The organism is Bacillus sp. CR71 (assembly GCF_003429245.1).
Classification (GTDB): domain Bacteria; phylum Bacillota; class Bacilli; order Bacillales; family Bacillaceae_G; genus Bacillus_A; species Bacillus_A thuringiensis_S.
Genome location: NZ_CP031748.1, coordinates 770,486 through 885,828, shown reverse-complemented (window position 1 = coordinate 885,828; position 115,343 = coordinate 770,486). Strand labels below are relative to the sequence as shown.

The following is a 115,343-nucleotide window of genomic DNA, read 5'->3' as shown; positions in this document are numbered from 1 at the left end:
CTTTACCCCAATGATTCTCTAAATCAGCGAATTTTGTAGGAACTGGTCCTGTTACTTTGCTCTTCAGATTATATGCTCTTACAAGCATAGCTGCCATTTCAGCACGAGTTACTTTTCCTTCAGGATCAAATACTCCTGGTTCTCGCCCTTTAATAATATTCTCTTTTTCCATGGCTGCAATAAATGAAGCTGCCCAACTATTTTTTGCATCATTATAAGACGGCTTTGCATTTGGATCTACTTTAGCCCCAATTGCTGTTGCGATAATCTTTGCTGCCTGGGCACGTGTTAAATTTCCGTATGGCATAAAGTTACCATCTGGCATACCGTTAATTACATTTCTCTCTACTAAATAATAAATTGCGTCTTTCGACCACGCACTATCTGAAACATCAGGAAATTTCTTCGTTTCTGCTAAACTACTAATTGGATGTGCTAGTAAATTTGCTGCTAATAAACCTGCGGCTATTGCTTTGTACTTCATGAAAAATAAATCTCCTCTCAAAACTTCATATTCATACATTTTTTTTAATCAAGCTAACTAAAACATATTAACTATTAATTAATTCCTTTCATAGTGTATAACATTATATATCTATAGTAAACACGTTTCCGGCCGTATAACAAAAATCGCATATATATAACTTATAATGAATGTATATAAAATAAAACTTTAATCAGCCCACAAATAGCGGGCTAAAAAAGCGATTAGAACATGTCTCCTAATCGCTTCGCCAAATAAAAAGCTGATTAAAAATAATATTTTTAATCAGCTCTCTATTATCTATGAAATTATTCTTCAATTAAATTAGACATTACATATGCATACACTAATGATTCTGTATGCGCAATAGAACTTTCATGTGTACGTTCAAATGCGTGAGAAGAATCAATACCCGCTCCAATTAACGCATGTTTCACGTCAAATCCCGCACGAATCGCAGCTGATGCATCAGATCCGTAGTACGGATAAATATCTACTTTATATTCAATATGATTCGTTTTCGCAAGCTCTACTAAATGTTTACGTAAAGCGTAATGGTACGGGCCGCTAGAGTCTTTTGCACAAATAGATACTGTATATTCATCAGATGTTTGTCCATCACCTAACGCTCCCATATCAACTGCTAAGTATTCAACAGTTTCTTCTGGAATATTAGAATTACCACCGTATCCAATCTCTTCATTATTAGAAATTAAGAAATGCGTCGTATATGGTAATGTTACGTTTTCATCTTGTAATCTTTTAATTAATTTTAATAAAATCGCAACACTTACTTTGTCATCTAAATGACGTGATTTTATGTATCCACTCTCTGTAATTTGAACGCGCGGATCAAATGAAACGAAGTCTCCTACTTCAATTCCTAATTCGCGTACTTCATCAGCTGAAAATACGCGCTCATCAATACGAACTTCAATATTTTTCTCATCGCGTTTTGCTTCACCTGCATCTTTATATACATGTACAGATGTTTGATGCATTAAAATCGTTCCTGTATACGTCTTGCCACTTGATGTTTCAATTTCGCAATATTCTCCTTCTACAGAGTTCCAGCGAAATCCACCAATCATAGAAAGACTCAGGCGACCATCAGGCTTAATTTCTTTTACCATCGCACCTAACGTATCAACGTGTGCCGTTAATAAGCGGTGCTGCGCATCATTCTTCCCTTTTACCGTTAAAATAAGAGCGCCTTTATTATTACGTTTCGTTTCTACGTTCCACTCACTGACATAGTTTTCAATGAAATTAATAATTTTTGCTGTATTTCCAGACGGACTCGGAATAGAGACAAGCTCCTTAATAAGTTCCATCGTTTCTCTCGCATGATGTGCCATTGTCGTTTCCTCCTCATTTTCTCTACTATTCAGTATACAAAATTCACCAGAAAACCTCTACTTATATAGCTTAATTTTCTAAATTGTAGTAAAATTCTTTTTAGTATACAAAAGGAGTCCTGAAATATGAATATATCAAAAAAATATATACACATTGCACTCATTTGGTTTTTAGCATCATTATTTTGTTTACAAGTTTCTTATGCCGTTCATACTACTACTTCTATTACAATCGGCTGGATATTAACAGCTATTTTCTTCATTATTAGCTTCATTGCAACAAAAAAGCATAGCGTTACTCATTAACGCTATGCTTTTCCTATTAAACTATTCTTCCGAGACATCTAATAAATAAATCCCTCTTTCAAATCCACCGCGCTCTACTTCTTTTTTCTTACGAAGGCGTTCCACATCTTCAATTGATGCACCTTCCGCACGTGCTAATGAAATGATTACTTCTAGTGCATCCGCAAGAGAATCTAGCGCATGTTCGCGTTCTTTCATAGAAGCAAATTCACGAATTTCTTCCGTTCCAATTTTCGCTAAAGCTTGTATGTATGCTTGACCTGTTAATTTTTGTGCGGTATACGTTTTTCCAGACATTAAAATCTTCTCTGGAACACGATCTCTTACTAACTTGTTATATGCTGACATCATTCATCCTCCTATATTTAATAACACCCGAGCTCTGCTTTATAGAAAAACCATTTTTTCTTCACGCATGCACTTAACATATCAATTCCTGATTCATGTGCTCTTACATGCGGAAAGAAATAGTGCTCTGAGTTTTCTTCCTTACCATATAGAGTTTGGTACTCATCTGGAATCGCTTCTTTTTTCACATCTTTTTCTTTCGTCACCCCACCAGAAAACGCAACACTTGGATGTCCCTCAAAAAATAACGCAGTCCGAACTGCCAAAGATGGTGTACTATGCAAAGCAGAATATGTAAGCAAAATAATAGTGATAACACCGATCATTCTCTTCATGTATTACTCCTTAAAAAAAAGTGCTAACACAATTATACTAAAATGTGTTAGCACTTTCTCCCCTTTATCCCGAATTAACGAGCTACTCATGAGGAATGGACAAACTTTATTCCCCTTTAAATGCTGGTAAACGTTTCTCTAAAAACGCAGCAATTCCTTCTTTATGATCCGCTGTTTGTCTCATTGCATATTGACCACGCTTTTCTAATTGCAATGTTTGCTCTAAATTAGAGCGATTTACTTCACATAAAATTTGCTTCGTTTGAATCATTGCTTTAATCGGTTTTTTTGACCATTCATTAATTTTTTGCTTCACAGCCGTTTGGAAATCTTCGCCGATTACTTCATCAATTAAGCCGATATCAAGCGCTTCTGTCGCTGATAATTTCTTACCTTCCCAAATAATTTGCTTCGTCATATTTTCACCGACGCGCTTTTGAAGGAAGAAATGACCGCCTCCATCTGGAATTAAAGCGATTCCAATAAAGTTCATCGCAATAACAGATGATATATCCGCCATTACATAATCAGCTGTTAACGCAATACTTAACCCAAGACCTGCAGTTGGTCCATGAATTGCACTAATAACAAGCTTCGGCATCGTATATAATGTCACGACAACTTCAGAAATGGTATTCATAATACCATCGAACTTACTTTCATCATTACTTGAAAGCATCGATTTAATATCCCCACCCGCAGAAAAACCACGGCCGTTCCCGCATAACACAACGATATGCACAGAACTTTCCGCTACTTCTTTCAACTTTTGTAATAACTCTTTTAATGTCGGCTCATCTAACGCATTTAACACCTCTGGACGATTGACCATAACCGTTGCAACGTGGCCTTCATATTTCACAACGACAGATTCTGTTTTACTTGTTATTTCCATTATATATACCCCTCTTTTCTCCATAAAGATTATACTTATATAATTATAGAAAACCATTGAAAAATCCTTCTTTTTTCTCAATTTTCTGTCTAATAATCTCGCAATTTGTACATATATCGTATAAAACATACAATTCCGTTGAAAAATATAGAAATTAAAGTCGGTTTATCCATGCTTTTCATCTATTTACCATTACAATGAAATGGTGTATTCTTAAGTTTGATAAAAAACAAATATTGAAATTCATTCGCCTTACTATGTAAAAAAGGCTTTATACCCATCTTTTGGGTGTTGTAATAAAGGAATGAAGAACTGGAGGAACATATGGTTACTAAGTTGAAACAAACGGATAACTACTTCCCACATTTCCTATTGCTATTCATTGTGTTTCAACCAATTTTAGATTTATTAACATCTTTTTCAATCTATATATTACACATGAACGCAACAGTTGGAGTTGTAGTCCGTTTCGCCTTTATGCTTCTTGCATTAGGATACCTACTTCTTCATCACAAACAACAAGATGCGAAAAAGTACATCCTCTATTTATGTTTACTCGGAATCGCACTCGCAATCGGTCTTGTAAATAATATGATGGTTAAATCTCCAGTTTCATTTGGAGAAGAAGTTAAATTCATCTTAAAGAGCATATATCCAATTGTGCTACTGTTTGGATATATTATCGCCTTTAAAGAGCTAAAAAATAAAGAGTATGTATTTCATAAAATCATTACATATTTCTTATATGCAACTTTAATTTTAAGCATTACAATGATTGTCGCAATGCAAACTGGAACAGATTTCCCAAGCTATCCTCACTCAAAAATCGGTTCAAGAGGTTGGTTCTTCGCTGGAAATGATTTAAGTTCTCTTTTCGCCATTATGTTCCCAATCATTGTCTTATATTCGATACATAAAACAACTTCTTTCTCGAAAATATATTACTGGATTCCAACAATACTTGCGATGTATGCAAGTATTATGGTCGGAACGAAAGTCGGATATGGCGCAATTATTATTACATTAGGCGTAGCACTTTTCTTCTCATTCATTGAATACATGATAAATCGTAAAAAAGAAGGAAAGGGATTTACACATATTGTAAATACCATTATTGCCGCAGTTATACTAGGAGGTTTAATTGCTCTTACACCGCATACTCCTATCGCAAAAAATATGGGCATTCACATGCAAATATACGAATACAAAAAATCAGTACAAGAAGAGAAAGATCGAAAAGAAGGAAAAGTAATTAAAGAAGATCCAGAAGATGCAAAAAAACATGCAAAAGGTGAACTTACAGATTCTGAAGTGAAAAGTTTAATTTATAGTGATCGCGACAAATTCTTAAAAACATACAAACAATACTATAAAGACGCACCGCTTTCACAAAAACTATTCGGAATGGGTTACGCTGGTAACTACACAGATAAAATTAAATTAATTGAAATGGACTTCCATGACCTATTTTTCGCCTTTGGCATTGTCGGTTTCCTTATTTACTTACTACCACTTCTATACTTTGGTATTAAATTATTCATCAGCATGATCACAAACTTTAAGAAAATCATGAAAGTAAAGTATATGCTATTAGCGAGCACACTCGTTCTATCACTTGGCATTGGTTTTATGTCTGGCCACGTATTAACAGCGCCAGCCGTTAGTATTTTCTTCGTTGTTATACTCGCTTATATCATTGTTGATTTTGAAATTGAATAGAAAGAAGGTGCTACGAAATGTCAGTAGCACCTTCTTTTTTATTTAATTAATGTTTTACGTACTCTAAGCTTTCTTTTGCGATATAGGCTTCAGTTACAGTAGGATTATCTGAAATAACTTTAATCCACGCTTTTCCATTTATTATTTCTTCACCAGTAACTGTGACAACTACATTTGTATTTAAACGATACAGTCGCTCATTTGATATACTAGGATTCTTTTTCACTTCTACGTTATTCATCACACGTGCAAGTTTATACTTGTTGTATTCTTTTTTACCTAAATAAGAATCAAAACGGTTCATATGCCCCGCTACTTTTTTACCCCAGTTCGCATCAGATGCATATTTCGCATTTAAACCAGCAGCTTTATCACCTGTATATGTTGCTGTATAACGCCAATGTCCTGGATTTAAATATCCTTCATTCATGTATAATTTTGCTGCATGTTCAATACAATCTTCTTTTGAATTAAATGCTTCCCCGTTACCATATGGACTATCGTCTGTTGCTTTTAAACCAAATAAATTATTTTTATCTTTTGCAAGAGCGCTTGTTCCATAATAACTTTCATGGATTGCTAATGAATATAAGAATAATGCATTTACATTATACTTGCTTTCTACTTCTTTAAATTTCTTTCCTAAACCAATTAATGGAGAGTCTGGCTTAATCGATTTCACATAACTATCTAGTTGTTCAGCTGTATAATTTGTTTTCGAACGTAATGATAAATAATTGAAATATTGATAGAAAGTTTCATCTCCAAATGTTTTTCCATCTACACTATACATTTGCTGTCCTTGCTTCATGAAAGAAGGTGCCACACCATATCTAAATTCTGTATATCCAGGTGAACTTGTATTATATGTATAATATTTATGGTATAAATATCCATCTGATTTCACATAATAAGACGACTGTTTCATTTCATTTGTAGGAATTAAAGTGATTTCATTCTTCTTCACATAACCTGTCAAACCAGAAAGTTGAACTTTCACACGATCTTCGCCAACTTCTAACACTTTCAATTCTGTTCCATACTGAATATACGTATATACTGTTGACAAATTCTCATCATAAATATTAATGATGTTTTGCCCAGTTATTCTTTTCGCACTTGCAAAACCATCTTTAATCCATAAGAATTCGTTCTCGTATTTTACCGCATTCATACCTTTATTTTGAGCAGCCGTAACTGCCTCTTTATACGTATTATAGCGCTCTACTTCTTGCTCTGTTCCGTTTTCTCTTACATTTGTCACAACATATTTCTTAGTTTCTACAGGATTGCTATTTCCGTTTTTTTCAATCGTCTGAAGCATACGATCCAACATAGCTGAAGCCATCCCTCTTGTAGCTGATAAATGTGGTCTAAATGTATTATCTTCTGGATACCCTTTAATAATTTGAGTAGCCACCATAACTTGTACATGCTCTTTATAGTTAATACTATCTTTATCAGTAAAGGTAAGCGGACTTACAGCTACTTTAATATTTTTATAGTCTAATGCTCGCTTTACCATTATCGACATTTCTTCACGTGTAATCACATCATTTGGTGAGAACGTCTCGTTCGTACGACCATTAATAATTTTCGCTCCATATGCTCTACTTACACCATCATATAAACCGTAAGTCTTCGGCACATCCTCGAAATTCGAATCAGCTTTCGGTAAATTTAAAGACCTTGCTATGAATGTAGCAAACTCTGCTCTTGTTACTAATTTATCAGGCGCATATACATTCTCACCATACCCCATTAAAACTCCTTTAGTAATAAGTGAGCGCATATGCGTCTCAAACATATGTCCTGTAATATCATCATTTGCCGCATAACTTGAAATAGGAGTTAAAAGTAATGATCCCGTTAATGCCACTGCTGTTATACCTTTTGAAAAAGTCTTCAAGGTTATCCTCCTCGTAATCTACGAATTTATTATCACAAATTTGATTATATAATAATCGCAATCATTTTAGCATAATAAATAGGAATTAAAATAAAACGTTTTTATAATTATAATTTTCATTAAATTCAAAACAAAAGACACTTTACTTTTTTAATAAAGTGTCTTTTTCCATATGATCAATGAGTTTCTTTGTTGCCTGTTTGCCTTGCAACCGAAGCTCATCTATTATTAATTGTAACTCTTGCTCCACAGTTCCTTGTTGCATTAATTGCTTTTTCGCAATTTCATATAAATACTCCGCACTCCATTCGCCATCCACACTTCCTATAACTGGCTGATTCACTTGACTTAAAAACGAATCAATTTTCGGATCGTACGAAATCCCGACCATTGGAGTTTTGGCTACAGCAGAAAAAACAAGTGCATGAAGACGCATACCAATTAGTAATGAACATTGTGATAAAATGAATATTTTCTCGTCGATATCCATTTTATATGGAAGCATATACGTCTCTTCTCCCATTAAGTCTACTACTTCACGCGAAGCTTTTTGATCAAATGGCTCATGCATTGGAACAAATAGAATTTGGTATCCTTCTTGCTTTAATTTTTTTAATGCCGTAGCTAATTTTTTTACATAATCTTCTTTTGAATTCCAATAACGCACACTAACCGCGATTACTTTTCCATGTATCGAATGCTTTTGCAACCAATCCGATTGTTTTGTCCGTTTCCATGTTAAAACAGGGTCTGGAACAATTTCAATATCGTTTTTTATGCCAAGTTCTTTTAAATATAAAAACGAATCTTCATCTCGAACTGATACATAGGAAGCTTTTGACAAGTTCCATTTTACTAATAGACGATTATATCCTTTTGTAATTGGACCTATTCCTTGTGAATAAATATAATACGGCTTTTTTAATAATCGAGCGAGTCCCATAATACCCGTATAATATAGAATACTCTTCGTACTTGTCTGATCTTGAAGAAGGCTCCCGCCACCGCTAATAACTCCATCACTGTTTTTGATTGCATGATAAACAGCTTTTATATTCCAGCGATCTACCGATTCTACACCATACCTTTCCTTTGTATATTTAGAATCATTTGATAGTACTACTAGTTCTATATCCGGGTTCTCTTTACTTAACGATTCAATAATTGATTGTAGAATCGCCTCGTCTCCAACATTATAAAAACCATAATATCCTGATAAGACTAAACGCACCCTAAATCTCCTCCAAAACTAGGTAACCGTTTATTTCATCTAACATAAACTGGTACCCATTCCTTACCTAAACACTTAATACCCTACATAGTTTCCTCTTTATCAGCTCATATGAATTTTAATAAAAAATTAAATTTTTATATTTATCTTTTCAAAAATGGTATTTTTTTTATTGATATCCATTTTAATTTCAAAGCACATACACCATACAAAATGGTTGTAATACTTAATGCTATACCACTGAATAATAACGTCATAATTCTTGAAGATGTAACATCTATCACATTACATAGTTCATACAATCCTAGTCCGAAAATACATGCTATTGCTAGCACACCGAAAAAGTTTTTGAAATGAATAGAATAGGCAATATAGCTTCGAATATACAAATGATTTACAATACAAATCAATACGTAAGTAATTAATGTACTATACGCCGCTCCATCTATGCCAAACTTCTGCACTAACATAATGTTTAACACGACTTTCACACAACTCGCGCCAATAACAATCCACGCAGCTTGTGCAGAACGATTAATCCCCTGTAAAACACCTATTGATAATACCATAACCGCAGTAAAATACGAACTGCCAATCATAACTGTTAACATACTACTGCCTTTTACGTCTGTGAACAATCCGACATTTAACGGTACTGTTAATGCCATCAACCATACTGTTAATGGTGCTGTCAAAACATGCGCTAGTCGATTTGTATTTTGAATTGTTATTTTCGCCAAATTTATATCTCTTTTGGCCAATGCGGAAGTTAAGAGTGGTATTAACGGAAATACAATTGCACTTGCAAAAATAACAATTATTTGCGTGAATGCAAAACCGCGACTGTATATTCCAAATTGTTCTTGAATTTCTGTTGATGATCCTTGTAATACATGCGGTATTGTAAGCGAGTCTACTAAATTTAAAAGCGGCATTGATAAAGCTCCGATAGCGATTGGGATCGATACCCGCAATATCTTTTTGCCGTTTTCTCTTAAATCTCGGAGCGAATAGGAATTGCTTTTATTGTAGTATGGACTTCTATTATATTTTATACGCAAATATATAAGCGAACTAATGACTCCAAGAAAAGAGCCAACCATCGCACCACTAGTAATAACAGTATTACTCTTATCCCACGATACTAGTATGTAAGCAATTATTAACATAAAAAACACACGGACAAATTGCTCAATGACTTGTGATACTCCTGTTGGTTTCATATCACCGAAACCTTGGAAATACCCTCTATACACCGCCATGTATGGCGCAATGAGTAATGCTAATGAAGTAATAAGCAACGGCATTCTAGTTTCTTGTCCACCGAGCATATTTGCAATTTCAATAGAAAATAATACAATGACTAAACAGCCGAAAACGCCAAATGCTATCCCTATAATTGACGCTGATTTAAATAATTTCGCAATTTCCTTTTGCTTATTTTTTTCGTTCAACTCTGCAATTAGTTTCGAAATTGCAAGTGGAACTCCGGCTACCGATAATGTAAGAGCAATCATATATACAGGAAAAACAAGGCGGAAAATACCTAGCACTTCATCTCCTGCAATATTTTGTAATGGAATTTGAAAAAAACTACCAAGCAATTTCGACAAAAAAGTTGTAATGGTTAAAATTGCTGCTCCTTTTACAAATGTTTTATTCATATTTTTTCTCTTTTCTTTTATACATATACTCTCAAACATATTGTTTTAAACGATAGGGATTCACTTTATCCCATTGGTTATCATAACAAATTTATTATAGGTTGAATACTTGGTTTTTTTTTCAAAATAGAAAACAGAACCAATTCAAACCTATCTCTTCACAATTTTTTCTAATTCCTTCCATTATATATGTACACATTATAACCGTTTCTGTTACGCAAAAAGAGCTCTTCCTCTCTATCACTGCGATACATATTACTAAAAACATTATAAGAATATCCCACAACTCTACATTATAATTTATGTAAAGTTGTGAGATATTCTAATTGCCATCTAAACACTTAAGATTTTCAATTGCTCTTTCTGTTCATCGCTTGCCATTACTACAATTGTTTTTTCAATACTTGGATGTACTTGCTCAAGCTTTACACTTGCCCCTACTTTATTTGATTGCTCAACAAAATTTAATAATGCCATAGCTCCTGATACATCCATATAACGCACATCTTTCATACGTAATACAACTGGTGACTTCACATCTTGTAAAGTAGAGAAAATACGATCTACTGATAGGAAAGAGAGCGGTCCTTGAATTGTATACGTTTCTTCTCTTTCTTTTACGATAGAAGTTTTACGTTCTTTACATTTCACCATATATATGATGAACGAAAGAATAATACCGAATGCAACGGCAATCATTAAATCGAACTTCACCGTTACAATCATCGTTACGAGCATAACAACGACATCACCTTTAGGAGCGACATGCATCTTTTTCATGCTTTCCCAATCGAACATTCCAATACCAGTTAAAATTAAAATACCTGATAATACAGCAAGTGGAATATATTGTACGACCGAACCAAGACCCATAATAAAAATAAATAAGATAACACTATGCATACATGCCGAAAGTGCCGTTTTACCACCACTTCTTATATTCACGATAGATCTTACAGTCGCACCTGCACCTGCTAATCCGCCAAACAATCCGCTCATCATATTACCGATACCTTGTCCAACAAGCTCTTTATTACTTTTATGACGCGTACCTGTCACATTATCCATTACGACCGATGTTAACAACGAGTCAATCGATCCTAATAAAGCAATACTAAGCGCTGGTAAAATAAGTGCTGCTATTCCTGTTCCACTTAAAGATGGAATATGAAGCGTAGGCATCGCTTCTGGAATGGTTCCAATCTTTTCAATTACTTTATTTAGTGAAAGATTTCCGATAATCGGTAACTTTACTGCAAGTCCTTCGAGTAGAGAAGAAAATAAAGGAAGCAAAGCTGTCACACCGACTAGTGCTACTAAACTAGACGGAATCGCCTTAATCCATTTGCCAGAAACAATCATTACAATAATCGTTAACACAACAAGTAGAAAACTATTTTGTACATGCTTTATTTCACCTAAAATAATGATTAATGCAATACCATTCATAAATCCTGAAACGACAGGATACGGAATATATCGAACGTAAGAACCGAGCTTACATACACCGAATAAAATTTGAAATAATCCTGCCATCATAAAGGCAATAAAACTTGCCTCTAACCCGTGCGTCGCAATAACTCCAGTTGCGATAACGGTAATTGGTCCAGTTGGCCCCGTTACTTGCCCAGGTGTCCCGCCAAATAACGCTGCGAATAAACCTGCAAAAATCGCACCATATAATCCAACAAGCGCTCCCTCAGACGTTCCTGTCGCAGCAATACCAAATGCAATCGCAAGTGGTAACGCAACAATCGCAACAGTAAATCCTGCTAAACATTCCTTTGCTATTTTTTGAAACATAAAAAAACCACCTTTGTATAAAGTCCATGTTCCATTGTACACCTAAAAAGATACATTCGTTAGCTCACTTTTTACATTCTCGTGACGTAAACGGATTTAATGAAAAGTTTCCCCCTTATCTTTGGAAACAATTGCAACTATGCTATAATGAACAAATTAAATCTTTTACTATATACTTGGAGGCACTATGCTAACTTTTGAAGAAAAATTATCGATTATTGAATCTTTCCCAGAACTAGAAAGAAAGAACGTATCATTAAAACGTGTAAACTTCCACTTTGAAGAAAGTCGTTTAGATAAAAAGAACGTTGTATTTCATTTACACCCAAATGGAAATGGATTTGTGTATGCAAGCGGTATTAAAGGTTACAAAACGGATGATAAAGGTATGGTTAACATCCGCGAGTTTTCAGCAGAAGAGTTACGTTCAGTAATTGAGAAATCAATTGACCTTCTATCACAAGAAGAAGTAGTAGCACCTGTAGAACCTGCGAAAGAAGAAGAATGGCAGAACGAAGATGGTCATATTCTTACTCTTATTTCAGAGGATGACATGTGGAACGTGTACGCTGGTGTAAACTTAGACGGTACATTCAACTCTTATCCAGAAGCTGCGGAATACCTTGATGAAGAAGGTTTTTCACGCAAATAAAAATAGAAAGTGGGTATCCCCCACTTTCTATTTTTTTGTCCCTTTCAATGACTCCCTCAGCACAAACTTCTGCAACTTCCCGCTCGCATTACGCGGAAGTTCATCTACAAATAAATAATGACGCGGACGCTTATAATCTGCTAATTCGTCACTTTCTTTGCAATACGTTTCTAAATCAGCTTCTGTTATTGTTTCATCTTTCTTCACAATAACTGCCACCACACGCTCTCCCCATAATTCATCTGGCTCACCAAGTACCGCCACATCTAATATACCGTGATGACTATGAAGGAAATCTTCAATTTCACGAGGGTAAATATTTACACCACCGCTAATTACCATATCATCAACGCGATCTGCAACGAATAAATAACCATCTTTATCGAAGTATCCTAAATCACCAGAATGATACCATCCTTTATACATCGATTTTTTATTTGCCTCTTCGCGATTATGATAGCCAGCCATCATAGTTGGGCCACGTAAAATAATTTCTCCCACCTCATAAGGAGGTAATACATCATCTGGTTCTGCCGGTGCCTCCTCGTTCGGTTTCACAATACGAACTTCGTGGCTAAAGCATGGCGTGCCTGCTGAACCAGCTTTCGTAATTTGATCCTCCTCTACGAGAAACGCAACAACTGGTCCCATTTCTGTCATTCCGTATATTTGAACAAGGTCAATATAAAGACGTTCTTTACATTCCTTCACTAACGCCGGCGCCATTGCCGCTCCGCCATATATACCAATTTTCATTGAAGTTAAATCATACTGAGTTAAATCTTTTTGCAACAACATATTCCACATCGTCGGTGCTGCAAAGAACGTCGTAATCTTTTCTTCTTGAATCGTATGTAATACTGTTTCTGTATCAAAATGATGCAAAATAACATTCTTCCCGCCAACTTGAATGCGTGGTATGATTCCGGCATTTAATTCACCACAGTGATATAAAGGCGCAACAACAAGCCCCACACTATCTCTATTATATTTTAAGAAATACGTACAAATCATACTATGCTCAGCCATTTCACGATGACGATGTAACACACCTTTCGGATGACCTGTCGTACCGCTCGTATACAGCATAGAACAAAAGTCCATTTCATCAATTTCGATATTTACTTTCTCAGAAGATGCTGCATTCACTTTTTCATGGTAGGAACTTGCATAGGAAGGTTTATCGTTTTCTATAGACCAAAAAGATGTATTTGGAAAATCTCGTTCAATGATAGCAACAGTTGACTCAACTGCTTTTTCAAAGACAACGACTTTCGAGGATGCGTCCTGAAGAATATAAGATACTTCTTTCGCCTTTAAACGAAAGTTAATTGGGTTAAAAATCGCACCAATTTTCGCACAAGCTAAGTAAACGTTTACAAATTCATGGCAGTTATATAAGTAAACAGATACCGTATCTCCCTTTCTTACTCCGTCTTCTAATAAAGCGTGTGCCGTTTTATTTATTTGTTCGTCCCACTGTTTATATGTCCAGCGAATATTTTTTTCAGGTTCCACTAACGCCTCTTTATTCGGATACTTACCAACAGATAAATCAAAAATTCTCCCTATCGTCATGTACATGCCAACAATTTCCCCCTTTTCTCTTTCATAAATCTATCATTTCGTCCATAAGTAGACATTGTCCTTCAATGTTTTGACTAATTTTTCTGATTATTATCGACATAGTTTTACAACACGTGCAAACCTTTGATACATGAAATTATATTGGCGATTTTTCAAATATATCGACCGCAATTCAATTTATAGCAGCGATTTTTCGAATATATCGCCTTACTGACAAAAGCTTACAATATAAAAAAGAGAGTGTTCCGATTTGGAACACTCTCCCTCTTATACAAATAGCTCTTCTAAAATTTTCAGTTTATCTTCTGTATATTTTACAAAGCCATCGTTATATGATTTTGGATCTTTCGGATTTGCGAAGTGCGTAATTGCCCCCGTCTTCGGATGAACAAATTTACTTGATGCACCGCAACCAAGTCCGATAATTGATTGTACTTCTTCCATAATGACAATGTTGTAAATACTCTCTTGCGTCGGCATTGCATAACCAACGTTCTCTAAGTTACCTAAAATATTCTTTTGACGATATAGGTAATATGGTACGTAATTATGCTTTTGCGTCCACTCTTCTGCTTCGTGCATCATCGCTGTAATCTCTTCGCGACCTGCTACTTTATATTTACGTTTGTTTTGCGTCATTTCAGAAGCACGTTTAAATGATAACGTATGAACTGTTAATGATTCTGGCATTAACTTTTCTGTTTCATCTAACGTATGCTTGAAGATATCTAACCCTTCACCAGGAAGACCAATAATTAAGTCCATATTAATATTGTTCATTCCCATTTCACGAGCTAAATGGTATTTCTCAATTGTTTCTTCTACAGTATGGTGACGTCCAATTGCTTTTAGTGTCTCTTGATGATATGACTGCGGATTAATACTAATACGGTCAATGTTCCATTTATTTAACACTTCTAGCTTTGCTGGCGTGATCGTATCTGGACGACCTGCCTCAACTGTTACTTCACGTACATTTTTCACGTCTGGGAACGCTTCGTACATTTCTTCATACAGCATATCCATCTCTTCTGCTGTAATACTTGTAGGTGTACCGCCGCCATAATAAATCGTCGTAACTTTCACACCTTTTTCTTTTAAAAACTTACCAATTTCACGAACTTCATAATGTAAACCACCTAAGAACGAATCAACAGACCCTTGGCGTCCATTAATCGCATAAGCCGGGAATGTACAGTATGCACATTTCGTTGGGCAGAACGGAATACCGATATAAATACTTACTTCTTCTTTCAAACGGTATAAATCCGGAACAACTGCTAATTGGCAATCAACAATGCGCTGAAGAAGTTCAATTTTCTCTTCATGAATTAAATAACTTTCACGAAGTTCTTGATGCGCTTCTTCCTTTGACATACCATTTTGAAGCATTTTATGAAGAAGTTTCGTCGGACGTACTCCCGTTAAAATACCCCAGCTTTGTTCAAGTCCAGTTAACTGCTGAAGAACAGAAAGATATACATAAGAAACAACGTGCTTCACTTGCTTCATACGCTCTTTTTCATCTGTGAAAGCAGATAAATCTTTCGAGAATGTTTCTTCATACACATTTCCTGTGCTAACATCCGTTAATCGAGCGGATGCTTTCACATTATCCTCAATGTGTATATCAACGATCAGATTCGCTTCCTCTTGTTCAAATCCAATCGTACTATCTTCAAAAAATAAGCCGCCAATATTTTGTAGCGGACGTAAAAAACGATCATCTTGTAACGTTTTAATTGAAATTAACACATTATCACCTTTTCATTTGCAAACTCTCTTTAGTTTACTTGAAGGGCGTTTACAGGTCAATACAGAAGGTTTTACCTGTTTCTCTTACATTTTTTCAAATAATTCTTTTTATGAATATCGCTCATGTATATAGACATCCTGATTTTCTCTTGTTAAAATTTATTAGTACAAAAAATCGTTACATAGCGAAAATACAATATATAAAGGAGGAATGTTAACACTAGATTCCATAATCTAATGTGTTAAAAAAAATATGAAAAAGAAATTTTATAGTGTATTAACTCTCTCTCTTGCATTACAAACTGTTCTTGCACCTACTTATTCATTTGCAGAGAGTGCTGAAAAATCCGCCGAAGTATATACGGAGGATCAAGTTTTTAAAAGTATTAAAGAGCATGTTAATGAGCATAGTACTCATGAAGAAGATATCGAGGTTACTGGTCAATTCCTACTATACACTTCAAAAAAACATTCATTATATACCGCGAATGATTTAAAAAACAAATCGAATATGGAGATTACAGAACAAGTCGTAACGGCGACAAAGAAAAAAGGAAATGCTTACTACATAACGACGTCAACTGGCGCTGGATGGATAGATAACAATGATAATAGCTTAGAAGTTCAAGAGATTCATAAACTATCTAACCAAAAATTAATCGTAAAAGAAGAAGCTTCCATACATGCACTTCCGTTCCAATCGTTTAACGAAGAAGGGAAACTACAGCCACAAGTCATTACTCCTACTGAACAAGCTGGAAATTGGTTTAAAGTCCAAATAAATGAAACAGCAAAATGGATTTATGCACCTTCTGCTACATTTGAAGGTACAAAAGCTTCATTACTAAAAAACGTTCGTTCTGCTAAAAATAGTTTATTAAGAGCTCCAGATGCTCTACAAACAAACAATATTTATGGCGTTACATTTAAAGAAATGATTGTCCCTAAAGGAAATGACGATATTCGCCCTGGCTACCCGATGGTACCTAAATATATTACGATTCACGAAACGGCTAATACAGCGAAAGGTGCTAATGCTCTAAATCATGCAAAATTCTTAGATAATCAAGCACGCGGAACAGCTGATCGCGCCGCATCTTGGCATTTCACAGTAGATGATAAAGAAATTTATCAACATCTTCCAGTAAATGAAGTTGGATGGCATGCTGGAAATAAAACTGGAAACTATGAATCTATCGGAATTGAAATTGCCGTTAATCAAGATGGAAACTATGAAAAAGCGGTAGAAAATGCCCGTAAATTGGCAGCTTATTTAATGAACGACTTAAATATTTCTCTAGATAAGGTCCAAAAACATCAATTTTGGTCAGGGAAAAACTGCCCTGCGTTTATGATTCAACGCGGACAATGGAATGCTTTCTTAAAAGGAACTGAAACATACTATAAGGAAAACCAAAAAGATCCAGTAACTGATGACATTACAGGTGGATGGTATGAACAAGACATTCGTCAATTAGCAGCTAGAGGCATTATGCAAGGAGAAGGGAACGGCAAGTACTTCCCAGAACGTCTTGTAACGCGTGCTGAATTCGCTACACTAATTACTCGTGCTTTACAATTACCAAGTGGAAATGCTAAGTTCACAGACTTAGAACAAGTACACCCATCTTTAAGAGACGGTATTAATCGTGCAGCAAGCGCAGGCATAATCCGCGGACGTGGTGATAATACATTTGATCCAAATACCACAATTACACGTGAAGAAGCTGTTATTATGATTGATCGTTCTCTAAAACACGCTGGTATTTTTGCAAAACAAGTTGAACTACCATTTGTAGACCAAAACTTAATTTACGCTAAACAAGAAGTACAAAGAGTGTATGGATTTGGAATTGTAAAAGGTAATGAATTTAATCAATTCGTACCAAAAGGACCATCACAACGCGCTCACGCAGCTGCATTTATAAACAGAATGCTTAGCGTAATTGAAGCTTAAAATATTTATCATTCCATATAGATATTTACATTTTATCTGTATTCACTTAAAAGGCATCAGAGACTATATATCTCTGATGCCTTTTATACATCTGTTAGCTATTTTTAGCCATGAATCTTAATCGTATTCCTAATAACAGAAGCATAAAACCGATGAATGGAACGTAATTCTTATCATGTCCTTTTTCTGGTACATAAAGATTTTTTTGTTCCTTCACCTGTTTTTTACGAGCCATTAACCACCCACCTAACTTTCACGCATGTGCCGAATTTTGAGATGGGGTCTTATGCCAGTCAATACGGGACAAAATTAGCCTGAGGAATATTGTATGTGATGTGAATTTTCCAGAAACCTCACCCTCTTTACATTAGTTTTCTAAAGGATTCAAGTGAATTGTATAGATTTCATACACAATTCATATTTTAAAACGCTTTCACTGTTTTTAATAAGATAAACAAAAAAACGTAGCCAAAAAGCTACGTTTTTCTGTCATCGTTTCGGTGTATTTTTATGATTCTTCAAAAACGGAAGCGGGAATTGCTTACGGAAATGCTCTTTAATCATATACTCTACACCGTTTTCACTATTTGAACGTGTGATCCAATCTGCTGCTTGCTTTAATTCTACAGGCGCGTTCCCCATCGCTACCCCAAGTCCCACGTTTTCAATAACCTCTAAATCTTCCATACTATCTCCAATCGCAACCATTTCATTTAGCGAAATATTTAAATGCTCTCCAAGCAATTGTAATCCGCGTAACTTTGATACATTTTGCGGCAAGATTTCTATTCGTTTTGAATCACATTCAACATACTCTACATCTTGGAATGCTTTTCTTAATGTGTTTAGCCCGCGTTCTTTTTCACCTTTAGTTTGGAAAAGAACATCAATTTTTGGCGCCGCCACCGGATGATCACGAAGCGCGTCACCTAACGAATCTACAAATTGAACTGGATAAAATAACGGATCTGCGCTTGATAATACAGTGCGCGCAATTAAGTTTGGTGTAGTTCTCTCACGATTTCCTATCGAAAACCGTTCATGAGAAATACGTACGTTACAATCAAAGTGCTCTAACACTTGCACAATGTTAAAAGTCTTCTCTTCGGACAATCTTCTTTGAACGTACGGCTTATCTAACGTTGCTGAAACGAAAGCACCACCATGTGTCACTAATATAGAATCTAATTTTAAAGCCTTTGCTACTTTATGAGCGGATTGAAAATTACGGCTCGTAAATAACGTAACGTATACATCTTTTCTTTTCACAAATTCAATTGTTTCTCTTAATCCTTTTGCAATTTTTCCATTGTTGTATAGTAGTGTCCCATCTATATTAAGAGCTAGTAAGCGATAAATCATGTCGCACTCCCCCTCTTCGCTGTTGTACTCTATCCATAATTTATGAAATAAATGTAGCAAATAGAACGAGTTAGAATTACTACTGAAAATTTGGTTTACTATATACATATACACTTAGTAAAGGAGATAGTACAATGCAGGCACCTCCTTCTTTTTATGAAGGCGATACGTTAGAAGTCGCAAAAAAATTACTCGGGCAAAAACTTGTTCATATTGTAGACGGAATAAAGCGAAGCGGAATCATTGTAGAAGTAGAAGCATATAAAGGCCCAGATGATAAGGCCGCACATAGTTACGGCGGCAGACGGACAGATCGCACAGAAGTTATGTTTGGCGCACCAGGGCATGCTTACGTATATTTAATTTACGGTATGTACCATTGTTTTAACGTTATTACAGCACCAGTTGGCACCCCGCAAGGTGTTCTCATTCGAGCCCTTGAGCCGGTAAATGGGATAGAAGAAATAAAACTAGCGCGCTACAATAAGACCGAAATTACAAAAGCACAGTATAAAAATTTAACGAACGGTCCTGGCAAACTATGCCGTGCCCTCGGAATTACTTTAGAAGAACGTGGCGTATCATTACAAAGTGACACATTGCATATTGAACTCGTCCCAGAAGATGAACACATATCATCACAATATAAAATAACAGCAGGACCTCGTATTAATATCGACTATGCAGAAGAAGCTGTACATTATCCGTGGCGTTTTTATTATAAGGGGCATCCGTTTGTTTCAAAGAAATAAACGATATCAATGATCTTTCAAATATATCTATCGTAACTTACAATATATCAACGATTTTTCAAATATATCTATCATAACTTACAATATATCAACGGTTCGACAAGAAATATCGATTTATCGACAAATAATAACATTACGAATAAAAGAAGACTGTTCCAAAATGGAACAGTCTTTCCCTCTTACTCTGCACCTTCCGCAGTTGCAATATTATCCTCTAAGTTTTCTCTTGATAATTCAGCCGCCATAAAATCTGCTGTTTCTGGAAGTGCTAAATGCATATGAGCTTTTTGACAAATTTGGATCGTACAGTTTTCTATAACATAGTCGAAAACATGTCCACCCCCGCTTCTTTCATCATCAATATAATGTAAGTGGAATCCAGCTACACCAATACCTTGCGCATAATCTGGTGTCCAAAATCCAGCAAGCGTACCTTCTGTATTTTCAAATGAAAAGATTGGTTGTGATTTCGTCACTTCAACGAGCGGTGTATACGGTTTTTCTTGTCTTGGAACAGTTCTCGTTCTTACTTCACGGAACGTACCGTCCATTCGAATAGCGTAAAATAAGTTTTTACTTGGCATTAATTCATGTAATAACGCTTCAACTTCTTCACGATTCATCGGATGCTCTACCGTATAACTCATTTCTTTTTCAAAAAACGTTACAGTAGCAAATGGTGTTGTTTCTTCTGGTTCTACTTTTTCTGCTGAACCGTCTGAACGTAAATGATAAAATTCATTATCAAATGCAATCATTTCACCATCTAATTGATCAAATGTGCCGATGCCAAAATCACCATGTTTTTTCAAATCTTCAAAGCTAATCACACCATCATATATACCATCTAATAGCGCAAGCATTGTAGATGTTTGATATACTTCATTACTCGTTTTCGTTTTTTTTGCATCAATATCAATTAATTGCGCAACAGTCATCTCAAATCTGCCTCCATTAGTTTAATTGGTTTGGTAATAATTTTTCGCTTAATTTAATATTGTCACGATAGTCAATTGGAATATCAATAATGACAGGACCATCTGCTTCTAATGCTTCTTTTAATACCCCTTCTAATTCATCAGGCGTGTTAACACGAAGACCTAACGCTCCGAAACTTTCCGCATATTTCACAAGATCAACATCACCAAACTCTGTAGCTGATGTTCTACCGTATTTCATCATTTGTTGGAATGCAACCATATCATATGTGCCGTCTCTCCAAACAAGATGGACGATTGGAGAATTTAAACGTACCGCCGTTTCTAACTCCATCGCTGAGAATAAGAAACCACCGTCACCTGATACGGAAACTACTTTTTTACCTGGTTCTACTAAAGTAGCTGCGATTGCCCAAGGAAGTGCAACACCTAACGTTTGCATGCCGTTACTAAATAATAATCTACGTGGTTCATAAGAACGGAAACATCTCGCCATCCAAATAGAATGGGAACCGATGTCACATGTAACAGTTGTATCGTCACTAATTAAAGAACGAAGTGTACGAATCACTTGAAGTGGATGCGTAACACCCTCCGAAGCACGGTTCGGAACTTCTGCTTGTTCTGATAATTTCGCGCGTAATCGTTCTAATACCGCTTCTGATTTCGTACTTAATACAAGTTTCGGTAATTTCTCCGCGATGCTATTTACCGTTAAGGCAATATCACCAATTAATTCACGCTCTGGTTGGTAATCATGGTCGATATCTGCTTGATGGTCGTCAAGATGAATAATCGTTCTGTCGCCAAGTTTATTCCAGAATTTTGGATCATACTCGATTGGATCATAACCGATAGAAATAACAAGGTCTGCTTCTTCTAGTAAAATATCACCTGGTTGGTTACGGAATAATCCAACGCGGCCGAAGAAATGATCTTCTAACTCACGTGAAATCGCACCAGCTGCTTGATATGTTTCAACGACAGGAAGTTCTGTATCCGCAATTAATTTACGAACAGCTTTCGTCACTTCATTTGTGCTCGCTCTCATACCGAGTAAAATAACTGGTAATTTCGCTGATTTTATTTTTTCTACTACATATGTAATATCATTTGTGGGAGCGATTCCAAGCTGTGGCTTAGAAAGCGCACCGATAGACTCTACAGTTGTTTCCGCAGTCATAACGTCTTGCGGAAGACTTACTAAAGTAGCTCCCGGATTTGTGGAAGTCGCACTTCGAAATGCATTACTAAGTGCTTCTGGCACATTATCAGGATGCTCTACTTCTACGCTATATTTTGTGATTGGTTCGAATAGTGCAGCATTATCCATAGATTGATGCGTACGTTTTAATCGATCCGTACGCGGTACTGCACCAGCTAAAGCAACAACGGGATCACTCTCCGCATTCGCAGTAACAAGACCTGTCGCTAAATTTGATGTCCCTGGTCCTGAAGTTACAAGACATACGCCCGGTTTCCCTGTTAATCTACCAATAGCAGCTGCCATAAATGCTGCATTTTGTTCATGACGACAAACGATTAACTCTGGTCCTCTTTCTTGCAATACATCAAATACAGAGTCAATCTTTGCTCCTGGAATACCGAAAACATGTGTAACACCTTGTTTAATTAAACAATCAACAACAAGATCTGCTCCTTTTGTTTTTGTCTTCACGTCGTTTGCTTTTACACCTGTACTCAAACTAATCATCCCTTTATTTCATAATGTGTGTAATAAAGATTTTAATTTCACCTAGTTAATTAAGCTGGTGAAGTATCTTTATCATTATATTACAAATGCATTATTTTTCCAACAATATGAATTTGAAATTATTTTGACAAGTTTTAAAGAATGCGCTTACAACCTTTTGTTTATCTTAAAATAACATTTTTATATCTCTTCTAAAAATACGCAAAAATATTTTCACCCATTTATAATATTAACAATCTTATAGTACCTTGCAAAGAACAATAGTAAGTGATATATTTGTAAATAATGGAATAACCATTATTTGGAATGTTATTCGCAATTAGTATATCTCCTTTCAAAAAGTAGATATAGATTGTGTGTGCTGTTTAGAAAAAAGATAGGATTTTCAGCCATAATTCATCATTTTATAAAGGAAAGTGATCGTTATGAACAAAAGTGAATTTTTAGAACAACTTAGTTCTTCCCTACGGAATATGCCTAATTCAGAAAAGGAGGATATTATCTCGGAGTACGAAACTCATTTTATTAGTGGTAAACAAGATGGAATATCTGAAGAGGAAATTTCTAAAAAGCTAGGAAATCCTAAAACTATCGCTAAAGAACTTAATATTTCATATGTAATAAGTAAAGCTGACAAGAAACGCAGCCTAAAAAATATTATGACAGCACTGTTTTCTGTTATGAGCTTAAGTGTTTTAAACTTTATATTTATCATTATCGCCTTTTTCGTATTACTCTTTCTATTACCGCTTCTTCTAGCACTTATAATTGCTACACCATTATTAATTATTTCACCTATCTTATTAATAGGATTAGGATTCTTTAAAGGGTTTCATCAAATCAGTTATTCCGATGTTTATAATGTATTTATAGCTTTTTGCATCGGCTTACTAATATCCGTCATATCTTATCAATTAATAAAACATATATACTCACTTTTAGTTAAGTATTTAAAATGGAATTTAGCTATTTTACAAAGATACTAATGAATATAAAAGGAGATTAATATGAAAAAGTATATTTTATATCCACTCATGTTACTTACAATGTTATTTCTATCAGCTTGTTCAAACAGTGTACAACCTAAGGAAGAAAACGATGTCCAATCTATTAAAGATGTTGCTATTAAAGTTCCAGAAAATATATTTAGTTCCTCAAAGAAAAATGAAAATATTAGTGAAGACGAAATGAAACAAAATATAAAAAGTTATTTAAATTATAGCGGAGAGTTAGACGAAAATATCGTTCCACTTTCATCCACTACATCCGATGAAAATATCACTGAATCTGACCGAGAAAAATTACAAAAACTAATAGAATTAGCGAAACAAAATGATACAAACTTCCATAATTTTATTAGTAACAATACAATCCCTGATGATTACAAAAAGCCTTCAAAAGAAATATATGAATTTATTTCATCATCTACAGCACTTTCAGTAGAACTAGATCAAGAATTAGACAAACTCGCTCAAGATCGTAACTTATTCAAAACTGATTTCTCTTTTACAAAGCGCTTTGAGAAAGCTAATGGTAGGAAGCAAAAAGAAATTGAAAAGTTTTTGAAGGAAAAGAACATTAAAACTTCAATTAACAGCAATAAAAAAAATTAGATGTATTACATACCCCTTTCAAAATAACCAATAAGAAATGGCTATTTTGAAAGGGAGTTTTTGTGGTATAACTATTAAATTCCCTAAACAAAAAAGACGCTCCTAAACTAGGAGCGTCTTCCACTATTACGCTTGTTGTTGCGCGCTATATAATTCTTCAAGTGGCTTCATGATAATTTTGTTAACGTCACCGATTACAACGTTTAGGCGTTGCTCAGTTTCCATTAATTTTGTAATTTTAGCATCTTGTTGAATGCGAGCTACAACTTCTTGTGCTTGTTGGTTGTCTTCTTCAGTGATTTCTTGGCCTTGCATCATTTTTTGTTGTAGGCTAAGTTGCATTGTACGGAACTCATCAAATAAGTTCTTTGAAGCCGCATCGGCTTGAACTGCTGCGTAGCTCTCTTTTAAAGTTTTGAAGTCTTCGTTTTCAGCGATTGCTTTTTGTAATTCATATGCAACATCATGAATGTTCTTTGTCATTTTATTTTTCCTCCTTAGAAGGCTAGCGCTTTTCATACGCACTGCCTTTTCAGTGCATTTACATACGCACCTCTTCTTACCATATCAAACTATGCAAGAGATGTGAAGAAATTTCACTTTTATTTCTATGTACTCACCTTATTATCTAAGAAACAATAGTAACAATCCTTGTACGAGTCCGATTATTCCACCTAATAATGCTCCTAAATACGTAATCATTTTCAATTCATTTTTCGTAATAGACAGAACTAAGTCTTCTAATCTTTCTGTTGAGAATGTAGACACTTCTTGCTGGACAATTTCCGCAAGATGTAGATTGTTTAGTATACTCTCTACGTTTTCTGTTCCCCACTTCAAGCCTTTCGTTACTGTGCTTGGAACCACTTTTTCAATAATTGTTTCTCGAACTGGCTCACATACTTGCTGAACAGATTGATTTAAAAACTTACTCACTGTTTCCTCTACTTTAACTGCTGACAACACGGAGCTTACAATCATTTCTTTCTCTACAAACGATTCTAATTCTTTTACATCTCTTCCTTTTAACTTTTCCCACTCTTTTTGCAGTACGTCAGTTAAAAGCTGCTTTGTACCATCTTGCCCTAAAAACTTAATAACTTCTGGCTGCACACGATCCACTACACTTACATTTCCTAAAAACATTCCGACTAAGTTAAGTAGCGTTCCGCGAGAAGCAAAGAAATCATCAATCATTTTTGAAAGACGGCCTTTCCCTTCTTCACTTTCAAAAAAGCTAATTCCTCGCTCTAAAATAAACGCCGAGACATTCGGAATCGCATTCTCTACTTTTTCATTTACAGAATGAGGTAAAGCCTGTTCCCATGTATATGTATAATACTCAGCTAAAAATGCCTGTATTTTTTCTGTAATCACATGTTCAATTTTTTGAGTCACTTCTTCTTCTACATGCGCTACATTCCATTTTTCTAACATATGTCGCAGTGATTGTTCATTCTTAATTACTTTATCCACTTCCACTTGCGCCCAGTGGATTAAACCTTTTTGAAACTCTTCATTTGTTAGCTTTTTTCCGATTCCTTCCGGTGTTAACAAATGTTCTACGACCATTTTCCCTAATTGAACAGCAAGTTCATCACGACGTTTCGGAATTAATCCTGGTGTAAATGGAACTTGAAACTTTCCGATATAAATAGGGCGATGAGGACGAAATAACATTTTTATCGCTAAATGATTCGTGTATCCCCCAATAATTGCTCCGAGTCCTGTCGTCGTTAACATATTTAACCATATATTCATTACAATCAACCTTTCACTTCTCCAAAACTATAGCATATCATCATACGGACAAAAGTATAATGGTATAAAAACGTATTTGCAATATATAGCTTCGCCTATTATGCAAATAGTAGTAAAGGAGTGATTTCGTTGGTTCTCGGTCTTTTAGCTTCTAAACTTCATTATGAGCAAACATATTACACCGAAATCGCTAAACGCGCTCGGCTTTATCATAATGTCGTTGCCCAGTTTACGCCATTTTGTATTGATCCTAAAACAGACCTTGTTTCTGGTCTTATTTACGATACAGATACAGGAAAATGGAAAGAGCAAACATTCCCTATTCCTTCTTATATATATGATCGTTATTCTTTTCACGAGGAAACAGACTTTGAAAAAGCAAAATCAATTATTCACTCTTTGCACAATCGTCCTTCCACTACCTTTTTAAATAACACACTTATTAACTTAAGTGAACTACATGATTTATTTCTCACTAATAAGAAACTGTCTCCTTATATACCAAAATTTGAAATAGCAACGATACAAAACATTTTCAAACTGTTGTTAAAAACTAAAGATATTATTATACGCCCCACTAATATACATTCTAAGGATAACTTATATCGAATTGCTTACAAAAATAAAACGTTTCATATCGATACAGTAAATGAAAAATACCATACTTCTATTACAATCAAACGGACAGACGAATTTATATCTTGGTGTAAATCTAACATACGTTCATCCCGTTACATAGCGCACACTATGCTACAACCACCAAATCAATTAACATATCCACTCCACATTCGAACCATTTTGCAAAAAAACAAAGAACAAACTTGGAATGTTATCGGTCAATTTATACAAAAAAGCTCATTTCCTAATCAGCTTTTACCCTTAGCAACGGCCGATGATTCATTACATTCATTTTCAAAAATTAAATACGTACTATCTAGTACGGGTGTGCAACTATTGCAAGATGCTTTACACGACATTGTAAATGAAGTATTCCAAACACTAGATCAGTCTTATTCTTCGTTATTTGAACTAGAACTTTCCACCATTATGGATCAAAAAGGCGCAATTTGGCTTATGTATGTCAACACGATTCCCCCTTACGAACAATACATTCGTCATAGTGATTCATTAGCTGAAAAGATATTTCACGGACCACTTAAATTCAGTCGCTTTACACCATAATGAAAGGAGGTAAACCTATTTTGAAAGAACATATATATACATTAAACATTTCAGATGAACATCCAAATAGTATTACTTTACCTTACGTTTTTTCTATTACGCCACCTATTACATCCCTCTCCTTCGGTATACGTCACATTGCAAGTGAAGAGGTGAAAATTCATTATTCCTTTACTCGCGAAATTATTATCGGAAAACATATTGCTGAAAAACTTTTACTACCTCAATCAACCACTATTCATGCATTCACACAAAACCAAACAATTATTTTCGGACCATTAATCGGCATTTTCACAACTGGCTTTAAAGATGATTCTTCTATCCCTTTAGGAAACCGTTCAATTGCCCTCAGTGAGTTGTTAACACCACCATTCTCATTACGACCGTTCGTATTCGTCTTTGGCGTTCAACATATAAACTGGGAAGAAGAAACGATTGAAGGATATTTCTTTCAAGAGAAACAATGGATAAAGAAAAAGGTTCCTTTACCAAATGTCATTTACGATCGATTACCAAATCGACAAGCAGAAAATTACAAACCAATCGTCAGAGCAAAAAGAAAGTTAGAACAAGACTACTCCATTCCATGGTTTAACCCAGGTTTTTTCAATAAATGGGAAGTTCATCAACTTCTTATGAAAGACGAATCAATTAGACCCTTATTACCAAACACAGAAGCATTTCAGCATTTTGAACAAGTAGAACGGTTTCTTGGCACGTATAAATCAGTGTACATGAAACCAATACACGGGAGCTTTGGTAGAAATATTCATCAAATATTTTATTCTCAAACAGAGAATTGCTACTACTGTCGTTATCGCGAAAATGAAGAAAATAAACTGAGAAAGTATCAATCATTAGAAACTCTTCTAAACCACGTATTAAAGGGACATGATTTAAAAAAGTTTATCGTACAGCAAGGTATTTCGTTACTTCGCTTCGATGGGCAACCTGTTGATTTCCGCATTCATACAAATAAAAATCATTTCGGTAATTGGATAGTTAGTGCAATCGTCGCCAAAATCGCCGGCAAAGGCAGTTTAACAACGCACGTAAATAGCGGCGGTGATACAAAATTGCTACAAGAGCTTTTTCCAGATTCAACGAAACAAGTTCAAATTGAAAACAAATTAAAACATACTGCCTTACAAATAAGTTACGCGCTCGATGAACAAGTAACTGGAAATATTGGAGAAATCGGTTTTGATATCGGTTTAGACACAAAGGAAAATCCGTGGCTCTTTGAAGCCAACTCTAAACCTGGGCGAACTGTATTCCAAGATGAAAAATTAAAAGAGCAAAGTGAAATGACGCGCCAGTTATTTTACGAATATGCCGTCTACTTAACTGAACATTCTTTACGTGATACAAAAGAAAAAATGTCTCAAATAAAATCAGGGGCTTCATCAAATACCGAACATATCCCTTCCCCTATGATTCACTCACAAATACAAAAACAAAAACTTCCACCTAGATAATAAGGTGGAAGTTTTCTATTTACACAAGTTTTACTACAACCTCTGTTTCCACGTTACATACTCCGCAATAAAAAATATGATTGCAATATTCATTTGAATTATTATGCGTTAAACCATCTACTGCATTTAATAATTCTTGATCCATATAGGCACTATAATCGTCTATGTAATCTACAGACTTCCCATAATCTTGGAGTATACTTTGGCAATTTTGACAAGAATATGTTTGTGATTCTAATGCGTTGCAAAGCGGGCAAATCCCCATCATGATTCCTCCATACGTTATCGTTTAAAGCCTCTCTTTTTTAGATTGAAGAGAGCACCTACCCATGCATAGGAGCGGTCACTCCATCCCTACTTAAAAATAGAACTATGAAGTTGCTACCGATTTCATTTCAATAAATCATAAATAAGAAGCTAATGATTAGCCTACAAGTAGCAGGCTACAATGAGAAAATTATATTTAATATCCTCCTTAGTTTGGCCTGTTTTCTTAAAAATACAACGATTACTCTTATTTCATAATTTACGAAATCAATAAGTTTTTTTGACAAAATTTACAAATTATTATTTTGTATATCTTTCTAGGTAACATCCATACTATGAGTACAAACTTAATTACCGATGGATTAGCGCCAACCGGGGCGATAATCTGGTTCAACTCCAGCTAGTCCAACCAAAAAAACTTTTATAACTCTAAGGAGGATATATTCCTATGGCAAACCAAAATTCTTCAAATCAATTAGTAGTACCAGGTGCAACAGCTGCAATCGATCAAATGAAGTACGAAATCGCTCAAGAATTTGGTGTACAATTAGGAGCAGATTCTACGGCTCGTGCTAACGGTTCAGTTGGTGGAGAAATTACAAAACGTCTAGTTGCAATGGCTGAGCAAAGCCTTGGCGGATTCCACAAATAAATATATATGGCAAAAAGGTCTCAAGGCATATGCCTTGAGACCTTCCTTAATTTATTGCAACATTTGTAAAAACTTCTTCGTACGTTCTTCTTTTGGATTTGTAAATACATCTTCTGGTGTACCTTGTTCAACAACGACACCGCCATCCATGAAAATAACACGGTTCGCAATTTGATGTGCAAAACGCATTTCGTGCGTTACAATGACCATCGTCATACCTTCTTTAGCAAGTTCTTTCATTACTTTCAGAACTTCTTGAACAAGTTCAGGATCAAGTGCTGACGTCGGCTCATCAAATAGTAACACTTCCGGCTCCATCGCAAGCGCGCGCGCAATTCCAACACGCTGTTGTTGTCCGCCTGATAATTGAAATGGATATAAATCCACTTTATCTGCTAAACCAACTTTTTCAAGGAAGTAGTTTGCTTTTTTCTTCGCTTCTTCTTTCCCTACTTTTTTCACTGTAATGAGTCCTTCCATTACGTTTTGAAGTGCTGTCAAATGAGGGAATAAGTTATGGTGCTGGAATACCATACCTGTTTGCGTACGAAGATTTACAATATCTTTCTTCGATACTTTTTGAGCAAAATTAAGCTCTTTATTGCCGATGCGAATGCTACCGGCGTTTGGTGTTTCTAGTACGTTAAGACAACGTAAGAATGTCGTTTTACCAGATCCAGACGGTCCAATAATAACAACAACCTCGCCTTTCTCAACTGTTAAATCTATATGCTTTAGTACGGTATTATCTCCGAAACTTTTTTGTAAGTGCTGAATTGAAATCATAAAAACAAAAACTCCTTTTGTAAAAGGATTATTTTAATGTGTAGCGTTCTGAACGCTTCTCTAACATCTGTTGTACGATTGATAATAAGAAACAAATAACCCAATAAATAAGACCTGCTTCAAAATAAACAATTAAAAACTCGTAGTTCATCGCCGCAATCTCCTGCGCTTTTCGGAACATTTCTGTTACTAAAATTAATGATGCTAATGAAGTATCCTTCACTAAGCTAATAAATGTATTCGAAAGCGGTGGAATTGATACGCGCGTTGCTTGTGGTAAAATAACACGTTTTAATGCTTGTGGATATGTCATCCCAATTGTGTAAGCTGCTTCCCACTGCCCTTTCGGAATGGAAAGGATAGAAGCACGAATAATTTCAGATGCATATGCACCGACATTTAATGAAAATCCAACAACTGCTGCTGTATATGGCTCAACTTCAATATTAAGAGTTGGAAGACCATAGAAAATAATAAATAACTGTACAAGAAGTGGCGTTCCGCGAATGATAGATACATAGATACGAGCAATCCATTGTAAAATACGACTACCAGAAATACGTGCGAGCGCTGTTAACGTTGCCAGTATAATCCCGATAATAAATGTAATAAGCGTTAATGGAATTGTCGTAAAAACAGCTTCCTTCAGCATAGGCATGAAGGAAGACTGCATAATATCTATCCAAGTAGACAATCGATCTGAAACCAATGCACTACTTAGATACATTTTCACCGAACCATTTTTTCGTTATTTTGTCATACGTACCGTCTTTTTTCATATCTTCTAACGCTTTATCTACTTCTTGTACAAGCTTAGTGCTACCTTTACGGAATAAGAATCCACTTTCTGAAGCTTCTTTTTCAGTATCTACAATTTTAATTTTCGCATCTTTTTTCGTTTCTAAGTAGTTTAGTACTGATAACTTATCATTGATTGTGAAGTCAACGCGTCCTGAAGCTAATAATTCTGCTGCTTGGCTAAATCCTTCTACACCAATAATTTCCGCACCATTTTTCTTAGCGATATCTGCATAGTTACTCGTTAAAGATTGTGCTCCTTTTAGTCCTTTTACATCAGCAAATGTAGCAGGCTTATCTTTATCTTTTGCAATAACTAATGCCGCTGAAGATGAAACGTATGGCTTAGAGAAATCGTATTTCTTTTGACGATCTTCACGAATACCAACTTCGTTTGCAACCATATCGAAACGTTTTGCATCTAGGCCAGCCAGTAAGCTATCCCATTGTGTTTCTTTAAATACAGGTTTTACACCTAAACGTTTTGCAACTTCTTCTGCTAATTCAACATCAAATCCAGTTAATTTATTGCTTGAATCGTGGAACGTAAATGGTGGGTATGTACCTTCTGTACCAATTACAAGTTCACCGCTTTGTTTAATCTTTTGTAACGCGTCTTGACTAGCTGTATCTTTTTTCTCTTCTTTACCGCAGCCGGCTACAATCCCGATCGCTAATGTAGTTACTGCAAGCACTGAAAATAATTTCTTCATGATTGTAATCCTCCAAGTATTCTGATAGGAATTTAAAAACTATATTGATTGTATGCAATCTTGAACAATTTTTCAATGAAAATGTTCTTATTTAGTTTATCCTTTTTCTTCATAATCAAACAAAAGGGAAAAATAACGCCACATACAAAAAATAAGTAACATTTTTTAATATAGCATTTATAAAGAAAAAGGTAAAACAATACTTCTTATTTAACTGTCGTAATTCGCTAAAGAGTCGACATGTTCGTCAATAAAAAAGAACTTGTGAAAATCACAAGTTCTCCTCCATACCTATTAAGCACTCTGATTGCCTTCCATTTGCGTTTTATACATATCATAATAACGCCCACGCTTTTTCATGAGTTCATCATGAGACCCTTTTTCCAAAATCGTCCCTCTATCGAGCACAATAATTTGATCTGCGCTTTTAATTGTTGAAAGGCGGTGAGCAATAATAAACGTCGTTCTTCCTTTTTTCACAACTTCCAGCGCTTGTTGAATCATCGCCTCTGTTTCTGTATCAATACTAGATGTTGCTTCATCTAAAATTAAGATAGCTGGATCAAAAGCAAGCGCCCTAGCAAACGAAATAAGCTGACGTTCTCCAGTGGAAAGCGTACTTCCCTTTTCTGTAATTTCTTCATTTATATTGTTTGCAAATCTTTCAGCACCAACATCACGTAGCGCCTTTACAATGCGCTCTTTTGAAATTTTTTCGTTTTCTAAGCTTACGTTGGAAGCGACCGTCCCGCTAAAAAGAAACGGGTCTTGCAGTACGATTCCCATATGCTCACGAGTTGCTTGTTTCGGCATTTCTCTTACATCATGACCATCAATCGTAAGCTTTCCTTTTTCAAACTCATAAAATTGAAAGAGTACATTCATGATAGAACTTTTTCCTGATCCAGTATGACCGACAAGTGCCACTGTCTCGCCTTGTTTCGCTTCAAAAGAAATATTTTTTAACACTTCATCTTTTCCATTATAAGAAAATGATACATTATCAAATTTTACATTTCCTTTTAAACGAGGCATACGTTCTTCTTCTACCGCTTCTCCTTTTTCCTCTAACAATTCAAAGACACGTTCTGATGCAACGCGCGCTTGCTCTAAGTTTGCAAGCTGGTTCACCATATTCGTAATTGGCGAGAATAATCGTGTTAAATAATCGACGAACGCATACAGTACCCCAAGTGAAATAATACCTGTAGCACTTAATGACGCACCGCCGAAATACCAAATCACTCCTGTGAAAGCGATATTTCTTAATACAGCTACTAAGTTATGCGAAGTTGCTGCATTTAAATTTAAAATTTTATTTTGATACTTAAAATAATCGCCGTTTAATTCTTCAAATTCTTTTTTCGTTTCACGCTCTTGACGGAACGCTTGAATAATTGGCATCCCTTGAATGGATTCATTCACTGTTCCGTTAATATCGGATAAACGTGAACGCATTTTATGATTATATACAGACGCATATTTTCTATAAAGAATCGCCCAAACAATTAAAATTGGGATAATTAATAAACATAATGAAGCGAGCTTCACATCTAATAAAAATAGCGCAGCGAATATCCCAATAATATAAATGATACTAGAAACGAATGTTGCAAGTACAGTTACATATAAATCACGAATGGCCTCTGTATCATTCGTCACACGCGAAACAATTTTCCCCGCCGGTAAATGATCGAAATAACGAATCGGCAACGTTTGAATATGAGAAAACACATCTTCCCTCATAATTTGAATAATTTTGTTCGCTGCCTTCTGCAAGAAGAACTGCTTTCCGTATGCAAATAATGATACGACTACTAATAAAGCGAAATAGCCACCACCAAGTAATAATAGACGGTTTATTTCTGGTTTATAAAATGCAAACACTTCTTCTTTCGTTAATGCCTTCGCTTTATACACTTGCACCGCCTTACCATTTTGAACGGTAATCATATCACCTTTTACAGTACGTGACCCTTCAATATTCACTTTATTCGGTACAAAATAATATTGAAAACCGACTTGCATCACACGTACTTCTTTACCTTTTGTCTCGCCTTGTTCAAAGCGATCACTTCGCTTATAAAAAGCGCCATTATATGAAACAGCTTCTTCACTCTTTTCTGTTTCATACCAAGGTTTCTCTATCCCGACGATATGATCATCAATCATCGTTTTAGCGACGAAAGGACCAGCAAGCTCTGCAATGACGAAAATAAATAACATTAGCATCGCTGCAAAAATCGTCCCCTTCACTTTCATCGCATATTGAAACAATCGTTTTGAAACGCTCATATTTTCACCCCACTATCCGCACTTTCACTTTCACCTTGTTGTCTTTCAAACTGCTCAGCATACCAGCCTCCGCTCTGGATAAGCTGAGCATGTGTACCTTCTTCCATTACTTGCCCCTCATCCATAACGAGAATCCAATCCGCATGTTGCACTGCAGATAAACGGTGCGTCGTAATAATCGTCGTCTTTCCGCTTCTTTCTGTTCTTATATTTTCAATGATCGCTGCTTCCGTACGAGCATCTACAGCTGATAAAGAATCGTCCAAAATTAAAATTTCTGGATTTTGAATAACAGCTCGCGCAATCGAGATCCTTTGTTTTTGCCCTCCTGATAAAGAAACACCTTTCTCTCCAACGAGCGTTTCTAATCCTTCTGGTAAAAACTCTAAGTCTTTTTTAAACGCAGCAATTTCAATTGCTTTCTCAAGTTCTTCTTCCGTCGCTTCCCTATTTCCGAATAAAATATTTTCTCTCGCTGTTTTTGAGAACAAAATATGTTCCTGAGGTACATACCCAATCCATCCGAGTACATTTTCATTTGTTATTTTATCTAATGTCACATCAGAGACCGCAATATCTCCATCTCCAAGCGGATATTGACGAAGAAGCTGACGTACAAGCGTCGTTTTCCCGCTTCCTGTTTTTCCGACAACCCCTAGCGTTTCTCCTTGCTTTAATGTGAAAGAAACCTTCTTTAAATTTTCTTCAGTTGATGAAGGGTATGAGAAAGACACATCATCAAACTGAATATAATCCGGATCTTGCACAAGCTTTGGATGTTTTGGATTCTTTACATCTGGCTCATACGCTAACGTTTCATTCACACGGTCAAGCGAAGCATTTCCTCTTTGCATAACATTGATTAATTCACCAATTGCAAACATCGGCCAAATCATCATCCCTAAATACACGTTAAAAGAAACGAGTTCACCAAGCGTCACCTTTGACTGGAACACAAGGTATGCACCGTACACTAAGCCGATTAAATAACTAAGACCGACAAGCATTTTCACAGTTGGTTGGAATAATGCATCAATCCTTGCTACCTTCATATTTTTTTCGTAGACGTCATCTCCTAAATGATGAAATCTTTCCTCGTCTGCATTCTCTTGTACGTATGCACGAATAACACGCACACCAGCAATCGATTCAAGTACTTTATCATTCATATCTCCGAACGCATCTTGCGCGACTGTAAATCTCTCATGCAATTTCTTTCCATATATGTTCATCGCATACGCCATAATCGGAAGCGGTATAAGCGCCGCAAATGTAAGCTCCCAACTAATTGTAAATCCCATCATAAAGACAATCGTAAGCATATATAAACTCGAATCCACGAGCGTTAATATACCGAAACCAGCTGTCATAGCAATTGCTTTTAAATCATTTGTCGCTCTCGCCATTAAATCACCCGTACGATTTTTATGATAAAACGTCGGTGTCATTTTAAGTAAGTGCCCCATAAATTTAGAGCGCATCGTTTTCTCCAGTACGAATGCTCCCCCAAACAGCTGGTGTTGCCAAACGAAAGTAAGACCATATCCAATTACCGTAACCCCTATTAAAATGAGAATAAATTGCATAATCTCCGCATTCGTTAACGTTCCTGTTTTTATATTATCTATCGTAACCCCTAACACTTTCGGGGGAATGACTTCAACTATATTTACAATTAAAAGAGCTCCAATAGCGATACTATATCTCTTCCAATGCTCTTTAAAAAACCATTTTAGCTTTAGTAATACTGATAACAATGTAACCTCTCCCTTCTCGTTCTCGTTTAACTCTCACTTCTTTATCCACTATCCAGACCCATCACATTTACATTTCGTAACCCATACAATCTCATCACATTTTTCCACCTTCCAAAATTTTCATCGTAACCATACAAGGAAAAATAAACAAAAAAAAGCATACCGCCGCTTGACGATATGCACAAAAATGCATAAAAAGCGTACGTTACGATATACGCAACGTACGCTTCTTATAAGACAGAGAATGCCTTATATATCCGCACGGGTTGCGTAATGATATGAATGTTTTCTGCCATTTAACAGAGCTAAGCCCATTACATTTACGATTACAATCATTACGCACACCCCTTTCATTTATTTTCCATTTATAATCTTACAACTTTATTGAGTATTCTGTCAATTATTTTTTTACAAACTGAATAAAAATATACGCTACATCATTTTGAAATAAGAGAATATTCCGTAAGAAAGGGCATACAAAATAAAAAAAGAATAAGAAATCGTTTTCACAAACATTTCATTTGAAAAATGTTATCAAACCCCCTACAATCACCTTATACTCACTCTTACAAGTTGCTATTTTAGGAGGACTAATCATGACAACTAGCAATACGTACAAATTTTATTTAAACGGAGAATGGAGAGAAAGCTCTTCAGGAGAAACAATCGAAATTCCATCTCCATATTTACACGAAGTAATTGGACAAGTACAAGCAATTACTCGCGGAGAAGTAGATGAAGCAATTGCATCTGCAAAAGAAGCTCAAAAATCATGGGCTGAAGCTTCCCTACAAGATCGCGCAAAATACTTATATAAATGGGCTGATGAGCTCGTAAATATGCAGGATGAAATTGCCGATATCATTATGAAAGAAGTCGGTAAAGGCTATAAAGATGCGAAGAAAGAAGTTGTTCGTACAGCTGACTTCATTCGTTACACGATCGAAGAAGCTTTACATATGCACGGAGAAAGCATGATGGGCGATAGCTTCCCGGGCGGAACGAAATCGAAACTTGCGATTATCCAACGTGCACCACTTGGTGTTGTATTAGCAATCGCACCATTTAACTACCCAGTAAACTTATCTGCTGCAAAACTTGCACCAGCATTAATTATGGGTAACGCTGTTATTTTCAAACCAGCAACTCAAGGTGCAATTAGTGGTATTAAAATGGTGGAAGCACTTCACAAAGCTGGCCTTCCAAAAGGTCTTGTAAACGTAGCTACAGGACGCGGTTCTGTAATTGGTGACTACTTAGTAGAACACGAAGGTATCAATATGGTATCGTTCACAGGTGGTACAAACACAGGTAAACATTTAGCGAAAAAAGCTTCAATGATTCCACTTGTATTAGAACTTGGTGGTAAAGATCCTGGTATCGTTCGTGAAGATGCTGACTTACAAGATGCTGCAAACCATATCGTAAGCGGTGCATTCTCTTACTCTGGTCAACGTTGTACAGCTATTAAACGTGTACTTGTACACGAAAACGTAGCGGACGAGCTTGTTAGCTTATTAAAAGCGCAAGTAGCTGAACTATCAGTTGGATCTCCAGAACAAGACAGCACAATCGTTCCATTAATTGACGACAAGTCTGCTGACTTCGTTCAAGGTTTAGTTGACGACGCTGTAGAAAAAGGTGCTACAATCGTTATCGGTAACAAACGTGAGCGTAACTTAATTTACCCAACATTAATCGATCACGTAACAGAAGAGATGAAAGTTGCTTGGGAAGAGCCATTCGGCCCAATCCTTCCAATCATCCGTGTTTCTTCAGATGAACAAGCAATTGAAATTGCTAACAAATCAGAGTTCGGTCTGCAAGCAAGTGTCTTCACTAAAGACATTAACAAAGCATTTGCAATTGCTAACAAAATCGAAACTGGTTCTGTACAAATTAACGGACGCACAGAGCGCGGCCCTGACCACTTCCCATTCATTGGTGTAAAAGGTTCAGGTATGGGCGCACAAGGTATTCGTAAGAGCCTTGAGTCTATGACACGTGAAAAAGTAACTGTATTAAACTTAGTTTAATTTTATATGTAGAAGCTGATCTAGTTTAGATCGGCTTCTTTTTATATCAAATAATTATTCATTCCTAATCACAAACTCTTCTCTATAATCTGATTATTACTATATCCATTGACGTATAAAAATTCATTTGTTACTCTTAAAGACGTTAATTTAATATTTAAATCCTCATTCGTATCTCGGTGAGGTAGAGGTTGCAATCATTAAGAGTATCATTTCAGGAGATGTAGTGGCATTGATGAAGGAATGAGAAAGGAATGGTTGCCGAAGTAAGTCGTGTCCACCATGCACGCTTGCTGGGTCTGCATTTAATAAGTGCAGAACTGTCACAAACGTTTCGTTTGTGGAGAGCTATCGAGAGATATGTCGTGGGTTTCTTATAAGATAGAAAGCATGTAGCGGCAGATTACGTGCTTTTTTTGTTTTGTTTGGGACTTCTCTTCTCTACTAAGAAGACATACATATCTCCTCGCTTGACTTGGTTATACTAACTTTGGAGGTATTTTCTATGCAACAAAAAAAATGGGGCTTTTGGGTACTAACAGCTTTCGTTGTCGGTAACATGGTTGGCGCTGGTATTTTCATGGTGCCAAGTACGTTGGCACAAACAGCAAGCCCACTCGGTGTCACTTTAGCTTGGTTAACTACAGGATTTGGTGTTTTAATGCTAGCTCTTGTTTTCGGTAATTTAGCAATTCGTCGTCCTGATTTAACGACAGGGCCACAAAGTCATGCATATGCTTTATTCTCAACACCAAAAAAGAAAAAAATGGCTGGCTTCAGTATGGTATGGGGATATTGGGTTGCAAACTGGGCAAGTAACGTTGCCATCATTACATCATTTGCGGGATATTTATCGCTCTTCTTCCCAATTATGAAAGATACGCGACTACTATTTTCAATCGGTTCTTTTAACGTAGAAGTCGGAAAACTAATTACATTTACGATTTGTTCCATCTTACTTTGGGGAACTCATATTATATTAACAAATGGTGTAAGCGGAGCTGGAAAGCTAAACTTCTTAGCAACAACAACGAAAGTAACTGGATTCCTTTTATTCATCGTCGTTACGTTATTTGCATTCGAAGCTTCTAAGTTTGGACAATGGTACACGCCGATGATTGATAAATCAGGTGTATCACACGGTCTTCTTTCACAAGTAAATTTAGCTGCTCTTACAACGCTTTGGGCGTTTATCGGAATTGAATCAGCCGTTCTTTTATCAAACCGTGCTGTTTCTCCAAAAACGGTAAAACGTGCAACAGTTGCGGGATTACTTATTACAGTTGCGATTTACTTAGGAATTACAATTTTAACAATGGGTGTACTTCATGTTGATAAATTACAAGCTTCGGAACGTCCATTAGCAGATGCACTAAACGCTGCAATGGGTCATGGCGGCGGGAAACTTATGGCATTACTTGCTCTTACTTCCCTGTTCGGTTCTATCTTAGGCTGGATTTTATTAAGCTCAGAAGTACCTTATCAAGCAGCAAAAGAAGGTTTCTTCCCTTCCTTCTTCACGAAAACAAATAAAAAAGGAAGTCCAATTTACTCATTACGATTAACAAACATTATGTCGCAAGTATTCCTATTCTCAACATTATCAGGAACTATTGCGGAAGCTTATACATTCGTTATTACCGTATCAACACTGGCCTACCTCATTCCATATCTCGTTTCACCAATCTTCCAGTTAAAACTAGTCGCAACTGGTGAAACATATAAAAATGAAATGCGGGCAAGAATTACAGATGGTATAGTCGCAGTGATCGCACTTTGCTACGCACTATGGGTTATTAAAACCGGCGCATCCGATATAAAAACGTTCCTTCTCGGAATTGGTTTATTCGTAATTGGATTTGCTTTCTATCCATTAATGAATCGTGATCAGAAAAAAAATAACGAAAAGAAAAACGGGCAAGTTGCATAACGCAATTTGCTCGTTTTTTCTTTTGTAAAACATATATAATAGAACAAAGAGGTGAAAAACATGTCAATCGAATCGCTATGGAGCAGTCGCTTCCAACAACATATTCAAAATATCATTACATACTTTGCACGTATGATTAACGGTTTACTATATAGCTTTATCTTTATTTCATGCGTTGGCGCATACTACTATGCTCAGTTTCTAAAAACATCTCCTTCTAAAGGAATATCTTTACTACTCATCACGATTGTACTTACATTCATTATAACGAGATCCCCTATCCGTACATTTATTCAAAAACCTGATGCTGTCTATTTGCTTGCATTAGAAGAGAAATTAACATCCTATTTCAAAAAATCTCTTCTATACAATTACATCATTCAGCTTTTTCCATTATTATTTACGTTCCTTATTCTCGTACCACTTGCTATGCAATCATTGCAATTAACTGTACCTTTTTTATGTACAATCTTTATCGCGTTAATGATTACGAAAGCTTGGAACATGTACATACATTGGATGTGGCGTGATAGTCACGAAAAAAATATATGGCTGATCATTCGTATTACTTGTAACGCCCTAATCATTTACATGCTGTTTTATTCCGCAAATGTTCTCATATTGGGCGGACTACTCTTACTACTTGCTTTCCTAATTCTATATACGAAAAAACAGCCTACAAAGCGAATACCGTGGGATTACATAATCGAGCAAGAAGAAAAAATGAACGTTCGTTTTTATCAATTTGCTAGCATCTTCACCGATGTTCCGCAACTAAATAAGCAAGTAAATAAAAGAAAATGGCTTACAACTTGGATTGAACCTTTATTACATAAAAAACGAGCAACTTTCTTCTACTTACATACACTAGCATTTTTACGTGGAAATGATTATTTCGGTATATATATTCGCTTAGGATTGATCGGTGCTTTCGCCTTATATTTTATACCAAACATATACGTAAAAGGTGCTATCGCTTATATCGTTCTATATATGATCTCTATGCAGCTTCGTTCACTGTGGAAATATTTTTCGGGAAATATTATTGCAGCATTATATCCAATCCATACTGAAGAAAGAATGAAACAATTTCTTAGCTTAATCTTTATATTGCTAAGTATTCAACTCATTGTATTTTCGAGTGTTATACTCATTGCTACAGGACAAATTTTACATAGCCTTATCATTATGATTATCGGGTTACTCTGGATCAAATTTATTATTGTACCAAAAACGAAGCAACGCGTTTCTTCGTTTTAACGAAAAGAAATATCTTAAAAGCCAAGGAGAAAATAAATTATCCTTGGCTTTTTTATTTTGCTTCCTCAAACAAGAATCACTGAAACAACCGATATTTTATGATTTTTACATACAAAAACGATAATACATGTTTACATACTAATAAAAAGGGTATCTATTAAATTAACAGAGTAAAGGAGGGGCCTATATTGTGAATAAAAAAACGGAACAATTGAAGCATCACGTTACTGACAATCAATGCAAACATGCTTTAACAACAAATCAAGGGTTAAAAATAGCTGAAGATGAATTTTCTTTAAAGATGGGCTTAAGAGGCCCAACCTTAATGGAGGATTTCCACTTTCGCGAGAAAATGACTCATTTTGATCACGAACGAATTCCCGAAAGGATTGTTCATGCACGCGGGGTTGGCGCTCATGGTTATTTTCAGCTTTATGAATCTTTAGAAACATATACGAAAGCAGATTTTCTTACTAATCCTTCAAAGAAAACACCTGTATTTGTACGATTCTCAACCGTTCAAGGTTCTAAAGGATCCAACGACACAGTAAGAGATGTACGCGGATTCGCCACAAAATTTTATACAGATGAAGGAAACTATGATTTAGTGGGTAATAATATGCCAGTATTCTTTATCCAAGATGCTATTAAATTTCCTGATTTTGTCCATGCAGTTAAACCAGAACCACATAATGATATTCCTCAAGGAGCTAGCGCTCATGATACCTTTTGGGACTTTGTTGCGCATAATCCTGAGTCCACTCATATGGTCATGTGGCAAATGAGCGACCGAGCTATTCCGCGTAGTTTACGAATGATGGAAGGTTTTGGAGTTCACACATTTCGACTCATTAACGCAGAAGGAAAAGCCCATTTCGTAAAGTTTCACTGGAAACCTACCCTCGGGGTTCATTCATTAGTATGGGATGAAGCTCAAAAGATTGCTGGGAAAAATCCTGATTTTCATCGTCAAGATTTATACGAAGCAATTGAAAAAGGAGATTATCCTGAATGGGAACTTGGATTACAGTTAATTCCAGAAGAAGATGAACATAAATTTGATTTTGATATTTTAGATCCAACGAAATTATGGCCAGAAGAAAAAGTTCCCGTAAAATTAGTTGGTAAAATGGCATTGAACAAAAATGTTGATAACTTCTTTGCTGAAACAGAGCAGGTAGCTTTTCACCCTGGTCATGTCGTACCAGGTATTGATTTTTCAAATGACCCTCTTCTGCAAGGAAGATTATTCTCCTATACAGATACACAATTATCTCGTTTAGGGGGCCCTAATTTCCATCAAATTCCTATCAATCAGCCCGTATGTCCTTTTCATAATAATCAACGTGATGGTATGCATCAAATGCAGATTCATCGCGGTCAAACAAGCTATCATCCTAATGGATTAAATAACAATCAACCTGCAACCGTCCAAGCCGAACAAGGAGGATATGAACATTATCAAGAAAAGATTGATGGGCATAAAATTAGAGGTCGCAGTAAAAGCTTTCTTAACTTTTATTCTCAGGCTAAACTTTTCTACAATAGTATGAGCCCTATTGAAAAGCAGCACATAAAAGAAGCTTTTTGCTTTGAAGTTGGGAAGTGTAAATCAGACATGGTGAAGGCAAATGTAATTGCTCTCTTAAACCACGTCGATCGTCAATTAGCACAAGAAGTCGCTAACATTATTGGAGCTCCTTTACCTAAGGAAAATCACGAAGTAAATTCAGATGCAAAATCACCTGCACTAAGTATGTCCAATACTATTTTTAAATCTGATTCCAAAAATGTTGCAATTCTATTAAATGGTGACCCAAGCGTCTCACTTCTGTCCGAATGGATTCAAGCTTTTGTACAACACCGAATTAACTATAGCATCATAGATAATAAAATTTATCAGTTCAATGATTCCATTAAAGTAACTGATACTTATACAACAACAGACTCCTCCCTTTTTGATGCAGTATTAGTGTTTAGTAGTGAGTCTGTCATTCACCCCCCTGTTTTAGAATTTGCAGAAACTACTTTTAAACATTTTAAACCGATAGCTCATGTTCTTAGTAATCCTCATGCTTTGGACCATAGTAAGATTAAACTGGATGGAGCAGGAGTTTACAACTTAACAAACACTTCAATTGAGTCATTTATAGAAGGCATTGCCCAAGGACGATTCTGGAACCGATAATATAATGTAAGGAGCGGATTAGAATGAGTAAAAAAATTGCTATTTTAATAACGGATTATTTCGAGGACACAGAATACACAGAGCCAGTAGAAGCTTTTAAACAGAAGGGATATGAATTAACAACTATTGAAATGGAAAAAGGTAAAACGGTACACGGTAAACAAGAAAAAAGCGAAGTCGTAATTGATAAAAATATTGATGGTGTTTCTCCAGAAAACTTTGATGCACTCTTCATACCCGGTGGATTTTCTCCAGATATACTTCGTGCAGATGAGCGTTTCGTTCGCTTTAGTAAAGCATTTATGGATGCAAAAAAACCTGTTTTCGCTATTTGTCACGGACCTCAGCTACTCATCACTGCACAAACACTTGAAGGACGTGATGTCACTGGATATAAATCTATTGAAGTCGATTTAAAAAACGCCGGCGGAAACTTTCATGACACAGAGGTTGTCGTATGCCAAAACCAGCTAGTCACAAGTAGACAACCAGAAGATATACCGGCGTTTATTAAAGAATCATTGCGTATATTAGGATAACTACTTTGGTTAACTAACCTCCTTTTATTTACATGAAAATAATGAATCAGTGGGGTTTTATTCATCCCCCCACTGATTCATTAGCCCTCACCAACTGGTCGTTTACAGGAAATCCGACCACCACAAATAGCAAGATAAATAAAAAGAGGGGAATCCAAAAGTTCAGTTTTAATAATCTTTTGGATTCCCCTCTTTTCTCGCCCAAAAATTCCTTATCACTTTTCATAGGCAGTTCTCATATAGTGAAAATGACTATATAATTCCTATCCATAAGTTAAATAATGATTTCGCACATATATAAATACAAAAGATGGGAGCCCTATTTATGAATAACAATCCACCTTCAACGCCCCAAGACAACTCCGAAAACAATAGCCGTGATATCACACTGCAAACATTAAGGGTCATCGGACTCGTCGTCCTTATTAGTGGTTATATCCTCGTTGCGCTCTCTGAAGTAGGTGAGCTGAAAGTCTTATTAACAAACCCAAATAGCAATCCTGATTTAGCTGAAGTTGATCCGTTTTAAAAAGAATAACATATCACCCTTCCTAAAAAAACGTAACAACTGATTCATTCGGCTGGGCAAATTTTGCGAAGTTATGGATAGAGTCATCCCCGCATTAAATACGGGGATGACTCTAATTATTGAATGACTTCTTCTAAATGATTCTTCAAGTTCCCTAAATACTTCTCTATATCCGGATTCTTCACCACATCATAACAAGCAAAACTCTTTAACGGACTCATACCGAGAAACTTCTGCACGCGGTGTAAATGACTAAGCGCTGATTCTAAACTTTCTCCTTCAAAGAACTTCGTCTTATCTCCAAATGCTTTTTCAGGTGCATTCCAAGTTGTAGAGAACATATACTCTTTCTCTTTTAATAAACCACCTGTTCCATATTCATCAGCACCTTTAAAGAACAAACCGTATTCATATACTTCATCCATATACGTTTTAAATAAGCCCGGTACACTAAACCAGTAAATCGGCGTTTGATAAATCACAACATCAGCCCATAAAAACTTATCTTGTTCTTCTTTAATATTGTAACCATCTTGAATCGTTGTTGTTTTCACATGATGATTCTCGCCTAATACAGTAACCATATAATCTACTAACGTTTTATTTAATCGTCCTTCCTTTGTACCGTATTTTTCATGTCCATTTATAATAAATATATTTTTCATCGCTTTCCTCTCCCCTATATGATCTACTCTTCAGCTATTAAGCCGAGTTGCTGCTGTAGTGTAAGATTATCTTCTAAATGCCAATCTTCCGTTATCTTTCCGTCTTTCACATGTAAAATATCAATTGCAAAAAAATTAATTTTCTTACCATTATGTGTTCCTGTAAAAGAAAGACGGGCTGTTACTTTATCACCAACAACTAATAAGTCTTCAATCTCGCAATGTATATCAGGCACAACTTTACGAAAATTTTGCGCTGCAAACTTTAATCCTTCAATGCCTTGTGGTCGCCCTTTCGGCAATGTATTATCGAAGAAATCTTTAGTAACAGTCTGCGGAATAAGTTCCTCCTTACCTGTATCCCAAAATGCATAAAAACGCTGCGCCGCATGAACCATTTCTGTCGCTTCTTTTTTACTTAGTGAGGGATCAATTGTCATTGCTTTTGGCTTTGGCATTTCTTTTAATAATTGAACTTCAGTTTTTTGTTCCACACCACATGCTACAAGCACAATACAAATAACAAACAAACTAAGAAATCCAAATAACTTTTTTATCCCCATGGAAATCACCACCTCCTTATATAAATCCTTTTTGCTTCGTATTACTATTGTATATACACTAACTTCCTTTATGGAAGTATTGATATTTTTTTCATATAGTTACCAAAAGTATAGTTTTGTGATACTATAAAGCAAATTCATCCAAAAAAATTTTATGGAGGCTAGTTCCATGAACAATATAGATCCAGTTGAATTAACGAAAGGTTTACCTGGCATACCTTGTCCTATCGCTAAAACGCTTGATGTAATTAGTACAAAATGGACATTTTTAATCATTCGTGATCTTCTTATCGAAGGAACATTACGCTTTAGTGATTTACAAAAATCAATGGATGGGATTAGTCCAAAAACATTATCGCTTCGACTAAAAGAATTAGAATCCCAAGGCATTATAACGAGAAAAGTATATCCAGAAGTTCCGCCTCGTGTAGAGTACACATTAACGGATAAAGGAAAGCAATTAGAGGGGATTTTTATTGAATTAAAACGGTTTGGGTTAAGTTTATAAAATGAAACTTTAATCAGGATAAAACAAAAACCCCTTACCGTCGTAAGGGGTTTTATTACTTCGCAAAACTTTCAGCCAACTGTTTCTCTCTCCACATAAATGTAATGCCGAGACCAACTATTAAAACAACGCCTGAAAATGCATATGGATAATGAATATTCATATCAAATAATATTCCACCCATCGCCGGTCCTGCGATATTTCCTAAACTCGTATAAGTCGAGTTCATACCAGCAACGAATCCTTGCTCTTTTCCAGCTGCTTTTGATAAAAACGTCGTTAAAGCTGGACGAAGTAAATCAAATGCTAAGAAAATGAAGCAAGTAACGAGAAGTACAATCCAATAATTAAAGACTACAGTCGAGACGAATGCTAATACTGCCCCTACAATTAAACATATTTGGATTAATACTTTCTCACCGAACATGTCTACCAATTTGCCAAACATAAATACCTGTACAACTACCCCAAAGATTGAACTAATTGTAATAATCGCTGCAATATCTTTCGGCGAGAAACCAAATTTATGATCAGAGAACAAGCTAAACACTGTTTCATACGCTGATAATCCGAATGCGAGTACAAATACAATAATAAATGCAATTGCATACATTGGATGTAATGATTTCTTTAAATCACCAATAAAACTTGATTCTTTCGTATTAGAAGAAATCTCTGCAAGTTCTTCTTTCGTTAACGGTTCTTTTAAAATAAAGATCGAAATCACACATGCTATAAAAGCAATTACTGCTGCAACGAAAAACGGCACACGTATACCGTATTCTGCAATAAATCCGCCGATTCCAGGCCCTATAATGAATCCAGTACTAATAGCCGCAGATAAGTATCCCATCGCCTTTGGACGTTCCTGAATAGATGTAATATCCGCAACATATGCCGTAACACCAGGCATAATAAACGCAGCACTAATTCCGCCTAATACCCTTGCTACATAAAGCATCCATACATCTTTTCCTAATCCAAAAAGAAGTTCTGAAACACCAAAAATAAATAATCCAATGATGATCATTTTCTTCCTACCGTAAAGGTCAACCCATCGGCCTGTAATAGGTGAAGTAATGAGCTGGGCCATTGCAAACACTGCAACGAGATATCCCATCGTCTTCCCTGTTAAACCCATATCATTCATAAAGGACGGCATAACCGGAATGATTAATCCAATCCCTAAAAAAGCGATAAATATATTACTCAAAAGAATGACCAATACCATCTTTTGTTCTTTTATCGGTTTCTTCACTTTTTAACACCTCTTCCCGTAAGCTCCTCTCAAAAAATAATGCCCAAGAAGCTTTTTCTTTATCCTGCTATTTGTGGGCTAATCATGAGTAGAGATGCCTCCACTCATTAGAATTTCACTCTATCCTTCCACACATACATAAATATTAGGTGAATGACTATCATTCATTTCCCCTCAAAAATAAACCTACCTTTTCAGACAGGTTCATCTCACTATTTCTTTATATGTAGTGCATGTGTTAAAAAATCTAGTACTTCTGCCTTTTGTAGCTCGACCTGCTCATCATCTTTATGATCATATAAATAAACTTGTTCCGCTGCTGATTCAACAAGAGCAATAAATAACTTCGCTGTTCGCTCTGCGTGAACTGAATCACGAATTTCACCGGCTTCTTTCGCCCCACTTAAAAATTCACTTAGCCACATATAAAGAGGCTCATACACAGCTTCCCATTCTTTTATATGTTCCGTAGATGCAAGACCTGCATACATTAAAGCTTGTATTTCACGATATTCCTCTATAAAGTGAAACACCGCATCGATTACTTGTGCCACTTTATTTGAAAAAGGTACATCTTTTTGTACTTTTTCTTTCACTGCAAGTATCATCTTTTCAACCATCACTTCTGCTATTGCAGGCATAACAGATAGCTTAGAAGGAAAATATAAATAGAAAGTTCCTTGCGCAATGCCAGCTAATTTCACGATATCAGAAATCTTCGTTTTTTCGACGCCCTTTTCCTGAAACACTTCAATAGCTGCATAGACAATTTTCTCTTTTTTATTCATCATCTAAACCCTTTCACACGCGTATTGAATGACTGTCACTCATTTTATAAAATAACTAGCTGTACTGTCAATTATCGTGCACTTTTTATAATAAAAATCTCCTAACGACTTGTTAGGAGATACAGTATATCTTTAAGAAAGTGCCTTTAATCCTGTCACTCCACATACAATAAGAAACACACTAATGATACGCGCTTTACTTTTCGACTCACCAAACAAGAACATGTTTAACAAAACTGCACCTGCTGTTCCGATACCAATCCAAACCGCATATGCGACACTTACTTGTAAAAATAAGAAGGAAGTATACAAAAATGCGAAGGATGTAGCAAACCCACCTATATAAATCGCACCATTGGCTAATGTCTTATCTTTACTATACATTTTAAGTCCTATCACACCGACTATTTCACTAATTGCAGCACAAAATACGAAAAACCAACCCATTTTTAAGCAACTCCTTCCACAGTTTCTTCTTTATTGTCAGCTAACTTTAAACCGATAACGCCGGCTACTACCATAAGAATGAAGAATAGTTTGCCTGCGCTGAAACTTCCACCGAAAAGAAATACATCCATTAAGAAAGTACCTACCGTACCAGCTCCAGCGAAAATAGCATATACAGTTCCTGTTGCAAGATGTTCACACGCTTTAGAAAGGAAGTGAAAATCAACAGCGATAACTCCTAAAATAATAATCCAATGCCACCAAGTATTAGCCGTATTAAAACCAAACACCCAAAAAATTTCAAAGATACATGTTAATATGACATATAACCAAGCTCTATTTTTCATACCTCTCACCTCTTATGACTGACTATCAGTCATTTTTGTTTTAAAAAAATATACTCTTTCATCAATACTATATAAAAACAACTATCATCCTCATTTACCATTGTATTTGTTCCATTTCTAAGCTAAATGCATCCTGTCACATAAAAATGACTGAATGTCATTCATATGTATTGTACATGAACATTTTAAAAATTGTCAATGCCGAAAGTTTATTTAAAATTTCTATCATCAGATTTGTATATTTCCTAATAATCTGTCAATAATGCTAGTAACATAATATTTTCTCCACTCCCCCTTGGAGAGATCCCTTGAATGGAGCAGTTAGCTTTTGCTAGCTGCTCTTTTTTATTTATCCGCACACTATGATGAAATACTCATAGATCAAATCCATTTTTCATCACATAATAACATCTATTTATTTTCCAATGAGCCTTTGTATGCACTAATTTTATTCTCGAGCATCTTCTCTGTAACTTCTAAGTTTTCTCTTTGAATCTGAATAGATTTCCTATGATCTTCTAGAAGCTGTAAACGAGCTTCTGTTGTATGCTCCCCTTCTGTATATAGTCTAGCGTATTCTCTTATTTTCGCTATTGGCATTTGCGTTTGTTTTAATTTCATTACAAACTGCAACCACTTTATATGTGACTCTTCGTAAAGTCGATTTCCATTTGTATCACGATTTGCAATTAATATACTTTCCTTTTCATAATAGCGTAGTGTATGTGTGCTCACTCCTAATAATTTTGCTACCTCGCTAATTGTGTACATACTCAAACTCCCTCCATATGCTTACCCTCATATATCTTATGACCGAATCAAATTTATAAAAAACATTTGACTTAGAGTATACTCTAACAAATACAATCTAACCATAAATGAATTTGAATTTAGGGGGATTTTATATGAAATACACGGTTATTACTGGCGCAAGTTCCGGAATTGGTTATGAAGCAGCTTTAGCATTTGCATCTCGCGGAAAAAATTTAGTACTTGTAGCTCGAAGACAAGAAGAATTAAACGGATTAAAATTGAAAATTAACGAAATGCATCCTGAGTTGGATGTTGTCATTCGAAAAACTGATTTATCTGTGACTGAAGATGTTTATAAACTTTATGAAAGCCTACAAGCTTTTCAAATTGAAACGTGGATTAACAACGCAGGTTTTGGTAATTTCGCCTCAATTGCTGAACAAAATTTAAATAAAATAGAGACGATGTTGCATGTCAATATAGAAGCACTAACAATACTCTCTTCTCTTTTCGTTCGAGATTATTCAATGGTTGATGGAACACAGCTTATTAACGTTTCATCTGGCGGCGGATACACGATTGTTGCTGATGCTGTTACGTATTGCGCTACGAAATTTTATGTAAGTGCCTTTACAGAAGGGCTGTCTCACGAACTGAAAGAACAAGGCGCAAAACTGCAAGCAAAAGTTTTAGCTCCTGCTGCAACTGAAACAGAATTTGCGAAACGTTCATTTGATATTGATGAATTCCAATACGATAATGTTGTACCAAAATTCCACACTGCAAAACAAATGGCACAATTTATGCTCGATCTTTATGATAATGATAAAGTTGTAGGGCTTGTCGATGGTTCTACTTATAACTATGAGCTTAAAAATCCCATTTTTAATTTTGCAGTACGAAAAACGAATTCAAGTTCTTAATTCCCCTAAAATATAGATGCCCACTATTACATAAATAATAGTGGGACTTTTCTCTCTCTGAAACTTTCACCCAACATACCGAACCATCGCCACTTCATCACAATAATCAACCTTTGGACAATGTCTACAATCAATCCATACTTTCTCTGGTAACGCCTCTCTATTCACAAAATCAAACCCGCACTTTTGAAAAAATTCCGTTTCATATGTTAAAGAAATGACTCTATTCACTTTTATTTTCGCTGCTTCATTTATTACATGGTTCACTAACATACGCCCTATCCCTTTTCCTGCATATGTATGCGAAACTACTAACGATCGTATTTCTGCAAGATCTTCCCCCAATACATGCAATCCAGCAACTCCAACAATTTTCTCGTCCTCTTTCATAACATATAAACATTGCAAATATTGATAAAGAGACAAAAGAGATCGCGGTAAAACAACTCCCTCTTTTGCATAAACCTCAATAAGACTATAAATTTCTTTCACATCACTCGTCACCGCATTACAGATTTTCATATTACATCCCCTTGCCCTCGATATTAATATTTATAACTTCAAATGAATTTTAATTCATAATTTTATATAATAATACATCTCTCTTTTCTCCTCGTCAATCAATTTATACAAACAAAAAACCAAGCAATCTAATCGATGCTCGGTTCCTCATTTCGTATCGGCAATACTGTCGAATATTTAATTTCACGAAGTGCTAAACTTGTCTGTATCCTTGTAATACCAAGCTTATTCAGCTTTCTAATAAACTGCTCTAGTTCTTTACGATCACGATTTGCAACCTTTAATAAATAATCGTACTCTCCTGTTAAACAGTGACATTCTAACACTTCCGGCATCGATTCTAATTCTTTCTCCAACACTTCCAACTTGTCAAATTGATGAATATTCGTACTCATAAAAATAAAACATAATAAATCAAACCCAAGCTTTTCTTGATTTAAAATCGCGACTTGCTTATCGATGAAACCTTCCCCATCCAATCTTTTTATTCTTGCATGCATCGCAGCCGGTGATAAATTAACGCGACGTGCCAGCTCTGCATTACTTACTTGTGACTCCTTCTGCAATATATCTAAAATTTGTACATCCAAATCATCCAACACTTTAATAACAGACGACTCCATTACAATTCCCCCTTTTTTCTTACCGATGATTATTCGAAAAAACACCTTATACCTTACACGAAACTGAATATCATTCCGTAAATATCACTCATCACTAAAGATTTTATCGAGTTTTCACCATTATACAAAAGAATATATTACACAATAAAGAAAAATGCTAAAATTATTTACAATAAGTATTGATTACAAAAAAGGGGATTTTATCATGCCTTATTTTTACGTCTTTTTACTATTACTAACGAGCTTATTATGGGGAGGAAATTTCGTCGTTGGAAAATCACTCGTCGATCATGCATCGCCGATGACACTGACAAATTTAAGATGGATGATTGCGATTGTTTGTTTATTACCAATGGTATGGTTTAAAGAAAAGAAAATCCTTCCACCACGTACCGCAATACTTCCGTTAATATTGATGGGAATTTCAGGGGTCGCTCTTTTTAACATCTTTCAATTTTTAGCATTAGAAAAAACATCCGCTACGAATGTAGGTCTTATCTCTACTTTGAATGCAATTTCAATTGCATTATTTTCAGTATTATTTCTAAAAGAAAAAGTAAATACACTTCAAATCCTATCCATGATTCTTTCATTCTTCGGGGTTATCCTCGTCCTATTAAAAGGTGATTTCTCGCTTTTATTTTCACTACATTTTAATAGTGGTGATTTATGGATGATTGCAGCAGTTTGTATTTGGGGAATCTATTCTGTTTGTAGTAAATGGGCAACAAAAACAACTACACCACTTATGGCAACGTTGTACTCTGGTATTTTCGGCGTTATTTTATTACTACCGTTTAACATAGGTAGCTTCACTGTTTCAAATATAAATACTTCTTTCATCACATCACTTTTATATACTGGGCTTATTTCGACAGTTCTTTGTATGGTATTTTGGAATATTGGCGTACAAAAATTAGGCGCAACTACATCAGGTATTTTTCTAAACTTCAATCCAATTTTCACAGCCATTTTAGCATTCATATTCCTCGGAGAAGAATTAACGTGGATACAAATTTTAGGAACAATTGTCGTTGTAACAGGATGTTATTTATTTTCTCATTTCAAAACTGTCGCTGTTCAGCCTGTTAGACCTTTAATGCGAAAACATCCTTAATGAAAAAACATCGTCATCTGGGTTGGCGATGTTTTTATTTACTCTTCATTTCTTTTATATACTGCTTTTCCTCTTCTGGCGATAAACGTTCCGTCGCCTTGCCAGTATCTCCACCTTGAAGGCTCCATAAAAAGTTATGCTCCTCAACAGTTTGAGAAAAATCTCCTTTTTCCCATCTATTTATAATAGAAAATAACTTCATTTTATATTGAAAACCTGTACTATTTTCAATATCTCTTTTTACATTAGAAATTTCCTTTTTTGTCATCTCTACAAATCCCCATTTTTCAGAGGATTTTACCTTTTGGTGCACCATTTTATGCATGGTAGAAATAATTTCACCTTCACTAATTTGCGGGGCTTCTTCTGCAGCTTTTTTCTCTTTTTCGTTTGCCGCTCGCTCGGTTTGAATATTTGTATTTTCTTTTTCCACATATGCAAGCAATTTCTTTCCGCCAACTATAGAAGAGATGATTACCATAATGGTAATACATATACCTACAATCCATTTAAAAAGCATTAGCTCTTCATCGCTTCCCTAACAATATGACTATCTACATATTGCTTAAACTTCACGATTTTTCCATCTTCAAGCTGCCATACATGAACAAATTCTGCTTCAAATGATTTTCCTGTTTCTTTATAAACTCCAGAATACATACCTTCTGCAATAATTACATCTTTTCCGTCTACCTCATGATATGTATTTACACTTGCTTTATAATCATCCCAGTCTGATCCTAAACGGCTAAATACATTTTCCATTATAGCTTCTACGCCTTTATATGTTCCGCCGTATGGGAAACCTTCTGCCTCTGTCCATTCCACTTTTTCAGAGAAGGCTTCTGCTAAATGCTTTGCATTCGAAGAAGCTGATCCTTCATACGTGCTTTGAATAATTTCTAAATTTGATTTAGGCATATTACTTCCTCCCGTTTATTTATTTTTACACAAGACGTAACCAATGTAGTTACACCTTGTGTAAAAAAATATTTAAATTGTTTCATTCGTAATTCATTAGTTGTAATCATTATAGTTACAATAATTCTTCAAGTCAACAATTTATAAATAAAATTTACTTCGTTTTCATTACTTTCTCTTTTAAGAAACGATCTACATATCCTTCTGCTTTTACTACGAATAAATACGCACCCATTGATAATAATGCAAGATCTAATTCATATCCTGGATTCTTTCCATCTCCTAATAAACCTGCTGCTCCATTTACCTTTACGATAGCTCCAGCTAAAATAAGAGCGAATAACAATCCTACATATCGTACACCTAAACCGATAATTAATAATATACCACCAACTAATTCTACAGTTGCTACGCCGTATGCAAGGCCACCTGGTAAACCGATGCTTGTAAACCATCCTGCTACATTATCGATACCTGATTGAAACTTTGCTAAACCGTGTGCAAAGAACGTAACTCCTAACACGATACGAATAATTAAATTCCCAATATATTGATTCATTTTGAACTCTCCTTTTTGTTTTGTTATGGTGAACTTTTATTTACAAGTCAAAACAATACGGTATTTTATTTCATTCGTCAAATACTTTTTTAAAGAAAATAAAAAACATTATCCGTTTTACGGATAATGTTTTCCTACAAAATAGCGCTAATTCAAGCTTTTATTCTATCGCATAGAAAAAGTTGAAACATTTTTCCAGCGCCAATATAAGGCAGTAAAGACACGTCCTCTTCCACAACCATTCCCACAACATTCACTTTCTCATCTACAGGTAAATCATGTGTAGCAACTTGCATCTCCCCTGCATATCTACCGTACAATTCATTATCAATTGTAATGCTGCCTTTCTTTCTTACAATTGTATGCATCGGCTGTAAAACCACTCTATTTCCTTCCCTTGATTCTACAGATCGAATAACATCACGAGCCGGATCTAGTCTATTTGTATGCACTTGCTCCACCACTTTTAATACTTCTTTATCAGTTATAAATGATTTGTAACGCAATGGAATAATCCCCCTACTCGCACTAGCTACTTCTTGCATACTTTCCAAACTTGCGCTTATATCTCCAATCAATACTTTATCAACACCACAATCTTGAACAAGTTCTAAGTACGCTTCAAGCGGGCGCATATTGCGATGTTTTTCTAACGTTGGTAACCCTTCATATAACGGACCACGTTTTTCCGCGTCTCCTGGAATAAATGCCATCGTTTTTATTCCGCACTCCTGTAAATATTGATTTTGTTTTTGTAAGAAGGACTTTGCTAGTCCTGTCTCTGGACGTGGGTAAAAATTATGCAACGCTTCTACATTCTCTACTCGTATATGTTCTGTAAGTAACTCTTTCCAAAATGGCTTTGTAATCGTACTCGCATTTAAAGCTACTTTCATCTTATGAGATACGCTTGCAATTTCTTTTGGCGCAATGCCGTAATCCATTCTTAAACCGGTAATGCCCCACTCCAATAGTTCTTCCACATTTTCATATGTTAGCCCTAAATGATGTAACGATTTTGGAGAAACATCAACCATTAACTCCATTTCATTTTCAAGAGCCTGCTTCCCAAGTATCTGAATTAACTCTTTATACGTACCAGGATCATCCTCTGGTATATGAAGTGATGTAAAAATAGACAAAAATCCATTTTCCTTCGCCACTTTTAGCCACTCTTCTTGTTTCTCTACTCGTTCTTTTGAAAGATAAATGGAAACTCCGATCATATAAATCTCCCTTTCTATTAATAGAAAAAGAGAAAGGAATCCCTTTCTCTATATGTTTTCTGCCATTTCTTCTTTAAATCCGAAGAAGTACGTAAAGATAAATCCGAAAGTATATGCAATTACTAAACCTAAGAAATATAGTAAATATTTATTGTCAGCAATTAACGGAATTAAAGATAGCCCTGATACGCCAATTCCAAGTGAAGCCGTTTGCATAACTGCTTGGAATGCACCACCGACAGCCGCTCCTAAACAAGCAGTAATAAACGGTTTCCCAAGTGGTAATGTAACCCCGTATAATAACGGCTCACCAATTCCTAAAAAGCCAACTGGCAATCCACCTTTAATTACATTTCGAAGTCGTTTGTTTTTTGTTTTCACATAAATCGCAATTGCTGCGCCCACTTGGCCAGCACCAGCCATTGCGAGCACTGGTAATAAAGGTGTTACGTGTGTTTGATTAATAAATTCCATATGAATTGGTGTTAAACCGTGATGCAATCCGACCATAACGAGAGGTAAAAATGTTCCCGCAAGTACTGCACCAGCAAATGCTCCGCCAATATTTAAAATAGCATTAATTCCGCTCGTAATACCATCTGATAAGAAACCTGCTAATGGCTGAATGGCTAACATCGTTACGATACTTACAACTAATACAGTAATGAGTGGTGTCACGATAATATCAACTGCATTTGGCACTGCTTTTCGAACTTGTCTTTCCACTACAACCATAAGCCATGCTGCAAAAATAACTGCAAACAATCCGCCCCGTCCGGGCACTAATGCTTCACCAAACAATTTTACGTTTGCCATCGCCGGGTTGAAAATTAAAATACCAGCAATTGCCCCAAGAACCGGTGTCCCGCCAAATTCTTTCGCTGTATTCCAGCCGACTAAAATTCCTAAGAATGTAAAGATACCGCCGCCAATGAGTAGTAACATTTGTAACCACGTTGCATTTGGATCAGCACCAGCATTTTTCGCAAAGTTAGCAACCCCGTTTATAATTCCTGACGCAACAAGCCCCGGAATTAATGGGATGAAAATACTTCCTATTTTTCGTAAAAAGTTTTTCACCGGTGTATTATTTTTCTTCTTAATCTCTGATTTCATCTCTTGCCCAATATCTTCAAGGTGATGATCTGCTACCTCACCAATTCGTAGTCCTGTCAAACCTTCCATTTCAGCTGCTACTTTATTTACTGTTCCTGGACCAACGACAACTTGAAGCGTCTCATCTTCTATAACACCCATAACGCCTTCAACTTTTTTCAAAAGGTCCATATTTACTTTACTTTCATCATGAAGCGTTAAACGTAGTCTCGTCATACAATGAGCAATACTACGAATATTTTTTATTCCCCCAAGTTGCTCCGAAATTTCCTTGGCCATTCTCTCTTCTTTCTTCATAATAGAATCCCCCTTCCTATTACTTTATAGTGCTTTCTTCACAAACCCTTTTGCGTATTTTAGTTTCTCCAGTGCTTCCCCATACTCACACTGCAACAACACCATAACAATGGCAGCTTTTACGTTACGTTCTGCCTTTTCATAATACTCTGCCGCTACTTCATAACTAGCGCCTGTTGCTTCCATAATAATTCGTTTTGACCGTTCTACTAACTTTTCATTTGTGGATTGAACATCTACCATTAAGTTTTTATATACTTTTCCTACACCAATCATCGAAGCTGTTGAAATCATATTCAGCACTAATTTTTGTGCTGTACCAGCTTTTAAACGCGTTGATCCTGTTAATATTTCTGCACCTGTCTCTACTTCTACATTTAACTTTGCATATTTACTTATTTCAGCATTTTTATTACAAGAAATACTCGCTGTACTCGCTCCTACGCTCTGTGCGTATTTCAAGCCGCCAATTACGTAAGGAGTTCTGCCACTTGCAGCAATTCCAATCACTGTATCTTTCTCATTTAATCCAATACTTTTTAAATCTTCTTCTGCTAACTCTTCGCGATCTTCGGCACCTTCCACCGCTTTAGTAAACGCTTTCAACCCACCTGCTATAAATCCTTGCACCATTTTATCATCCGTGCCAAATGTCGGCGGACATTCCACTGCATCTAGAATACCTAAACGACCACTCGTACCAGCACCAATGTAAATTAAACGTCCCTCTTCTTCAAAAGATTTAATAACAGTCTGTACAACCTTTTCAATTTGTTCTATCTCTTTTTCAACTGCTAACGCAACAGTTCGATCTTCTTCATTCATACTTTGCAATACTTCTTTTATGCTCATTTCATCCAGATTCATTGTTTTCTCATTACGATGTTCTGTCGATAAATTTTCTAACATATTGTCACCCTCTTTGAAATTATATTTCACACTTTTATTATAACTTTAAGAAACTAAAAATCAATATCCCTTTCTTATTTTATGAAATAAAATTTCACAACATGACATATTTGTGTCAAAGATAATAAAAAAGATGAGTCTCCTCATCTTTTCTTCTACTTTAACTTCCGTAACCGCAACGCTTCTTCTCGCGTCTCCATAAATTGATCCAATACTTTATTACCAATTCGGTTGAAAGTAATCACATATAAAGCATCAATCATATTCAGTTGCGTCATTCTCGACGCAATACTTGCAATACGATGATCTTGTTCTACATCTGGCATACAAAGACGAATGTCCGCTTCTTTATATAAGGGGGATGATTGATCTAGCTTCGTAATTCCAATAACAGTTGCACCTTGTCTCTTTGCATACTGCGCCATTTCAAGCACATCTCTCGTTCGACCAGATGTTGAAATCGCAACAAATATATCGCCTTCTTTTAAATTCGTCACAAGCGGCAACATCATATGAAAATCAGATAGCATCATCGCTGTAAATCCAAGCCGTGTAAATTTATACGCCCCATCCATTGCTGGCGTAGCTGATCCACCTACGCCGTAAAATATAATTTTGCCCGCATTGACAATACGATCTGCAGCTTTCTCAAGTTCCTTCTTATCTATCGCAGTAACGCTCGCCTCAATTGCAGCTTTATTCACATAAGTGACTTTATTAAACAAATCGTACGGTCCATCTTCCGTATTCATCACTGAAAAATCGTTAATATTATAATCAGCAATCGTTAATTCACGAACGAGTGCTATCTTAAATGCTTTAAAACTTCCGATCCCAATCGACTTACAAAAACGAACGACACTCGCCTCACTTGCGCCTGCATTCGTTGACACTTCTTTCGTCGTTAAGTTCGGAACAATCTCTGCATTCTCCATTATGTACATGGCAACCTTCTTTTCAGCTGGTGAAAATTGATCCATATTACTTTCAATTTTAAATAGTAATGTTGAAGCTTTCACTATTTAACCTCCACTTCTTACGGTTGCGTTCACTTATTTTCTCTTGCTTCAAGAAGGTAAAAACCATCATCGCCAGGAGGATGAAACACATTTACAATGCGATTCCCTTTTTGATAAACAGTTCTTTCTCCTTCTGTCCACTTCTCTTTCCAACCGTTCATCCAAATCGCAACATCAGGTAAAAAAGCAGTATATTTCAGCTTCTGACCGTACTCACCATCTGCTTCTTCCGAAAAAATAGAAACCGGAAAATCTTTCACTTTTGATTCTTTCCATGCAGTAAATGGTATACATACTGCAATAAGTACGATTACACCGATAACCTTCTCCTTCGTAATCTTCACACTTCCCTCTCCTTGTCATATCACATACATAGATTTTACCATAATTACAAACCCTTCATGCTATATGACCATTGCTTTTTGGAATAAAAAAAGAGCTTACCTACATCAGATAAGCCCTTCCTCTCTATACAAAATATTTCTTCAAAAGTGGCGGTGTAATAATCGTCGTCAATATAACAACAATAACAATCGCTGTGAAATTTTCTTTCGCTAATAAATTCGCCGTAAGTCCATTTGCTGCGATGATAAGTGCTACTTCACCACGTGATACCATCCCCGCGCCAATACTAATAGAAGATTGGAGATTAAAACCTGTCAATCTCGCTCCTAAACCTGATCCAATTAACTTTGTGAAAATCGCAATGAGGGTCATAATAATAATGAACCAAAGCTGGCTTCCAATGCCTTGAAATGTAATTTCCATTCCGATACTTACGAAGAATACTGGAACAAATATTGCATAAGCAATCGGTTCAATTTTATGTTCCACTTCATGCTTATACTCTGTTTGAGAAATAGCAATTCCTGCTGCAAATGCTCCAATAATGCCTGCAATTCCCATCATTTCACTGTAATAAGAAAAAGAGAAGCAAATAATAAGAGCCGCGCTAATTAACGCTTCTGTTACACGAAGCGGGACAAGCATTTTCATAATCCAAGGAACGACTTTCCAAGCAATAAAAACAATACTTACAAAGAAAATAATTTTCTTTGCAATGACAAGTGTTATATTTACATCTTGTGTTCCTAAAAAACTCATTACAAATGCCAATAAAATAACGACAATGACATCATCAAATACGGCAGCACCTAAAATTGTTGTACTTTCTCTCGTATTCATTTTTCCTAAATCACGTAGCGTCTGCACCGTAATACTAACCGATGTTGCGCAAAGTAATAATCCTAAAAAAATGGCATGGGACTGCATTAATCCAAACAGCAATCCTGTTACATAACCACCGATGAAAGGAAAAATAATTCCACCAGCCGCTACTGCAAATGACGATTTCAAATTCCGATTTAACTCTTCTAAATCTGTTTCAAGTCCCGCCATAAACATAAGTAACAAAACACCAATCTCACTCAGTTCATCAATTAGTTCAGAACTATTAATAATACCGAGTACAGCTGGACCGATAATAATACCGACAATTAACTTACCAAGTACAGAAGGCTGACCAAGTCTCACGCTAATGTCACCAGCTAATTTCGTACAAAGTAAAATGACGACAAGTTCAAAATAAAATAACATAGCATCTGCTCCTACTTTAACTTTAATCAGTGGGTCGTTAACCCCCGTTCATTTCTGCAAGTAGTTTCCCCTATTGATCCGAATTTTATTTTTCATATTTTTATTTGACAAAATATTCTGAATTATATTAAGATTAATCCAGCAATTTTAAAAAACTACATACCATAACTGTACCTCCATTTCCTTACATACTCTTTTTTAATGGGCTCATACTATAGTCGCAGTTATGGAAATGAAAAAACGGGGGGAGAGTCCAAAGTGAAGTCATTATTACGAAAAAAAGCGCTTAGTACTGAATCACCAAAGCAGCTAGATAGAACATTAACTGCACTCGATTTAACGTTTTTAGGGATCGGCGCCGTAATTGGGACAGGGATCTTTGTATTAACAGGTATTGTTGCAGCAAAACATTCTGGTCCTGGTATTATGCTATCATTCCTTATTGCTGCATTTACTTGTGCTTGTGTAGCCTTTTGTTATGCTGAATTTGCTTCTTCTATTCCTGTCTCAGGAAGTGTGTATACTTACGCATACATGACAGTCGGAGAAGTCGTCGCCTTCATCGTCGGATGGTGTTTAATGCTCGAATATTTACTTGCCGTTGCAGCAGTAGCTGTCGGTTGGTCTGGTTATTTGCAATCATTACTACAAGGGTTCAATATACACCTACCCGCCATAATCGCCTCGGCCCCCGGCGTAGGAAAAGGTGGTCTCATCGATTTACCAGCTGTCTGCATTTTACTTCTTATTACTGGTCTTTTAAGTTTTGGTATACGTGAAAGTGCACGCATTAATAATATTATGGTTCTTATTAAACTAGCTGTTATCATTGCCTTTATCGTAGCAGGCGCAAAATATGTAAAACCTGAAAACTGGACACCGTTCATTCCATTCGGATACGACGGTATTATTACCGGAGCTGCCACTGTATTCTTCGCCTTTTTAGGTTTTGATGCAATCGCAACCGCTGCAGAAGAAACGAAAAAACCGCAGCGTGACTTACCAATTGGTATTATCGGTTCTCTTCTTATTTGTACTGTTTTATATATGATCGTATCTTTCGTTTTAACAGGTATGGTTCCTTATACGCAATTAGACGTTTCTGATCCAGTTGCATTTGCATTGCATTTCGTTGGTGAGGATGCAATTGCAGGACTACTCGCTGTTGGAGCGATGACTGGAATGACAACCGTTCTCTTAGTCGTTATGTATGGACAAGTTCGAGTTTCGTATGCGATGAGCCGTGACGGTCTACTTCCAAAAGCGTTAGCACGTGTAAATAAAAGAGTAAAAATCCCTTTATTAAATACGTGGATTACTGGCGTTATTGCCGCTTTATTAGCAGGACTTTTAGATTTACATTTGCTAGCAAATTTAGTAAACATCGGTACGTTAACAGCCTTTACATTCGTTTGCTGCGCGGTACTTATTTTACGAAAAACACATCCTGATTTAAAACGTGGATTCCGTACACCTTTCGTACCTGTATTACCAGTTGTCGCGATTCTTTGCTGTTTATATTTGATGGCTAATTTATCTAAAACGACATGGATTAGCTTTATAGCTTGGCTTATAGTCGGTTTATGCTTCTATTTCTTCTACTCTAGAAAGCATAGCCATTTAGCTACCGAAAAAACGAATGATGAACAGAAAAAAGCATAACAAAATAGCTCGCCGTTTTAGCGGCGAGCTATCTTTCTGTACAATTATATTTTTTCGTTAACGATTGTAAAATGAAAAATATGCCGATGCAAGCTGTAAACCACGCCCAATTTCCTATTGGTGTAGAATATTTAAAAACGCCAATACCTACAAGCACTATGAAAATGATTACTTGATATATGAGCTTCCACTTTTGCATATATTCCCTCCTTTACTTCGTTCCCTTCTTTTTATTCTTCCAGGCATTCAAACTATCAAAGAAAAAGTTAATAAATAACGTTCCTAGTCCTGCTAATAAGAAAGTCATTAAAAATAAAACCCAAATACTTTTCTCTTTTAAGAAATAATATCCTACAAGGAGCACAACCGCGATCCATACATATTCAAGAATTCTTTTTAGCTTTTTCTGTTCCAAATTATTCGCTCCTTCTTTCTATGCTACTTTTAGTATAACAAAAAAGAAGCCTATCATGATAAGCTTCTTTTCTTCTCTCTTATTTGTTCATACTTTTTTCAACGAGTGAAATCGCATATTCTAATGTACGATTCATCGTTTCTACCTGTGCATCTTTTACCTTCGCATCTTTTAATACAGCTTCTGCAACTGTAATTTTTTGTTGCAATGATTTCACTGAACCATCTGTTACATTTACAGCTTGCGCTTTCTTCACTACTGCTTTTGCAGATTCAATATTGATCTGTAATTTTTCTTTCGGTGTTTTTGGTTGTTCTTCTGCCACTTTTGATTGTACGAATGTTACATTAGCTGTTTTTAATTCGTTATATGTTTGAATAATTTGTTCCCCAGTACTTCCTACATTTTCAAATGCTTGCTTAGCAGTGTTATAGCTTTTTTCTAGTTCTTGAAATGCTTCCTTTGAATATTGACCTGGCTTACCACCAAACTCATACGTACCATCTAACACTTCCTTTACTTTTCCTAGCTCCTCATATAATGCGTTGACTTGCTCTAATTTCGTACGGTTAGAAAATTCATTGTACGCTGCTAATACTTCTGAAGAACTTAACGCTTTACTATATAATTTTGCAAGCACGATTTGACCGTTTAATGGAATGCCGCCATTTCCATTGCTATCAGGATCCGCTCCAAATGCAAATGGTACGTTCGGGTTATAAACTTTTCCTTGAGCTAACTGACTATTTACTTTTTTACCATCTACGTAAATTGCCACTTCGCTTCCGTTATATGTTCCTGTTAAATGATACGTTTTGTTCGCTTCCAATTGAACGCCAACACGTTTGTAGCTACCGCCAATGTGAGCCCATAATTCAACATATCCACTTCCTGTAGACTCAAAACCAATTCCGCCGCTCTCTGTATTTTGCAAAATACCTTGTCCGCGAATTTCATTCATTGAAAACACAGTTTCTAACGTAAACGTATTTGCTATTTTCTCTTTTTGTGCTGCTGAAAATGGAATATATCCAAATGTATTAGCTTTTCCATTTAACTTCATAACATTCTTTTTCAATGCTTTATCATATTCAATAGTCACATTACCCTTCAATTCACCTTTTGTACCAAATGGTGAATTGTCTTTAAATGTACCATCTGAGAAATTCACATCAAAAATATCAGCCTTTGGTACTTTCACATTCGGATCAATGTTATCTTTTTTCGTAGTAATTTCTGCCGTTAACGGTTGCACACTTTCATTACCAAATGAATCAATCGCGACTACTTCAAACGTATATGTTCTCCCGCCATCTAATCCTGCAAGTGTAAATGTCAGTTCTTTCGGCACTGGGTCACGATAAAACTCTGAAAATGCTAGTAATTTATTTTTTATTTCTCCAGTTTGCTTATCTCTAGCTTGTACGCGATAAGAATGAACAAGAAGGTTGTCCAATGCTTGCATGAATGTTACTGTTGCTGCATTTTCTGTTACATTCGATACTGATAACTTTGCATCTTTTGCAAAAGATGGCTTTTCTTTATCACGATCTTCTACATGTGTAAAAGTTTCTTTCTTTGATGGCAACTGAATTTTCCATGGCTCGCCTGTCCAAGAATTCGTATGGAAATCGCGTCGATTAATCGTTACTTCTTTATCGTCTACTTCTACTAATAAACCTTGGCTTAATGCACGCGATTCTGAAGGAATATTCCCTTGCACTTTGCCACCCTCTACCTCCATATAGCTTACAGAAGAGGTACCAACAGATGTAAAGTCCTTTTGATGAATCGATCTTGGATCATCTAATGGATAATGCGAATGACCTGAAAACGTAATGACTTGTGGATATTCTTTTAATACTGCATTAATTTTTGCACTATCCTTCGTTCCCCATTCTTGGCTACCGTACACTGTATCTTTAATATGTTGATGTAAAAATACAAAAATCGGTTTTTCTGGATCATCTTTTTGCGCCTTTGCCATTTCTTCTTTTAACCAATTAATTTGTTTGTCCGAATAATACCCATGTGTCGTTTCATTTTCTGGAGACATTACGATAAAATGATACCCTTTTACCACTTTATGATAATAAATTGATTCCATTCCTGTTTTTTCTAAGAAACGCTTCTGTGCTCCCTCTACTGATAAACCGTTCCAATAATCATGATTACCTAGAGAATTCATTCGTACCGCATCTTTATTTGCATTGTCATTATACACTTGCATGAAACGATCATATTGCTGCACAGACCCTGAATCAGTAAAATCTCCTACAATTACGAACGCATCTTGCTTTGGTGCAAGCGTATTGAACTGTTCAATCGCTCTTTTCCAGCGAAACATATCATCTGTTCCACTATTTTTAATATGAACATCACTTACAACGGGGAAAACTATTTTCTTCTCACTTGGTGCCTTTTCTTGCTTTTTCTCTTCCGCTTTGACTGATGTACTCCACGGAAATGATACAAATGCTAATACAAAAACCATCAATAATCCAATAAGACCTTTTACTTTTCGTAAAGCAATTCTTTCCACGTGAATCCTCCTCATAATAATTGATTCATTACAAGGGCTATTTTATCTAATACATGTTAATGTCGTTTAAATAAAAAATGAAGTTTATTAGATTTTTGTAAATATACAGTTAATTAGAAATTAAGTCCAACATTCCTCGTACTATTGTATACAACCACCTTTTGTCTAAAAGAGTCTGATCATTCTTTTCCTATGACTATTCACATATAATCTTTTCTATAACACTAATGATAAGTTAAGGTTTAAGCCTATTAGACAATCTTAATTTTTAATATTTCCTTCTTTTTTTAACACATCGGCCATGCTTTTACATTTAATAGTAGTAAAAGACCACTTAAAAGGAGGGGTTGTATTGAAGAATAAAAAAAATATCGGCTGTTTCGCTCCTTTATCTATTATTTGTCCAGCCCCTTGTCCACCGCCCCCTCCTCCAAATCCAAATTGCGAGCGAGTAACAAATGAATTTGCAGGGAATTTCCTTATAACTAATAACACCATTCCTTCTACCAAAGATGCATCACAATCAATGATACTGTGGCAAAGTGATGGGATACTACTTATATCAGGTACTGTTTCGGTTTACAATAGTACTAGCAGCACAGAATCAATTACAATTCAAATCGTTGGAGCCACAACCAATATTTTCACTGTGTTTCCTGGTAATACAATATCGTACACAGGAAAAAACTTACAGTCAGTCAGTATTATCAATATAACAAGTAATCCTTCACTATATTTAGAAGGCAAGTACTGTTGCGAATTTACATGTTGCTTATAGAATACCAATTTCATTACTTTCTCAAAAAAAGCATACCGTTCACGGTATGCTTTTTATGAGATTGGATAACGTACTGTAATACAAAACTCACCTTGATTAACAGTCGTTCCTGTCGTAGTAATTCGGACAGTAGTAAAATATCGGACAGTGAAAGTACCACTACTTTGTGGTTGTACAGTAATTGTATCAACTACTGTTGCCCCTACTAAAAAATCAACTGTAATCGGGTTGGCTCCCACATCGTATTTCACGTAACCTGAACCATATACTTCTTGCGTGATATTATTTGTATATACAATTTGAGTACCAGCACCTGTAATAGACCAGTCTGTACATACTTGGTCTTGCACAAGTGTTTTATTAGAACAACAAGACAAACTGGAACTTCTCATTCCCATTTTGAACCTCTCCTATTCTGCTATGAAAGTGGATAACGTGTTGTAATACAAAATTCTCCCTGATACGTTCCAGCAGGTGTTGCAGGTAACACAACTTGTATACTATCAAAGCGGCGATACGTAAAAGCAATACTCGTTCCTGGGTTTAATGTTTGTGTATCAATTGTACCCCCAGCAGAATCAAGTACCTCTACAGTAATTGGGCCTGGTCCAACATCATATTTAACAAAACCAGTACCAACTACGTTTTGGTTAATATTATTTGTATAGAGAACATTATCAATTGCTGTTGCAACTACAGTAGCAGACCACGGACTACACACTTTATCTTGCACATAATTTTTATCTGGACAACAAGTTAATGCTGACCCTGAGCACTCACAAGACATAGTTGTTTCCCCTCTCTCTTTTATATTCCCTATATGTGTATGTCCCTCAGAGTCTTTTGCCTGTACTATTCATCTATTTTCAAAAAATATTCAAATGACTAGATAGATTCCGTTTTATTTCTTTTCTTCATATATTTATAGACAAAGATACTAGCAACGATAAGAATAACGCCTCCTAATATCGGTAGCATATATTGCCCAACAACGTCCGCTGCTTTTTCCCAATGAGGACCTAATTTCATTCCAAAATAAACATATAAAGTCGTTAATGGGAACATTGCTACAAATGTATATATACTAAATTTCCATATGTTCATTTTCGCCATACCACACGGAACAGAAATAAGCGTTCGAACTCCTGGCACAAAGCGTCCAACAAATGCTACAACCGGTCCATATTTCTCAAAGAAATCATCTGCTTTTTGAATTTGTTCTTCTTTAATGAAGAAGTATTTCCCGTATTTTATTAATAGAGGACGACCGCCGTAATAACCGAGTGCATATAACGTTAAAGGTCCTGTCGTTCCGCCAAGGGTTCCGGCTAGTACAGCAAGCCAAAAATTCATATCTCCCTCGTACACCCAATAACCAACCATGGGCAAAACTACTTCTGCTGGAATAAATTCAAACGTTAATGCTAACACAACTCCAAAATAAGAAAACTGCTTTAAAAACTCGATTATATCTAAAATAATTTGCTCCATATTTTTAACTCCTATCCTACGTTTACGTTATGCTTTTCTTGTAATTGAACTGGCGCCATTTTTACAATTCGGTTCAAAATAAATAACACAATTCCAATATCATCTAAAATACCGATAAACGGTAAGAAGTCTGGAATTAAATCGAGCGGCATCGCAACATAACCAACTAAAAACGCAATAGATAAAATTTTCTTCTTTATTGAAACCTCTTTTGAAGTGAAAAAGTCAAATAGAAATGGAACAAATCGGCGAACATGAAATACAACTCTTAATCTACTAATAAGTTTTTTCATTTTTATATCTCCTCTCTTTGTATACAAAAAGGACCCTACCAAACATGGTAAGGGTCCTAAAAAAGACAATAAGGGGCCTTTACCATTGCTGGTAAAGGTCTCACTAACAACGGAACGTTGCCAATAAAGCCGAGGGTTTCTCCCTGTAATGACGACTTTACTGTAATAAGTTACTCCCCTTTATAGACAATTTTATACACTCACATTAAAATATTTCGAAGGGCTTGTCAATATATTTTATATCTCAGGCTCTCCCGCTTACTCTTCACTAAAAAAGCAAATAAACGTATAGGAAATTTCTTACTATCTCATAATATACATAATCATTTGTAAGGAAAGGAGAGGCTTCATTTGCATACCGTATGGAAAGGTGCACTCTCACTTGGATTATTAAATATAGGAATTAAACTATATAGTGCTGTAGAAGAAAACGATATAAAATTTTTAAGTCTCCATAAAGAATGCTTAACACCTATTAAATATAAAAAATTTGCTCCCGATTGCACGGATGAAGAAATCGATGATACAGATATTGTAAAAGCCTATGAATACGCACCTCATAAATACATTATTATAGATGAAAAAGAATTGGCTGAATTACAAAAAGCTCACGAACCACGCTCCATTCGTATTATATCTTTTGTCCAAAATAACGAAATCGATTCTGTTCTTTATGACCGTTCTTATTTTATAGGCCCTACCCCAGGACATGAAAAATCATATTTATTATTAAAAGAGGCTCTTGAACGTACAAATAAACTTGGGCTTATTCATATTTCTATTAGAAAAAAACAACATTTAGCTATTATCCGTAACTTTGAAGATGGGCTTATGTTACAAACTATTCACTATCCTAATGAAATTCGCGATATAACAAATACACCTAACTTACCAAGTAATGAAAATTATCCTATTCAAAAACAAGAACTCACAGCAGCAATTAATTTAATCCACCACCTTACAAATCCTTTTGAACAAGAAATGTATACAGATGAGTATAAAGAAGCACTTACCGAACTAATCGAAAACAAAATTGAACAACAGGAAAAAACCGAAACAATCTCTCCAACTCCAAACATCATCAATATTATGGAGACATTACAGGCAAGTATTGAACAAGCGAAAATAAAAAGAGAAAATAAAACAGAAAAAGAGGCCAAATAAAATTGGCCTCTTTTTTCTTTAAAGCGGATTACATTTTGGTATCTCAAGTCCAGATGATTGCGCTAATTTTAATAAGTAATAACATTCTTCTCTTGCCATATGATCCGCCATTCTAGCAGATAATGTACTTAATATTTCATTCGATAACTCTAGCTCTTCAACTTCATGGAGAAAATGTGAAAATAATTTTAACTCAAGTGAAACATCTTTTGTAAACTTCTTTAATGCAGGAAAATGATGAAGCTCTGTCCGTAAATACCCTGTCATCTCAACTGCCTTTAAGTAAAATTTTTCAAAGTGCTTCGTGAATTCTTCACTTTTCTCTTTTAATCTTTTTTCAACAAGATCTAGTCCACCAGAAATAGATCCTGCATGACCAGCCGCATCTGTTAACCAAACAAGGTGATAATGTAATTCATGAAAAACAGGCGGAACTTCTCCTTTCTTTAAAAATTCTAACACTGTTATATACTCTTCTACTTCGTTTACCATATGATTGATGAAAGTTGGCGTAAAATGAATAGTGATTTTTCCCTCGAGTTGTTTCTGTATAATACTTAATTTAAACATTCTTATTTCCTTTGCGGCTCGTTCTGCCTCTTTTGAAAATGTAATGAGATTCACATTATGTACTTTATTTAAAAGATTCGTAAATGTTTCAAGAAAATAAGCGGCCTTCTTTATATCCTCTTTTTCCTTCGGAGCTAATGCATCAAGTAAAAATTGCGAATGATCAGTAAGCACCTTTAGCCAAAATTGATGCTCAAACAACGCACTTTCTTCATAATTTCTCTCCACTAAATCCCCTCCTTTTATTCGGCCTTCTCTATCACTTGAAGTTTGTATCCATCTGGGTCTTGTACTACAATACTCTTCTCACTTTTGTTTTCCATATATAAAATTTCATAAAACGCTAGCTTCTTTTTTAACTTCTCTATGTTAGAAATCGAAAATGTTAAACCATCGCATGAATTCGTAACACTCTTCTCTCTTCCTCCTAACATGCGATTCATAACAAAACTAATTCTCGTTGAATCGGCATCATACCAAACACCTGTAATATCTAATTGTGGTCTTTCTGAACTAGGTGTTATTCCTAAAATTCCTTCGTAAAAATACAGAGTTTCCTTTAAGTTCTTTACTTCTAACACAATTAAATTTTTTACATTCTCCACATTCATTCCCCCTGCACTTATTACTTTTTTATATGTGTCATAAAGGCCTATTATGTCTGAATATAATACGTAGTAATGAACATTTAAGGAGGTTTATTCGTGAATAAATATATGAGATCATTCGTGCCCTATCATAGTCCTCTCGATCCTTGTCCTCCTATCGGAAAAAAATATTATTCTACTCCTCCTAATTTATTTTTAGGCTTTCAACCGCCAAACTTACCGCAATTCACGCCAAAAGAAGCACTACAAAAAGGGACTTTATGGCCTGTTTTTTATGACTATTATGAAAATCCTTATAAAAAAGGGCGGTGACTACTGACGTGACTCAATCGCTACCAGAAGAATACTATCAGCTTTTACTGGAGCTTCAAGAACTGGACTTTGTACTAGTTGAACTCACTCTTTATTTAGATACACATCCAGATGACACCGCTGCGATTAATCAATTTAATGATTTTTCCTATAAACGGAGAGTATTAAAACAAAAGATGGAAGAAAAATACGGACCACTCCAACAGTTTGGAAACAGCTATTCTAATGCCCCTTGGGAATGGAGCAAAGGTCCTTGGCCATGGCAAATATAAAGGAGAGAAACTATGTGGATTTATGAAAAGAAATTACAATACCCAGTTAAAGTGGGAACTTGCAATCCAGCACTTGCAAAATTATTAATTGAGCAATACGGCGGTGCAGATGGCGAGTTAGCTGCTGCACTACGTTACTTAAATCAACGTTATACAATTCCTGATAAAGTCATTGGCCTTCTTACTGATATTGGCACAGAAGAATTTGCTCACCTTGAAATGATTGCTACGATGGTTTATAAGCTGACGAAAGATGCGACTCCTGAACAGATGAAGGCAGCTGGTCTTGACCCTCATTACGTCGACCATGACAGCGCTCTTCATTACCATAACGCTGCTGGTGTTCCATTTACTGCAACCTATATACAGGCTAAAGGTGATCCAATTGCCGATCTATACGAGGATATTGCAGCTGAAGAAAAAGCACGCGCAACATATCAATGGCTCATTAACTTATCAGATGATCCAGATATAAATGACAGCCTACGCTTTTTACGTGAACGAGAAATTGTCCATTCACAACGTTTCCGAGAAGCAGTTGAAATTTTAAAAGAAGAACGTGATAAAAAAATATTTTTTTAAAACATGTATCCTAGCGGTATGTGTTTTTTTATGTTAAAAGTTAAATCCTTCCTATTAAACATATAAATAGTATATTTATTCGATTTAATGCATTATTTTTTAATATTTTCAAAATTCCCTATTGCTTTCTAATCATCAGACCTTTAAAATAATAACAGTTACTCGACAAATTATTTGAATTTTCGACAAAAAATACTCATTAGGAGGATTTTCTTTATATGCGTACAACTTTAAAACCAGCGCAAATACTTTCGATTAGTTTATTACTATTCGCAGTTTTCTTCGGTGCTGGTAATATGATTTTCCCGCCCCTTCTTGGTCTTTCTTCCGGAGAAAATATGTGGGTTTCCATTACAGGGTTTATTATTACAGACGTCGGTTTATCTTTACTTGCTATCGTTGCTGTTGCCCTTGCTGGTGGTAGTTTTAACACTTTAGCGAGCCGTGTTCATCCAAAATTCGCAGCAGTATTCGCTATCATTATTTATCTTTCAATCGGCCCACTATTTGTTATTCCACGAACTGGATCTGTATCTTATGAAATCGGGATTGCACCACTTTTCCCAGATCAATGGTATTCTATGTTAGTTTTTAGTGCGATTTTCTTCACAGTCGTTTACTTCTTATCATTAAATCCATCCAAGCTAGTAGATCATATCGGTAAAATATTAACGCCAATTTTACTTGTAATTATTGCAATTATGGCAACAAAAGCGATTCTTTCACCAGGGACGTTTGCAGAACCTATCGGTGACTATAAAGACATCCCGTTTTTCAAAGGATTTCTTGAAGGATTTTTAACGTTAGATGCAATTGGGGCTCTCGTACTATCAACAATTGTTGTAAATGCAATTCGTCAAAATGGTATACAAGAGAAGAAATCTATCGCAAAATATACAATCATTTGCGGAAGTATCGCTGCTCTATTCTTAACAATTGTTTACTTCTTACTCGGTTATATTGGAGCTTCAAACGGAAACTTAGGACAATTCGAAAACGGTGGGCAGCTATTAGCTACTGTTATGTATCAATTCTTTGGGACAAGCGGTAATATTTTATTAAGTATCGCCATTATCTTCGCTTGTTTAACAACGGCAATTGGTGTTGTGAGTGCATTTGCAAATTACTTCACAACAGTGCTAACAAATGTTTCATACAAAAAGCTTGTACTATACGTTTGTATCTTTAGTTTCGTTATTTCAAACTTAGGATTAAGCTTATTAATTAAAATCACATTACCTGTATTAATTATTTTGTACCCAATTACGATCATTTTAGTTTTCGTATCATTTATCGATAAATATACGAAACGTAAACCTTCTGTCTACATTGGAGCGATGATCGCAGCGTTTATTATTAGCTGTATTCATGCACTTGATAATGTGGAAATGATACCAGATTTTATCGCTAATATCGTACACACCATTCCTTTTTATAACTTAGGAATTGGCTGGATCATTCCAGCAATAATCGGTGGTATAATTGGATACTTTATTCCGCAAACAGAAGCTGCAGGTGAAGTTTCTACAAAATAAAAAAAAGAAGCAAGCATGAAATCCATGCTTGCTTCTTTTTCTCTTCACATCGTATGTTTAAAAGTAAATAAATCTTCTTTTGACTGCACAACAGATTGTTCCGCTTCTACTACGTCCTTCTTTATCTCTCCTCCTAATCTTACTTTCAACATCGCCTCTTCTATACTTTTTACAATCATATTTCCTGAAAAAATAGTAAGTCCAAAAAATGTAATCGGAACGAGAGGGATCCACGGATTCACTGTTAATGATCTAAAATAGACTCCAATTAAGCCTGACCATTCATGTGTGTATGATTCTATTTCTTCTATCGGTCCTAAAAACTGAACTGTTCCGCCAAAGAATATTTCTAGTAACCCTAAGTGCAGTAAAATAGTAAGAGTTTGCGTAAACTGCTGAAAAAATACAAGTATAAACGTCATATAGAGATGCGGGAAAATATGCTTTATAACAATATGCCTTCTCGATCCACCTAATATGCACGCAGCTTCAATAAATTCTTCGGTTCTCAACTTACGGACTTCCTTCGCAACATACAGTGCAATAACTGGCATCACAAGCATTACAAGTAATAAAACTTGAAACGAAGCCCTTTCAAAAAAGGTTGTTGTTTCCTCTCCACTCCCAAATGCATTTGCAAAGTGAAGAAAAAAGTACGCAATCATAACTGTTGGAATAACTGTAAAACTATCAAAGAAAGCCTCAATTTTTGAAAAACCTCTTTTTACATATGTTCCAAGCACAACACCAAAAAACACACCTATCACCATTCTAAGTGCCGCAATTAAAATAGATATACCAATCGTCCACTTCGCACCTTCAATGACTAAATGTAACAGGTCGTATCCTTTCCGGTCTGTCCCGAGTAAAAATTGTAATGAAGGTGAAAACGGTGGCACTTGTGGATTTTCATCTGCATCATATTGCAATGTAACTTGCCTAATGTGTCCATCATTCCATAACGTATTTCCGATGCTCAAAAGAACTAATATGAGAAGAAACCCAATACTTATCCAAAATCTTTTATCGCGTTTTATATACATCCACATATTATAATCTCTCCTTCATCGCAGTTGGAATGAAATAATGAAACAGCTTGAATAAAATAAATATCGGGATATATATAAGCAGCATACTAACGATGAAAACCTCAACTCTAATACCCTCATACGATTTCAAAAACATAAAAATACCACCCGTATTAAAAATCCATTCTATAATATATAAATTAGATAACATAAAAAAGATATTCGTTTTCGCAAAGAATAATGTACTAAGCAACACATTTCGTAAAATATGACGATTTAAAATATGAAAACGCCCCAGCCCTTTCGCCTTAGCAAATAGTACATAATCTTTTTCTAGTTCATTTTCAAAACGAATCACTACCATTTTTACAAACATAATCGTAGTCGGGATGCTCAAACACAATATTGGCAACCCTCTAATCGACTCGCCTCCAATTGACGCAATTTGAAAAGGTAAAAAACCTGTTTGTTTAAAAAACCATACAACTAAGATTTGTGATACTAAAATAAGAAGAATATCTGGAATGGATTCTAGGAAGATAAGAAATGATTTAATTCGATGTTGTATACGCGGTGAACTACTCATAATTACATAAACAATGCAAAATGCTACAAATAATGAAATGAAAAAAGCAGCCAAAAAAATAAGAATCGTTTCTTTATAATGGACGAACAACTGTGGAAATAAAAATTTACCTCTCACATATTGCAAATTGGAAATATCCATTAAGTTCACAAACACTTCTTTTAAAGTCTGTATGTACTTTGATACATCCATCTTAAATCCATAAAATAATTTCGGCAAAGCCCCTAAAATAATAATCCCCAAAATCGAAATAAGAAATTGAATCGTCACTTCCATTCCATTTAGAAAAACTTTTTTGACCACGTTTTCCCTTCTCTCTATATATAATTTACCCCCTAATTTTATTCTTAATTTCCAGAATTGTAAATATTTTAAAGATAAAAAATCACTAGGCTATGATCCTAGTGATTCTTTATGCGCATGCCTCTCTCTTTTCGCAAACGGCATATACAAAGTGTAACATCCAATAAGCGCAGCTATTTCTAATGAAATAATATAGTAAGGATGCGGCCCTAACATATCGAGTAATGAAGCAGTTTCTGGCTTATGAGCTAAAAACATATAATTACCGCCTGTTTTGTAATTTACAAACGAAACAATCGGAATCAATATGTTTAAAAATATCATCGTACGTTTAATAGATTGTAATGTAGGACGATACCCTTCTACCCAAGTCATAAAGAGCGGTGCCCAAATGAGCAATACATGTGCGATGAAATATTCAATGAAACGAAAATGTGGAAAAGTATACTGCAAGTTCGGCGTTAAAATGGCTTGTGATGCACCAATAATTCCTGTAAAAAATACAATCTCATATATGCGATAACTTTTCGTTACAATCATAATCGACGCTAATAATAAACTAATCGTACATAACTCAAACGGTAATGAAGTAGCTAGCTCAAAAATCCCCGCTTTCCACTCCCACATATAGAGCCCAATTTCACTACCTATAAATAAAAATGCAATCGCATATCGAACCGTTATATTCCACTCACTTTGACGCAATAAATCTTGGTATTGATACAGAAAAAATATCCCCACCAACATAATAAATAATATAAGGACGTGTTGTCTTGAGTATGGAATAAACGATTTTAATGGATGCGCACTAAAATAAGCTTCCATCTTCCTTCCTCCTCTCCTTCATACAATATTATTGTAAGAAAGAAACAACGAGTCAATTCATTTGCTTATACTAGGACAACCTCTACCTTACATTTACATATTCATACCTTACAAAACTGTAAGGTTATTGTAAGCTAAAACGATTTGTCAGATTCTTCACCTCTTCTATACTTAATGTAGATACTAAAACGAACGAAAAGGTGATAAATAGATGAAAAAGAAAAATAAAGTGTTAATTACTAGTGTAGTAGCAATTGGAATTGCAGCTGGATCATACTTTGCATTTGCTGGTGGTGGCGGTTCAGAAGTAGCAATGGCATATAGCGGATATAAAGTAACTGAAAAACAAATCCAAAACGCGCAAAAATTTGGTGGCGAAGTTATTCCAAACGGAATTGAAACTATTTCATTCGATCCAACAAAAGGAACATATGAATTAGCTGTAAAAAAAGGCGATGAAGTGAAAAAAGGTCAGCTTCTGTTTAAATACAATGACCCTACTGCTAAACAAGGTGTAACAGAAGCAGAAATGCAAAAGAAAATCGCACAAAAAGAAGTAACGTTGTTTCAAAAACAAATTGATGCAGCGAAACAAAAATTACAAAAAGATAAAAATGCAGGCCTTCCTTCTGAAGCATTAAAAGCATCAGAAGTTGAAGTTGGGCAATTAGAATCACAACTTGAAATGAAAAAGTTTGAAGTTGAAAAAGCTGATGAAATGATTAAAGCAGCAAAAGAAAAAGTAAACACACTTTCTGTAACAAGTCCTGCTGATGGCGTAATTGATGATATCGTGAAAACTGCTGACGAAAAAACAGGTATGAGCGGAATTACTCTTCGTCACGCTGGTCAATTCAAGGTAAAAGGTCAACTTTCTGAATATGAGCTTGCTAGTATGAAAGTTGGGCAAGAAGTAACTGTTTCCTCAAAAACTGTCGCTGGTAAGACTTGGACAGGAAAAGTAACAGAAATCGGTTCTACACCATTAAAGAGCATGGATGAAAATAAAACTGTTTCTAACTATCAATTCACTGTCACATTAGATAATAGTGACGAACTACAAAACGGCTTCCACGTATACGTAACAAGTAAATCTGGCGAAGCAACTGGTACAATTGTTCCGAAAAGCAGTATCGTGAAAAAAGGTGACAAAAATGTTGTCTTCGTTGTAAAAGACGGTAAAGCGAAAGAACAAGCAGTTACTGTTGAATTCGAGACTGATAGCGAATCAAAAGTTTCTGGAGTGAAAAAAGGAGAGGAAGTTATCTCTAAACCTGAAAAAGACTTAAAAGATGGTATGGAGGTTGTCGCCCAGTGATTAACTTAAAAGGCATCACGAAATCCTTCCAAAATGGTGCAGAATCCGTTCAAATATTACACGGAATTGACGTAACACTGAATCAAGGAGAATTCACTTCTATTATGGGACCTTCTGGTTCTGGTAAATCAACATTAATGAACATTATTGGTTGCTTAGATAAACCGACGACGGGTACGTACGAACTAGCTGGACAAAACATTTCAAACATGTCTGAAACAGAACTTGCACATGTTCGTAATAAAGAAATCGGATTCGTATTCCAAAACTTCATGTTATTACCGAGACTTACAGCACTTCAAAATGTAGAGCTACCTCTTATTTACGCTGGAGTTGATAAAAAAGAAAGACGCGAACGCTCATTAGCCGCTTTAACAAAAGTCGGTTTAGCTGATCGCGCTACTCACTTACCAAACGAATTATCCGGTGGTCAAAAGCAACGTGTCGCCGTTGCCCGCGCAATCGTAAATAACCCAAAATTCATTTTAGCCGATGAACCGACGGGAGCACTTGATACGAAAACAAGTACACAAATTATGGACCTCTTTTACGAATTAAATAAACAAGGCTCAACAATCATTATGATTACCCATGACCGTGAAATTGGGGAAGCTGCAGCACGTCAAATTGTAATTCGTGACGGAAATGTCGTCCAAGATTGGAGAGGTTAATTTTGAATACGAGTGAAAATATACGCATGGCCCTTTCCTCTATCTTTGCTCATAAAATGCGTTCCATCTTAACGATGCTAGGTATTATTATCGGTATTAGTGCCATTATTACTATCATTTCAATGGGTGATGGTACAAACGCAAAGTTTAAAAAAGAATTAGGCCAAGGAAAAGATAACGAAGTAACGATTTACTACAACAATCCTGATTACGGAACAGATAGTGCCAAAATCACACCTGATATGCTAAACCGTCTGCAAACTGTACCAGGCGTTAAAGATGTATATCCAGACGTAAGTATGAAAGTAAAAGCATCTGCTGGTTCAAAAGATGTAAATCTTGATTTAAAAGGTGGAACAGGCGCCTTTATGAAAGATTCGAAAATAAAATTAGTTCACGGTCGTGAATTAAATGACAGTGAACTAAACCAAGCAATCCCTGCTGTTATATTAAATGAAGAAGCTTTCAACAAATTATTTAGTGGTTGGGAATCAAACCAATACACAGATATAAAAGGAAAGCCTTATAAAATAGTCGGTGTATACGAAACGAAAAACGACTTTGGAATGCCTATGCCTGAAGGTTATACATCACTTGAAAATGCACCTGTAATTTCAGGAGTAAATGAGTATGACTCCGTAAGATTAACAATGACCTCTCCGACAGAACGTAAAAGTGTAGAAAAACAAGCCGTTTCTGTCTTAAACGAACTGAAAGCTCCTAAATTTGAGCACAAATTCGAAGCACAAGACTTAGGTGAATTTACGAAACAACTAGACGAATCAATCGGTATGATGAAAATGGTATTCGGTGGTATTGCTGCTATCTCCTTACTTGTTGGTGGTATCGGTGTAATGAACATCATGCTCGTATCTGTAACAGAACGTACACGTGAGATTGGTATTCGTAAAGCTCTTGGTGCAACACGTGGTAAAGTATTAACACAATTCTTAATCGAATCTTGTATTTTAACAGGACTTGGTGGTTTCATCGGATTCATGCTCGGTATTTTCTTCGCTTGGATCGTCTCAATCTTTGCTGGATGGCCACTCGTTGTCTCAAAAGAACTTGGACTTCTTGCAGTAGGTATTTCAATGCTGATCGGTATTGCATTCGGACTACTACCAGCTAACAAAGCTGCAAAACTTGATCCAATTGAATGTTTACGATATGAATAAACAAAAACGTAGGAGTTTACACTCCTGCGTTTTTTATTTACCTATTAAATCGAGTTTCTTCTATTATATATGTTTCACGTTACAACTATCATTCTATTACTCTTCATTATTTATAGGTACTAAGGCTATTATCTAATCCTATTATTGCAAAAATACTATGTAACAGACGAAAATCAAGGCGTAATTTTTTCCATACATCGACTGATTTTGTAACAATTATATCGATATTTTATTAAATTTCACCTCGTTTATATGTTTTCACACCTAAAAACATTATCATTTCATAACTAATTTTTCATTCAAACAGTAAAATACATCATTCTTGTAACACTACAGACATTCAAGAGAAACATTACTGTAATATTATTAATGTTATAGTAATTGAAATGCTACTCATTTTGTGTTTTATATGCCCTGATACGCCAAAAAACAACAAGGAAGCGCTATCAGGATATTTATGGAATTGTTACAGAATATTAATGCTCCGTTACGAAAGCTTTGTAATTATATGTTTTTCGCAAATAAGAAAATAATGGTTGCTATAATGAGGTCAACGAAAACAAATGCAATGGAGGCTATTATGAAAAAATTTATGGGTATAGCAACAGCAGCGGTTTTTGGTCTTGGGATTTTCACAACATCTGCTAAAGCAGAAACAATCGTAACGACTGACGTACTAAACGTACGAGAAAACCCAACTACTGAATCAAAAGTTGTAGGAAAATTATTAGATGGATATAAAGTAAATGTTTTACATACAGAAAATGGTTGGTCAAAAGTTCAATTGAATAGCGGTAAAGAAGCTTTCATAAGCGCTGACTATACAAAAGACACTTACTACGTAACAGCAAACGTATTAAACGTACGTGCTGGTGCAAACACAGATTCAGAGATTCTTGGTAAGTTGAAAAAAGATGATATAATCGAAACAACACACCAAGTACAAAATGATTGGATTCAATTTGAATATAACGGAAAAACAGCTTATGTTCATGTTCCTTACTTAACAGGTAAAGCTCCAATTAAAGTTCAGCCAGTAGTTAAAGTTGAAAAAACAACTACAGTTCAAGATACAGCTAAAGTTCGTGAAGCAGTTAAAGCTCAAGAAGTAGCTGAAGCTCAAGCAAAAGCTAAGGCCGCGGAAGCAACTAAAGCTCGCGAAGCAGCTGAAGCTCAAGCAGAAGTTAAGGCTCAAGAAGCGGCTAAAGCTCGTGAAGCAGCTAAGGCTCAAGAAGCAGCTAAAGCTCAGGCAGATGCTGAAGCTCAAGCAGAAGCTAAAGCTCAAGAGGCGGCTAAAGCTCGTGAAGCAGCTAAAGCTCAAGCAGATGCTGAAGCTCAAGCAGCGGCTAAGGCTCAAGAAGCAGCTAAAGCTCGTGAAGCGGCTAAAGCTCAAGAAGCAGCTGAAGCTCGTGAAGCAGCTAAGGCTCAAGAAGCAGCTGAAGCTCGTGAAGCGGCTAAGGCTCAAGAAGCAGCTAAAGCTCGTGAAGCGGCTAAAGCTCAAAAACCAGCTACACAACAACCTGCTGCAAAAGAAACTGAAACAAGTACACCATCATCTTCTCGTGAGTTACGTGTTGTAGCAACAGCTTACACAGCAGATCCACTTGAAAATGGCTATAAAGCAGGCGACCAAGTAAAATCAGCTATGGGTCATAACTTAACAGCTAATCCAAACATGAAACTAATTGCAGTTGATCCAAGTGTCATTCCATTAGGTTCAAAAGTATGGGTTGAAGGTTACGGAGTAGCAATCGCTGGTGATACTGGTGGGGCTATTAAAGGTAATAAAATCGACGTTTTAATGCCAGATAAAGGCACATCAAGTAGCTGGGGACGTAAAACAGTTACAGTTAAAGTATTAAACTAGTTATAAAAAAGAGTCAGTCTCATCGTTGAGGCTGGCTCTTTTTTATGATTCTTACATGCTTTCTTTCTCTTGAAAGTAAGTAATATTATGTCGAAGCCACTCCCTCTCCGACATAAACAAGTTTCCACGTTTTTTGTACACTTTATCAAATATCTTTAAAACTTCTTCATGATTAGCAAACTTATGTAAGAAACGAAGAGCAATGATAATCTCTGCTTCATCCGTAGGCTCTACTTCATTTTTACGTCTTCTAGCAACAATTTTATTCACACGTTCGCAAATTGCTCTCATTGCCATTTCGTCGCCATACGTATAAATAGCTCGAACAGCTTCATATTTCACCATCACATTTCTATCATGTAAAGCTTCAATATAAACTATTTGTAAGTCCGATCCCCCTATTTTTGCTAAAACCTCAATAACGGTTGAACGAACATAGACACTATTACCATATAAAAGCTTTGTTAACGGCAGAATCGATTGCTTCGTTCCAATCTCAAGCAATGTATAACAAATATGTGTAATCTCATCTTTATTTTCTTCAGTATCCAGCAACTTTAGCAACGCACTTTCCGCTTCTAACGATTTATATAACTTTAAGGAAGCAACTGCCCAATAACGAACACTATCGTTTTTATGATAAATATACGGAATGATTTTATTTGTACTACTTACTTCTGGCAATGTATAAATATTACTAAGCAGTTCACTTAACAAAGTCGGGATTTGTTCACATTCCAAACGATCTATAAGATAATCAGCAATATAGATTTCCTTCGTATTGATGGCGAGTTTCGTCATTAAATAATAAATATCTTTCTTCATAGATACCTTTTTTGCTTTGATTACCTTCTGCTGTAAATAAGGAAAAGTTAATAAGTCATTTAACGCTTTTGCTTCATCATACGCACGATGCCAAATCTCTGTTTCTTCATCAGCCATCCGCCTTAATAAATCATCTATATACTCTTCCATCTCCTTCTCTCCCGTCCAAATGAAATCTATCTCTTTGCATTCTATATACGATAGACTACTATATCAATAGAAAAAAGAGGATGCCACAGCATCCTCTCCTTCTCTTCTCTATTCCACACAAGTAAACTGCGTCCAAGCTCCTACATAATTTAGTAAGAATAACTCCTCTTCCGCAATTGTACCGACGATATTTTTCCGTTCATCTATCGGCATTTCTTTTAAAATGATTTGCAGTTCACCTTTATACTTTCCGAATGAGTTATTACCAATTACAACTTGCCCTCTTTCCTGTAGCACACTTTCGCGCACTGGAAAGTCATAGTCTTTATATTTTTTACGCACTTCTGTAGAACGTATCATATACTCTGTTATGTCGCCGCGTCTTACATGTAATTCTTGCAGCGTAGCTCTCTTCTCTACTTCAGTCGCTTCGTCTACAAAGTGCACTTTTAGCTGTAACATGTAGCGATTTAAATTTCCTAGTTTTTCTAACTCCTCTTCACTTGCATAAGCATTTCCGATAATGACATCATCAATTAGCCCTGTTGCCCATAAATGCTTCGCTTGTACTTCAATTGGTAAATTACGATGCTCTTCTAACGTACATAATCCGTCGTTAATATCCCATGGACCGATGTTTGCGGCATGTGATGTAATAAAGGCTGCACTGCGAATACCATGCTTTTTAAAGCGTTCACTACAGCGAATGAAATAATCGTACGGAAGACCAGTGAATTTTTGCGGATAAAAATTATGGCAACCAATTAAAGCTGATTTATTCGCTTGATGCGAAAGAATATTTTCTAAGTACGCAATATCGTTACTTACATTTAACTCGATTTTTAAACCGTACGGATTATTCGTCATTTTCGCTTCCGTCAATCCGTCAAAGCCTACATCTAATCGAATACCATCTGCACCTAACTCTGCGAAAAATGATAGATCACTATAACTAATACCAAGCTGATCAAACACAGCTGGAGCTACATCTAAAATAACTTCCATATTGTTATCTTTCGCATGATTAATAATCTCTTTAAATTCAGCTATAATTTCTTCTTTCGGACGATTCACAGATAACAAACAAGTAAATATTCTTGAAAAACCGTGTCGTGCCGCTGACGAAATATAAGCCATATCTTTTTCTTTCGTTGAATGTTCTGGATAAAGTGAAATCCCTAATTTACGCTCCATGCTTTTGCATCTCCTTCACACGTTGTATTAATGCCATGCTCGTAAATCTATATTTTGCAGATAAACATGTTGCACATAAAATTGTCGGTACAATAATTACGTACGGTGAGTGTAGACCTAACATTACATATGCACCCATTGAACAACCGATAAATAAAACTGATACTAGTAGTAACACTAATAAGGATTTACTTTGTACCCATTTCGAATAATGGGCAATACACTGTCCGATCACAAATGTAATTAAGATGATAATTGCTCCGAGCATTCTGTTTTCTCCTCTCCTGCTAATTGTTGTTTCTCATACATTTTGAAGAATGGATAGTAAATAACGAATGAGATTACAAAGTTAACAAGTACAAGTACACCAGCCATAATTGTCCAGTCCGTACTAATCACCGCTGCAATTGGTGCTAACATCGTAAATGGCAATTTCGCCATCATGAGTGGAATCATACCTGAAACAACTGCGAAATATGATACTGTCGTTGTCACTAACGGTGTAATAACGAACGGAATAATTAAGATTGGGTTCATTACAATTGGTGCCCCGAAAATAATTGGCTCGTTAATATTGAATAAACCTGGTACGAATGATAATCTACCTAACTCTTTTAGGAACTTAGATTTAGAGAACATAAACATAATTACTAAAGCTAACGTTGAGCCAGATCCGCCAATCCATACGAACCATTGAATGAACTGCTCTGTAAATAAGTTTGGTAACTGATGTGCATTTCCTGTAGCCGTGAACACTTCCATATTTTCAAGAATTGCGGAATCCCACATCGGACGAATGATTGGTCCTAAAATTGCCGGTCCATGTATACCAAATGACCAGAAGAACACGATTAAGAATACTGTTAATAAACCACCGAATAAGTTATTTCCTACTAGTACTGATTTTAATGGTGCGATTAAGTATGTAATTGTTGTATTTACATCGAATTTCAAACCGTAGCGAATGCCCCAGAATAAAAGAATAACTACTAATGTTGGAATTAATGCTGCAAACGAATTTGAAACTGCTGGTGGTACACTGTCTGGTAATTTTATTGAGATATTATGCTTAATCATAAAATGATAAATTTCCACTGCAATTAATGCTGTCACAATTGCGCCGAATAAAGACGTTGCACTTAGTGTTCCTACTGAAATATATCGACCTGCATCAATAACACCTGGTACAGCTTTCGTAATTTGAATTGGTTCAACTGATGCTAGTAAAAAGGCGAGTACAGATAGTAGCCCTGCACTTAATTGATTGAGCTGATAAAAGTTCGCGAGCGAAGCCCCTACTCCAAACGCTGCGTATAAGGCCATTAGTCCTACTGTAAATCGGAATGGAATATCTAAAATATGGCGAAACGGTGCAATCCATTCCATATATGCATCAATTGGTAAATTTAAAAAGATAACGAAAAATGACCCGACGATCGTTAACGGTAATGTAGAAATAACCCCATTTCGAATTGCCAATAAATGTCGTTGTCCTGCAATCTTTTGCGTTGTTGGCATAATCTTTTGTTCCATAAAACTCATAAACCCATTCATCAATAGCCCTCCTCTTTCTCTCTACTATAAAAGAATGAAATAAACTTTATAACATTATAATGTTTATATTTAAAAAGATATAATTATGCTAAAACTAATTGTTCTGCTTGCCTAAGCACTTTCAAACCATCACACATGCCATAATCTCGTTGGTCTATAATTGCAACTGGTATGTTGTATGAGTTTGCAAGAAACTCTACAGCTGGAAATAAATATTTCACTTGTGGACCGATTAAAACGACATCGGCTTCTTTTATTTCAAGTTTCACAAGTTCTGAATCAACCGCCTTAATTTTATAATTCTTCTCCTGTTTCTTTGCCTCTTCTTGCATTTTTCTTACGACCATACTCGTTGACATGCCTGCTGCACAACATAATAAAATATACATCTTATACTGTCACTTTCTCTTCTACTCGTTTATGAAGAGTAATAAATTCTTCAGCTAGTTCTTTCACTGTAATTGCATTCATTAAATGGTCTTGTGCGTGCACTAACAGTAAACTGATTTCTGTATGATTTCCTCTTGCCTCTTCTTGAATTAAATCCGTTTGAATACGATGTGCTGCTGAAATTTCCTCACTAGCAAGTTTCATCTTTTCACCCGCATTCTCAAAATCTCCTTGTCTTGCAAAAGCGATTGCTTCAAGCGCTGCACTTCTCGCATTGCCACCATGTAAAATTAATGCAAATGGAGTTTGCATATCAGCCATTTTAAATTCCCCCAAGCTATATGTTTTCTATATTTTTATCTTATTATGAAAACGCATACAATTAAACATAAAAAACTTCCGTTATGTAACGGAAGTTTTTATATACTTTTTCAAAATGATAATAAAATCTCTTGAAAATCTTCAATTACCTCGGTCTGAGTAAGTTTCTCTATCGTAGTTTGACTAGACATAATATCATATAAAAAATCATAAAGCCTTTGCAAATCTTCATTATTATTGCGCTTTACACTAAATAAAATAATTACTTGTACTTTTTTATCTCCCCAATCAACAGCCTTTTCAAGTGTGCAAAACATCAAAAAAGTTTCCTCACTTAATAACTGCATCGGATGCGGGATTGCAACTGAATTCCCAACCGCTGTCGGAGACGTATTTTCTCTTTCCATAACAGAAGCATAAAAGTTTTCTTGTACATAATGTTTCTCAGCAGCTTTCTCACATAAAAACTGAATAACATCCTCTTTCGTAGAAGCACTATGATTTAAAAAAATTAAATCTTCCTTAATATAAGGCTGCACACTATTATTCACATGCGTAAACAACCGCTGACCAATCGATTTAATCTCTTTATCATCAAATATTGAATTCACTTTTATAACTGGAACAGGCAAGCCACTCGGTATATGAATCGTACTAATAATACAATCTATTTTTTCTTTATAAAGATCTTCTACTTTCAATTGATAATAGCCTGTAATACCTACAATCTCTAATTTATCTCGGAACTGTGATAAAATTTTATATTTTAATAGTTGTGCACTTCCTTGACCAGTCGCACAAACTAATAAGCATCTTTTCTTTTGATTTTGCTCCTGCAAACGGCTCATCGCTCCGCCGAAGTGAATTGCAATATAGCCAATTTCACTTTCAGGGATCGATTCACCCGTATATTCACCAATGATATCTCCAACAAGAACCGCAATTTCAAAAGCATACGGATAATTCTTTTTCACTTCTGCCAAAAGAGGATTTCTCGTATTTAACTTATACTTCAAACGATTTAATAACGTTTTTAAATGAATACCAAATCCAAATAATAATTCTTCATCATAATAAAAAATAAGATTCCGTTCTTCCGCTACTTTAAAAAGAATATGTTGCATAAATGCATATATATCTTTTCCTAATAGCTCTTCTACATTTTCATAGCGATCTCTCGTTGTAACAGCAGTACTTAATAAATGCATCGTCACATATAATACTTCTTCTTCTGGAAATGAAAATTTCAACTCTTTCTCTAAATCTCCTAAAATCTGCTTCGCAATTGTATATTCTTTCTTTATTATAAGTTCTGATTGCTCCGTATGCAGTTCTTTCATATAATGTTGACTTTGACAACGCTTTAATGCGATTGCAATATGAATGACTAAATTATCAATTTCTATATCAGATAAATATATTGTTCCACCTTCAATATACTTTAATATAATTGAACGGATGTGTGATATATAAGGTAGCGATAAATATGTCTCCGTCTGCTCAAATTGCTCATGAAACGGAGTATGGTCATAACGCGGTAAACCATATTGTGATAAACAAGAACGAATATTAAATTCCTCTCCAACAATACGTATACCATAATACGGTCTCTTCTCAATTTGTAATTTATAGCGACCACATATATCTGTAACTTCTTTCATAATTAAATTAACCGTTGATTTGCTCACATAAATCTCTTCCGCTAATTCTGAAAGCTTCACATATCCCTCTGTCGTTAAAACACGCTGCAGAATGTACGCTATTCTTTCTTCATAAGAAGTTGGGATCTTTTCCGTCTGTTTTTGAAATAGACTCACACAAAAGTCTTCAAATTTCTTCGTTTGTATAATTTCTAATTCGTACCCAGTCCCTCTTTGCGATTCGATTTTTGCTCCGTTTTCTTCCAATATATCATTTAATAATTTTATATCCTTTTGAATCGTCTTCGTTGATACATGTAAACGGCCCGCTAAAAAAGCTCGATTTAACATCGATTTCTCTTCTAAAAACTCCTCTAAAATAGAAATTAATCGCTGCTGCACCTTTGTCATAGCTCTTCCTCTCGCTCTTTATATATAAAGGGGGAAAAGCTGCTGAAATCAGTAGTTTTTCCCCTTTATATTCTCTCTATTTCTTTAATATGAATCCGAATTTATCCCATGCTTGTAAATAATCTAATAAGAAAATTTCTTCTTCTATAATTCGACCAACTACATTTGTTTTTCCTGTATTCACCATATCTTTTAATGCAATTTGTAATTCGCCCTTATACTGGCCATATTGTTCATTATCAATTAATAAATCTCCACGCTTAATTTCGCGCGTATTATGAGGTTTAAACTCTTCTTTTTTATATTTCACACGACTTTGTGTAGAACGAATCATATATTCAGATACATCTCCGCGATAAAAATGTGGTTCGTCTAATACGATAATTCTTTCTAGTTCTGTCGTTGTATCATATAGTTCTATATCAAATGTTTGTTTCTCTTTATTTAATGCACCTAGTGCTTGTAATTCTTCTTCTGACGCATATGCGTTTGCAATAATAACATCATCAATTAATTCTGTCGCAAATAAATGCTTCACCTGTGTTGTCATCGATAATTCACGATGCTGCTCTAATGTACATAACCCTTCTGTTACTGGCCAAGGTCCGTATGTTGCATCAAATGATGAAATAAAAGCAGCCGTTCTCATACCGTAATCTTTAAATTGTTTCGAGCATTTAATGAAATGATCGTATGATAACCCTGAATAACGATGCGGATAAAAATTATGACAACCAATTAAATTTTCACGATTTGGTCTATGACTCATAATGTTATCTACATACTTCGTACCATTGCTCATATTAATCTCAATTTTCAAACCATACGGATTATAAGTCATAATTGATTCTTCTAATCCTGAGAAACCAACATCTAAACGAATACCGTACGCACCCAATTCATGGAAGAATGATAAATCATTATACGAAATACCTAATTGTTCAAAAACAGATGGACTAATATCAACTAATACTTGGAACCCTAATGCATTCGCATGTGAGATCGTTTCTTTAAATTCTTCAATAATTTTCTCTTTTTCTCCATCCACAGATAATAAACATGTGAACACACGTGTAAATCCATATTTACTTGCTAATGTTAAATACTCCTTATCTTTCTCTACTGTTGAATGTTCTGGATAAATAGAAATACCTAATCGTCTCATATGTACACGCCTCTTTCTTCATCATATTGTAAACCTTTTCAAATATATGTAGTGAAAAAGTATATCTCCCCTTCTTGTTCACTACTCTTTTGAATCCGCTTTCTTTAAAGAAAAAACAATTTCTATCATTCTTAACACCTACAAGTCTATACATCTATACTTTACATCTTTTTTTCATAGTTGTGTAGCTTTTACACAACTTTGTCAGTTTTTCGCCTTAAAAATTGTTATCCGTTTTCAAGACACCTTCCTTGACTGTTGCATTGGCCAATACATATACTCGAAAGAAAAGAGATAAAGTGAAACTTTAATCAGTGAGGGGGGTGTTCATCCCCCACTGATTATTAGTTGAACCAATCGGGCATTTACGGGCAGTTGATCTCCCACCTAACTTCTTTGCTCCAGTCCGATTTTGAGGTGGGAGTTTTACTGCCCGTGAATAGCGGGAAAATTTTATATAGGGGATGAATATATGGGAGAAGCAATACTCGTAAAACGAGAACCGTTATGGACAAAAGAGTTTGTTGCTTTAATTTTTGCAAACTTATGTATGTTTTTAGGGTTTCAAATGTTAATTCCAACCTTACCTGTTTATGTGAAAGAAATTGGTGGCACAAGTTCCAATATCGGATTTGTTGTCGGTATGTTTACCGTTGCGGCACTTTTTGTTAGACCGCTAACTGGGAACGCCTTGCAAAAATTTAATAAAAAAATCATTTTAATGATCGGTACTGCTATCTGTTTACTCGCTATGGGCAGTTACCTTTTCGCCTCAACTATCTTTCTCTTGCTTGCTGTTCGTATTTTACACGGAGCTGGTTTCGGTATTACAACGACTACATATGGAACTGTCGTTTCTGATTTAATTCCCTCAGCTCGCCGCGGAGAAGGCATGGGATATTTTGGCCTTTCTGGAACAATTGCAATGGCCCTCGGTCCACTTATAGGACTATGGCTCATGCAAACATATAACTTCACAATTCTTTTTTTATGTGCACTATCGTGCACAATTGTTTCATTAATATTAACGAAACTACTTCAAATCCAAAAAACGAAACAGCCGCCACAACAATCATCTAGTACTTTTCTCGATGGATTTATTGAGCGTAAAGCTTTACTTCCTTCATTATTAATATTATGTATTACATTAATGTACGGAGGAATCGGAAGTTTTATCACACTATTTGCTACAGAAGTCGGCATAGCTGATATTAGCCTCTTCTTTTTATGTAATGCACTAGCAATTGCTGTAACTCGTCCATTCTCTGGAAGGCTATATGATGCGAAAGGCCATACATTCGTCATCATTCCGGGAGTTATTATAACGTTTACAGGCATTATTTTATTGTCGTATACGACGACAATTCCGAGCTTAATTATTGCTGCAGCATGTTACGGAAGTGGTTTTGGAGCGATCCAACCTGCACTACAAGCATGGATGATTGACCGCGTAGCACCGCATCGACGCGGCGTAGCAACAGCTACATTCTTCTCCGCATTTGACCTTGGAATCGGCGCTGGAGCGATTATATTTGGATTTATTGCTCATTTTACAAACTATGCAACTGTATATCGTTACTCCTCTCTATTACTTATTGCTTTTCTCTTCATTTACATTACAAGCATAAGAAAACAAAAGTATGGCGATAAAAACACGGAAAAAGCTGCTGGATAATTCAGTGGCTTTTTTATCGTGTTAAAAAAATTGTTTTCTCTCGTTTTGCTGTTATAAAACTACATGCATTTTCCTACATATTTTTTTAACTTTCATCAAAAAATATACGATGAACTCGCAGACGCTTTCCTTGATATTCAACTGAACAATACTATTCTAAAAAGTATGATTTCTTTACAAAATTAAGATTTATACAAGATGAAAACCAATAAAATACAGCTGTTTCTTTAAGGTATTGTAAACTTTTCTACCCTTTGTAAATTTAGTGTAAATTTTACTAGCAAACCGTTTACAGTGACTCAAGGTTCAGTTAATAATTACATCGTACATGAAATTTAAGGAGTGGAATGCGTGGAATATAATGTTCAAGATATGATCTTCCAGTTCATTGGTGGATTAGGTATTTTCTTATTCGGGATTAAATACATGGGCGATGGACTGCAACAAGCAGCTGGAGATCGTCTTCGTGATATTCTAGATCGTTTTACAACAAACCCACTCATGGGTGTACTAGCAGGTATGTTAGTTACGGTATTAATCCAATCAAGCTCAGGAACAACCGCTTTAACAGTCGGACTTGTAAGCGCAGGATTTATGACATTAAGACAAGCAATCGGTGTTATTATGGGTGCAAACATCGGTACGACAGTTACTGCATTTATTATCGGAATTAAAATCGGAGAATACGCTCTCCCAATTATGGCAGTTGGAGCTATCTTATTATTCTTCTTTAAAAATAAAAAAGTACATTCTTTAGGTCAAGTTATATTCGGCTTTGGTATGTTATTCTTCGGTTTGGAATTAATGAGCGCAGGTATGAAACCTCTTCGCTCTTTAGAATCATTCCAAGAATTAACGGTTAGTATGAGTGATAACCCAATTTTAGGAGTTGTTGTCGGTACAGTCTTCACTTTAATTGTACAAAGCTCAAGCGCAACAATCGGTATTTTGCAAGAATTATTCGGTCAAGGTGCAATCGATTTACAAGCTGCCCTTCCTGTATTATTCGGTGATAACATCGGTACAACAATTACAGCTGTATTAGCAGCAATCGGTACTTCTATTGCCGCAAGACGTGCAGCATTAGTTCACGTTATCTTTAATATCGTCGGTACAATTATATTTACGATTTTATTAGTACCATTTACAAGCTTAATTCAATATTTCCAAACATCATTAAACTTAAATCCAGAAATGACAATTGCATTTGCACACGGAACATTTAACGTAACAAATGCAGTTATTCAATTCCCATTCATCGCTGTATTAGCATGGATTGTAACAAAACTTATTCGCGGCGAAGACTCTGCTATTGATTTCAAACCGCAACATTTAAACCCAATCTTTATTGAGCAATCTCCAGCTATCGCTTTAACAGAAGCTCAAAAAGAAATTATCCGTATGGCTGAGTTTTCATTACATGGATTAAAAGAAGCAAACCAATTTTTAAATACACAAGACAAAAAACACGCTGACATGGCTACTCAATTAGAAGGAGCTATTAACAATTTAGATAAAAAAATTACCGAGTATTTAGTTCTACTATCTGAAAAGCCGCTTTCACCTACGGATTCTGAAAAACATTCCGTTTTAGCAGGTGTTGTTGGAGATATTGAACGTGTTGGTGATCATGTAGAAAACCTTGTAGAACTTGTAGATTTCCAAATTTCAAATCGTGTTTCACTATCAGACGAAGCATTAGGTGAATTAAACGAAATGCTGGAATTAACGATTTCAACACTGCAAGACTCAGTTGAAGCTTTAACAAACTTCGATACCGAACTAGCTCAAACTGTTATTGCAAAAGAACGCAAAATCGACCAAATGGAACGTGTTCTTCGTAAACGTCACGTATTACGTCTAAACGAGCGTAGCTGTTCAGGTGATGCAAGTATCATCTTCGTCGATATGGTAAGTAACTTAGAACGCATTGGCGATCACGCTGTAAATATCGCTGACGGTGTTTTAGGTGAACAAGGAAAAATCAATTTAAAACAATCATTATAATGAAGAAAAGAGACGCTACATTAAGCGTCTCTTTTTTCACTTTATTTTAACAACTGTTCTTCCTTTTAACTTTCCTTGCAATATAAGTGCAAACTTCTCATCTAATTCTTCTAATGTACATTCTTCTGTATAAGACGCTAACTTTGAATTTTCCCATTCATCCGCTAACAATGTCCACACATCTCTTCTCACATCCACCGGGCATTGCACGGAATCTATCCCTAAAAGGCTTATGCCTCGTAAAATAAACGGATATACCGTTGTATGTAATTCCTGTCCTGCCACATTACCGCATGTCGTTACACAACCACCATACTTTACTGTTTTTAAAGCTGTTTCTAACATATGTCCACCTACAGTATCGATAACTCCGGCGTATATCCCTTTTAACATTGGTCTTCCTGATTCATCATTCAATTCCGCGCGATGAATCACTTTTTTCGCTCCTAGACGTAGTAGCATCTGTTCCTCTTCCATTTTCCCTGTCGCTCCTACTACATTAAACCCTAACTTACTTAAAATACTAACAGCTACACTCCCTACGCCGCCTGTAGCACCAGTTACTAGAACGTCTCCCATACCAGGATTAATTCCTGCTCCAATAAGCTTATATACCGACAAAGCAGCAGTAAAACCTGCTGTCCCATACATCATACTTTCCTTTAATGACATTCCTTCTGGTAAAGGCACGACCCAAGATGATGGGACGCGAATATATTCTCCGAAACCACCAGAGGTATTCATACCTAAGTCATATCCCGTTACAATAACTTGATCTCCTACATTAAAGGAGTTATCTTCACTTCTCACAACTTCTCCTGCGGCATCAATTCCTGGCGTATGAGGATACGTTCTCGTAACACCTTTATTACCAGTAGCTGAAAGGGCATCTTTGTAATTTAATGAAGAATAATGAACTTGTATGAATACGTCTCCCTCAGGTAAACTACTTACTTCTCTCTCAACAACTTTTCTTACAAACTGATGATTTTCCGTTTCGTTCACAACGATTGCTCGGAATGATGTATGATTCATTATGCTCTCTCCTTTATCCGTCAAATTCTTCTTTATTATATAGAAGAAATAAGTAAGCTTACTCATTTCTTCTTGGCTATATTTCAACAAATCTTACTTCCCTATCACTTTCTCATAATATATATTTTCATTTCTACCAAAAGCCCTTATACTTATTCTACATCTAAAAAAGAATATATAGAAAATCTGACTTTTTATAAATAAATTGAATTTTTACGAAATGTAAATGATTTGTAATGTTTTTTTTCGCTAAATTTCATTATAATAAGTGGATATGAGTGTCGTATTTCAATCCAAATGAAGGAGTACAGGAAATGGAGCAAAACCCATCTTTGCAAGAAAATACACGCAGTAAACCGAACAAAAATAAGAAAAAAATAAAAATTATTATAAGCGCTATACTATTCGTTTTATTAATAGGTGGCGGTTATACTTGGTTTTTAGTAAATAAAGCATCTTCTGCTGTTCGAAATGCCGCACACGATTTAGCACGCGGTGATAAATCAGATTTACGAGATAAAGCTGTTAAACCTATTACAAATAACGTCTCTGTTTTAATAATGGGTGTTGATGAAAGCGATGTCCGAGGAAAAGAATATGGTGAAGCTATAAGAACAGACGCGCTTTTACTTGCAACATTTAATAAAGATAGCAAAACTGTTAAACTATTAAGTATCCCACGTGACACATATACTTATATTCCAATAGAAAAGAAAAAAGATAAAATTACACATGCTCATGCATTCGGTTCTGCTAAAAACGGAAAAAATGGTGGACCACAAGCAAGCATTGATGCAGTTGAAAAATTAATGAATGTTCCTGTCGATTATTTTGTGAAATTTAACTTTAAATCATTTATAAAAATCGTCGATGACTTGGGCGGTGTTGAAGTTGATGTACCAGTTGAATTTACTGAGCAAGATAGCAATGATAATGCTGAGGCAATTCACCTAGAAAAAGGTGTTCAAAAGTTAAATGGCGAAGAAGCTCTTGCTCTTGCTAGAACAAGACACATCGATAGTGATGCAATGCGTGGACAACGTCAACAACTCGTTATCGAAGCTATTTTAAAGAAACTAACAAATGCTGGTTCTGTAACAAAAGTTGGCAACATCATTGATGATATTAACGGACAATTCGTTACAAACTTAACATTTGATGATATGCTTTCATTCTATAAGTACGGATCGGATTCGGAAATTGAGAAATTACAAATCCAAGGTGATGATTGCTATATGGCAAAAGGTGACGATACATGTAGCAAATCTGCTGGTGGTGGTCGAACTTACTACTACAATCCAGATAAAAAAGAATTAGCTAATGTTACAAATGAACTTCGTACTCATCTTGGGCTACCTGCATATACAAAGTCTGACTCAGACTCTGATTCGAAAAAGACAAAAGAATCTAAGTCTGAAAATTCAAGTGAACGCGAATCAAGTAACAATGAAGTGAAAAATAAGAACAAAAATAGCAGTGAAGATACAGAAACATCGTCTAACGACAATGAATAGTAAAGAAGCAGTACTCTATGGAGGTAGAGTACTGCTTCTTTTTATTTCGTCAGAATCAAAAATCAGAACTTTCTAACTATCTTTTTTAATATTTTTAAATTATAATAAATAGTAGCAATCTATTCCAATTATCAGGGGGCTCATACATATGAAAGCTGCAGTAAAACATAACATCTCAGATTTTAAAGACTACTTAAAATCCAACGATATATACATGGAAGAAAATATAGATGAAAATGATGGCTCTGTTCATTTTTCAGTAGGATTAGAGACAGAAGCTGGCGCAAAAATTCAACTTATCGCTGCTTTCCAAAACGAACATCCTACGGTGGATATATACTGCTTCAATGTTGCTCACGTGCCTGATGCAACATCAACAAATGATATTTTACATGTCATTAATGAATTAAACACATCTTATCGCTTTGCAAAATTCACATTAAACAAGCAAAATGCAATTGATATTTCAGCATCTCTTGCATTCTCAGAACCAAACTTTAATCCAGCACTTGTCTTTGAACATACGAGAATGCTATATAAATTAGCAAATGACGAATATAAAAACTTAATGAAAGTTATTTGGGCATAAATAAAAGGATGGGCTACAAGCAGCCCATCCTTTTATTTCGATATCATATCAATCCACATTTTAACAGCAGTGCCTACAATCAAAATCGATAACATATATTGCAGTGCTTTTTGATTGGTCCCCTTCCCGACTCGCACTCCAAGCGGCGCAGCAAAGATACTTGCAACCGCAATAATAAGAGCTGGAATTACAACTACTTGACCAGTTATCACTTTTCCAGTCGTAATCCCTACTGAGGAAATAAACGTAATAGCGATAGATGTTGCTATTGTTGTACGTATCGGCAATTTTAAAATAACTAACATAATCGGTACTAATAAGAAAGAACCGCCAGCACCTATAATGCCTGATGCTCCTCCTACAATAAACGCTAACAAGCTTGCTAACCATTTATTATATGTCACTTCACCACTGTTATTTCGTTTCGGTACGAACATCATAATAGCAGCAATTGTTGCTAACGCTGCATAAACAACATTGACCGTATGTTCCTCTAATACGTTAGCACCAAAGCTCCCTATGAAACTTCCTATTAAAATACTAGCTCCCATATACACAACTAACGTTTTATCCATATCATTACTTTTCCGATAAGCCCATGCGCCTGCAAAAGTTGCAAAGAATACTTGTACCGCTGTAATACTACTCACTTCATGTGACGTATAACCAGTAAATCCTAACAATACTGGAATGTATAAGATCATCGGATAATTAATAATCGCACCGCCAATTCCAACCATTCCTGATATAAACGATCCTATAAACCCAATTATAAAAAGTAATAATACTAAACTCACCTTACATCCCCCTCCTTCTAAAAAGAAGGTGATTTAAATGAATAAGTTTACATTCCCATCCGAAGCATCTGCTAAATATGCCCCTACGCCTGCAAACTCTATCCCTTCCATAATCTCTTCCTCTTTTAACCCTAATAAATCTACTGTCATTTGACAAGCTACAAGTTTAATTCCTTGTTCTTTCGCCAAATCAATTAAATCTGGCAAAGGCATTGCGTTATGTTTTTTCATAATGCCTTTAATCATCTTTGGCCCCATGCCAGCAAAATTCATTTTGGATAATCCCATCTTATCGGCACCGCGTGGCATCATTTTTCCAAATACTTTTTCTATAAATGTTTTCTTTACATTCACATGTTCATCTTTCCTTAAAGCATTTAATCCCCAGAAAGTATGAAAAATAGTTACCTCTTGGTCATACGCCGCTGCACCATTTGCAATAATATAAGCAGCCATTGCTTTATCGTAATCTCCGCTAAATAACACGATTGTCGTTTTCTTCTGTTGTTCCATATTGTTCCTCCTTCGAATTACCTATAGGGGTATTTAATTATTTATAAAAAGGCTCAAACCTTTTATCTCTATGCTATATGACTTTACCTTCCCAAGCTAACATACCACCTACCATATTGATTGCTCGAAAACCGTAACCTTCTAAAAATTGAACGGCTCTTGCACTTCTCGCGCCAGAGCGACAAACGATAATATATTCTTTCTTTTTATTCAACTCATGCATACGAAACTCTAATATCCTTAGCGGAATATTACATGCTTCTGGAATTTTTCCTTCAGCTACTTCTTCTACTTCACGGACATCCACAATATTTACTGCTTCTTTACGTAATAATTTTTCTTCTAATTCTTTTGCTGTCATTTCTTTCATTTTAAAGTCCTCCTCACAAACCATTCATACCACCTGAAACATTGATAAGGTGCTGGAATCCTAATTTCTTTAATACCTTTGCCGCTTGCTTACTTCTCATCCCGCTCTGACAAATAACGATTACTTCCGCATTTTTATCTAATTGATTTGCTTTACTAGCTAACTCATTTAACGGGATATTTCGAAATCCCTTCATATGATTCCCTCTATATTCACCTACTGTACGAACATCGATAAATTGCTTCCCCTTTTTCCCCACTATACTCTTTAATTCTTTTCCACTTATATTTCGAACACCTTTTACCGGTAAAAAACGTGAAATAACAAATCCTGCAGCAAGTACAATGAAAAGCGTACTTAATATTGTGTTCATATAACTCCCCCTCTATATTTATAAAATTATTTCTTTACTACGCCTTCTTAATCCAAAACTTTAGTACATCGCCTTCTTCTTCATGCTTTACAATGTCATGACCACTTTTATTTGCCCACGCTGGAATATCCTTAACTGACCCTTTATCCGTTACATGTATTTCTAACACTTCTCCAGTGTCTAAAGCATCCATTGCTCTCTTTGTTCTTACAATCGGCATTGGACATGCTAAACCTTTCGCATCTAATACTTGTTTTATATTCATAATCAATTCCTCCAATTTGTTATTTTTATAATGACTCATGCACTGCACAACGATTTGGGCCAATCTCCATTTCTCGCTCTTCTTCCACACTCGGATGAATTTTCCCCATATTCGTTTGACGAATTTCTTCATATGCATTTGGTTGTGGCGGTAAGTTCTCTGTCACAGCTTTACGAAACTCTATTTCATCAGCAATATTTAACCCTACATTCTCTTTAAATAAATCTTGTAAGCTCGCACTCACAACGCCTCTTTCATCCATTTCACTTATTTTTGAATAATGGGCTGGTAAAACAATTAAATCTTGAGACAGTTCCTTATAAAGTGTATATAACGTATTTCTTAAATCACTCACCCAATCTTCAGCCTTACCAGCAAGATCAGGACGCCCGATTGAATCTACAAATAAAATATCGCCTGATAATAAATAAGAATCATCAACAATGAATGACGTACTTCCAATCGTATGCCCTGGTGAGTATAATGCGTCAATTACAATTTTAGTACCCCCCACCGTAATAACAGATCCTTCAACAAGCGGTTCGTATGAGAAAACAACTTCCTCGGCATCTTTTGGCGGTAACCAATACGTACCACCTACCTTTTCAGCTAACTTACGTCCACCAGAAATATGGTCTGCATGTAAATGTGTATCCATTACATTCGTAATCGTAACGCCATGCTCTTTCGCAAACTCTTCATATGCCTCGGCTGTCCTTACCGCATCAATAACTGCTGCTTCACCGTTAGAAACAACCATATAAGATAAACAGCCTTTTCCAAGACGATTAAATTGATATATACTCCCTCCGCCCTGTACATCCCCTACTTTTAACGGCTTCACATATTCACTCCAAGCTTTCATTCCACCAGCTAAATAATAAATATTTTGTAATCCCGCTTCTGTTAATTGCTCTGCCACAAATATAGAAGACCCTTCTTTTGCACATACTACTAAAACATCTTTATCTTTAGGTAATTCACTTACAATATGATCTACACCATCTAACAAGTCAAAGTAAGGTTTATTAATAGAAGAAACTTGTTTCCCTTCAATTTTCCAATCTTCATAATCCGTCTCATTACGAACATCTAAAATGAATAACTCTCCGAATAAAACTTTCTCTGCAACATCTTTTGCTTGTAACGGTTTAACATTCATCTTATTACCCCCATAGGTATATTTTCGTTCAAAAAAATTTACTTCTCTATATTCCCTTGCCACTCTACCATACCTGGAATGACATTTTTCACATTTAAATAACCTTTCTCATTCAACATTTGGCAAGCTATATCACTGCGATTACCAGTTCGGCAAATAACATAAATTTGCTTCGTCTGATCTAACACTGCGCTGTCTAATTCACCTAATGGCACCGAAATGGCAGATGGAATATGGCCAAAAGTAAATTCCGCTGCTTCGCGAACATCTAATACAATGCTCTCTTCCCCATGAGACAATATAGACTGTAATTCTGCATTCGTAATTGTATGTGGATATTTCACAGCTTCATTCACTTCATGCTCGTTTGCTTTCCTAACATAATGCACCAATACATCCCCCTCGTGTTTCGTCCCGATATATTGATGTCCTACTTTACTCGCCCAACTTTTTATATCTACCGTAGATCCTTTATCTGTTGCCTTAACTTCAATCACCTGCCCTGGTGTTAACCCTTCTATCGCCTTCTTCGTTTTCACAATAGGCATCGGACAAGCCAAACCTTTACAATCTAAACTCATATCCACTTTTATACTCATAATCGATTCCTCCACAATTCACATACATATACCTGTAGGGGTATATTAAAATGTTTTTGAAAATCTGTCAACACTTACGTTTGACAGATTATCGGCTTTTTACAAGTAATTGAACAGCTTCTTTAATTAACTCTTCATTTGAACCATTACCACTTTCAAACTGTTCACGCAAACATTGCTCTAAATTCGTTCCAACAACGAGTCCAATTGTACGATCAAGTGCAGAACGAGATGCCGTTAACTGTGTAATAACCTCTCGGCAATCTTTTCCTTCTTCCATCATACGAAGCACACCACGAACTTGACCTTCAATACGTTTCAATCTATTTTTCATATCTTGATTGTATTCCACTATAGACCACCTCCGTAATTGTAACTATATTATACATTACTTTATAACTTTGTATAATATCATATACCCTTCAGGGTATATTGTAAAGTTTTTAATCTTTAGACTGAAATTTATACTTACTTCACAATTTTTCTAAATTATATAAAAATAGGCCGAATCAACCATATGATTGGTTTCGGCCTATTTTTATTAATTTACGTTAATCATTATTAATTTAGCTACATTTCTATCATTAATCAAAATCTCTTTTTTCTCATTATTCGGCAATAAAATTATATACTTTCCTTTTCTAGGAATCTTCCAAATCAATTTTCCTTCTTAATTAGTTTTCCCTATCGAAATCACGATTTCTTTACTAGGCTGAGGTAATTCATCTTTTATAAGCATAATTTCAAAGTCTTTTATCTGTTGTTTCTCTTTATTTTGAACATAGAAAGTTATAGGATTAACAACTTTACTAACATTCTCTTCGTTATTTACTATATAACTAGACATCATGATTATGACCAATATACAATACAAAATCCAAATAGAATTACTATATTTATTCAGGCCATTTTTTAATATTATTAAACACATCGTCTGTTATCCGATTTCCAAAATTCATATTTTTATTTCCTCTTGTATGTTAACATTCTAGGAGAAACTCCCTCAATTGGACCATAGTCTCTCCACATTGTGTAACGTTCATTTCCTATTTTATCAGCGGGATATCCAGGAATCGCCGCAAGTAAACCTTTTGGTGATTCTACATAGGTAGTTCTATATCCCAACCAGCCAATATAATCTCCTGGAGACCCATTTAATTTAATCGTTCCATAATCATAATCTGAATTTTCATTATCAGTCCATCCACTTACTGAATAGAGTTTTGTCCAACTATAAGGTAAATACGGTGCTTGGTTTCCATTTCTACCAGGGGTCACAATAACATTTGTCGCCCATCCACCAATTTCTTTATTGTAAATACAATGTCCAGCTGTAAGCACTGTATCTTTACTAACTAGTGCTCCTGTACACCCATAAACTTCTCCACTATTTTACTGAGTCGCAACATGGACTATAGCGCTATACGGATATGAATTTGTATCATTAACCCGTATTCGATCATCGCTTCCTATAACAGAATAGGTAAGAATATTAGGTGAATAATTTAACGTACTATTTTCCAAATATGCTCCCCAATCTTCCCCACCATGTTTTCGCCCTTCAAATGAGGGCGAAACAAGATCTTCTCCCCTTCGATCATTACTATACAATGATTGTTCTTGAAACAGTTCACGTTCTCCCTCATTTGAGACCGATGTCCACGGTACATCTTCTGCATACACCTTCTGATGCACCAAAAATACTATGCAAAAAAATATAAAAAGAACACCAAAACGATAAAGAGCCAACCTGCATCTTATAGAAATAAAGCTATCCAACATAACTTACCTCCTATACAAGTGATAGCAAACAATTGAGGATCCCTTTATAAATTCTAGTTTTTCTTTTTTTAGAAGTCAATGTAATTAACAATGATAATCATTGTTAATTACATTAACTTAATAAACTCAAACAATTATTTATATTCTTTACTCTGCTTTCAAAAATCTGTCTTATTAAAGCTTCACTTTATTACATAAGCCCGTAACCTTCTTCACAATCAGCTCCGCAGTATTTTTCTCCGGTGGCATCAATAAATTCGTAACAGGCCCATATACAACAGGATTTAATTCTACTTCATATCCACCATATGTAAACTCTTCCCTTGTCGGTAAATAACCAATATATCCATTCGTATATCCACCAAGAAAGGCTATTTCATTTTGAAGACTCTCTTTCACTTCTAACGCGGTTTCTGAAAAAGGTTCCATCGGTATACCAAAGAACATTCCATCATTAACTTGAAACAGTTGAACTTCTAAATCAATACGTAACTGCCGAATACCTTGCTTATATTTCTCTAAAACGATAGTAAGCCACTCGTCCGTGTTCACACCCCACTGCTTCTCCGCCAATTGAGCCATGCTTCGTATCTCATTCATTTCAGGAATATCTTTCAACTTCATTTGCATCATACTCGAAACTGTTCTTAAATTTACAATTGGGCTATATGTAACTATTGGCAATATTGTTAATACATGTCCACTAAGTGTGTAAGCCATTTGCTTTACTGCTTCCCTTGAACCGCGATACTTCGCATTTACATTACCAGCAGCTCCTTGCACAATAATAACAGGGCAATTTACGATTTTCTCAAGAATCTCCCTCGTCATTCCAGGATAATCCGCTGATAATACATCGCTATCACCTTTTAAAACATTCGGATGCGCAGTACAAAATACAATAATCCCAGATAGCTCCTTCGTTTCAGCATTTCTTATTGCTAACATGCCAATTCGCTTATCTACAACACCCTCTATATTTGTTCCCATCTTTGCTCTTCCATCAGATGTTCTCTCTCTTCGGTTTATCCCAATATCACCTGTCGTAACACTCCAGCCAACTTCACATAGCCCCAAGTTATTATTTGCAGTAACAGCACCGTGCACTACATTATTTACTAAACTCGTTTTATACGACTTTACTAAAGCTTGCTCACCAACAGTTTCCGGACCAGAATGTGTATGTGTATAAACAACTGTTATTCGCTCAAATGGCACATGAAGCCTGCTAGCTACGCGCTCACGAATAATATTCGTATCTTCTACTAACATCCCAATATTATCAATGCTTATAAACACAGTTTTCATTTCATCTTTTTCAAATACAAAAACTGTCCCATAAATATGCTCTTCAATATTATTTATTCCTGTCTCTCTATGGTATCCAACAAAATCAATACCGACAGGCGGCGTAATATCTACCTTGCATACCCCTATTTTGCTCATTTGAATCGCTCCATTTCTCTATATAACTCCCTTTCTTCAAGAATAGCATATTTAACTTTGCCCCAAATAAAAAAGAACGGACATAGCATTCTATGTCCATTCTTTTCATCACACATACTTCCGATGCACCATCTTCCCATCATAAGAAAACACAACGCCCTTACTTTCCACAATCGACTCCATATGCACCGTTCTTCCCCATAACTGATGAATGTATGGCAGTACTTTTTCTAAGTATTTTAAATCGAGCTCAATTCCTTCGTAACTATGTTTAATGTACAACTCTCCGTTCTTTAAGTAGTCACCATCTTCTACTACTAAGTACGGGAAGCCACCATTTGTACGCATATTTACGAGCTGATCACGTACATGTTCCCACTCTTTATCTATTACTTTATATTCTTTTCCTTGGCGTTGGAATAAGTACATATCTTCTCTCATTACGAGATCTTTGTTTAAGTAGTTCCTTAAGAATGATACATCCCATTCGATTTCGCGTACTTCAAAGATTTTGTCACGGCCAGATCCTGGTTTTACACCGCGTCGTTTCATTTCTTCTGTCGGGTTATTGTAGCGCTCCTCTATATCTTCAAACATTTTAATACCTAGGTAGTATGGGTTAATACTTGTTTTTGATGGTTGAACTACACCTGCATTAAGCTTTGCGAATTCAATCGCTTCAGAAGATGTTAAGTCCATTTCACGGAGTATGCGTTGATGCCAGTATGATGCCCAGCCTTCATTCATAATTTTTGTTTCAAGCTGCGGCCAGAAATATAGCATTTCCTCACGCATCATCGTTAATATATCTCGCTGCCAATCTTCTAGCTCACGGCTATATTCTTCAATGAAGAGGAGTAAATCTTTCTCTGGTTGCGGCGGAATTTTCTTCTTTTTATGCATATTAGGTCGTTCTCTCTTTTTGTTTCGATCATCTAAATTCCATAAGTCATCGTACTGTGATATCTTTTTCTTTTCTACATCCTCTTCTAAATCTTCAATACTCCACGCAAGTTTTGGACGCATAATCGATGGGTCAATATGCTCTTGAATGGCAAGTACGGCATCTAAAAATGTTTCTACCTCTGCTTTTCCGTACTTATGCTCATACGCTTTCACACGGTCCGCTGTTGCCGCCATACTTTCTACCATATCTCGCTTCGTATTTGAAAAACGAATATTATTTTTGAAGAAGTCACAGTGTGCTAAAACGTGCGCTACAATTAATTTGTTTTGAATTAACGAGTTCGTATCTAATAAAAAGGCGTAACATGGATCAGAGTTAATAACGAGTTCGTATATTTTACTAAGACCTAAATCGTATTGTAATTTCATTCTAAAAAACTGTTTTCCAAAACTCCAATGTGAAAACCGCGTCGGCATCCCATATGCACCAAATGTATAAATAATTTCCGCTGGACATATTTCATAACGCATCGGATAAAAATCAAGCCCAAATCCAGTCGCAATTTCCGTAATTTCCGCAATCGCATATTGCAGTGCTTTATCGTCACTTGCTCTCATTATTTTCCCTCCTTACACTTTCCCTTAAGAAAGTGTATGATGGAGAACAAGCTTTCATGAGGATTGATTGCATAATAAAAAGACACCCCCGCAAAAACGAGAATGTCTTATCTATTAACCTTCAATAATCTCCATCTTCTCCGTAATCGGAGTACGAGCTTTTCCTTCTGGTGCTTTATCGAAATAGCCAAGGTGAAGAATTCCAACGATACGTTGACCTCTTGTTAAACCAAGTCCTTCTATAAATAATGGATTATAGTTTAATCCGCCTGATTTCCAAACACAACCTAATCCACGTTCCCAAGCAAGCAGTTGGAAGTTTTGCATAAATGCACATGTTGCAGCGTAATCTTCGTCACGTTGAATTTGACGTGGATCTTCATTAATATAAACAACGATTTGTGCGGGCGTGCTTAAGAAACGATCTGATAAAATTTTGCCGCGTTTCGCTCTTTCTTCTTCTGTGAAAGAGTTTAATACTGCGTCTACTAATTTTTTGCGACCTTCTCCAATGTATAATTTACAATTCCATGGTTCACGGTGTTTATGATTCGGTGCCCACGTTGCGTCGTTTAATAGTTCAATTAATAACTCTTTATCTACAGCTTTATCTGTGAATGTACGTACAGAGCGTCTTTCTTTAATCAAATTTGCGATGGAAGTATATGTAGTCATATTTTTCTCTCCCTTATTTTTATCTATATGTATACATTTGTTATTGATATTGATTTTCAATTTCGATTATACCTTAGTTTTTTACTATTAATCAATGTTTTATGTTGGAAAACTTCTAAAAATGTCATTTAATACTGTGAATAAAAAAACTTAACTTGTTCACAAGTATTTCACATTTTATGGAAATGATATGTGTACAGTTTTCTACATTATCCATCTAGGAGGAGTTTATATGTACAAAAAAATCGCAGTAAGTATGACCATGGCAACATTATTATTCGGGGCAACCGTCTTCCCTACTTTCGCTGCCACGCCAAAAGAAGTAACATTGCACCATCATAAGCCTATTTCAGAAGAAGAAATGCAGTCGCTAGAAAAACTCGGCTACAACAAACATGAAATTTGGAGAGCTGCTCACATTGCAAGAATCAGTAAAAAAGAAATAAAAGACGTTTTAGCTTACTATAAGCAAAATAAATCTTGGGAGAAAACAGCCGAGCATTTCGGTGTAGATCCAAGTAAGCTGAAAAAGCATCATATGAATAAAGAAACAAAGCAAGCACTGCTACAACAGTTAGCAACTATGCAAAAATCCACACCGGATCAGCTAAAGCAAAAAATGAAAGAATATAACATCAAATTGCGTCATCTTACTGTGTTAACAATCATCTCTCAAAAAAGCAATACCCCTCTTGATGATGTATTAAAAATGAAAAAAGATGGAATGGACATTAAACAAATTGCCGAAAAATTAAATGTAAAAAGAGAAGATATACGAGCGGAAATGATGAAATTAGTGAAGTCTATTAAAGAACAAAAAACAAATTAAAATGCTAAAAAGGAAGAGCCATTCACCACTCTTCCTTTTCTTTATGAACTTTCAATTTTTAAGTATAAATTCCCGTCTTTCCCAAAAACTAACACAAGTAAATGATGTAAGTTAGGGGTGAGAAAATGTTCGGTTTATCATCTAAGAAATCAAAAAAGACTAATACAAAAACACTTTGTTCTATCCCAGAATTTATACAAACCATGAAAGAATCAAGCGATTTTGTTTCTTATAACGTACTTGAAGATGAAACGTTATGCTTGTTTTATTATAAATCTGTCGTGGAAGCACTTATTATTAAACAATTTATTTTAACTCCTCTAAAAAAAGAATCGGAACAAATTCAAAATATCTCTGATTTATGTAATATCGTCTCTATTGAAGATATTATTACCTCCCCTTCTATTGATGATATTCGTGAGAAATTATTAGGTGGATATATTTTAATACGCTTAAAAAACAATTCGAATCCCGATCAATATGCTTTAATTCGTGCTGAAAGTACTGTTTTAGGAACACGATTATATAACGATACAGAAAATGAGTATAGCGTAATCGGGCCTAAAATCGGTTTTGTTGAAAACCTTGATACAAATATACACTTATTACGCCGAAATATTGTAACGGAGCAACTCATTTTTAAAGAAGTTACCGTCGGATCTATATCAAAAACGAAAGTAGCAGTTGCTTATATAGAAGGAGTTACAAATGAACAATTTATCAACACCGCAATACAACGGCTAGAAGACATTGACTTTGATGTCCCATTTGATTCAACTATGATTGAGCAATTTATTAGTGATAATAGCAATTCACCTTTTCCTGTTCTATTACCTACAGAACGATTAGATCGAGCTGTATTTGCGTTAATTAACGGGGAAGTTTTGATTTTAACAGATGGCTCTCCATATGCTTTATCAGGACCAACAACGTTACTGGATTTTTTCATTTCACCAGAAGATTATTATTTACCGTGGATGATTGGATCGTTCTTTCGTATTATTCGTTTTTTTGGGGCTATATTTTCTCTTTTTTCCTCCGCTATTTATACAGCGGCTTTAACATATCATTATCAAATGATTCCTGCCGATTTACTAGGTCCTATTATTTTCTCGAGAGCTAACGTACCTTTCCCTCCTATTCTAGAAGCACTCTTTTTAGAAATTACAATCGAATTGCTTCGTGAAGCAGGAGCACGTTTACCAACGAAAGTCGGACAAACGATTGGGATTGTTGGGGGGATTGTAATTGGCCAAGCATCCGTGGAGGCGGCTTTGACAAGTACAATTTTATTAATTGCAGTCGCTTTATCCGCTCTTGCATCTTTCACAACACCAACCGTAAAGATGTCTTCTACTATCCGGTTATTACGCTTTCCACTTATTCTTTTAGCCGGTGCATTCGGAGGATTAGGCCTTATTGTCGGATTTGTATTCATTTTAGCTCATTTAATTAAATTAAAATCACTTGGATCACCTTATTTATTACCTTTATATCCATTTCGTGGTTTAGGTACAGCAGAAGGTTTTCTTCGATTACCATTTAGTCAAACGGCTCAAAGACCTTCTTTTCTTAGACCAAAATCAAAATGGCGCTATAATCCAAACAAAGCGAAGCAAAAACGTGATGGTGAGAATGAATGAAAAAAATTTTATTGCACCTTATCATTATCTTCTTCATTTTACAAACTGGCTGTACACAAACCTATATAGTGGATACACAGCGTATTATTCATATTGCTGGATTTGACATCACAAAAAACAAAAGATTCCAAGGAACTATCTTATTCCCTGAATACACACATGGTGTAAAGTCTAAGCCAGAGACGCAATCAACATCTGCTCGTTCCCTTGAAACAATCGCTTCACGATTAAATGCGAAATCTCCTCACAATGTCGTTGTAGGTCAAATGCGTGTCGTCCTATTTGGAAAAACGCTAGGAGAACGCGGAATGGGAGAAATTATTACTAACTTACAACGTGACCCAAATATCGGGCGTGATGTACAACTAGCAATTGTAGATGGATCGGCTGAAGAGCTTTTAAATTACGGAAAAAAAAATGGGTCTTTATATATTGCCGATTTACTCGAGCAAAATATACGAAATGAGAACATTCCACAAACCACATTAAACATTTTTTTATATAATTATTACTCTTCTGTATGTGATGCCTATGTTCCTTATATTAAAATGGACGATAATCATTCTATCGCTGTCAAAGGACTTGCCTTTTTAAAAGGCGATAAAGTAGTCATGTATACAGATAAAAGACATTCTGTTTTAGCAAAATTACTTATTAATCCTACGAAAAATGGACGTTACGAAGCAGCAATAAAAAAAGATAAGCATAAAGGTATGGTTGTTATACAAAACTTAGCTGGAGAAAACAAGTATGATATAGATCAAACTGGCGACATACCAAAAGTAAAAATCCATTTAAAATTAAATGGATTAATTAAAAACTCCCCCAATTGGATTGATTTAAGAAAAAAAACAAATATCAACTATATAAGAAAACAAATTGAACGAAATGTTGAAAAAGACTGCGAAGATTTAATAAAACAATTTCAAGAAAAGGAAATTGATCCTTTAGGAATACGAGATGAAATTAGAAGCCATACGAGAAAATGGAATATAAAACAAATTCGAAATATGTATAAAAATGTAGCAGTAGATATAAATTTAGATCTTAATATTGTACAATCTGGAATCGGTGAATAGTGAGGTGAAATGAGCAATGAATACAATGAATACATCAAAAACTGTCTCTCCATATTTTGCATTTATTTTATTGCATTCTCTCCAGATTGGTATAGGAATTCTCGGATATCAACGTGTAATTTTAAAAAACGCTGGTTATGATGCCTGGATTTCTCTTATTATTGCGGGAATTGCAACTCATATTGTACTGGTTTGTATGTTAAAAATGCTTGAAAAAGACGGAGATTTAATTAGCATTCATACAACAACCTTTGGAAAATGGATTGGCTCTATATTTTCTGTAATTTTCACTCTTTATTGCTTATTATTTTGCCTTACTGTTCTTCGTACATATATGGAAGTGATACAAGTTTGGATTTTCCCTACCATTAAGTTATGGAAACTTACCCTTATGTTTTTATTAGTCACTTACTACATTATAAAAGGCGGCTTCCGCTCTGTGACAGGGATATGCTTTTGGGGTATTGTGCTTCCTATTTTCGTGATATTTTTTTTAATTTATCCAATGAAGTATGCACATTTCCGTAATATTTTACCTATTTTTACGCATTCACCTTTTGACATGCTTATATCTGCAAAGCACTCCGCATTGGAATTTCTGGGGTTTGAAACAATTCTTATCTTTTATCCCTTTATTGAAAAAGGAAAATCTTTAAAACGATGGGCCCATGCTGGAATTGCTTTTAGCACCTTAATTTATGTAGTTTTAGCTATCGTATCCTTTATGTATTATAGTGAGGGTCAATTAAACCGTACTATTTGGCCTACTTTAACAATGTTAAAAATAATTAAAGTTCCTTTTATTCAGCGTTTTGAATATATTATTATTTTCGTTTGGTTTTTAATTATTTTACCAAACCTTTGCTTAACCATTTGGTCATCATGTCAAACGATGAAGCGTTCCTTTCATATTTCATTTAAATTTACATTACCGTTTTTTATTTTCATCATATTTTCAGCTTCTCTGCTTTTCACAAACCGTGAAAGTATCAATACATTAAATACCGTACTATCTCAAGCGGGTTTATATATTGTATACGCTTATATCCCAATTTTATTTCTATTTCATTCGCTAAGATGGCGTTTCAAAAATCAGTCGAAAAAATCTTCACCCGACACTCCATAATCTCTGATACAATTTGATTAATACATTTGTAAAGGGGACAAGCGAATGAAAAAGTATGTATTTTCTTTACTTGCAGTACTAAGCTTAATTCTTGCTGGATGCGGAAGTACTGGTACAAATGACCAAAAATCTTCTGAATCAAAAAAAGAAGAACATGACCATGCATCCCACACTCAACAAGCTGACATTCAAGAGAAAACAAAAGGAGTCGACACACTTCCGACCTTCCTAGATAAGCTTGATCCACAAATGAAAGATATTTACACCGTCGCTGGGCAAAATGCAGAGCTATTAGATTGGATTCCATGCTATTGTGGTTGCGGTGAAAGTGTAGGACATAAAAATAATAAAAACTGCTTTATTCGTGAAATTAAAAAGAATGGTGAAGTTGTTTGGGATTCCCACGCAACGACTTGCGTCAATTGCCTAGAAATCGCAGTTGAATCTGCTTCCATGAAACAAAAAGGAAAATCAACGCTTGAAATTCGTAACTATATCGATAATAAATACAAAGAAGGCTATGGCAAACCAACACCTACGCCAATGCCAAAAGCTTAAAAAACGAGGGAATTCCTCGTTTTTTCTTTTCATTCTCTTTTTTTCTTAACAAATTCTTTCAAGTGTATTTCTCCTTACTTATCACACACTATATATAACTCTCGGTAAGGAGGGTACACAGTGCAAACATATAACGACTATGATAAAGCTCTCTATTACACGTATTGCTGTAATTGGGATAAATTACTCGTTCTCATGGTTCAAACGAACGATCAATTATTTTCTAAGCGTATTGAGCATTTTTTACACGCTTATCAATACAGCAAAGAACTACCAGAAGTTGATAAACAACTGCAGCTCCTATTTCAATATATTGACCATGCATCCCAAAAGTCGCATGTAGAAGAAGTAGAGCAAATTCAAATGTAAAATATAGCGCTATTCTCTTTAGGAGAATGGCGCTTTTTTAAAATATTAATACCAATAAAAGTTTCCTCTTATAAAACTTTTATTGATAAACATATTTTTTCTTTCTTTTCTATACCACTTCATACTATAATTTAGTATGTAACTATTATAAGAGAGGTATAAAATATGGGACGAAAAAAAAAGCAAGAATATGCTTTACTTACCGCATGGGGAGCTTCTTTTATCGCTACACTAGGAAGTCTGTACTTTTCCGAAATCATGAAATTTGAGCCTTGTGTCCTTTGTTGGTATCAACGCATTTTTATGTATCCATTCGTTTTATGGCTTGGTATTGCTGTAGCAAAGAAAGACTATCGCATCGCAAGTTATTCTTTACCAATCGCAACTATTGGCGCTTGTATTTCTTTATATCACTATGCAATTCAAAAAGTCGCAGCATTTTCAGCAGCTGGGGCAGCTTGTGGACGTGTACCATGTACGGGAGAATACATAAACTGGTTCGGCTTTGTGACAATCCCGTTTTTAGCACTTATCGGCTTTATTACAATCGCTGTTTGTAGCTTTATTGTCATCAAAAACAAATAAGGAGATGAAAGAATGAAAAAAATGCTTATATTTGGTGGTATTATTATCGCCTTGTTCGTGGCAATTTTTGCAGTAACACAAATGGAAGAAAAAAATGCTACTAGCCAAAAAATTGATAATCCTACTGAAAGTAAGACAAACGGTTCTGACTACTACACAAATAAAATCTCTCTTTCAGATCTTCAAAAGAACTTAAAAGAGAAAAAAGAAGAAACAGTATACTTTTATCAAACATCTTGCGTTCATTGCCAAAAATTATCTCCTGTCGTAGTGCCGATGGCTAAAGACTTGAACGTTGATATGAAAGTTATGGATATTGAAAAATTAGATGCTCCTTGGGATGAATATAAAATTCAAGGTACACCAACAATCATTCATTTTAAAGATGGCAAAGAAGTAAGCCGTATTAGCGGTGAACAGCCAAAAGACAAATTAAAAGAATGGCTTGAGCAAACGAAAAAGTAACGAGAAAAGGAAACTCCTTCTACACATGAAATGGGCGTAAAATCCCACACTAATGTATAAGGAGGGGGTTTTATGCCAGAAGTAAGATGTTCTGTTTCCAACTGTTCTTTTTGGGGACAAGGTAACTTTTGTCAAGCAAGTGCGATCGTCGTTCAGCCTGATGCAGATGAAACTGGTCAAACTGAAAATGATTCATATACAGCTGCTGTTTTAACAAACGAGACGCTAGAAAGTTCTGTAGCAACGAGTGTAGAGACTTGTTGTCATACATTTAAGCCTAAATATTAAACATAAAAAGCATACGATTCATCGTATGCTTTTTTACATCCCTCTCCAAAAATCATGCATAATAAAAAAATATAAAATAACGAGAACGGCCGTCCCGCATAGGGTAATGCGCCGATATATACTCTTCTCTCCTTCCCTCGCTTTCACAAACGCCCAAATAAATCCGAAGAATAATATTAAATCAACATATGGAACATAAAAAGAAAAGACGAGAAACGCATATAAATACACGATAAATAAACAGGTCGTTACTAAGAAAACTTTAAACGCAAATTCACTTTTCATAATATAACCGCCCCCTATCTGTACTGTATTATATTCAGCAAAATACAATAGTTGCAGTTAAACTCCAAGTATAAATAAGCTACCGTCTGTAATACGGTAGCCATTACGGAACATTGTATTTCCGTTTATATATATTACTTAAGATCGAAGAAGGAATTTGCTCGTAACGAATTTTCTCTCCTGTTTCATCTATAATATACGAATTGTTTCCTATATAATATATCCCATCTTTTCGCTTTGAGTACACTGGATATCTTTCGTTCGGCAATACCGTTTTCACTTTCGTTAACTGTCCATTTGGTTCTTGCCAATATATATCTGCGCGGTCTACTAACGTAAGTACTCCAATTTGTTCTTCTTCTATTTTTCGTCCATTCCAGCTCACAACGCGATAACCAAGCTTATTCGCTTCATATTCGGGGCTCGTATGAAAACGAGAAATGATTACTTTTGTTTGTAATTGTACTCGGTCATATAACCATTGTATATCCCTGTCATGCATGCGAATACAGCCATTTGATTCCCTACTTCCAATCGTCCATTCCCGATTTGTCCCGTGAATCGCATATTCATTCTTATCTAGCCCAAGCCATCTCGTACCAAGAGGGTTATTCGGTGCACCCCCAGCTATTTTTTTTCGATGGTATTCTTTATTTTTAAATTTAGTTATAATACAAAAATTACCTTCAGGCGTAGGTGTACGATCTCTTCCAGTCGTTACTGGAAATGTTTTTGTGTAATTTCCATTCTCAAAAAAAGACAACTGGTTTGTGGTAAGATTCACTAATATTAAATGATCTGTATCAGCAAAAGCACTAACCGGTAGGAAGAAAAATAATAGTAAAACGAAACATACCCTTTTCACCTATATCCCCCCTAGCGCTCACCATAATAATTGTAATTAGCTTTACTTTGCTCTTATAAATGAAAACTATCCATTTACAATAACGCCCCCATTTACATGTATCATTTGTCCCGTAACATAAGAAGAATCACCAGACGCTAAATATACATATGCCGGCGCTAACTCATATGGTTGACCAGGCCTTTGCATCGGGACATTGCTCCCAAACTGAGAGACTTTCTTCTCATCAAAGCTCGATGGAATAAGCGGTGTCCAAATCGGTCCCGGCGCAACACCATTTACACGAATTCCTTTTTGTACTAATGATTGAGAAAGTGATCTTGTAAACGCTACGATTGCTCCTTTCGTTGCGGAATAATCAATTAACGTTTCATTCCCTTCATATGCAACGATAGATGCCGTATTTATAATGACATCTCCTTTCTTCAAATGAGAAAGTGCGGCTTTCGCAACGTGAAAATAAGAAAAAATATTAATACGAAAAGTCTTTTCTAGCTGTTCTGCTGTAATATACTCTAGTCCTTGCTGCGGATATTGCTGCGCGACATTATTTACTAAAACCTGTAAACTACCTAGCTGCTGGACGGTCTCTTCTACAATATCTTTACAATGCTGTTCATCACTTAAATCACCCGGCAACAATACACACTTTACTCCTTCTTTTTCAACACGTTGTTTCGTCTCATTTGCATCTTCTTCCTCATCTAAATAAGCAATCGCAATATTTGCTCCCTCTTTCGCAAAAGCGATGGAAACAGCTCGTCCAATCCCACTATCTCCCCCTGTAATTAATACATTCTTTCCTTTTAACTTTTCGCTACCTTTATAATTCGAATCTTCAAACTGCGGAAGTGGATTCATTAATGATTCAATACCAGGCTGTTTATTTTGATGTTGCGCTGGCATTGTTACAAAGTTTTTTTGCTGTGGCATAGCTTCTTTCAACTCCTTTTTCTTATAATGTGCATAATAAAAACTGAAATTCAAACATCAAGTTACGATTAATATTCGAATTTAAGACACAAAATATGAATTGTTGTAAAATTTTTATACAAAACTATTGCAAAATAGTTAAAAAACGAATATTATATATAACTGTTGTGAAAATTATTCGTAAACAGAAAGGATGTTTATATGTTTAACCTTTCAAAACATAAAACTTCTATTAAAACTGAAATTATGGCAGGTATTATTACCTTCTTAACAATGGCATATATCATTGTCGTAAACCCAGTCATCCTTGGGGATGCAGGTGTTCCATTTGAACAAGCATTTACAGCAACAATTATCGCTGCTGTTGTCGGAACATTATTTATGGCGATCTTTACAAACTTACCAATCGCAATCGCGCCAGGTATGGGATTAAATGCTTACTTCTCTTACTCTGTTGTAAAAGCTCATGAAGGCATGACTTTCGCAATTGCATTCTCTGCTGTATTCGTAGCAGGTATGATTTTAATTTTGCTATCATTTACATCTTTCCGTACAAAATTAATGGAAGCAATTCCTGAAAACTTAAAACATGCAATTACTGCTGGTATCGGGCTATTTATCGCCTTTATCGGTTTACGTTTAACAGGTATCGTTACAAAAAATGATGCAAACTTAGTTGGACTTGGTGATCTTCACTCTGCTCCAGTTCTACTAGCATTAGCTGGACTTGGAATTACTATTATCCTTATGTCTTTAAATGTAAATGGCGCACTATTTATCGGTATGCTATTAACTGGTATTATCGCTTTCTTCACAGGACAATTAACATTCTCAAACGGTGTTACATCAATGCCTGGATTACCAGAAGGAATTATCGTTTCAAATCCAATTACTGCTGTATCTGACGTAATTAACTACGGATTATACGGCGTTGTATTCTCATTCTTCCTTGTTACATTATTCGATACAACAGGTACATTACTTGGCGTTGCTCAACAAGGTGGATTTATGAAAGATGGAAAGCTTCCAAAAGCTGGACGAGCTCTTCTATCTGACTCATTCTCAGCAACAATCGGTTCTATGTTCGGAACAACACCATCAACAGCTTACATTGAATCTTCTGCTGGCGTTGCAGCTGGTGGTCGTACTGGTTTAACAACTGTTACAGTAGCTGTTCTATTCGCACTAGCAGCATTCTTTGGACCATTAGTAAGTGCCGTTTCTGGTGTATCAGCTATTACTGCCCCATCATTAATTATCGTTGGTAGTCTTATGATGGGTTCAGTTCGTCACATCGATTGGGACGCATTTGATGAAGCATTCCCAGCATTCTTAGTAATATTAAGCATGCCACTTACATCAAGTATCGCAACAGGTATCGCACTTGGATTTATTTCATACCCACTTATGAAAGTAGCAAAAGGTAAATTCCGTGCTGTTCACCCACTTGTGTATGTATTTGGAATCTTGTTCGCTTATCAATTAATTTTCTTACCACATTAAAATCCCTCATAAAGAGGGATTTTTTTATACATAAAAAATAGAGCATCGAATTTGAACTGCACCCCAATTGTTAGACACAGTCTAACAATTGGAGGTGCAGTTTTTCTATGGCTAAATTTACAGCTGATG

At 35.6% G+C, this 115,343-nt stretch carries 121 protein-coding genes, 3 pseudogenes and 1 riboswitch (1 of these 125 cut by a window edge); of the genes and pseudogenes, 44 read left to right on the top strand and 80 right to left on the bottom strand.

From position 1 onward, the window contains the following. Both DOS87_RS04560 and DOS87_RS04555 read right to left on the bottom strand, forming a co-directional pair. Positions 1-484: the start of an N-acetylmuramoyl-L-alanine amidase gene (locus tag DOS87_RS04560; protein ID WP_000875337.1), read on the bottom strand. Its footprint begins 1,124 nt before the window's first position; only the first 484 of its 1,608 coding nucleotides appear in the window; its start codon is at positions 482-484; the stop codon falls past the left edge of the window. Between the two features lie 308 nt (positions 485-792). Then, positions 793-1,842, bottom strand: coding sequence for a M42 family metallopeptidase (locus tag DOS87_RS04555; RefSeq protein WP_151524937.1), 1,050 nt, complete (start codon positions 1,840-1,842; stop codon positions 793-795). A gap of 126 nt (positions 1,843-1,968) precedes the next feature. Between DOS87_RS04555 and DOS87_RS04550 the strand changes: the two genes are divergently transcribed. Beyond that, complete coding sequence (locus DOS87_RS04550; RefSeq protein WP_001027087.1) at positions 1,969-2,148, top strand: hypothetical protein; 180 nt, start codon at positions 1,969-1,971, stop codon at positions 2,146-2,148. Between the two features lie 21 nt (positions 2,149-2,169). On the opposite strand, the gene DOS87_RS04545 is transcribed toward DOS87_RS04550, so the two are convergent. From DOS87_RS04545 to DOS87_RS04535, 3 genes are all read right to left on the bottom strand, one after another. Next, complete coding sequence (locus tag DOS87_RS04545) at positions 2,170-2,496, bottom strand: nucleoside triphosphate pyrophosphohydrolase (protein ID WP_001277348.1); 327 nt, start codon at positions 2,494-2,496, stop codon at positions 2,170-2,172. A gap of 17 nt (positions 2,497-2,513) precedes the next feature. Next, positions 2,514-2,831: a hypothetical protein gene (locus DOS87_RS04540; RefSeq protein WP_000827125.1), complete on the bottom strand. Its 318-nt coding sequence runs from the start codon at positions 2,829-2,831 to the stop codon at positions 2,514-2,516. Positions 2,832-2,937: 106 nt separating this feature from the next. Continuing rightward, on the bottom strand, positions 2,938-3,750 hold the full coding sequence (locus DOS87_RS04535; RefSeq protein ID WP_142330482.1) for an enoyl-CoA hydratase: 813 nt from the start codon (positions 3,748-3,750) through the stop codon (positions 2,938-2,940). 300 nt (positions 3,751-4,050) lie between these two features. On the opposite strand from DOS87_RS04535, the gene DOS87_RS04530 reads away from it, so the two are divergent. Then, complete coding sequence (locus DOS87_RS04530) at positions 4,051-5,445, top strand: O-antigen ligase family protein (protein WP_149290478.1); 1,395 nt, start codon at positions 4,051-4,053, stop codon at positions 5,443-5,445. Between the two features lie 46 nt (positions 5,446-5,491). Here the strand turns inward: DOS87_RS04530 and DOS87_RS04525 are convergent, their stop codons facing one another. The 4 genes from DOS87_RS04525 to DOS87_RS04510 form a co-directional block, all read right to left on the bottom strand. Further along, positions 5,492-7,354: an S-layer homology domain-containing protein gene (locus DOS87_RS04525; RefSeq protein ID WP_000847500.1), complete on the bottom strand. Its 1,863-nt coding sequence runs from the start codon at positions 7,352-7,354 to the stop codon at positions 5,492-5,494. A 142-nt stretch (positions 7,355-7,496) separates the two neighbouring features. Beyond that, positions 7,497-8,585 carry a polysaccharide pyruvyl transferase CsaB gene (gene csaB / locus DOS87_RS04520; protein WP_001241599.1) on the bottom strand — a complete coding sequence of 363 codons (1,089 nt, stop codon included), beginning with the start codon at positions 8,583-8,585 and terminating at the stop codon, positions 7,497-7,499. Between the two features lie 143 nt (positions 8,586-8,728). Next, positions 8,729-10,249 carry a putative polysaccharide biosynthesis protein gene (locus DOS87_RS04515; protein ID WP_001044004.1) on the bottom strand — a complete coding sequence of 507 codons (1,521 nt, stop codon included), beginning with the start codon at positions 10,247-10,249 and terminating at the stop codon, positions 8,729-8,731. Between the two features lie 333 nt (positions 10,250-10,582). After that, complete coding sequence (locus DOS87_RS04510; protein WP_000486648.1) at positions 10,583-12,052, bottom strand: SulP family inorganic anion transporter; 1,470 nt, start codon at positions 12,050-12,052, stop codon at positions 10,583-10,585. Positions 12,053-12,239: 187 nt separating this feature from the next. Between DOS87_RS04510 and DOS87_RS04505 the strand changes: the two genes are divergently transcribed. Further along, a complete protein-coding gene (locus tag DOS87_RS04505) occupies positions 12,240-12,704 on the top strand; it encodes a hypothetical protein (protein WP_000954998.1) in 465 nt (154 codons plus the stop codon). A 27-nt stretch (positions 12,705-12,731) separates the two neighbouring features. Here DOS87_RS04505 and DOS87_RS04500 read toward each other — a convergent pair whose 3' ends face one another. After that, on the bottom strand, positions 12,732-14,288 hold the full coding sequence (locus DOS87_RS04500; RefSeq protein WP_000281977.1) for a fatty acid--CoA ligase: 1,557 nt from the start codon (positions 14,286-14,288) through the stop codon (positions 12,732-12,734). Positions 14,289-14,558: 270 nt separating this feature from the next. Then, positions 14,559-16,046 carry a coproporphyrinogen III oxidase gene (locus DOS87_RS04495; protein WP_000908777.1) on the bottom strand — a complete coding sequence of 496 codons (1,488 nt, stop codon included), beginning with the start codon at positions 16,044-16,046 and terminating at the stop codon, positions 14,559-14,561. 253 nt (positions 16,047-16,299) lie between these two features. On the opposite strand from DOS87_RS04495, the gene DOS87_RS04490 reads away from it, so the two are divergent. Next, entirely contained in the window at positions 16,300-18,003 is a 1,704-nt protein-coding gene (locus DOS87_RS04490; protein WP_000726534.1) for an S-layer homology domain-containing protein, read from the top strand. Positions 18,004-18,097: 94 nt separating this feature from the next. Here the strand turns inward: DOS87_RS04490 and DOS87_RS04485 are convergent. Both DOS87_RS04485 and DOS87_RS04480 read right to left on the bottom strand, forming a co-directional pair. Next, positions 18,098-18,193, bottom strand: a pseudogene (locus DOS87_RS04485) (cell wall anchor protein); the annotation flags it as partial. Between the two features lie 299 nt (positions 18,194-18,492). Continuing rightward, positions 18,493-19,365: a Cof-type HAD-IIB family hydrolase gene (locus tag DOS87_RS04480; RefSeq protein WP_000640437.1), complete on the bottom strand. Its 873-nt coding sequence runs from the start codon at positions 19,363-19,365 to the stop codon at positions 18,493-18,495. A gap of 134 nt (positions 19,366-19,499) precedes the next feature. Between DOS87_RS04480 and DOS87_RS04475 the strand changes: the two genes are divergently transcribed. Further along, a complete protein-coding gene (locus DOS87_RS04475; RefSeq protein ID WP_001148799.1) occupies positions 19,500-20,117 on the top strand; it encodes a DNA-3-methyladenine glycosylase in 618 nt (205 codons plus the stop codon). Positions 20,118-20,296: 179 nt separating this feature from the next. On the opposite strand, the gene alsD is transcribed toward DOS87_RS04475, so the two are convergent. Next, positions 20,297-21,055 (bottom strand): alpha-acetolactate decarboxylase, encoded by a 759-nt coding sequence (alsD, locus tag DOS87_RS04470; protein WP_000215017.1) that lies wholly within the window; start codon positions 21,053-21,055, stop codon positions 20,297-20,299. 16 nt (positions 21,056-21,071) lie between these two features. Continuing rightward, positions 21,072-22,760, bottom strand: coding sequence for an acetolactate synthase AlsS (gene alsS / locus DOS87_RS04465; RefSeq protein ID WP_000103531.1), 1,689 nt, complete (start codon positions 22,758-22,760; stop codon positions 21,072-21,074). Positions 22,761-23,194: 434 nt separating this feature from the next. Between alsS and DOS87_RS04460 the strand changes: the two genes are divergently transcribed. Beyond that, on the top strand, positions 23,195-23,755 hold the full coding sequence (locus tag DOS87_RS04460) for an HAAS signaling domain-containing protein (RefSeq protein ID WP_001042971.1): 561 nt from the start codon (positions 23,195-23,197) through the stop codon (positions 23,753-23,755). Between the two features lie 21 nt (positions 23,756-23,776). After that, entirely contained in the window at positions 23,777-24,382 is a 606-nt protein-coding gene (locus DOS87_RS04455) for an NDxxF motif lipoprotein (RefSeq protein WP_000760031.1), read from the top strand. 126 nt (positions 24,383-24,508) lie between these two features. Here DOS87_RS04455 and DOS87_RS04450 read toward each other — a convergent pair whose 3' ends face one another. Together DOS87_RS04450 and DOS87_RS04445 are read right to left on the bottom strand one after the other, a co-directional pair. Then, on the bottom strand, positions 24,509-24,865 hold the full coding sequence (locus DOS87_RS04450; protein WP_000164612.1) for a YlbF/YmcA family competence regulator: 357 nt from the start codon (positions 24,863-24,865) through the stop codon (positions 24,509-24,511). A 141-nt stretch (positions 24,866-25,006) separates the two neighbouring features. Further along, on the bottom strand, positions 25,007-26,143 hold the full coding sequence (locus DOS87_RS04445; RefSeq protein WP_003281617.1) for a DUF445 domain-containing protein: 1,137 nt from the start codon (positions 26,141-26,143) through the stop codon (positions 25,007-25,009). A 129-nt stretch (positions 26,144-26,272) separates the two neighbouring features. Between DOS87_RS04445 and DOS87_RS04440 the strand changes: the two genes are divergently transcribed. Beyond that, positions 26,273-27,325, top strand: a complete 1,053-nt coding sequence (locus DOS87_RS04440; protein ID WP_098577845.1) for a YheC/YheD family endospore coat-associated protein — start codon at positions 26,273-26,275, stop codon at positions 27,323-27,325. A gap of 20 nt (positions 27,326-27,345) precedes the next feature. Further along, positions 27,346-28,803 carry a YheC/YheD family endospore coat-associated protein gene (locus DOS87_RS04435; protein WP_098577844.1) on the top strand — a complete coding sequence of 486 codons (1,458 nt, stop codon included), beginning with the start codon at positions 27,346-27,348 and terminating at the stop codon, positions 28,801-28,803. A 19-nt stretch (positions 28,804-28,822) separates the two neighbouring features. Here the strand turns inward: DOS87_RS04435 and DOS87_RS04430 are convergent, their stop codons facing one another. Then, positions 28,823-29,068: a hypothetical protein gene (locus DOS87_RS04430; RefSeq protein WP_000510472.1), complete on the bottom strand. Its 246-nt coding sequence runs from the start codon at positions 29,066-29,068 to the stop codon at positions 28,823-28,825. Positions 29,069-29,518: 450 nt separating this feature from the next. Here DOS87_RS04430 and sasP point away from each other — a divergent pair, with 450 nt between their 5' ends. Further along, positions 29,519-29,722 carry a small acid-soluble spore protein, SasP family gene (sasP, locus tag DOS87_RS04425; protein WP_000013338.1) on the top strand — a complete coding sequence of 68 codons (204 nt, stop codon included), beginning with the start codon at positions 29,519-29,521 and terminating at the stop codon, positions 29,720-29,722. 51 nt (positions 29,723-29,773) lie between these two features. Here the strand turns inward: sasP and DOS87_RS04420 are convergent, their stop codons facing one another. The 5 genes from DOS87_RS04420 to DOS87_RS04400 form a co-directional block, all read right to left on the bottom strand. Continuing rightward, complete coding sequence (locus DOS87_RS04420; protein ID WP_000623613.1) at positions 29,774-30,508, bottom strand: amino acid ABC transporter ATP-binding protein; 735 nt, start codon at positions 30,506-30,508, stop codon at positions 29,774-29,776. Positions 30,509-30,536: 28 nt separating this feature from the next. Further along, a complete protein-coding gene (locus DOS87_RS04415; protein ID WP_000281496.1) occupies positions 30,537-31,235 on the bottom strand; it encodes an amino acid ABC transporter permease in 699 nt (232 codons plus the stop codon). Next, complete coding sequence (locus DOS87_RS04410) at positions 31,222-32,019, bottom strand: amino acid ABC transporter substrate-binding protein (protein ID WP_000732844.1); 798 nt, start codon at positions 32,017-32,019, stop codon at positions 31,222-31,224. The genes DOS87_RS04415 and DOS87_RS04410 overlap by 14 nt, the downstream gene beginning before the upstream one ends. A gap of 294 nt (positions 32,020-32,313) precedes the next feature. Beyond that, positions 32,314-34,314 carry an ABC transporter ATP-binding protein gene (locus DOS87_RS04405; RefSeq protein WP_000116622.1) on the bottom strand — a complete coding sequence of 667 codons (2,001 nt, stop codon included), beginning with the start codon at positions 34,312-34,314 and terminating at the stop codon, positions 32,314-32,316. Beyond that, on the bottom strand, positions 34,311-36,071 hold the full coding sequence (locus DOS87_RS04400) for an ABC transporter ATP-binding protein (RefSeq protein ID WP_000953777.1): 1,761 nt from the start codon (positions 36,069-36,071) through the stop codon (positions 34,311-34,313). Before DOS87_RS04400 ends, DOS87_RS04405 begins: the two co-directional genes overlap by 4 nt. A gap of 596 nt (positions 36,072-36,667) precedes the next feature. On the opposite strand from DOS87_RS04400, the gene gapN reads away from it, so the two are divergent. From gapN to DOS87_RS04375, 5 genes are all read left to right on the top strand, one after another. Next, positions 36,668-38,107: an NADP-dependent glyceraldehyde-3-phosphate dehydrogenase gene (gene gapN / locus DOS87_RS04395; RefSeq protein WP_000213634.1), complete on the top strand. Its 1,440-nt coding sequence runs from the start codon at positions 36,668-36,670 to the stop codon at positions 38,105-38,107. Positions 38,108-38,284: 177 nt separating this feature from the next. Continuing rightward, positions 38,285-38,466, top strand: a riboswitch (Lysine riboswitch). Between the two features lie 146 nt (positions 38,467-38,612). Next, entirely contained in the window at positions 38,613-40,037 is a 1,425-nt protein-coding gene (locus tag DOS87_RS04390) for an amino acid permease (RefSeq protein ID WP_001186317.1), read from the top strand. Between the two features lie 60 nt (positions 40,038-40,097). After that, positions 40,098-41,297: an ABC transporter permease gene (locus DOS87_RS04385; protein ID WP_098577842.1), complete on the top strand. Its 1,200-nt coding sequence runs from the start codon at positions 40,098-40,100 to the stop codon at positions 41,295-41,297. Positions 41,298-41,487: 190 nt separating this feature from the next. After that, positions 41,488-43,485, top strand: coding sequence for a catalase (locus DOS87_RS04380; protein ID WP_208730209.1), 1,998 nt, complete (start codon positions 41,488-41,490; stop codon positions 43,483-43,485). Between the two features lie 23 nt (positions 43,486-43,508). Next, positions 43,509-44,024: a type 1 glutamine amidotransferase domain-containing protein gene (locus DOS87_RS04375; protein WP_000037536.1), complete on the top strand. Its 516-nt coding sequence runs from the start codon at positions 43,509-43,511 to the stop codon at positions 44,022-44,024. 61 nt (positions 44,025-44,085) lie between these two features. Here DOS87_RS04375 and DOS87_RS04370 read toward each other — a convergent pair whose 3' ends face one another. Beyond that, positions 44,086-44,250 (bottom strand): hypothetical protein, encoded by a 165-nt coding sequence (locus tag DOS87_RS04370; protein WP_163115714.1) that lies wholly within the window; start codon positions 44,248-44,250, stop codon positions 44,086-44,088. 99 nt (positions 44,251-44,349) lie between these two features. On the opposite strand from DOS87_RS04370, the gene DOS87_RS04365 reads away from it, so the two are divergent. Beyond that, a complete protein-coding gene (locus DOS87_RS04365) occupies positions 44,350-44,553 on the top strand; it encodes a hypothetical protein (RefSeq protein ID WP_001063872.1) in 204 nt (67 codons plus the stop codon). A gap of 116 nt (positions 44,554-44,669) precedes the next feature. On the opposite strand, the gene DOS87_RS04360 is transcribed toward DOS87_RS04365, so the two are convergent. Next, positions 44,670-45,218 (bottom strand): NAD(P)H-dependent oxidoreductase, encoded by a 549-nt coding sequence (locus DOS87_RS04360; RefSeq protein WP_000789180.1) that lies wholly within the window; start codon positions 45,216-45,218, stop codon positions 44,670-44,672. A gap of 23 nt (positions 45,219-45,241) precedes the next feature. Next, positions 45,242-45,781 (bottom strand): ester cyclase, encoded by a 540-nt coding sequence (locus DOS87_RS04355; protein WP_000511560.1) that lies wholly within the window; start codon positions 45,779-45,781, stop codon positions 45,242-45,244. A gap of 169 nt (positions 45,782-45,950) precedes the next feature. On the opposite strand from DOS87_RS04355, the gene DOS87_RS04350 reads away from it, so the two are divergent. Then, complete coding sequence (locus DOS87_RS04350) at positions 45,951-46,289, top strand: winged helix-turn-helix transcriptional regulator (protein WP_001059470.1); 339 nt, start codon at positions 45,951-45,953, stop codon at positions 46,287-46,289. Positions 46,290-46,344: 55 nt separating this feature from the next. Here DOS87_RS04350 and DOS87_RS04345 read toward each other — a convergent pair whose 3' ends face one another. The 5 genes from DOS87_RS04345 to DOS87_RS04325 all read right to left on the bottom strand — a co-directional run bounded on the left by DOS87_RS04345 (position 46,345) and on the right by DOS87_RS04325 (position 49,900). Beyond that, positions 46,345-47,547: an MFS transporter gene (locus DOS87_RS04345; RefSeq protein ID WP_000742945.1), complete on the bottom strand. Its 1,203-nt coding sequence runs from the start codon at positions 47,545-47,547 to the stop codon at positions 46,345-46,347. 212 nt (positions 47,548-47,759) lie between these two features. Beyond that, a complete protein-coding gene (locus tag DOS87_RS04340) occupies positions 47,760-48,338 on the bottom strand; it encodes a TetR/AcrR family transcriptional regulator (protein ID WP_002162922.1) in 579 nt (192 codons plus the stop codon). Between the two features lie 129 nt (positions 48,339-48,467). Continuing rightward, positions 48,468-48,782, bottom strand: a complete 315-nt coding sequence (locus DOS87_RS04335) for a DMT family transporter (RefSeq protein ID WP_000539671.1) — start codon at positions 48,780-48,782, stop codon at positions 48,468-48,470. A 2-nt stretch (positions 48,783-48,784) separates the two neighbouring features. Continuing rightward, on the bottom strand, positions 48,785-49,129 hold the full coding sequence (locus DOS87_RS04330; protein WP_000796019.1) for a DMT family transporter: 345 nt from the start codon (positions 49,127-49,129) through the stop codon (positions 48,785-48,787). A 411-nt stretch (positions 49,130-49,540) separates the two neighbouring features. Continuing rightward, a complete protein-coding gene (locus tag DOS87_RS04325; RefSeq protein ID WP_000288075.1) occupies positions 49,541-49,900 on the bottom strand; it encodes a MerR family transcriptional regulator in 360 nt (119 codons plus the stop codon). A gap of 134 nt (positions 49,901-50,034) precedes the next feature. Here DOS87_RS04325 and DOS87_RS04320 point away from each other — a divergent pair, with 134 nt between their 5' ends. Continuing rightward, positions 50,035-50,805, top strand: coding sequence for an SDR family NAD(P)-dependent oxidoreductase (locus DOS87_RS04320; protein ID WP_000878080.1), 771 nt, complete (start codon positions 50,035-50,037; stop codon positions 50,803-50,805). Between the two features lie 66 nt (positions 50,806-50,871). Here the strand turns inward: DOS87_RS04320 and DOS87_RS04315 are convergent, their stop codons facing one another. Continuing rightward, positions 50,872-51,327, bottom strand: coding sequence for an N-acetyltransferase (locus DOS87_RS04315; RefSeq protein ID WP_000686659.1), 456 nt, complete (start codon positions 51,325-51,327; stop codon positions 50,872-50,874). 128 nt (positions 51,328-51,455) lie between these two features. Then, on the bottom strand, positions 51,456-51,950 hold the full coding sequence (locus DOS87_RS04310) for an Lrp/AsnC family transcriptional regulator (RefSeq protein ID WP_000446097.1): 495 nt from the start codon (positions 51,948-51,950) through the stop codon (positions 51,456-51,458). Between the two features lie 205 nt (positions 51,951-52,155). Here DOS87_RS04310 and DOS87_RS04305 point away from each other — a divergent pair, with 205 nt between their 5' ends. Beyond that, a complete protein-coding gene (locus tag DOS87_RS04305) occupies positions 52,156-53,067 on the top strand; it encodes a DMT family transporter (protein WP_001146241.1) in 912 nt (303 codons plus the stop codon). A gap of 34 nt (positions 53,068-53,101) precedes the next feature. On the opposite strand, the gene DOS87_RS04300 is transcribed toward DOS87_RS04305, so the two are convergent. The 9 genes from DOS87_RS04300 to DOS87_RS04260 form a co-directional block, all read right to left on the bottom strand. Next, the gene (locus DOS87_RS04300) at positions 53,102-53,587 is read right to left on the bottom strand and encodes a PRK06770 family protein (RefSeq protein ID WP_000897996.1); all 486 of its coding nucleotides are present in this window, start codon (positions 53,585-53,587) and stop codon (positions 53,102-53,104) included. Next, on the bottom strand, positions 53,587-53,988 hold the full coding sequence (locus DOS87_RS04295) for a nuclear transport factor 2 family protein (protein WP_001126695.1): 402 nt from the start codon (positions 53,986-53,988) through the stop codon (positions 53,587-53,589). Before DOS87_RS04295 ends, DOS87_RS04300 begins: the two co-directional genes overlap by 1 nt. 154 nt (positions 53,989-54,142) lie before the next feature. Next, positions 54,143-54,547 (bottom strand): DoxX family protein, encoded by a 405-nt coding sequence (locus DOS87_RS04290; protein ID WP_001077751.1) that lies wholly within the window; start codon positions 54,545-54,547, stop codon positions 54,143-54,145. Between the two features lie 152 nt (positions 54,548-54,699). Next, positions 54,700-55,773, bottom strand: a complete 1,074-nt coding sequence (locus DOS87_RS04285; protein WP_098577841.1) for a DUF871 domain-containing protein — start codon at positions 55,771-55,773, stop codon at positions 54,700-54,702. Positions 55,774-55,821: 48 nt separating this feature from the next. Continuing rightward, positions 55,822-57,186, bottom strand: a complete 1,365-nt coding sequence (locus DOS87_RS04280) for a PTS transporter subunit EIIC (protein ID WP_000711295.1) — start codon at positions 57,184-57,186, stop codon at positions 55,822-55,824. Between the two features lie 24 nt (positions 57,187-57,210). Beyond that, entirely contained in the window at positions 57,211-58,095 is an 885-nt protein-coding gene (gene murQ / locus DOS87_RS04275) for an N-acetylmuramic acid 6-phosphate etherase (protein ID WP_000892343.1), read from the bottom strand. Positions 58,096-58,250: 155 nt separating this feature from the next. Then, complete coding sequence (locus tag DOS87_RS04270) at positions 58,251-59,114, bottom strand: MurR/RpiR family transcriptional regulator (RefSeq protein WP_000648168.1); 864 nt, start codon at positions 59,112-59,114, stop codon at positions 58,251-58,253. 29 nt (positions 59,115-59,143) lie between these two features. Then, positions 59,144-59,458 (bottom strand): hypothetical protein, encoded by a 315-nt coding sequence (locus DOS87_RS04265; protein WP_000704960.1) that lies wholly within the window; start codon positions 59,456-59,458, stop codon positions 59,144-59,146. Positions 59,459-59,582: 124 nt separating this feature from the next. Next, positions 59,583-60,710: a cation:proton antiporter gene (locus DOS87_RS04260; RefSeq protein ID WP_000899807.1), complete on the bottom strand. Its 1,128-nt coding sequence runs from the start codon at positions 60,708-60,710 to the stop codon at positions 59,583-59,585. Between the two features lie 201 nt (positions 60,711-60,911). On the opposite strand from DOS87_RS04260, the gene DOS87_RS04255 reads away from it, so the two are divergent. After that, the gene (locus DOS87_RS04255) at positions 60,912-62,372 is read left to right on the top strand and encodes a branched-chain amino acid transporter BcaP (protein ID WP_003276830.1); all 1,461 of its coding nucleotides are present in this window, start codon (positions 60,912-60,914) and stop codon (positions 62,370-62,372) included. Positions 62,373-62,400: 28 nt separating this feature from the next. Here the strand turns inward: DOS87_RS04255 and DOS87_RS04250 are convergent, their stop codons facing one another. The 4 genes from DOS87_RS04250 to DOS87_RS29990 form a co-directional block, all read right to left on the bottom strand. Continuing rightward, positions 62,401-62,571, bottom strand: a complete 171-nt coding sequence (locus DOS87_RS04250; RefSeq protein WP_001174833.1) for a hypothetical protein — start codon at positions 62,569-62,571, stop codon at positions 62,401-62,403. Between the two features lie 12 nt (positions 62,572-62,583). Further along, positions 62,584-62,787 carry a hypothetical protein gene (locus DOS87_RS04245; protein WP_000435797.1) on the bottom strand — a complete coding sequence of 68 codons (204 nt, stop codon included), beginning with the start codon at positions 62,785-62,787 and terminating at the stop codon, positions 62,584-62,586. Between the two features lie 79 nt (positions 62,788-62,866). Next, positions 62,867-65,329 (bottom strand): LamG-like jellyroll fold domain-containing protein, encoded by a 2,463-nt coding sequence (locus DOS87_RS04240; protein WP_140161825.1) that lies wholly within the window; start codon positions 65,327-65,329, stop codon positions 62,867-62,869. Positions 65,330-65,590: 261 nt separating this feature from the next. Beyond that, positions 65,591-65,839 carry a hypothetical protein gene (locus DOS87_RS29990; RefSeq protein ID WP_003276823.1) on the bottom strand — a complete coding sequence of 83 codons (249 nt, stop codon included), beginning with the start codon at positions 65,837-65,839 and terminating at the stop codon, positions 65,591-65,593. Here DOS87_RS29990 and DOS87_RS04235 point away from each other — a divergent pair. Continuing rightward, positions 65,724-66,107 (top strand): S-Ena type endospore appendage, encoded by a 384-nt coding sequence (locus DOS87_RS04235; RefSeq protein WP_223838136.1) that lies wholly within the window; start codon positions 65,724-65,726, stop codon positions 66,105-66,107. The two genes, DOS87_RS29990 and DOS87_RS04235, sit on opposite strands and share 116 nt — an antisense overlap. A 53-nt stretch (positions 66,108-66,160) precedes the next feature. On the opposite strand, the gene DOS87_RS04230 is transcribed toward DOS87_RS04235, so the two are convergent. From DOS87_RS04230 to DOS87_RS04215, 4 genes are all read right to left on the bottom strand, one after another. Then, on the bottom strand, positions 66,161-66,505 hold the full coding sequence (locus DOS87_RS04230; protein WP_000525819.1) for a DUF3992 domain-containing protein: 345 nt from the start codon (positions 66,503-66,505) through the stop codon (positions 66,161-66,163). A gap of 20 nt (positions 66,506-66,525) precedes the next feature. Next, the gene (locus DOS87_RS04225; protein ID WP_001277542.1) at positions 66,526-66,894 is read right to left on the bottom strand and encodes a DUF3992 domain-containing protein; all 369 of its coding nucleotides are present in this window, start codon (positions 66,892-66,894) and stop codon (positions 66,526-66,528) included. A 98-nt stretch (positions 66,895-66,992) separates the two neighbouring features. Further along, the gene (locus tag DOS87_RS04220; RefSeq protein ID WP_000435017.1) at positions 66,993-67,598 is read right to left on the bottom strand and encodes a DedA family protein; all 606 of its coding nucleotides are present in this window, start codon (positions 67,596-67,598) and stop codon (positions 66,993-66,995) included. An 11-nt stretch (positions 67,599-67,609) separates the two neighbouring features. After that, positions 67,610-67,891 carry a YkvA family protein gene (locus DOS87_RS04215; RefSeq protein WP_000733844.1) on the bottom strand — a complete coding sequence of 94 codons (282 nt, stop codon included), beginning with the start codon at positions 67,889-67,891 and terminating at the stop codon, positions 67,610-67,612. Positions 67,892-68,242: 351 nt separating this feature from the next. On the opposite strand from DOS87_RS04215, the gene DOS87_RS04210 reads away from it, so the two are divergent. Continuing rightward, entirely contained in the window at positions 68,243-69,055 is an 813-nt protein-coding gene (locus DOS87_RS04210) for a non-homologous end joining protein Ku (RefSeq protein WP_000557750.1), read from the top strand. 18 nt (positions 69,056-69,073) lie between these two features. Here the strand turns inward: DOS87_RS04210 and DOS87_RS04205 are convergent, their stop codons facing one another. Next, the gene (locus DOS87_RS04205; RefSeq protein ID WP_000440984.1) at positions 69,074-69,853 is read right to left on the bottom strand and encodes a DUF2935 domain-containing protein; all 780 of its coding nucleotides are present in this window, start codon (positions 69,851-69,853) and stop codon (positions 69,074-69,076) included. A gap of 14 nt (positions 69,854-69,867) precedes the next feature. Then, a complete protein-coding gene (locus DOS87_RS04200) occupies positions 69,868-70,236 on the bottom strand; it encodes a VOC family protein (protein WP_003257386.1) in 369 nt (122 codons plus the stop codon). Positions 70,237-70,329: 93 nt separating this feature from the next. Here DOS87_RS04200 and DOS87_RS04195 point away from each other — a divergent pair, with 93 nt between their 5' ends. The 4 genes from DOS87_RS04195 (at position 70,330) to brnQ2 (ending at position 72,934) form a co-directional block, all read left to right on the top strand. After that, positions 70,330-70,545, top strand: coding sequence for a spore coat associated protein CotJA (locus DOS87_RS04195; RefSeq protein ID WP_001046257.1), 216 nt, complete (start codon positions 70,330-70,332; stop codon positions 70,543-70,545). Positions 70,546-70,553: 8 nt separating this feature from the next. Further along, positions 70,554-70,817 carry a spore coat protein CotJB gene (locus DOS87_RS04190; RefSeq protein ID WP_000194492.1) on the top strand — a complete coding sequence of 88 codons (264 nt, stop codon included), beginning with the start codon at positions 70,554-70,556 and terminating at the stop codon, positions 70,815-70,817. 12 nt (positions 70,818-70,829) lie between these two features. Beyond that, entirely contained in the window at positions 70,830-71,399 is a 570-nt protein-coding gene (gene cotJC, locus DOS87_RS04185) for a spore coat protein CotJC (RefSeq protein WP_000265275.1), read from the top strand. Between the two features lie 218 nt (positions 71,400-71,617). Then, the gene (gene brnQ2 / locus DOS87_RS04180) at positions 71,618-72,934 is read left to right on the top strand and encodes a branched-chain amino acid transport system II carrier protein BrnQ2 (RefSeq protein ID WP_001260933.1); all 1,317 of its coding nucleotides are present in this window, start codon (positions 71,618-71,620) and stop codon (positions 72,932-72,934) included. Between the two features lie 44 nt (positions 72,935-72,978). Here the strand turns inward: brnQ2 and DOS87_RS04175 are convergent, their stop codons facing one another. The 3 genes from DOS87_RS04175 to DOS87_RS04165 all read right to left on the bottom strand — a co-directional run bounded on the left by DOS87_RS04175 (position 72,979) and on the right by DOS87_RS04165 (position 75,676). Next, a complete protein-coding gene (locus DOS87_RS04175) occupies positions 72,979-73,983 on the bottom strand; it encodes an ABC transporter permease (protein ID WP_000266973.1) in 1,005 nt (334 codons plus the stop codon). Between the two features lies 1 nt (position 73,984). Beyond that, a complete protein-coding gene (locus DOS87_RS04170) occupies positions 73,985-74,851 on the bottom strand; it encodes an ABC transporter permease subunit (RefSeq protein WP_000239683.1) in 867 nt (288 codons plus the stop codon). Between the two features lie 90 nt (positions 74,852-74,941). Beyond that, positions 74,942-75,676 (bottom strand): YwaF family protein, encoded by a 735-nt coding sequence (locus DOS87_RS04165; RefSeq protein WP_000388717.1) that lies wholly within the window; start codon positions 75,674-75,676, stop codon positions 74,942-74,944. Between the two features lie 211 nt (positions 75,677-75,887). On the opposite strand from DOS87_RS04165, the gene DOS87_RS04160 reads away from it, so the two are divergent. The 4 genes from DOS87_RS04160 to entC all read left to right on the top strand — a co-directional run bounded on the left by DOS87_RS04160 (position 75,888) and on the right by entC (position 80,710). Beyond that, entirely contained in the window at positions 75,888-76,994 is a 1,107-nt protein-coding gene (locus DOS87_RS04160; RefSeq protein ID WP_000728803.1) for an efflux RND transporter periplasmic adaptor subunit, read from the top strand. After that, positions 76,991-77,665: an ABC transporter ATP-binding protein gene (locus DOS87_RS04155; protein WP_000609101.1), complete on the top strand. Its 675-nt coding sequence runs from the start codon at positions 76,991-76,993 to the stop codon at positions 77,663-77,665. The genes DOS87_RS04160 and DOS87_RS04155 overlap by 4 nt, the downstream gene beginning before the upstream one ends. Positions 77,666-77,667: 2 nt before the next feature. Then, the gene (locus DOS87_RS04150; protein ID WP_001097714.1) at positions 77,668-78,843 is read left to right on the top strand and encodes an ABC transporter permease; all 1,176 of its coding nucleotides are present in this window, start codon (positions 77,668-77,670) and stop codon (positions 78,841-78,843) included. A 457-nt stretch (positions 78,844-79,300) separates the two neighbouring features. Further along, on the top strand, positions 79,301-80,710 hold the full coding sequence (entC, locus tag DOS87_RS04145; protein ID WP_000421981.1) for a cell wall-binding protein EntC: 1,410 nt from the start codon (positions 79,301-79,303) through the stop codon (positions 80,708-80,710). A 51-nt stretch (positions 80,711-80,761) separates the two neighbouring features. Here entC and DOS87_RS04140 read toward each other — a convergent pair whose 3' ends face one another. The 8 genes from DOS87_RS04140 to DOS87_RS04105 form a co-directional block, all read right to left on the bottom strand. Further along, positions 80,762-81,685 carry a HEAT repeat domain-containing protein gene (locus DOS87_RS04140; RefSeq protein WP_000393375.1) on the bottom strand — a complete coding sequence of 308 codons (924 nt, stop codon included), beginning with the start codon at positions 81,683-81,685 and terminating at the stop codon, positions 80,762-80,764. Between the two features lie 108 nt (positions 81,686-81,793). Continuing rightward, positions 81,794-82,879: a DUF871 domain-containing protein gene (locus DOS87_RS04135; protein WP_000440072.1), complete on the bottom strand. Its 1,086-nt coding sequence runs from the start codon at positions 82,877-82,879 to the stop codon at positions 81,794-81,796. Then, positions 82,869-83,147: a hypothetical protein gene (locus DOS87_RS04130; protein ID WP_000900039.1), complete on the bottom strand. Its 279-nt coding sequence runs from the start codon at positions 83,145-83,147 to the stop codon at positions 82,869-82,871. Before DOS87_RS04130 ends, DOS87_RS04135 begins: the two co-directional genes overlap by 11 nt. After that, a complete protein-coding gene (locus tag DOS87_RS04125; protein ID WP_001013060.1) occupies positions 83,123-84,433 on the bottom strand; it encodes a PTS sugar transporter subunit IIC in 1,311 nt (436 codons plus the stop codon). The genes DOS87_RS04130 and DOS87_RS04125 overlap by 25 nt, the downstream gene beginning before the upstream one ends. 83 nt (positions 84,434-84,516) lie before the next feature. Continuing rightward, complete coding sequence (locus tag DOS87_RS04120) at positions 84,517-84,822, bottom strand: PTS sugar transporter subunit IIB (RefSeq protein WP_000275633.1); 306 nt, start codon at positions 84,820-84,822, stop codon at positions 84,517-84,519. A 1-nt stretch (position 84,823) separates the two neighbouring features. Continuing rightward, complete coding sequence (locus DOS87_RS04115) at positions 84,824-85,144, bottom strand: PTS lactose/cellobiose transporter subunit IIA (RefSeq protein ID WP_000774625.1); 321 nt, start codon at positions 85,142-85,144, stop codon at positions 84,824-84,826. A 110-nt stretch (positions 85,145-85,254) separates the two neighbouring features. Beyond that, a complete protein-coding gene (locus DOS87_RS04110) occupies positions 85,255-87,195 on the bottom strand; it encodes a BglG family transcription antiterminator (RefSeq protein WP_000170103.1) in 1,941 nt (646 codons plus the stop codon). A 76-nt stretch (positions 87,196-87,271) separates the two neighbouring features. After that, a complete protein-coding gene (locus DOS87_RS04105; protein WP_208730208.1) occupies positions 87,272-88,360 on the bottom strand; it encodes a DUF871 domain-containing protein in 1,089 nt (362 codons plus the stop codon). A 472-nt stretch (positions 88,361-88,832) separates the two neighbouring features. Here DOS87_RS04105 and DOS87_RS04100 point away from each other — a divergent pair, with 472 nt between their 5' ends. After that, positions 88,833-90,035, top strand: a complete 1,203-nt coding sequence (locus DOS87_RS04100) for an MFS transporter (RefSeq protein WP_000503241.1) — start codon at positions 88,833-88,835, stop codon at positions 90,033-90,035. 351 nt (positions 90,036-90,386) lie between these two features. Next, positions 90,387-92,042: a Na/Pi cotransporter family protein gene (locus DOS87_RS04095; protein WP_000456251.1), complete on the top strand. Its 1,656-nt coding sequence runs from the start codon at positions 90,387-90,389 to the stop codon at positions 92,040-92,042. 36 nt (positions 92,043-92,078) lie between these two features. On the opposite strand, the gene DOS87_RS04090 is transcribed toward DOS87_RS04095, so the two are convergent. Next, on the bottom strand, positions 92,079-93,164 hold the full coding sequence (locus DOS87_RS04090; protein ID WP_074790768.1) for a YhdH/YhfP family quinone oxidoreductase: 1,086 nt from the start codon (positions 93,162-93,164) through the stop codon (positions 92,079-92,081). Positions 93,165-93,391: 227 nt separating this feature from the next. Here DOS87_RS04090 and DOS87_RS04085 point away from each other — a divergent pair, with 227 nt between their 5' ends. Beyond that, a complete protein-coding gene (locus DOS87_RS04085; protein WP_000437427.1) occupies positions 93,392-94,591 on the top strand; it encodes an LCP family protein in 1,200 nt (399 codons plus the stop codon). Positions 94,592-94,739: 148 nt separating this feature from the next. Then, the gene (locus DOS87_RS04080) at positions 94,740-95,180 is read left to right on the top strand and encodes a hypothetical protein (protein WP_000642361.1); all 441 of its coding nucleotides are present in this window, start codon (positions 94,740-94,742) and stop codon (positions 95,178-95,180) included. Between the two features lie 32 nt (positions 95,181-95,212). On the opposite strand, the gene DOS87_RS04075 is transcribed toward DOS87_RS04080, so the two are convergent. From DOS87_RS04075 to DOS87_RS04015, 13 genes and pseudogenes are all read right to left on the bottom strand, one after another. Beyond that, positions 95,213-95,977: a sulfite exporter TauE/SafE family protein gene (locus tag DOS87_RS04075; protein ID WP_000060625.1), complete on the bottom strand. Its 765-nt coding sequence runs from the start codon at positions 95,975-95,977 to the stop codon at positions 95,213-95,215. Between the two features lie 33 nt (positions 95,978-96,010). Beyond that, positions 96,011-96,490 (bottom strand): DsrE/DsrF/DrsH-like family protein, encoded by a 480-nt coding sequence (locus DOS87_RS04070; protein WP_000437740.1) that lies wholly within the window; start codon positions 96,488-96,490, stop codon positions 96,011-96,013. Between the two features lie 73 nt (positions 96,491-96,563). Then, a complete protein-coding gene (locus tag DOS87_RS04065; RefSeq protein WP_000661799.1) occupies positions 96,564-96,860 on the bottom strand; it encodes a rhodanese-like domain-containing protein in 297 nt (98 codons plus the stop codon). A gap of 13 nt (positions 96,861-96,873) precedes the next feature. Continuing rightward, positions 96,874-97,233: a rhodanese-like domain-containing protein gene (locus DOS87_RS04060; RefSeq protein WP_001092313.1), complete on the bottom strand. Its 360-nt coding sequence runs from the start codon at positions 97,231-97,233 to the stop codon at positions 96,874-96,876. Positions 97,234-97,270: 37 nt separating this feature from the next. Next, positions 97,271-97,498, bottom strand: a complete 228-nt coding sequence (locus DOS87_RS04055) for a sulfurtransferase TusA family protein (protein WP_001022560.1) — start codon at positions 97,496-97,498, stop codon at positions 97,271-97,273. A gap of 25 nt (positions 97,499-97,523) precedes the next feature. After that, positions 97,524-98,660, bottom strand: coding sequence for an MBL fold metallo-hydrolase (locus DOS87_RS04050; RefSeq protein ID WP_001101340.1), 1,137 nt, complete (start codon positions 98,658-98,660; stop codon positions 97,524-97,526). Between the two features lie 38 nt (positions 98,661-98,698). After that, positions 98,699-99,259, bottom strand: coding sequence for a sulfurtransferase TusA family protein (locus DOS87_RS04045; protein WP_000023976.1), 561 nt, complete (start codon positions 99,257-99,259; stop codon positions 98,699-98,701). Positions 99,260-99,347: 88 nt separating this feature from the next. Then, positions 99,348-99,611, bottom strand: coding sequence for a metal-sensitive transcriptional regulator (locus DOS87_RS04040; protein WP_000456206.1), 264 nt, complete (start codon positions 99,609-99,611; stop codon positions 99,348-99,350). A 189-nt stretch (positions 99,612-99,800) separates the two neighbouring features. Next, a pseudogene (locus DOS87_RS04035) lies at positions 99,801-100,190 on the bottom strand (DUF2606 family protein). Further along, positions 100,156-101,041, bottom strand: a pseudogene (locus DOS87_RS04030) (trypsin-like serine peptidase). The pseudogenes DOS87_RS04035 and DOS87_RS04030 overlap by 35 nt, the downstream one beginning before the upstream one ends. Positions 101,042-101,215: 174 nt before the next feature. Beyond that, positions 101,216-102,487, bottom strand: a complete 1,272-nt coding sequence (locus DOS87_RS04025) for a neutral/alkaline non-lysosomal ceramidase N-terminal domain-containing protein (protein ID WP_000034541.1) — start codon at positions 102,485-102,487, stop codon at positions 101,216-101,218. Positions 102,488-102,595: 108 nt separating this feature from the next. After that, the gene (spoVR, locus tag DOS87_RS04020) at positions 102,596-104,011 is read right to left on the bottom strand and encodes a stage V sporulation protein SpoVR (protein ID WP_001202690.1); all 1,416 of its coding nucleotides are present in this window, start codon (positions 104,009-104,011) and stop codon (positions 102,596-102,598) included. A gap of 114 nt (positions 104,012-104,125) precedes the next feature. Further along, entirely contained in the window at positions 104,126-104,686 is a 561-nt protein-coding gene (locus DOS87_RS04015) for a nitroreductase family protein (protein ID WP_086398169.1), read from the bottom strand. Between the two features lie 232 nt (positions 104,687-104,918). On the opposite strand from DOS87_RS04015, the gene DOS87_RS04010 reads away from it, so the two are divergent. The 9 genes from DOS87_RS04010 to DOS87_RS03970 all read left to right on the top strand — a co-directional run bounded on the left by DOS87_RS04010 (position 104,919) and on the right by DOS87_RS03970 (position 111,628). Continuing rightward, a complete protein-coding gene (locus DOS87_RS04010) occupies positions 104,919-105,515 on the top strand; it encodes a hypothetical protein (RefSeq protein ID WP_142398810.1) in 597 nt (198 codons plus the stop codon). A gap of 125 nt (positions 105,516-105,640) precedes the next feature. Then, positions 105,641-107,158: a spore germination protein gene (locus DOS87_RS04005; protein ID WP_000467500.1), complete on the top strand. Its 1,518-nt coding sequence runs from the start codon at positions 105,641-105,643 to the stop codon at positions 107,156-107,158. Next, positions 107,155-108,237, top strand: coding sequence for a Ger(x)C family spore germination protein (locus DOS87_RS04000; protein ID WP_000722242.1), 1,083 nt, complete (start codon positions 107,155-107,157; stop codon positions 108,235-108,237). Before DOS87_RS04005 ends, DOS87_RS04000 begins: the two co-directional genes overlap by 4 nt. Positions 108,238-108,253: 16 nt before the next feature. Then, complete coding sequence (locus DOS87_RS03995; protein ID WP_001095145.1) at positions 108,254-109,363, top strand: GerAB/ArcD/ProY family transporter; 1,110 nt, start codon at positions 108,254-108,256, stop codon at positions 109,361-109,363. 45 nt (positions 109,364-109,408) lie between these two features. Continuing rightward, positions 109,409-109,921: a PCYCGC domain-containing protein gene (locus DOS87_RS03990; RefSeq protein WP_000761026.1), complete on the top strand. Its 513-nt coding sequence runs from the start codon at positions 109,409-109,411 to the stop codon at positions 109,919-109,921. 120 nt (positions 109,922-110,041) lie between these two features. Next, on the top strand, positions 110,042-110,290 hold the full coding sequence (locus DOS87_RS03985) for a YhdB family protein (RefSeq protein WP_001195459.1): 249 nt from the start codon (positions 110,042-110,044) through the stop codon (positions 110,288-110,290). 165 nt (positions 110,291-110,455) lie between these two features. After that, entirely contained in the window at positions 110,456-110,875 is a 420-nt protein-coding gene (locus tag DOS87_RS03980; protein ID WP_208730207.1) for a disulfide formation protein C, read from the top strand. Positions 110,876-110,887: 12 nt separating this feature from the next. Further along, entirely contained in the window at positions 110,888-111,340 is a 453-nt protein-coding gene (locus DOS87_RS03975) for a thioredoxin family protein (protein WP_000738451.1), read from the top strand. A gap of 72 nt (positions 111,341-111,412) precedes the next feature. Continuing rightward, positions 111,413-111,628: a DUF1540 domain-containing protein gene (locus DOS87_RS03970; RefSeq protein WP_001115488.1), complete on the top strand. Its 216-nt coding sequence runs from the start codon at positions 111,413-111,415 to the stop codon at positions 111,626-111,628. A gap of 33 nt (positions 111,629-111,661) precedes the next feature. Here DOS87_RS03970 and DOS87_RS03965 read toward each other — a convergent pair whose 3' ends face one another. The 3 genes from DOS87_RS03965 to DOS87_RS03955 form a co-directional block, all read right to left on the bottom strand. Further along, positions 111,662-111,913 (bottom strand): hypothetical protein, encoded by a 252-nt coding sequence (locus DOS87_RS03965; RefSeq protein WP_000834195.1) that lies wholly within the window; start codon positions 111,911-111,913, stop codon positions 111,662-111,664. Positions 111,914-112,016: 103 nt separating this feature from the next. Next, on the bottom strand, positions 112,017-112,778 hold the full coding sequence (locus tag DOS87_RS03960; protein ID WP_000831959.1) for a L,D-transpeptidase: 762 nt from the start codon (positions 112,776-112,778) through the stop codon (positions 112,017-112,019). 66 nt (positions 112,779-112,844) lie between these two features. Next, positions 112,845-113,711, bottom strand: coding sequence for an SDR family oxidoreductase (locus DOS87_RS03955; protein WP_001136290.1), 867 nt, complete (start codon positions 113,709-113,711; stop codon positions 112,845-112,847). A 201-nt stretch (positions 113,712-113,912) separates the two neighbouring features. Here DOS87_RS03955 and DOS87_RS03950 point away from each other — a divergent pair, with 201 nt between their 5' ends. Further along, positions 113,913-115,214: an NCS2 family permease gene (locus tag DOS87_RS03950; RefSeq protein WP_000482710.1), complete on the top strand. Its 1,302-nt coding sequence runs from the start codon at positions 113,913-113,915 to the stop codon at positions 115,212-115,214. Positions 115,215-115,343 lie beyond the last annotated feature (129 nt).

Excerpts from the sequence above, each read along its gene's own strand:
- DOS87_RS04340 (WP_002162922.1), bottom strand. The coding sequence starts at position 48,338 with ATGATGAATAAAAAAGAGAAAATTGTCTATGCAGCTATTGAAGTGTTT.
- DOS87_RS04045 (WP_000023976.1), bottom strand. The coding sequence starts at position 99,259 with ATGAGTATAAAAGTGGATATGAGTTTAGATTGTAAAGGTTTGGCTTGT.
- DOS87_RS04085 (WP_000437427.1), top strand. The coding sequence starts at position 93,392 with ATGGAGCAAAACCCATCTTTGCAAGAAAATACACGCAGTAAACCGAAC.
- DOS87_RS04000 (WP_000722242.1), top strand. The coding sequence starts at position 107,155 with ATGAAAAAAATTTTATTGCACCTTATCATTATCTTCTTCATTTTACAA.
- DOS87_RS03970 (WP_001115488.1), top strand. The coding sequence starts at position 111,413 with ATGCCAGAAGTAAGATGTTCTGTTTCCAACTGTTCTTTTTGGGGACAA.
- DOS87_RS04480 (WP_000640437.1), bottom strand. The coding sequence starts at position 19,365 with ATGATTTATCGCTTACTAGCTCTTAATATAGATGGGACACTACTATAC.
- DOS87_RS04355 (WP_000511560.1), bottom strand. The coding sequence starts at position 45,781 with ATGGGGATAAAAAAGTTATTTGGATTTCTTAGTTTGTTTGTTATTTGT.
- DOS87_RS04385 (WP_098577842.1), top strand. The coding sequence starts at position 40,098 with ATGTCAATCGAATCGCTATGGAGCAGTCGCTTCCAACAACATATTCAA.
- DOS87_RS04555 (WP_151524937.1), bottom strand. The coding sequence starts at position 1,842 with ATGGCACATCATGCGAGAGAAACGATGGAACTTATTAAGGAGCTTGTC.
- DOS87_RS04050 (WP_001101340.1), bottom strand. The coding sequence starts at position 98,660 with ATGAATGTTAAACCGTTACAAGCAAAAGATGTTGCAGAGAAAGTTTTA.
- DOS87_RS04420 (WP_000623613.1), bottom strand. The coding sequence starts at position 30,508 with ATGATTTCAATTCAGCACTTACAAAAAAGTTTCGGAGATAATACCGTA.
- DOS87_RS03995 (WP_001095145.1), top strand. The coding sequence starts at position 108,254 with ATGAATACAATGAATACATCAAAAACTGTCTCTCCATATTTTGCATTT.
- DOS87_RS04140 (WP_000393375.1), bottom strand. The coding sequence starts at position 81,685 with ATGGAAGAGTATATAGATGATTTATTAAGGCGGATGGCTGATGAAGAA.
- DOS87_RS04455 (WP_000760031.1), top strand. The coding sequence starts at position 23,777 with ATGAAAAAGTATATTTTATATCCACTCATGTTACTTACAATGTTATTT.
- DOS87_RS04475 (WP_001148799.1), top strand. The coding sequence starts at position 19,500 with ATGCAGGCACCTCCTTCTTTTTATGAAGGCGATACGTTAGAAGTCGCA.
- DOS87_RS04165 (WP_000388717.1), bottom strand. The coding sequence starts at position 75,676 with ATGGAAGCTTATTTTAGTGCGCATCCATTAAAATCGTTTATTCCATAC.
- DOS87_RS04175 (WP_000266973.1), bottom strand. The coding sequence starts at position 73,983 with ATGTGGATGTATATAAAACGCGATAAAAGATTTTGGATAAGTATTGGG.
- DOS87_RS04305 (WP_001146241.1), top strand. The coding sequence starts at position 52,156 with ATGCCTTATTTTTACGTCTTTTTACTATTACTAACGAGCTTATTATGG.
- DOS87_RS04450 (WP_000164612.1), bottom strand. The coding sequence starts at position 24,865 with ATGACAAAGAACATTCATGATGTTGCATATGAATTACAAAAAGCAATC.
- DOS87_RS04250 (WP_001174833.1), bottom strand. The coding sequence starts at position 62,571 with ATGCAAAAGTGGAAGCTCATATATCAAGTAATCATTTTCATAGTGCTT.
- DOS87_RS04160 (WP_000728803.1), top strand. The coding sequence starts at position 75,888 with ATGAAAAAGAAAAATAAAGTGTTAATTACTAGTGTAGTAGCAATTGGA.
- DOS87_RS04505 (WP_000954998.1), top strand. The coding sequence starts at position 12,240 with ATGCTAACTTTTGAAGAAAAATTATCGATTATTGAATCTTTCCCAGAA.
- DOS87_RS04545 (WP_001277348.1), bottom strand. The coding sequence starts at position 2,496 with ATGTCAGCATATAACAAGTTAGTAAGAGATCGTGTTCCAGAGAAGATT.
- DOS87_RS04285 (WP_098577841.1), bottom strand. The coding sequence starts at position 55,773 with ATGATCGGAGTTTCCATTTATCTTTCAAAAGAACGAGTAGAGAAACAA.
- DOS87_RS04325 (WP_000288075.1), bottom strand. The coding sequence starts at position 49,900 with ATGTACACAATTAGCGAGGTAGCAAAATTATTAGGAGTGAGCACACAT.
- DOS87_RS04255 (WP_003276830.1), top strand. The coding sequence starts at position 60,912 with ATGGGCTCATACTATAGTCGCAGTTATGGAAATGAAAAAACGGGGGGA.
- DOS87_RS04015 (WP_086398169.1), bottom strand. The coding sequence starts at position 104,686 with ATGACTACATATACTTCCATCGCAAATTTGATTAAAGAAAGACGCTCT.
- DOS87_RS03975 (WP_000738451.1), top strand. The coding sequence starts at position 110,888 with ATGAAAAAAATGCTTATATTTGGTGGTATTATTATCGCCTTGTTCGTG.
- DOS87_RS04330 (WP_000796019.1), bottom strand. The coding sequence starts at position 49,129 with ATGAAAAATAGAGCTTGGTTATATGTCATATTAACATGTATCTTTGAA.
- DOS87_RS04550 (WP_001027087.1), top strand. The coding sequence starts at position 1,969 with ATGAATATATCAAAAAAATATATACACATTGCACTCATTTGGTTTTTA.
- DOS87_RS04360 (WP_000789180.1), bottom strand. The coding sequence starts at position 45,218 with ATGAAAAATATATTTATTATAAATGGACATGAAAAATACGGTACAAAG.
- DOS87_RS04530 (WP_149290478.1), top strand. The coding sequence starts at position 4,051 with ATGGTTACTAAGTTGAAACAAACGGATAACTACTTCCCACATTTCCTA.
- DOS87_RS04120 (WP_000275633.1), bottom strand. The coding sequence starts at position 84,822 with ATGTATATTTTATTATGTTGTGCAGCAGGCATGTCAACGAGTATGGTC.
- DOS87_RS04280 (WP_000711295.1), bottom strand. The coding sequence starts at position 57,186 with ATGAAGAAAGAAGAGAGAATGGCCAAGGAAATTTCGGAGCAACTTGGG.
- DOS87_RS03990 (WP_000761026.1), top strand. The coding sequence starts at position 109,409 with ATGAAAAAGTATGTATTTTCTTTACTTGCAGTACTAAGCTTAATTCTT.
- DOS87_RS04445 (WP_003281617.1), bottom strand. The coding sequence starts at position 26,143 with ATGAATATATGGTTAAATATGTTAACGACGACAGGACTCGGAGCAATT.
- DOS87_RS04215 (WP_000733844.1), bottom strand. The coding sequence starts at position 67,891 with ATGAAAAAACTTATTAGTAGATTAAGAGTTGTATTTCATGTTCGCCGA.
- DOS87_RS04130 (WP_000900039.1), bottom strand. The coding sequence starts at position 83,147 with ATGCTCGGAGCAATTATCATCTTAATTACATTTGTGATCGGACAGTGT.
- DOS87_RS04055 (WP_001022560.1), bottom strand. The coding sequence starts at position 97,498 with ATGAATATAAAACAAGTATTAGATGCGAAAGGTTTAGCATGTCCAATG.
- murQ (WP_000892343.1), bottom strand. The coding sequence starts at position 58,095 with ATGTTAGAAAATTTATCGACAGAACATCGTAATGAGAAAACAATGAAT.
- DOS87_RS04100 (WP_000503241.1), top strand. The coding sequence starts at position 88,833 with ATGGGAGAAGCAATACTCGTAAAACGAGAACCGTTATGGACAAAAGAG.
- DOS87_RS04365 (WP_001063872.1), top strand. The coding sequence starts at position 44,350 with ATGAATAACAATCCACCTTCAACGCCCCAAGACAACTCCGAAAACAAT.
- DOS87_RS03980 (WP_208730207.1), top strand. The coding sequence starts at position 110,456 with ATGGGACGAAAAAAAAAGCAAGAATATGCTTTACTTACCGCATGGGGA.
- sasP (WP_000013338.1), top strand. The coding sequence starts at position 29,519 with ATGGCAAACCAAAATTCTTCAAATCAATTAGTAGTACCAGGTGCAACA.
- DOS87_RS04065 (WP_000661799.1), bottom strand. The coding sequence starts at position 96,860 with ATGAAAGAAATGACAGCAAAAGAATTAGAAGAAAAATTATTACGTAAA.
- DOS87_RS04060 (WP_001092313.1), bottom strand. The coding sequence starts at position 97,233 with ATGAACACAATATTAAGTACGCTTTTCATTGTACTTGCTGCAGGATTT.
- DOS87_RS04295 (WP_001126695.1), bottom strand. The coding sequence starts at position 53,988 with ATGCCTAAATCAAATTTAGAAATTATTCAAAGCACGTATGAAGGATCA.
- DOS87_RS04300 (WP_000897996.1), bottom strand. The coding sequence starts at position 53,587 with ATGCTTTTTAAATGGATTGTAGGTATATGTATTACCATTATGGTAATC.
- DOS87_RS04490 (WP_000726534.1), top strand. The coding sequence starts at position 16,300 with ATGAAAAAGAAATTTTATAGTGTATTAACTCTCTCTCTTGCATTACAA.
- DOS87_RS03955 (WP_001136290.1), bottom strand. The coding sequence starts at position 113,711 with ATGCCACAGCAAAAAAACTTTGTAACAATGCCAGCGCAACATCAAAAT.
- DOS87_RS04220 (WP_000435017.1), bottom strand. The coding sequence starts at position 67,598 with ATGGAGCAAATTATTTTAGATATAATCGAGTTTTTAAAGCAGTTTTCT.
- DOS87_RS04410 (WP_000732844.1), bottom strand. The coding sequence starts at position 32,019 with ATGAAGAAATTATTTTCAGTGCTTGCAGTAACTACATTAGCGATCGGG.
- DOS87_RS04070 (WP_000437740.1), bottom strand. The coding sequence starts at position 96,490 with ATGGAACAACAGAAGAAAACGACAATCGTGTTATTTAGCGGAGATTAC.
- DOS87_RS04335 (WP_000539671.1), bottom strand. The coding sequence starts at position 48,782 with ATGGGTTGGTTTTTCGTATTTTGTGCTGCAATTAGTGAAATAGTCGGT.
- DOS87_RS04005 (WP_000467500.1), top strand. The coding sequence starts at position 105,641 with ATGTTCGGTTTATCATCTAAGAAATCAAAAAAGACTAATACAAAAACA.
- DOS87_RS03950 (WP_000482710.1), top strand. The coding sequence starts at position 113,913 with ATGTTTAACCTTTCAAAACATAAAACTTCTATTAAAACTGAAATTATG.
- DOS87_RS04370 (WP_163115714.1), bottom strand. The coding sequence starts at position 44,250 with ATGAAAAGTGATAAGGAATTTTTGGGCGAGAAAAGAGGGGAATCCAAA.
- DOS87_RS04025 (WP_000034541.1), bottom strand. The coding sequence starts at position 102,487 with ATGAGCAAAATAGGGGTATGCAAGGTAGATATTACGCCGCCTGTCGGT.
- DOS87_RS04200 (WP_003257386.1), bottom strand. The coding sequence starts at position 70,236 with ATGAATGTGGAGAATGTAAAAAATTTAATTGTGTTAGAAGTAAAGAAC.
- DOS87_RS04225 (WP_001277542.1), bottom strand. The coding sequence starts at position 66,894 with ATGTCTTGTGAGTGCTCAGGGTCAGCATTAACTTGTTGTCCAGATAAA.
- DOS87_RS04315 (WP_000686659.1), bottom strand. The coding sequence starts at position 51,327 with ATGAAAATCTGTAATGCGGTGACGAGTGATGTGAAAGAAATTTATAGT.
- DOS87_RS04405 (WP_000116622.1), bottom strand. The coding sequence starts at position 34,314 with ATGAGCGTTTCAAAACGATTGTTTCAATATGCGATGAAAGTGAAGGGG.
- alsD (WP_000215017.1), bottom strand. The coding sequence starts at position 21,055 with ATGACTGTTGCGCAATTAATTGATATTGATGCAAAAAAAACGAAAACG.
- DOS87_RS04010 (WP_142398810.1), top strand. The coding sequence starts at position 104,919 with ATGTACAAAAAAATCGCAGTAAGTATGACCATGGCAACATTATTATTC.
- cotJC (WP_000265275.1), top strand. The coding sequence starts at position 70,830 with ATGTGGATTTATGAAAAGAAATTACAATACCCAGTTAAAGTGGGAACT.
- DOS87_RS03965 (WP_000834195.1), bottom strand. The coding sequence starts at position 111,913 with ATGAAAAGTGAATTTGCGTTTAAAGTTTTCTTAGTAACGACCTGTTTA.
- DOS87_RS04350 (WP_001059470.1), top strand. The coding sequence starts at position 45,951 with ATGAACAATATAGATCCAGTTGAATTAACGAAAGGTTTACCTGGCATA.
- DOS87_RS04105 (WP_208730208.1), bottom strand. The coding sequence starts at position 88,360 with ATGAGACGATTAGGTATTTCTATTTATCCAGAACATTCAACAGTAGAG.
- DOS87_RS04260 (WP_000899807.1), bottom strand. The coding sequence starts at position 60,710 with ATGTTATTTTATTTTGAACTTGTCGTCATTTTACTTTGTACGAAATTA.
- DOS87_RS04375 (WP_000037536.1), top strand. The coding sequence starts at position 43,509 with ATGAGTAAAAAAATTGCTATTTTAATAACGGATTATTTCGAGGACACA.
- DOS87_RS04290 (WP_001077751.1), bottom strand. The coding sequence starts at position 54,547 with ATGAATCAATATATTGGGAATTTAATTATTCGTATCGTGTTAGGAGTT.
- DOS87_RS04500 (WP_000281977.1), bottom strand. The coding sequence starts at position 14,288 with ATGTACATGACGATAGGGAGAATTTTTGATTTATCTGTTGGTAAGTAT.
- DOS87_RS04415 (WP_000281496.1), bottom strand. The coding sequence starts at position 31,235 with ATGTATCTAAGTAGTGCATTGGTTTCAGATCGATTGTCTACTTGGATA.
- DOS87_RS04115 (WP_000774625.1), bottom strand. The coding sequence starts at position 85,144 with ATGGCTGATATGCAAACTCCATTTGCATTAATTTTACATGGTGGCAAT.
- DOS87_RS04135 (WP_000440072.1), bottom strand. The coding sequence starts at position 82,879 with ATGGAGCGTAAATTAGGGATTTCACTTTATCCAGAACATTCAACGAAA.
- brnQ2 (WP_001260933.1), top strand. The coding sequence starts at position 71,618 with ATGCGTACAACTTTAAAACCAGCGCAAATACTTTCGATTAGTTTATTA.
- DOS87_RS04460 (WP_001042971.1), top strand. The coding sequence starts at position 23,195 with ATGAACAAAAGTGAATTTTTAGAACAACTTAGTTCTTCCCTACGGAAT.
- gapN (WP_000213634.1), top strand. The coding sequence starts at position 36,668 with ATGACAACTAGCAATACGTACAAATTTTATTTAAACGGAGAATGGAGA.
- DOS87_RS04535 (WP_142330482.1), bottom strand. The coding sequence starts at position 3,750 with ATGGAGAAAAGAGGGGTATATATAATGGAAATAACAAGTAAAACAGAA.
- DOS87_RS04110 (WP_000170103.1), bottom strand. The coding sequence starts at position 87,195 with ATGACAAAGGTGCAGCAGCGATTAATTTCTATTTTAGAGGAGTTTTTA.
- DOS87_RS04510 (WP_000486648.1), bottom strand. The coding sequence starts at position 12,052 with ATGTTTCAAAAAATAGCAAAGGAATGTTTAGCAGGATTTACTGTTGCG.
- DOS87_RS04515 (WP_001044004.1), bottom strand. The coding sequence starts at position 10,249 with ATGAATAAAACATTTGTAAAAGGAGCAGCAATTTTAACCATTACAACT.
- DOS87_RS04430 (WP_000510472.1), bottom strand. The coding sequence starts at position 29,068 with ATGGGGATTTGCCCGCTTTGCAACGCATTAGAATCACAAACATATTCT.
- DOS87_RS04125 (WP_001013060.1), bottom strand. The coding sequence starts at position 84,433 with ATGAATGGGTTTATGAGTTTTATGGAACAAAAGATTATGCCAACAACG.
- DOS87_RS04230 (WP_000525819.1), bottom strand. The coding sequence starts at position 66,505 with ATGGGAATGAGAAGTTCCAGTTTGTCTTGTTGTTCTAATAAAACACTT.
- DOS87_RS04310 (WP_000446097.1), bottom strand. The coding sequence starts at position 51,950 with ATGGAGTCGTCTGTTATTAAAGTGTTGGATGATTTGGATGTACAAATT.
- DOS87_RS04080 (WP_000642361.1), top strand. The coding sequence starts at position 94,740 with ATGAAAGCTGCAGTAAAACATAACATCTCAGATTTTAAAGACTACTTA.
- DOS87_RS04390 (WP_001186317.1), top strand. The coding sequence starts at position 38,613 with ATGCAACAAAAAAAATGGGGCTTTTGGGTACTAACAGCTTTCGTTGTC.
- DOS87_RS04540 (WP_000827125.1), bottom strand. The coding sequence starts at position 2,831 with ATGAAGAGAATGATCGGTGTTATCACTATTATTTTGCTTACATATTCT.
- entC (WP_000421981.1), top strand. The coding sequence starts at position 79,301 with ATGGAATTGTTACAGAATATTAATGCTCCGTTACGAAAGCTTTGTAAT.
- DOS87_RS04320 (WP_000878080.1), top strand. The coding sequence starts at position 50,035 with ATGAAATACACGGTTATTACTGGCGCAAGTTCCGGAATTGGTTATGAA.
- spoVR (WP_001202690.1), bottom strand. The coding sequence starts at position 104,011 with ATGAGAGCAAGTGACGATAAAGCACTGCAATATGCGATTGCGGAAATT.